General features: G+C 51.4%; 102 protein-coding genes, 3 pseudogenes and 1 riboswitch (1 of these 106 cut by a window edge). Of the genes and pseudogenes, 66 read left to right on the top strand and 39 right to left on the bottom strand.

What is annotated here, in order from left to right; all coding sequences use genetic code 11:
- Positions 1-758: the 3' portion of an EAL domain-containing protein gene (locus tag TX85_RS19080; RefSeq protein WP_044481328.1), read on the top strand. 100 nt of this gene lie to the left of the window's left edge; 758 of the gene's 858 nt are visible here — the last part of the coding sequence; its start codon lies beyond the left edge, outside the window; the stop codon is at positions 756-758.
- A gap of 71 nt (positions 759-829) precedes the next feature.
- Positions 830-1768 (top strand): GGDEF domain-containing protein, encoded by a 939-nt coding sequence (locus TX85_RS19075; RefSeq protein WP_049895075.1) that lies wholly within the window; start codon positions 830-832, stop codon positions 1766-1768.
- Here the strand turns inward: TX85_RS19075 and TX85_RS19070 are convergent.
- Positions 1765-3078, bottom strand: coding sequence for an alkaline phosphatase family protein (locus tag TX85_RS19070; RefSeq protein ID WP_044481326.1), 1314 nt, complete (start codon positions 3076-3078; stop codon positions 1765-1767). The two genes, TX85_RS19075 and TX85_RS19070, sit on opposite strands and share 4 nt — an antisense overlap.
- Positions 3075-4307: an MFS transporter gene (locus TX85_RS19065; RefSeq protein WP_044481325.1), complete on the bottom strand. Its 1233-nt coding sequence runs from the start codon at positions 4305-4307 to the stop codon at positions 3075-3077. The genes TX85_RS19070 and TX85_RS19065 overlap by 4 nt, the downstream gene beginning before the upstream one ends.
- A gap of 180 nt (positions 4308-4487) precedes the next feature.
- On the opposite strand from TX85_RS19065, the gene TX85_RS19060 reads away from it, so the two are divergent.
- Together TX85_RS19060 and TX85_RS19055 are read left to right on the top strand one after the other, a co-directional pair.
- A complete protein-coding gene (locus tag TX85_RS19060; protein WP_044481324.1) occupies positions 4488-4973 on the top strand; it encodes a pyridoxamine 5'-phosphate oxidase family protein in 486 nt (161 codons plus the stop codon).
- Between the two features lie 36 nt (positions 4974-5009).
- Complete coding sequence (locus tag TX85_RS19055) at positions 5010-6488, top strand: protein adenylyltransferase SelO (RefSeq protein WP_044481322.1); 1479 nt, start codon at positions 5010-5012, stop codon at positions 6486-6488.
- A 98-nt stretch (positions 6489-6586) separates the two neighbouring features.
- On the opposite strand, the gene TX85_RS19050 is transcribed toward TX85_RS19055, so the two are convergent.
- Together TX85_RS19050 and TX85_RS19045 are read right to left on the bottom strand one after the other, a co-directional pair.
- Complete coding sequence (locus tag TX85_RS19050) at positions 6587-7909, bottom strand: sensor histidine kinase (protein WP_044481321.1); 1323 nt, start codon at positions 7907-7909, stop codon at positions 6587-6589.
- A complete protein-coding gene (locus TX85_RS19045) occupies positions 7909-8586 on the bottom strand; it encodes a response regulator transcription factor (RefSeq protein WP_044481319.1) in 678 nt (225 codons plus the stop codon). Before TX85_RS19045 ends, TX85_RS19050 begins: the two co-directional genes overlap by 1 nt.
- Before the next feature lie 491 nt (positions 8587-9077).
- Here TX85_RS19045 and TX85_RS19040 point away from each other — a divergent pair, with 491 nt between their 5' ends.
- Genes TX85_RS19040 through TX85_RS19030 form a run of 3 tightly spaced genes read left to right on the top strand, consistent with a single transcriptional unit; the run spans position 9078 to position 12711 of the window.
- Positions 9078-9857, top strand: a complete 780-nt coding sequence (locus TX85_RS19040; protein ID WP_044481317.1) for a polyphosphate polymerase domain-containing protein — start codon at positions 9078-9080, stop codon at positions 9855-9857.
- On the top strand, positions 9854-10540 hold the full coding sequence (locus tag TX85_RS19035; RefSeq protein ID WP_044481315.1) for a DUF4956 domain-containing protein: 687 nt from the start codon (positions 9854-9856) through the stop codon (positions 10538-10540). The genes TX85_RS19040 and TX85_RS19035 overlap by 4 nt, the downstream gene beginning before the upstream one ends.
- Positions 10541-10563: 23 nt before the next feature.
- Positions 10564-12711, top strand: a complete 2148-nt coding sequence (locus TX85_RS19030; RefSeq protein WP_044481314.1) for a carbohydrate-binding domain-containing protein — start codon at positions 10564-10566, stop codon at positions 12709-12711.
- A gap of 76 nt (positions 12712-12787) precedes the next feature.
- Here the strand turns inward: TX85_RS19030 and TX85_RS19025 are convergent, their stop codons facing one another.
- Complete coding sequence (locus TX85_RS19025; RefSeq protein WP_222860719.1) at positions 12788-14671, bottom strand: beta propeller repeat protein; 1884 nt, start codon at positions 14669-14671, stop codon at positions 12788-12790.
- A 322-nt stretch (positions 14672-14993) separates the two neighbouring features.
- On the opposite strand from TX85_RS19025, the gene TX85_RS19020 reads away from it, so the two are divergent.
- From TX85_RS19020 to TX85_RS18995, 6 genes are all read left to right on the top strand, one after another.
- Positions 14994-15365, top strand: a complete 372-nt coding sequence (locus TX85_RS19020) for a MerR family transcriptional regulator (protein ID WP_044481311.1) — start codon at positions 14994-14996, stop codon at positions 15363-15365.
- A 2-nt stretch (positions 15366-15367) separates the two neighbouring features.
- Positions 15368-15694: a thioredoxin gene (gene trxA, locus TX85_RS19015; RefSeq protein ID WP_044481310.1), complete on the top strand. Its 327-nt coding sequence runs from the start codon at positions 15368-15370 to the stop codon at positions 15692-15694.
- A gap of 230 nt (positions 15695-15924) precedes the next feature.
- Positions 15925-16464: an NADPH-dependent FMN reductase gene (locus TX85_RS19010; protein WP_044481309.1), complete on the top strand. Its 540-nt coding sequence runs from the start codon at positions 15925-15927 to the stop codon at positions 16462-16464.
- A gap of 162 nt (positions 16465-16626) precedes the next feature.
- Positions 16627-16810: riboswitch (Lysine riboswitch) on the top strand.
- 614 nt (positions 16811-17424) lie between these two features.
- Positions 17425-18249 (top strand): transporter substrate-binding domain-containing protein, encoded by an 825-nt coding sequence (locus tag TX85_RS19005; RefSeq protein ID WP_044481308.1) that lies wholly within the window; start codon positions 17425-17427, stop codon positions 18247-18249.
- A gap of 18 nt (positions 18250-18267) precedes the next feature.
- Complete coding sequence (locus TX85_RS19000) at positions 18268-18981, top strand: amino acid ABC transporter permease (protein ID WP_044481307.1); 714 nt, start codon at positions 18268-18270, stop codon at positions 18979-18981.
- A gap of 18 nt (positions 18982-18999) precedes the next feature.
- Positions 19000-19734 (top strand): amino acid ABC transporter ATP-binding protein, encoded by a 735-nt coding sequence (locus TX85_RS18995; RefSeq protein WP_044481305.1) that lies wholly within the window; start codon positions 19000-19002, stop codon positions 19732-19734.
- A 49-nt stretch (positions 19735-19783) separates the two neighbouring features.
- Here TX85_RS18995 and TX85_RS18990 read toward each other — a convergent pair whose 3' ends face one another.
- Entirely contained in the window at positions 19784-20359 is a 576-nt protein-coding gene (locus tag TX85_RS18990) for a DUF421 domain-containing protein (protein ID WP_049895073.1), read from the bottom strand.
- 196 nt (positions 20360-20555) lie between these two features.
- Here TX85_RS18990 and TX85_RS18985 point away from each other — a divergent pair, with 196 nt between their 5' ends.
- Positions 20556-21698 carry a glycerate kinase gene (locus TX85_RS18985; protein ID WP_044481304.1) on the top strand — a complete coding sequence of 381 codons (1143 nt, stop codon included), beginning with the start codon at positions 20556-20558 and terminating at the stop codon, positions 21696-21698.
- A gap of 56 nt (positions 21699-21754) precedes the next feature.
- Here TX85_RS18985 and TX85_RS18980 read toward each other — a convergent pair whose 3' ends face one another.
- On the bottom strand, positions 21755-22786 hold the full coding sequence (locus TX85_RS18980) for a CdaR family transcriptional regulator (RefSeq protein WP_071784222.1): 1032 nt from the start codon (positions 22784-22786) through the stop codon (positions 21755-21757).
- Complete coding sequence (locus TX85_RS18975; RefSeq protein WP_044481302.1) at positions 22774-23637, bottom strand: AraC family transcriptional regulator; 864 nt, start codon at positions 23635-23637, stop codon at positions 22774-22776. Before TX85_RS18975 ends, TX85_RS18980 begins: the two co-directional genes overlap by 13 nt.
- Positions 23638-24062: 425 nt before the next feature.
- Between TX85_RS18975 and melA the strand changes: the two genes are divergently transcribed.
- The 3 genes from melA (at position 24063) to TX85_RS18960 (ending at position 27240) form a co-directional block, all read left to right on the top strand.
- The gene (gene melA, locus TX85_RS18970; RefSeq protein ID WP_044481301.1) at positions 24063-25361 is read left to right on the top strand and encodes an alpha-glucosidase/alpha-galactosidase; all 1299 of its coding nucleotides are present in this window, start codon (positions 24063-24065) and stop codon (positions 25359-25361) included.
- 160 nt (positions 25362-25521) lie between these two features.
- On the top strand, positions 25522-26028 hold the full coding sequence (locus tag TX85_RS18965; protein ID WP_044481299.1) for an SRPBCC domain-containing protein: 507 nt from the start codon (positions 25522-25524) through the stop codon (positions 26026-26028).
- A 150-nt stretch (positions 26029-26178) separates the two neighbouring features.
- Complete coding sequence (locus TX85_RS18960; protein ID WP_044481298.1) at positions 26179-27240, top strand: LLM class flavin-dependent oxidoreductase; 1062 nt, start codon at positions 26179-26181, stop codon at positions 27238-27240.
- A gap of 57 nt (positions 27241-27297) precedes the next feature.
- Here the strand turns inward: TX85_RS18960 and serS are convergent, their stop codons facing one another.
- Positions 27298-28584: a serine--tRNA ligase gene (serS, locus tag TX85_RS18955; protein ID WP_044481297.1), complete on the bottom strand. Its 1287-nt coding sequence runs from the start codon at positions 28582-28584 to the stop codon at positions 27298-27300.
- Positions 28585-28878: 294 nt separating this feature from the next.
- Between serS and TX85_RS18950 the strand changes: the two genes are divergently transcribed.
- The 22 genes and pseudogenes from TX85_RS18950 to TX85_RS26010 form a co-directional block, all read left to right on the top strand.
- Positions 28879-29757, top strand: a complete 879-nt coding sequence (locus TX85_RS18950) for a TolB family protein (protein ID WP_044481295.1) — start codon at positions 28879-28881, stop codon at positions 29755-29757.
- A gap of 183 nt (positions 29758-29940) precedes the next feature.
- Positions 29941-30978, top strand: a complete 1038-nt coding sequence (locus TX85_RS18945; protein WP_044481294.1) for an agmatine deiminase family protein — start codon at positions 29941-29943, stop codon at positions 30976-30978.
- Between the two features lie 18 nt (positions 30979-30996).
- Positions 30997-31875, top strand: a complete 879-nt coding sequence (aguB, locus tag TX85_RS18940; RefSeq protein WP_044481293.1) for an N-carbamoylputrescine amidase — start codon at positions 30997-30999, stop codon at positions 31873-31875.
- Between the two features lie 153 nt (positions 31876-32028).
- Positions 32029-32985, top strand: a complete 957-nt coding sequence (locus TX85_RS18935) for an Rpn family recombination-promoting nuclease/putative transposase (protein ID WP_049895070.1) — start codon at positions 32029-32031, stop codon at positions 32983-32985.
- A gap of 281 nt (positions 32986-33266) precedes the next feature.
- On the top strand, positions 33267-33623 hold the full coding sequence (locus tag TX85_RS18930) for a DUF1048 domain-containing protein (protein ID WP_044481292.1): 357 nt from the start codon (positions 33267-33269) through the stop codon (positions 33621-33623).
- 1 nt (position 33624) lies between these two features.
- Complete coding sequence (locus tag TX85_RS18925) at positions 33625-33975, top strand: DUF1048 domain-containing protein (protein WP_044481291.1); 351 nt, start codon at positions 33625-33627, stop codon at positions 33973-33975.
- A 12-nt stretch (positions 33976-33987) separates the two neighbouring features.
- A complete protein-coding gene (locus TX85_RS18920) occupies positions 33988-34308 on the top strand; it encodes a PadR family transcriptional regulator (protein WP_044481289.1) in 321 nt (106 codons plus the stop codon).
- Between the two features lie 68 nt (positions 34309-34376).
- Positions 34377-34718 (top strand): DUF1048 domain-containing protein, encoded by a 342-nt coding sequence (locus TX85_RS18915; protein WP_044481288.1) that lies wholly within the window; start codon positions 34377-34379, stop codon positions 34716-34718.
- 153 nt (positions 34719-34871) lie between these two features.
- Positions 34872-35633, top strand: coding sequence for an ABC transporter ATP-binding protein (locus tag TX85_RS18910; RefSeq protein WP_044481287.1), 762 nt, complete (start codon positions 34872-34874; stop codon positions 35631-35633).
- On the top strand, positions 35634-36383 hold the full coding sequence (locus TX85_RS18905) for an ABC transporter permease (protein WP_044481285.1): 750 nt from the start codon (positions 35634-35636) through the stop codon (positions 36381-36383). It abuts the gene before it with no gap.
- A gap of 100 nt (positions 36384-36483) precedes the next feature.
- A pseudogene (locus TX85_RS27705) lies at positions 36484-36594 on the top strand (23S rRNA (adenine(2058)-N(6))-methyltransferase Erm(K)); the annotation flags it as partial.
- A gap of 199 nt (positions 36595-36793) precedes the next feature.
- Positions 36794-36958: a hypothetical protein gene (locus tag TX85_RS26870; protein ID WP_158297355.1), complete on the top strand. Its 165-nt coding sequence runs from the start codon at positions 36794-36796 to the stop codon at positions 36956-36958.
- A complete protein-coding gene (locus TX85_RS18900) occupies positions 36951-37550 on the top strand; it encodes a CPBP family intramembrane glutamic endopeptidase (RefSeq protein WP_199558843.1) in 600 nt (199 codons plus the stop codon). Before TX85_RS26870 ends, TX85_RS18900 begins: the two co-directional genes overlap by 8 nt.
- Before the next feature lie 341 nt (positions 37551-37891).
- The gene (locus TX85_RS18895) at positions 37892-39523 is read left to right on the top strand and encodes a response regulator transcription factor (protein ID WP_044481283.1); all 1632 of its coding nucleotides are present in this window, start codon (positions 37892-37894) and stop codon (positions 39521-39523) included.
- Positions 39524-39528: 5 nt separating this feature from the next.
- The gene (locus TX85_RS18890) at positions 39529-40155 is read left to right on the top strand and encodes an SGNH/GDSL hydrolase family protein (protein WP_049895069.1); all 627 of its coding nucleotides are present in this window, start codon (positions 39529-39531) and stop codon (positions 40153-40155) included.
- A gap of 27 nt (positions 40156-40182) precedes the next feature.
- Positions 40183-41997: a cache domain-containing sensor histidine kinase gene (locus TX85_RS18885; protein ID WP_044481280.1), complete on the top strand. Its 1815-nt coding sequence runs from the start codon at positions 40183-40185 to the stop codon at positions 41995-41997.
- 169 nt (positions 41998-42166) lie between these two features.
- The gene (locus tag TX85_RS18880) at positions 42167-43081 is read left to right on the top strand and encodes an ABC transporter permease (RefSeq protein ID WP_044481278.1); all 915 of its coding nucleotides are present in this window, start codon (positions 42167-42169) and stop codon (positions 43079-43081) included.
- 20 nt (positions 43082-43101) lie between these two features.
- A complete protein-coding gene (locus tag TX85_RS18875) occupies positions 43102-43986 on the top strand; it encodes a carbohydrate ABC transporter permease (protein ID WP_044481277.1) in 885 nt (294 codons plus the stop codon).
- A 103-nt stretch (positions 43987-44089) separates the two neighbouring features.
- Complete coding sequence (locus TX85_RS18870; RefSeq protein WP_044481276.1) at positions 44090-45592, top strand: extracellular solute-binding protein; 1503 nt, start codon at positions 44090-44092, stop codon at positions 45590-45592.
- Positions 45593-45661: 69 nt separating this feature from the next.
- Positions 45662-46687: a glycoside hydrolase family 130 protein gene (locus tag TX85_RS18865; RefSeq protein ID WP_044481658.1), complete on the top strand. Its 1026-nt coding sequence runs from the start codon at positions 45662-45664 to the stop codon at positions 46685-46687.
- 4 nt (positions 46688-46691) lie between these two features.
- A complete protein-coding gene (locus TX85_RS18860) occupies positions 46692-48176 on the top strand; it encodes an FAD-dependent oxidoreductase (RefSeq protein ID WP_044481275.1) in 1485 nt (494 codons plus the stop codon).
- Positions 48177-48406: 230 nt separating this feature from the next.
- Positions 48407-48553: pseudogene (locus tag TX85_RS26010) on the top strand (IS200/IS605 family transposase); the annotation flags it as partial.
- Between the two features lie 55 nt (positions 48554-48608).
- On the opposite strand, the gene TX85_RS18855 reads toward TX85_RS26010, so the two are convergent.
- The gene (locus TX85_RS18855; protein WP_044481273.1) at positions 48609-49040 is read right to left on the bottom strand and encodes a MarR family winged helix-turn-helix transcriptional regulator; all 432 of its coding nucleotides are present in this window, start codon (positions 49038-49040) and stop codon (positions 48609-48611) included.
- Positions 49041-49158: 118 nt separating this feature from the next.
- Between TX85_RS18855 and TX85_RS18850 the strand changes: the two genes are divergently transcribed.
- Complete coding sequence (locus tag TX85_RS18850) at positions 49159-49746, top strand: NAD(P)H-dependent oxidoreductase (RefSeq protein ID WP_044481272.1); 588 nt, start codon at positions 49159-49161, stop codon at positions 49744-49746.
- 5 nt (positions 49747-49751) lie between these two features.
- On the opposite strand, the gene TX85_RS18845 is transcribed toward TX85_RS18850, so the two are convergent.
- The 3 genes from TX85_RS18845 to TX85_RS18835 form a co-directional block, all read right to left on the bottom strand.
- Positions 49752-51233 carry an aminotransferase class V-fold PLP-dependent enzyme gene (locus tag TX85_RS18845; RefSeq protein ID WP_044481271.1) on the bottom strand — a complete coding sequence of 494 codons (1482 nt, stop codon included), beginning with the start codon at positions 51231-51233 and terminating at the stop codon, positions 49752-49754.
- Between the two features lie 503 nt (positions 51234-51736).
- Positions 51737-52216 carry a DsrE/DsrF/DrsH-like family protein gene (locus TX85_RS18840; RefSeq protein ID WP_044481269.1) on the bottom strand — a complete coding sequence of 160 codons (480 nt, stop codon included), beginning with the start codon at positions 52214-52216 and terminating at the stop codon, positions 51737-51739.
- A 99-nt stretch (positions 52217-52315) separates the two neighbouring features.
- Positions 52316-53386, bottom strand: a complete 1071-nt coding sequence (locus TX85_RS18835) for a C40 family peptidase (protein WP_044481267.1) — start codon at positions 53384-53386, stop codon at positions 52316-52318.
- A gap of 172 nt (positions 53387-53558) precedes the next feature.
- On the opposite strand from TX85_RS18835, the gene TX85_RS18830 reads away from it, so the two are divergent.
- Positions 53559-53849, top strand: a complete 291-nt coding sequence (locus tag TX85_RS18830; protein ID WP_044481266.1) for an alpha/beta-type small acid-soluble spore protein — start codon at positions 53559-53561, stop codon at positions 53847-53849.
- Between the two features lie 122 nt (positions 53850-53971).
- On the opposite strand, the gene TX85_RS18825 is transcribed toward TX85_RS18830, so the two are convergent.
- On the bottom strand, positions 53972-54424 hold the full coding sequence (locus tag TX85_RS18825) for a hypothetical protein (RefSeq protein WP_044481265.1): 453 nt from the start codon (positions 54422-54424) through the stop codon (positions 53972-53974).
- Between the two features lie 175 nt (positions 54425-54599).
- On the opposite strand from TX85_RS18825, the gene TX85_RS18820 reads away from it, so the two are divergent.
- The 3 genes from TX85_RS18820 to TX85_RS18810 are packed head-to-tail and all read left to right on the top strand — an operon-like array spanning position 54600 to position 57958.
- Positions 54600-55304, top strand: a complete 705-nt coding sequence (locus TX85_RS18820; RefSeq protein WP_044481263.1) for a response regulator transcription factor — start codon at positions 54600-54602, stop codon at positions 55302-55304.
- A complete protein-coding gene (locus TX85_RS18815) occupies positions 55301-56662 on the top strand; it encodes a sensor histidine kinase (protein WP_044481261.1) in 1362 nt (453 codons plus the stop codon). Before TX85_RS18820 ends, TX85_RS18815 begins: the two co-directional genes overlap by 4 nt.
- 54 nt (positions 56663-56716) lie before the next feature.
- Complete coding sequence (locus tag TX85_RS18810; RefSeq protein ID WP_044481260.1) at positions 56717-57958, top strand: hypothetical protein; 1242 nt, start codon at positions 56717-56719, stop codon at positions 57956-57958.
- Positions 57959-57988: 30 nt separating this feature from the next.
- On the opposite strand, the gene TX85_RS18805 is transcribed toward TX85_RS18810, so the two are convergent.
- From TX85_RS18805 to TX85_RS18775, 7 genes are all read right to left on the bottom strand, one after another.
- On the bottom strand, positions 57989-58576 hold the full coding sequence (locus tag TX85_RS18805; protein WP_044481257.1) for a DNA-3-methyladenine glycosylase I: 588 nt from the start codon (positions 58574-58576) through the stop codon (positions 57989-57991).
- A gap of 77 nt (positions 58577-58653) precedes the next feature.
- Positions 58654-60045, bottom strand: coding sequence for a threonine synthase (thrC, locus tag TX85_RS18800; protein WP_044481256.1), 1392 nt, complete (start codon positions 60043-60045; stop codon positions 58654-58656).
- Between the two features lie 67 nt (positions 60046-60112).
- The gene (locus tag TX85_RS18795) at positions 60113-62404 is read right to left on the bottom strand and encodes an ABC transporter permease (protein WP_044481255.1); all 2292 of its coding nucleotides are present in this window, start codon (positions 62402-62404) and stop codon (positions 60113-60115) included.
- Positions 62404-63108: an ABC transporter ATP-binding protein gene (locus TX85_RS18790; protein WP_044481254.1), complete on the bottom strand. Its 705-nt coding sequence runs from the start codon at positions 63106-63108 to the stop codon at positions 62404-62406. The genes TX85_RS18795 and TX85_RS18790 overlap by 1 nt, the downstream gene beginning before the upstream one ends.
- A gap of 32 nt (positions 63109-63140) precedes the next feature.
- On the bottom strand, positions 63141-63818 hold the full coding sequence (locus TX85_RS18785) for a TetR/AcrR family transcriptional regulator (protein WP_044481253.1): 678 nt from the start codon (positions 63816-63818) through the stop codon (positions 63141-63143).
- A 202-nt stretch (positions 63819-64020) separates the two neighbouring features.
- Entirely contained in the window at positions 64021-65010 is a 990-nt protein-coding gene (mgrA, locus tag TX85_RS18780; RefSeq protein ID WP_044481252.1) for an L-glyceraldehyde 3-phosphate reductase, read from the bottom strand.
- 121 nt (positions 65011-65131) lie between these two features.
- Entirely contained in the window at positions 65132-66010 is an 879-nt protein-coding gene (locus TX85_RS18775) for an AraC family transcriptional regulator (protein ID WP_233500797.1), read from the bottom strand.
- A gap of 141 nt (positions 66011-66151) precedes the next feature.
- Here TX85_RS18775 and TX85_RS18770 point away from each other — a divergent pair, with 141 nt between their 5' ends.
- The 3 genes from TX85_RS18770 (at position 66152) to rlmN (ending at position 69712) form a co-directional block, all read left to right on the top strand.
- Positions 66152-67414, top strand: a complete 1263-nt coding sequence (locus TX85_RS18770) for an acyltransferase family protein (protein ID WP_044481249.1) — start codon at positions 66152-66154, stop codon at positions 67412-67414.
- A 51-nt stretch (positions 67415-67465) separates the two neighbouring features.
- Positions 67466-68206 (top strand): Bax inhibitor-1/YccA family protein, encoded by a 741-nt coding sequence (locus tag TX85_RS18765; RefSeq protein ID WP_071784221.1) that lies wholly within the window; start codon positions 67466-67468, stop codon positions 68204-68206.
- Between the two features lie 432 nt (positions 68207-68638).
- Positions 68639-69712 (top strand): 23S rRNA (adenine(2503)-C(2))-methyltransferase RlmN, encoded by a 1074-nt coding sequence (rlmN, locus tag TX85_RS18760; RefSeq protein ID WP_044481247.1) that lies wholly within the window; start codon positions 68639-68641, stop codon positions 69710-69712.
- Between the two features lie 241 nt (positions 69713-69953).
- Here rlmN and TX85_RS18755 read toward each other — a convergent pair whose 3' ends face one another.
- Positions 69954-70385, bottom strand: a complete 432-nt coding sequence (locus tag TX85_RS18755; RefSeq protein ID WP_044481246.1) for a hypothetical protein — start codon at positions 70383-70385, stop codon at positions 69954-69956.
- Positions 70372-70602 (bottom strand): helix-turn-helix transcriptional regulator, encoded by a 231-nt coding sequence (locus TX85_RS18750; RefSeq protein WP_044481244.1) that lies wholly within the window; start codon positions 70600-70602, stop codon positions 70372-70374. Before TX85_RS18750 ends, TX85_RS18755 begins: the two co-directional genes overlap by 14 nt.
- 200 nt (positions 70603-70802) lie before the next feature.
- Between TX85_RS18750 and TX85_RS18745 the strand changes: the two genes are divergently transcribed.
- Positions 70803-72338, top strand: a complete 1536-nt coding sequence (locus TX85_RS18745) for a Ppx/GppA phosphatase family protein (protein WP_044481242.1) — start codon at positions 70803-70805, stop codon at positions 72336-72338.
- On the opposite strand, the gene ppk1 is transcribed toward TX85_RS18745, so the two are convergent.
- From ppk1 to TX85_RS18715, 6 genes are all read right to left on the bottom strand, one after another.
- Positions 72280-74409, bottom strand: coding sequence for a polyphosphate kinase 1 (gene ppk1, locus TX85_RS18740; protein ID WP_044481241.1), 2130 nt, complete (start codon positions 74407-74409; stop codon positions 72280-72282). The genes TX85_RS18745 and ppk1 overlap by 59 nt on opposite strands.
- A gap of 180 nt (positions 74410-74589) precedes the next feature.
- The gene (locus TX85_RS18735) at positions 74590-75987 is read right to left on the bottom strand and encodes a sensor histidine kinase (RefSeq protein ID WP_044481239.1); all 1398 of its coding nucleotides are present in this window, start codon (positions 75985-75987) and stop codon (positions 74590-74592) included.
- Positions 75978-76637, bottom strand: coding sequence for a response regulator transcription factor (locus TX85_RS18730; protein WP_044481238.1), 660 nt, complete (start codon positions 76635-76637; stop codon positions 75978-75980). The genes TX85_RS18735 and TX85_RS18730 overlap by 10 nt, the downstream gene beginning before the upstream one ends.
- A 50-nt stretch (positions 76638-76687) precedes the next feature.
- Positions 76688-77449 (bottom strand): lantibiotic immunity ABC transporter MutG family permease subunit, encoded by a 762-nt coding sequence (locus tag TX85_RS18725; RefSeq protein ID WP_044481237.1) that lies wholly within the window; start codon positions 77447-77449, stop codon positions 76688-76690.
- A 1-nt stretch (position 77450) separates the two neighbouring features.
- Positions 77451-78182: a lantibiotic immunity ABC transporter MutE/EpiE family permease subunit gene (locus tag TX85_RS18720; RefSeq protein ID WP_044481236.1), complete on the bottom strand. Its 732-nt coding sequence runs from the start codon at positions 78180-78182 to the stop codon at positions 77451-77453.
- Between the two features lies 1 nt (position 78183).
- Complete coding sequence (locus tag TX85_RS18715; protein ID WP_044481235.1) at positions 78184-78891, bottom strand: lantibiotic protection ABC transporter ATP-binding protein; 708 nt, start codon at positions 78889-78891, stop codon at positions 78184-78186.
- 514 nt (positions 78892-79405) lie between these two features.
- Between TX85_RS18715 and TX85_RS18710 the strand changes: the two genes are divergently transcribed.
- Positions 79406-79633, top strand: coding sequence for a hypothetical protein (locus tag TX85_RS18710; RefSeq protein WP_044481234.1), 228 nt, complete (start codon positions 79406-79408; stop codon positions 79631-79633).
- Positions 79634-80611: 978 nt separating this feature from the next.
- Here the strand turns inward: TX85_RS18710 and TX85_RS18705 are convergent.
- The 3 genes from TX85_RS18705 to TX85_RS18695 are packed head-to-tail and all read right to left on the bottom strand — an operon-like array spanning position 80612 to position 85865.
- Entirely contained in the window at positions 80612-82462 is a 1851-nt protein-coding gene (locus tag TX85_RS18705) for a hypothetical protein (RefSeq protein ID WP_044481233.1), read from the bottom strand.
- Positions 82459-84777, bottom strand: a complete 2319-nt coding sequence (locus tag TX85_RS18700; protein ID WP_049895065.1) for a glycosyltransferase family 2 protein — start codon at positions 84775-84777, stop codon at positions 82459-82461. The genes TX85_RS18705 and TX85_RS18700 overlap by 4 nt, the downstream gene beginning before the upstream one ends.
- Positions 84774-85865: a bifunctional glycosyltransferase family 2/GtrA family protein gene (locus TX85_RS18695; protein ID WP_049895062.1), complete on the bottom strand. Its 1092-nt coding sequence runs from the start codon at positions 85863-85865 to the stop codon at positions 84774-84776. Before TX85_RS18695 ends, TX85_RS18700 begins: the two co-directional genes overlap by 4 nt.
- Positions 85866-86090: 225 nt before the next feature.
- Here TX85_RS18695 and TX85_RS18690 point away from each other — a divergent pair, with 225 nt between their 5' ends.
- From TX85_RS18690 to TX85_RS18680, 3 genes are all read left to right on the top strand, one after another.
- On the top strand, positions 86091-87344 hold the full coding sequence (locus TX85_RS18690) for a mechanosensitive ion channel family protein (protein WP_044481654.1): 1254 nt from the start codon (positions 86091-86093) through the stop codon (positions 87342-87344).
- 35 nt (positions 87345-87379) lie between these two features.
- Positions 87380-89290 carry a beta-N-acetylhexosaminidase gene (locus TX85_RS18685; RefSeq protein WP_044481232.1) on the top strand — a complete coding sequence of 637 codons (1911 nt, stop codon included), beginning with the start codon at positions 87380-87382 and terminating at the stop codon, positions 89288-89290.
- Between the two features lie 136 nt (positions 89291-89426).
- Positions 89427-89783, top strand: a complete 357-nt coding sequence (locus tag TX85_RS18680) for a hypothetical protein (RefSeq protein WP_044481231.1) — start codon at positions 89427-89429, stop codon at positions 89781-89783.
- Here the strand turns inward: TX85_RS18680 and TX85_RS18675 are convergent.
- The 3 genes and pseudogenes from TX85_RS18675 to TX85_RS18665 all read right to left on the bottom strand — a co-directional run.
- Positions 89746-90615 (bottom strand): annotated as a pseudogene (locus tag TX85_RS18675) (IS3 family transposase); the annotation flags it as partial. The gene TX85_RS18680 and the pseudogene TX85_RS18675 sit on opposite strands and share 38 nt — an antisense overlap.
- Before the next feature lie 14 nt (positions 90616-90629).
- Positions 90630-90920 (bottom strand): transposase, encoded by a 291-nt coding sequence (locus TX85_RS18670; RefSeq protein ID WP_044481229.1) that lies wholly within the window; start codon positions 90918-90920, stop codon positions 90630-90632.
- A gap of 366 nt (positions 90921-91286) precedes the next feature.
- On the bottom strand, positions 91287-92549 hold the full coding sequence (locus TX85_RS18665; protein ID WP_044481227.1) for an MFS transporter: 1263 nt from the start codon (positions 92547-92549) through the stop codon (positions 91287-91289).
- Between the two features lie 188 nt (positions 92550-92737).
- Between TX85_RS18665 and TX85_RS18660 the strand changes: the two genes are divergently transcribed.
- Positions 92738-95290: a DUF2339 domain-containing protein gene (locus tag TX85_RS18660; RefSeq protein ID WP_044481226.1), complete on the top strand. Its 2553-nt coding sequence runs from the start codon at positions 92738-92740 to the stop codon at positions 95288-95290.
- 39 nt (positions 95291-95329) lie between these two features.
- Positions 95330-97540, top strand: a complete 2211-nt coding sequence (locus TX85_RS18655; RefSeq protein WP_044481225.1) for a S41 family peptidase — start codon at positions 95330-95332, stop codon at positions 97538-97540.
- Positions 97541-97625: 85 nt separating this feature from the next.
- Here the strand turns inward: TX85_RS18655 and TX85_RS18650 are convergent, their stop codons facing one another.
- Positions 97626-99947, bottom strand: a complete 2322-nt coding sequence (locus TX85_RS18650) for a helix-turn-helix domain-containing protein (protein WP_044481223.1) — start codon at positions 99945-99947, stop codon at positions 97626-97628.
- 290 nt (positions 99948-100237) lie between these two features.
- Here TX85_RS18650 and TX85_RS18645 point away from each other — a divergent pair, with 290 nt between their 5' ends.
- Genes TX85_RS18645 through TX85_RS18625 form a run of 5 tightly spaced genes read left to right on the top strand, consistent with a single transcriptional unit; the run spans position 100238 to position 105725 of the window.
- Positions 100238-101173 (top strand): ABC transporter permease, encoded by a 936-nt coding sequence (locus tag TX85_RS18645; protein WP_044481222.1) that lies wholly within the window; start codon positions 100238-100240, stop codon positions 101171-101173.
- 51 nt (positions 101174-101224) lie between these two features.
- Complete coding sequence (locus TX85_RS18640) at positions 101225-102097, top strand: carbohydrate ABC transporter permease (RefSeq protein ID WP_044481221.1); 873 nt, start codon at positions 101225-101227, stop codon at positions 102095-102097.
- A gap of 53 nt (positions 102098-102150) precedes the next feature.
- Positions 102151-103692: an extracellular solute-binding protein gene (locus TX85_RS18635; protein WP_044481220.1), complete on the top strand. Its 1542-nt coding sequence runs from the start codon at positions 102151-102153 to the stop codon at positions 103690-103692.
- A 32-nt stretch (positions 103693-103724) separates the two neighbouring features.
- The gene (locus TX85_RS18630) at positions 103725-104675 is read left to right on the top strand and encodes an MTP-1 family protein (RefSeq protein ID WP_044481218.1); all 951 of its coding nucleotides are present in this window, start codon (positions 103725-103727) and stop codon (positions 104673-104675) included.
- 39 nt (positions 104676-104714) lie between these two features.
- Positions 104715-105725: a glycoside hydrolase family 130 protein gene (locus TX85_RS18625; RefSeq protein ID WP_044481217.1), complete on the top strand. Its 1011-nt coding sequence runs from the start codon at positions 104715-104717 to the stop codon at positions 105723-105725.
- A gap of 16 nt (positions 105726-105741) precedes the next feature.
- On the opposite strand, the gene pdxR is transcribed toward TX85_RS18625, so the two are convergent.
- On the bottom strand, positions 105742-107226 hold the full coding sequence (pdxR, locus tag TX85_RS18620) for a MocR-like pyridoxine biosynthesis transcription factor PdxR (RefSeq protein ID WP_049895060.1): 1485 nt from the start codon (positions 107224-107226) through the stop codon (positions 105742-105744).
- Between the two features lie 120 nt (positions 107227-107346).
- Between pdxR and TX85_RS18615 the strand changes: the two genes are divergently transcribed.
- Entirely contained in the window at positions 107347-107898 is a 552-nt protein-coding gene (locus TX85_RS18615) for a GNAT family N-acetyltransferase (RefSeq protein ID WP_233500796.1), read from the top strand.
- Between the two features lie 114 nt (positions 107899-108012).
- Here the strand turns inward: TX85_RS18615 and TX85_RS18610 are convergent, their stop codons facing one another.
- Positions 108013-109377: a S41 family peptidase gene (locus TX85_RS18610; protein ID WP_044481215.1), complete on the bottom strand. Its 1365-nt coding sequence runs from the start codon at positions 109375-109377 to the stop codon at positions 108013-108015.
- A gap of 144 nt (positions 109378-109521) precedes the next feature.
- On the opposite strand from TX85_RS18610, the gene TX85_RS18605 reads away from it, so the two are divergent.
- The 4 genes from TX85_RS18605 (at position 109522) to TX85_RS18590 (ending at position 113274) form a co-directional block, all read left to right on the top strand.
- Positions 109522-111873, top strand: a complete 2352-nt coding sequence (locus TX85_RS18605; protein ID WP_187375178.1) for an ATP-dependent DNA helicase — start codon at positions 109522-109524, stop codon at positions 111871-111873.
- 99 nt (positions 111874-111972) lie between these two features.
- Positions 111973-112416, top strand: a complete 444-nt coding sequence (locus TX85_RS18600; RefSeq protein WP_044481214.1) for a MarR family winged helix-turn-helix transcriptional regulator — start codon at positions 111973-111975, stop codon at positions 112414-112416.
- 46 nt (positions 112417-112462) lie between these two features.
- Positions 112463-112672, top strand: coding sequence for a VOC family protein (locus TX85_RS18595; protein WP_044481212.1), 210 nt, complete (start codon positions 112463-112465; stop codon positions 112670-112672).
- Positions 112669-113274, top strand: a complete 606-nt coding sequence (locus TX85_RS18590; RefSeq protein WP_044481211.1) for an alpha/beta hydrolase — start codon at positions 112669-112671, stop codon at positions 113272-113274. Before TX85_RS18595 ends, TX85_RS18590 begins: the two co-directional genes overlap by 4 nt.
- 102 nt (positions 113275-113376) lie before the next feature.
- On the opposite strand, the gene TX85_RS18585 is transcribed toward TX85_RS18590, so the two are convergent.
- On the bottom strand, positions 113377-114429 hold the full coding sequence (locus TX85_RS18585; RefSeq protein ID WP_044481209.1) for an LLM class flavin-dependent oxidoreductase: 1053 nt from the start codon (positions 114427-114429) through the stop codon (positions 113377-113379).
- A 306-nt stretch (positions 114430-114735) separates the two neighbouring features.
- On the opposite strand from TX85_RS18585, the gene TX85_RS18580 reads away from it, so the two are divergent.
- Together TX85_RS18580 and TX85_RS27700 are read left to right on the top strand one after the other, a co-directional pair.
- Entirely contained in the window at positions 114736-115152 is a 417-nt protein-coding gene (locus TX85_RS18580) for an SRPBCC family protein (protein WP_044481208.1), read from the top strand.
- 2 nt (positions 115153-115154) lie between these two features.
- Positions 115155-115343, top strand: a 189-nt coding sequence (locus TX85_RS27700; RefSeq protein ID WP_044481207.1) for a metalloregulator ArsR/SmtB family transcription factor, incomplete at its 3' end; no start/stop codon positions are given.

Below are 115343 nucleotides of genomic sequence, written 5' to 3'. Positions count from 1 at the left end.
GATATGCCGAGCTGCAAAAAATTATGAAAGGACAGGCCCTGACCACCTTTTTTCAGCCTATTTATAATTTGCAGGATAAAGGGCATCTGGGCTACGAGGTGCTGAATCGCCCTCCGGTATCGGCGCAGTTTCCGAGCACTGATTTTTTTTATGATTTTATCGGGCATACCGATCAGGTCTTTTCTTTTGAATTGTTTTGCCGGGATTTGTCTTTGAACCGTTTTAGCTCGGCACTGGAGAAGGCAGGCCATCCCAGGAATACGATTTTGTTCATCAATATCCATCCGCAGGTGCTTTCTGATCCAGGCTATCGGAGCGGACAGACGATACAACTTCTATCCCGTTATAACCTCTCTCCACAGCAGGTAGTGTTTGAATTGACGGAGAAGCAGGCGGTTCAGGACTATGTAGAGTTTGAGCGCATTCTTTCGCATTACCGCGCCCAGGGGTTTCGTATTGCCATTGATGACGCGGGTTCCGGCTATAACAGTTTGAAAGCCATTGTGAGCCTGAAGCCGGAGTTTATTAAGCTGGACAAGTCGCTGGTTCACAACATTCACCTTTGTCCGAATCAACAGCGCATTGTGACCTTGCTTCAAGAATTTGCTGCTGATTCGGGCACCCACATTATCGCCGAAGGTATTGAAGCCTCGGAAGAAATCTCATTTTTGCGTCAGGAAGGCATTCAATACGGACAAGGCTATGCATTGGGCAGGCCAGCCAGAGAGCTAACATACCCTTATCTACAGCCCTTCTAACCATCGGTTGAACGAAAGACGCTGCGAAGGCAGGAAAGGAAAATGCGCGAAGTGTTCACGGAGGGGATAACTTGTTCACGAAAATTGGTGAAATGGCCGAGATGATTCCTATCGTCGAGCCGGATGCGAAATGCCGGGTTGTAAATAACCTGTTCGTACATAACCCTAAACTGGAAGGTATAGCTGTAGCCGGGGCAGGCATACCTCCTGCACTTGTGATGCGCTCCCGATTCTATCAGCTGCTGGGCACACAATATGGATACAATCTGTACATGGGCAGGCCGGTCAGTCTGGTCATGAATAGTCATCCGCTTGTTGTCCAATATGAGGAGCCTATTACAGAAGTAAGCATCCAGGCGATGAATCGGGCCGAAGAGGAGCTATATGACGGGGTGCTGGTAGCCCAGGAAGAAGTGCTGTATGGGTTTGTCAGCATTCGCCGTCTGCTGCTTGAGGTAGCCGACATTCGGGCGGAGATGGCAGTCTTCATGAACGCCCTGACCGGCTTGCCCGGGAACCGGATTATCGACGACCGGCTTCAGCAATCCGCAAACCAGAAGCACTTCAGTGTACTCTACATCGATCTGGATCACTTCAAGTCCTATAATGACAGCTATGGCTTCAAAATGGGGGATTCTCTGATTCAGGCAACCGCCGCCCTGCTTCGGGAGCAGTTCTCGGGGCAAGGCTCATTCCTGGGACATATCGGAGGGGATGACTTTATCGCGATTCTGAACCATCATGATTATCAAGGCCCTTGCAGCAAAGTGATTGAGGGCTTTGAACAAATCAAGCAATCCTTTTACAACGCCGAGGATCTCAAGAACAATTTTGTGAAGGGGGAGAGTCGTTCCGGAGGGTATGGCGCGATTCCGCTTGTCTCCATTTCCATCGCTGTAGTGACGAATCAGAAGGGCGATTTTCAAAGCATGGATCAGATCGTTGATGAAGCTACCCGAATGAAGAGAATTTGCAAATCCCATCCGGGCAGCATCTGTTATGCCAACTAGTCGGAATGACTGGTGAAAATTTCGTCCAAGGCTCTTCCGTCACAAGGGCCAAACGGAATTCCCAATATTCTGGCCAGCGTAGGAGCGATGTCCACCATATGGATATCTCCGAGCCTGTAGCCGGATTTCACCGAATTGCCCGAGAAGACCGCATTACAGCGGTATCCTTCCTTGTCCGGAGCGTAGCCGTGCGTTGCGTACTTGACGCCGTGCTGCTGCAGGTCGACAATCGTTGGCCGATCCAGAGCCTCGTCGAAGGCATAATTGCGCTTGGCCTCCAATATTGCGCTTGCTGCTCGACTTGCATGCATCCGGGTTAATTCCTCCCCCGTATAGAGGTGCTCAATTCCGAAGGAGGGGTTCCGCATAACCATCCTGACCGTGTCCAGAGCTAAGGCTGCGGCCTCTTCATCTCCCGGCTGAATATGCAGGTAGGCGGATCCGCCGCCGCACTGGAAGTAAGCTCTCCACATCATTTTCCCATTCTGCTCATAGATCAGGCCTCGCTCCTGCAAAAGATTGTTCAGATGCACCTTGTATCTGACATTAAATTGTCCATGATCACCAAGGACGGCTATCACAGTATCCTGCTGAATGCCTGCTTCTTCGACGGCCTGCATAATCTGCCCGATTCTGTGATCCATTCGGAGAATGACCTGTTCAACCTCTTCGCTGTCCGTTCCATGGGCATGCTTGGCATCATCCAGATCAATCAAATGCAGCATAAGCAGGTTAGGCTTCTTCCGCTTGATCGTATCCACCGCGCATCGGGTCGTGAAATCATCCAGATAAGGCTGTTCAATTCCCTGTCTGATCCGGCCGTGCTTCATCTCCATCTCAAGGCAGTAGAGCGGACTTCCGCTCTTCAGCACCTTCAGCGCCTGGTTCTCCTTCCCGATCGCTCTAATCTCGGGGATATTGTACCGGAAAGAGGATTTGCCGGACACCGGCCATAAAAGGCCTGCTGTGCTTAGGGAATGCTCCCGCGCGGCATCATAAATGGTAGGGACCTGAATCGCATCCCGGAACCAGAACCAGCTCTGCTCCTCTTCCTTGACAAAGGGCTGAAAAGGATTGTTGTGATGGACGCCGTGCTTGTCCGGATATACGCCGGTAGCGGTAGTGCTGTGCACCACATAGGTGAGCGTAGGATAAACACTTTGCAACTGGTTCGTAGATGCACCCTGTTCAATTAATTTAGATAAGTTTGGCAGTCGGCGGGCCGTCTCCCAGTTATCCTCCGAGAAGGCGTCATAGGAAATAACAATCAGGTGCTTCGCAATGGCCGGTGAAGTCGATATGGAGCTCATAGATTTTCCCCTTTAGGCAAAGTTAAAAAGATGAAAAACCCGATGACGAACAATGGAATGATCGCCAGTACACTGACATTTGCATTACCGGTCAAGGTCGTTGCCAGCGACATCAGAGCCGGACCGATAATGGCTGCGAATTTGCCGAAGATATTGTAAAAACCGAAAAATTCATTGGAATTCTCTTTAGGAATGATTTTAGCAAAATAGGACCTGCTCAGTGCCTGGATACCGCCCTGGGCGGACCCGATTAAGGCCCCTAGCGCGAATACATGCCAGATCGAGGAGATGAAGAAAGCGGCGATACAGGACACGATATAGGTGAATATTCCGATGATAATCATCGTTCGGGCGGAATAGACCTTAGCCAGATTGCCGTAAAGAATAGCGCAAGGAAAGGCAATGATCTGAATAATTAACAGAATGCCGAGTAAAGAGAAGGTATCCAGCGCATCGGAGCCCAATACGGAGGTAGCATAAGGCACGACCATTTTTATGATGGTGTCTACGCCGTCAATATAGAAGAAGTAAGCCAGCAAAAATACAAATACGACCCGGTGCTGACGAATATTCCGGAAGGTGCCTGCCAAGCGCCGGAAGCTGTTGATAACAGGCTTTGGTTCGGGATCAATGTAATGTCTTTGCCGTACATCCCGGATCAGCGGCATCGTCAGCAAGCCCCACCACAGGGCGGTAATCATGAAGCCAATCTGATAGCCGATAGCTTGATCCATGCCCAGCATCAGAATCAGGAGCAGGCTAATGCCAAAGGGAATCACACTGGAGATATATCCGTAGGCAAACCCTCGGCTGGAGACCTTGTCCATGCGTTCATCCTTCGTCACGTCGACGAGAAAGGAATCATAGAACACATTTGCCCCGGCGAAGCCAACGGCTGATAAGATATAGAACAAGATGAGAATCTGCCACTGTCCGCTTTCCGGCGCAATGAAGGCGAGGGAGGCGGTTGCAAGAACACCGATAGCCGCAAAGAAGATAAAGAAGCGCTTCTTCATATCCTTGTAATCAGCGATTGTGCCTAGAATCGGACTCAGTACGGCAATCAGAATGCTGGCAATTGAATTGAAATATCCCAAATCCATACTGCTGCTTACATTATCGAACATACCGAAGACGATCGGCAGAAGTGCGGTTGTAACGGCCATCGAATAGGCTGAATTACCGCAGTCGTACAAAATCCAGGATTTCTCCTCTTTGGTTAGCTTCATAACCCGCCAATCCTCCTATAGTCTCATTGTTCCAGTTATACCATACGTAAGTACGCCTTGTATTAAATGCATGTAAAAAGAGCTGCGGAAGATTAGGGAAGCCGGATTTTGTTTACAATACCGGGTGTAACGAGATTAAAGTGTGAGACTTCTTTATAATAACGGTATGAGGTGAATTTAATGACAACTTCAGCAACGGAGCATCAGGAGGCAATCGAGACAGTACGCAAACTAATCAAGGGAATCGACACCGCCATGCTGACGACGGTAACCAGCGAGGGCCTGGTATCCCGTCCGATGAAGACGCAAGAGGTGGAATTTGACGGAGACCTGTGGTTCCTCACGTTGAAGGACACCAGCAAATTTGATGAGCTTAAGGATCATCCCGAGGTGAACGTGGCTTACGCAGGCAAATCCTATGTGTCCATCCGCGGGAAGGCGGAGCTGGTGAATGACCGGGCCAAAATCAAGGAACTATGGAACACTGCTTACGAGAAGCTGCTGGATACAACCAGTGACGATCCCAACCTGGTTCTCATTAAGATTCAGGCGGAGACAGCCGAATATTGGGAGACAGGGAACCTGATTAAAGTTGTTAAGCGATTGTTCGCCAAGGTGACGGGGCAAAAGAGCGATACGGAATTGAACCGCATTGTGGACCTGTAAGCTGTCTGATTCATATGGCAAAGGAGGTCGGTGGAGATGAATGGTCAGATTGGCGAACCGGATTTTGCGGGCTGGCGGCTGGAGCATAGCTATGCTGAGCTGCCGTCAATCTTCTTTACTCGGCAGGAGCCGCAGCCTGTCCGCGCGCCCGAGCTTACTCTATTGAATGATGAGCTGGCAGAAGAGCTGGGGCTGCGGACCGAGGAGCTGCGCAGCCCTGCAGGAGTCGGGCTGCTGTCCGGATGCCGGACGCTGCCCGGCTCCAAGCCGCTGGCACAGGCGTATGCCGGCCATCAGTTCGGGTATTTTACCATGCTGGGGGACGGCCGCGCATTGCTGCTTGGAGAGCAGCGAACACCTGACGGTAAGCTGGTTGATATCCAGCTGAAAGGCTCGGGGAGAACGCCGTATTCCCGTTCCGGCGACGGCCGCGCTGCACTTGGACCCATGCTGCGGGAATACGTGATTAGCGAGGCGATGCACGGTCTGGGCATTCCGACGACCCGGAGTCTGGCGGTAGTCACTACAGGTCAGCCGATTCAGCGGGAACGGGAGCTGCCGGGTGCGGTGCTGACCCGGGTGGCTGCCAGCCACCTTCGGGTCGGCACCTTCCAGTTCGCCGCCGCCAAAGGCTCGAAGGAGGAGCTGCGGGCGCTGGCCGACTATGCGATCGGGCGTCACGATCCCGATTTGCAGAAGGCGGACCAGCCTTATCTCGCCCTGCTGAACCGGGTCATCTCCCGCCAGGCCAGCCTGATTGCAAGCTGGCAGCTAGTCGGATTCGTGCATGGTGTCATGAATACGGACAACATGACGATCAGCGGGGAGACGATTGACTATGGTCCATGCGCCTTTATGGACACTTACGACCCGGCGACCGTCTTTAGCTCGATTGATTCCCAAGGGCGCTACGCTTACGGCAATCAGCCTGCGATTGCCGTCTGGAATCTGGCCCGGTTGGCTGAGGCGCTGCTGCCGCTGCTGCATGAGGAGCAGGAACATGCCGTGGCGCTCGCCGAGCAGGCACTCGCTGCCTTCTCGGACTTGTACCGGCAGCACTGGCTTGCGGGCATGGCACGCAAGCTGGGACTGTTCCAGCCCGTGCCGGAGGATGAGCAGCTGGTGAGCGAATTGCTTCGGATCATGGAGACAGCGCGGGCGGACTACACCCATACCTTCCGGTTGCTGACGCTGGGCGATCTGGAGTCTTCCCGGCTCCAGATTGCCGATGCGGAAGGGTATGGGGAGTGGCGAAGCCGCTGGCAGGAACGGCTTGGCCAGCAGCCGGAATCGGCGGAGCAAGCCCGCGAGCTGATGAAGCGCAGCAATCCGGCAGTCATTCCGCGCAACCACCGGGTGGAGGAAGCGCTGGAAGCAGCAGAGCAGGGCGAGCTTGCCCCGCTGCATCGGCTGCTCGCTGCCCTGCGCGATCCGTATGCGTATTCGGCTGAGCAAGAGTCGTATGCGGAGCTACCGCCGCAGGATTGCGCCTATCGCACGTACTGCGGAACCTGAGGCGCGGAGTTGTGCTCCACGGCAGATTTAAGCATGAGAAAGGGATTGTCCATAGGGTGTTAGCGCCCCGGGACAATCCCTTTTTGACGTGCTGTATTTTAACCTAATTGAACATAGAAGCTTGTCATCTCCTGGGGGATACTCTTCACTTCGATTTTCCCTTTATGCTGCTCCACAATCGATTTGGCAATGGCTAAGCCTAGTCCGTAGCCGCCGCTCTTCCGGGCACGGGAAGCATCGGCGCGATAGAAACGATCGAAGATCCTGCCCGCATGCTCGGGAGCAATCCCCTCTCCGGTATTGCTCACCTTGAGCCGGAGGTGGTTATGCTGCCTCTTCAGCTCCAGCTGAATGTAGCCCTTCGGATTCGTGTACTTAATGGCATTATCAAGCAGAATCATGACCACCTGCTTCATCTGTTCACTGCTGCCGGTCAGCTTCAGCCCAGGCTCGATCTCATAGCTGAAATTCAGCTCCTTCTCGAAAATCACCGCTTCCATCGTCAGAATTACACTTTCGACGGCTTCACTCAAATCGAACGGTGCATACATCACATGCTCGCGGGCATCATCCATCTGGGTGAGGTAGAGCAGATCATTGGTCAGCGTCTTCATCCGCTCGGTCTCCGACTTGATATGATGAAGCCATTTGGCTTGGGAATCAATGGTCTCGTCGCCTGCCGCAAGCAGCACATCGGCATTCGTATTAATAACAGCGAGCGGTGTCTTGAGCTCATGGGAGGCATCGGCAATAAACCGTTTTTGCTTCTCGAAGGCTTCCCGAACCGGGGCGATCGAACGGTTGGCAAAATACCGGCTCGTCACATAGATGACGATCAGCATCCCCAGTGCAACGATGGAGAAGGTGTAGATCAGCGTCGTCATAATCCGCAGTTGAGCGGTGACATCGAGGCAGACAATCATCTCTCCGGAGGGGGTGTTCTGGATGCTGTAAGCCCAGCGGGTTCCATCTAGAGTGAACTCTCCCTCCCGGGAAGAGCTGGTCGTGGCCTGCGCCAGAGCTTCATTGTAGAACTCCTCGTCCATATCGAAGCGGGAGTCTGTCTCCAGAAGATTTCCGTCTTTATCCGTCATGAGTGCGAAGGAGACGGATAGCTCGGGCGCCTGGGTCAGCCCTTTATTTCCGCGCGGGCCTCCCGGGCGATCGAACGGAGCTTCAGTCTTGCCCTGAGCCCCCTCCTCCAGCGGCGCCTCGGGGATTTCATCCAGCGGTTCCATCCCATTGGGACGGCCTTCTCCATTTTTATGATAGAACTCGGAGACCTGCTGCAGCTTCATATTAATATCACGGTGAACGTTCTGACTGGTGATGATGAAGATCGTTAAAAAGGCCACGATCATGATAATCGAGATGATCACCATGTTCATCAAGAGGAACCGGTTGCGAAGTCTTTTGAACATCAGGAGCTCGCCTCCAATACATAGCCGACACCGCGGATCGTGTTGATCCGGACCGAGGCATTCAGGAAGGCGAGCTTTTTGCGCAGGAAGGAAATGTAGACCTCCACATTATTATGCTCGGCTTCGGAATCAAAGCCCCAGAGCTTCTCAATGATCTGCTCCTTGGAGGTAACGGCCTGCTTTCTCGTTAACAGCAGCTCCAGCAGCTCGCTTTCCTTCAAAATCAGCTTCAGCTCCTTGCCTTGGCAGCTCAGCTTGAGGGTTGAAGTGTTCAGCTCAATATCTCCGAATTTCAGGGTATCCTCCGGAACAACCTCGCCTTTGCGCCGCAGTGCCGCCCGAATCCGGGCCAGCAGCTCGCCAGTGGAGAACGGCTTGGCGACATAATCGTCGGCTCCATGGTCCAGCCCCGCAATCTTGTCATCGGTCTCTCCTTTGGCGGTCAGCATGATCACCGGAGTGGCCATCCCCCTGGATCGCAGCTCCTTTAACAGGCTAATGCCATCCATGCCGGGCAGCATGATGTCGAGCAGCAACAGATCATAAATCCCGCTCAACGCAAAATCCAATCCTTCCTTGCCGTCATGAACGGCGTCAACGGAGTAATTATTTTTCCGCAAAATTTGCACCAGTGCCTCCGCCAGATTCACTTCATCTTCTACTATTAATATCCGCATAGGGTGAATGCTCCTTCATATCAAGGTGTCTCAAATTCATGTTGCACGTCACTGCTATACAACCATTATAGGAAGGAAACCTTTAATCAACCTTAATCATAGCACGATGACTTATATAAGCTCCATCCCGGACCTCAGGCTAAAAGGGGGCTATCCCAAAAGTGGTTTAGTGAATTTTTTTCTCTTACATTCAACATTTGACGCTCAAACCCCATTTTAGTGAAAAATCTTCGCTTACATTTCCAATCATGAGGGATTTTCCTGTTTTAGCCCACTCTAAGGTCAAAAATTTCACTAGAGGTGCTCTCGGCCAATTTTCCTGAAATTTAATGTCCTTTTGTTCACTGCAACTGCTAAACACTTACCCGCTCAATTTATCTTTTGTTAACGGCACGTAAAAATTGTTTTCGGAGTTTAAGGTTCGTTAAAGGTTCCGGATTTAAGATACAGACATGAGCAAGAGAACGCACAACCGAAAGGAGCTGAAACGCATGGCGATTGAAGTATTTAATCGTTATGAGAACAAGTATCTCATGGATACGAAGGCCTTCTATAAAATTTACAATGACCTGATGGAATATATGGAACCCGATGAACACAACAAGGACGATAAATTTTACACCATCAGCAATCTGTACTACGACACCGAGCATCACAGTCTAATCCGCAGCAGTCTTTCCAGGCCAAAATATCGCGAGAAGCTGCGAATCCGGGCTTACGGCGTTCCCGAAGCCGATGCGAAGGTGTACCTCGAATTGAAGAAGAAGGTGTTCGGCCTGGTGAACAAACGGAGAACCTCGTTGCAACTGAATGAAGCCTATGACTTTGTCAGGTCCAAGGAAGCCCCGGAGTTCCGAAAGGGTATGAACCAGCAGGTCATTTCGGAGATCGAGTACTTCTTGAGCAGATATGATCTCAAGCCGGCAACTTATCTGGCTTATGACCGGATCGCCTTGTTTTGCAAAGGAAACCGCGATTTGCGCATCACCTTCGACACGAATATTCGCTCCCGGCGTCATGATCTCAAGCTGGAAGCCGGCGATTCCGGCGAGCAGCTGATGGAGCGCGGCCAGTGGCTGATGGAGGTCAAGGCCGAGAAGACAGTGCCAGTCTGGCTGGCTCATATGCTCTCGGAGCACGGATTGTACCGGACGAGCTTCTCCAAATACGGCAATGAATACAAGAAATCGATTCGAAGCACGTATGCAACCTCTTCTATTCATCCACTAACGGAGCAATCTTTATTTGAAAAGGAGAGAATCTCACTATGAATTCATTTATTGACTCCATATTCGCTGCAACAGCATCCGATACCACGCTGACCTTCGGGCATGCGATGCTGACGCTGGGCATAGCCATTCTGCTCGGCGCGATCATCAGTATGACTTATATGAGGACACAGCCTGCTTACTCTCACAGCTTCACGCTCACGATGGTAATCCTGCCGACGATTGTCGCGATCATTATCCTCTTAATCGGCAGCAACGTGGCCAGAGCATTCAGCCTGGCAGGTGCCTTCTCGATCATTCGGTTCCGCAGTGCGCCGGGCGATGCAAAGGATATCTCTTACGTTCTGTTCTCGATGGCAGCAGGCCTTGCTACAGGAGTTGGGGCCTATGGATATGCGGTTCTTTTCACCATTGTCCTCTGTGTATTGATGCTGGTACTGAAGGTCGTGAAGTTCGGGCAGAGAAAGCAGGCTTCCAAGCTGCTGAAGATTACCATTCCTGAAAATCTGGGTTATGAAGAGGCTTTTGAAGAAGTATTCAACACATTTAATGTAGGGCATGAGCTTAGAAAGGTAAGAACAACCGAGCTGGGAAGTCTGTATGAAGTTGTCTATGCCGTTGAGATGAATCCTGAGACGAATCAGAAGTCATTTCTGGATGCGATTCGCACCCGGAACGGAAATCTGGATATTACATTGACAATGAACCCGGTCACGCAAGAATAAAATTTGAGAAAGAAGGGATTTTCATGAAAAATACACAGTATACGATTAAGCTGGCAGCCTTGCTGCTCTTGTCGGCAGTAGTAGCTAGCGGATGCGGAACGACGAATACAGCTGCAACCATGGGGACCGCCAATGCTTCCGGGACGGCCGGGGTGACCAATGCTTCGGGAACGTCGGGTGCAGCAGGCGTAGAGCTGGCTTCGCTTCGAGCAGATGAGCTGGTCACCTACGATGAATATGATGACGATGCGAGCTGGAGTGCGGAGAGTTCCACCCAGATTACATTGAATGGCTCAAGCGCTTCGGTGAGCGGCGCAGGTGCTTCGGTGAATGGCAGTACCGTTACGGTCTCTGCGGCAGGAACCTATGTGTTCAGCGGCAAGCTTTCAGGCAGTGTCGTTGTTGATGCAGGGAAGGATGACCTGGTTCATCTGGTACTGAATGGAGCTGAAATCAGCAATGCTTCCGGCTCAGCGATTCATTCCAAGCAAGCGGACAAGACGGTATTGACACTCGCTGAAGGAACGGATAACTCGCTTGTTGACGGAACCACCTATACCCACGCAGAGGAAGAGGATGCTCCGACCGCTGCTCTGTTCAGTCAGGACGATTTGACGATCAATGGTACAGGTAAGCTTGCGATAACCGCCAATTATAAAGACGGTATCACCAGCAAGGACGATCTCAAGATTGTCGGCGGGACGCTGGATATTACGGCGGCCGATGATGGCATCGTAGGCCGGGACCTGGCTGCATTCAAGGGCGGAGACATTACCGTTGAAGCCGGGGGAGACGGTGTGAAGACAACGAATATAGCTACGGACAAGGGTTATCTTGTCATTCAGGATGGAGCGTTCCGGATTAACGCAGTCAACGATGGACTTCAAGCAGAGAACTCTTTGCTGGTCACCGGCGGCAACTTCGACATCGTCACCGGCGGAGGCAGCGCCAAGGCCGAGAAGAAGCAGGAAGGCGATCCGATGCAGCGCGGCGGCTTTGGACAGAGCAGGGATTCATCAGCACAATCCTCCACAGCGACAACAGAATCCGCGACGGATACTACCTCTGAGGACAGCGAGTCCGGCAGCGCAAAGGGCTTGAAGGCAGGCGTAGATCTCTATATTCAAGCCGGTGCATTCAAGCTGGATACGAAGGATGATGCAGTTCATAGTAATACCAACATCGGCATCTCAGGCGGAGAACTGAGCATCGCTGCGGGGGATGATGCGATTCATGCGGATCAGGCCGTGATCATCTCCGATGGCGTCATAGAAATAACTGCGAGCTATGAAGGCATTGAGGGCGCGGACATTCAAATCTCCGGCGGTGAGATTAATCTCGTAGCAAGTGATGATGGGATTAATGCTACAGAAGGCTCCGAAAGTGAGGAGATGACGGTTCCTTCCGGAGATATGCCGCAGGCTCCGCCTGCTGACATGCCTCAAGGTCAACAGCCTGATGCAGCGGGAACAGATGAGACTGCCGCGCAGCAGGCCACAGGTCAACAATCCGGCGGCATGCGAGGACCAGGAGGAACGGGCGGCGGTGGCTTTGGAGCCGCAGGCAATGCGAAGCTGACGATCAGCGGCGGCACGATCACGGTAAATGCAGGCGGAGATGGTCTGGACGCCAATGGCTCGATCACCATGTCCGGCGGCACAGTGATTGTGAACGGACCTACGAACAGCGGCAACGGCAGTCTGGATTATGACGGCACATTTGAAATGACAGGCGGAACCTTGATTGCGGCAGGCAGCGCGGGCATGGCGCAGGCGCCGTCCGAATCCTCGGCCCAGGCCTCGGTCATGATGACCTTCCCAAGCACACTCGAGGCCGGAACACTTGTCACCTTGAAGGATAGCACGGGCAATGTGCTGGCGAGTTATGCGCCGGTCAAGGCGTTCCAGACGATGATTATCTCAACGCCTGAGCTGAAATCCGGTGAGACTTATAGCTTCTCTACCGGCGACACAGAAATGGTCAGCTTCACCCTTGGCGAATCCGTAACCTATGTGAATGAATCCGGTGTAACGACAGGCGGAGGCGGCTTCGGCGGAGGCGGTATGGGCCAAGGCCGCGGGCAAATGCCGGGACAAGGCCAAGGTCAAGGACGTCCGGGCCAAAGCGGCTCTACGGGAGGAAGTGAAGGAGGAGAACCGGAACAAATGTAACAGGATAAATCATACAGAATCAGCTCCAACGGTTGTTTGACCGGAGGAGCTGATTTTTATTTTGCTGGGAATTTTGTTAAGAGCCTGTGCTTGTTAGATAAGTCCCTTTATTGCCCACTACAATATAGCGTTGACCGTCCCAAACAATCCCATTCAGGTATTCGGAGGTTCCGGATTTCACTCTGGTCCAGGTCTTGCCATCCAATGAACGCAGGATCGTTCCGCCTGCCCCCACAGCCATAAATTCTTTGTTTCCATAGATAATTGTACTTAAAGTATCCCCACGCTTTGAATTGCTTTCTGCATCCTTGAAAATATGCCGCTCATAATCCGACCAAGCAGGAGCCTTGGCCTTCAGCCATTTTCCATTCTCAAGATAATACAACGCCATTCCGTTATCTTGGGAATACTCATACTTGACGGTCATTCCATCGCCCTTGACGATGGTCGGCTCATGGTCAAGCTCTTGAGGGTTAGCCGGGCTAATATCCTGCCACTCCGATGTCCCGCTATTCCATTTATACTTGCTGCCAAAGCTTGTCCGGCCTACGAATGCCTGTCCATCCCACTTCATGTCAACAGGAGTATCGAAGGAGGATAACGTCTTACTCCGCACCGCTTCGTCTTCTCCGGATATGAAGATAAACTTGTAATTGTTTCGCAACGATTTCCAATACCAGTCCTCTTCCAAGGTAACCAGCCCGAAGTCCTTCCCATTATAGTCAGCACTCATCACATTTTCTTCTTTGGAAATTCCAGCGGTCTGCTTCCAGTTGCGGGCATCCTCTGAGGTCAGGAATCTCCCGTTGGAGCCATATAAATAGTAAGTTCCTTCCGCAAACCCTGCGCCATACAAATCGGCGCCAATAGGAGAAGCCCCTTGTACAGTCTGCTTTTCAAATTGCACCAGATCGGGGGAGGTATAAATTCCGCCAAAGGAACTGACGGAGACATACTGTTTGCCGTCCCATATCGTCTTGTAGAAGGTTATTCGCTCTGGATGGATCTCGTCAAGCGCCCCGCCTTGCTCGAACACATTCACTGTTTTCCATGTACTGGCATCAGCAGATACCGCCAAATAGCCGCTATCCGCATTTACAATATAATGATCATGCACATAGTCAAGGGAATTCGCTCCGGATGAATCCGTCCAGTCCAGCAAATCCTGAGGCTGAGCCGATTTGATGGCCTGAAAAGTAGCCGCCTTCAGCACTGCAGGACGCGGCCTGGACGTCTCCACTCGTTCTTGTAATACTGCGAAGCCCTGAGGACTGTAGGCGGCGTCAATATATGTCTTGTCAACCGACGTCCACTTGACTAAATTAGTGCTGGTCATGACTTGATAGTCGGAGAAAAGATAATACGCTCCATTTAAGTATTTCAGTTGATTGGCATGATATAAATAAGGGGCTACCTGCGCCGTCTTCCAGCTTGATCCATCCTTGGAGGTGGATACAAAGGCATAGCCCGTACTGCTCATCCCCTTATTGGCTTTGAACACATAAGCATCCATTTGAGTCAGCACAACAAACTGCTTGCCATCCCAGAGAATACTGGTATTGAATTGCGCGCGGTTTCGGGCAAAATCCCCCTTTTCAGCTTCCTTCATGCCGGGAACATTCTTCTGGGTCAAAGTAATGCTATGCTTCTTCCAACTGAGTCCATCACTGGAAGTCATAATCGTATTATTGTTCCCCACAGCCACAAAGATACCGTTGCCAAATGCAATCGAACGAAGCTTGACAGAGGTGCCGGAGGCAACCACCTTCCAGTTCACTGCGTCCTCTGATCTGACAATAGCTCCGTCTCCGCCCACCGCTATGTATATATTTTTGCCATAGGCCACATCGTATAAATCGCTGGCAAAAAAGTCGAGCTTCTTCTCAAATACTGGCAATTGCCCTGCGGATGCCGGAGCGGGCAGAAAGGGAATCAACAGAGCAAAACATAATAGCATCATAGCAGCTCTCAATATTTTCATTGGTTTCGATCTCCTCTTCACTATAATTCAAACCTTATTACAGACCTATTTATGATACACCTTCCTCTTATTTCCTGCACTTGTCCTGTTCATTAATAATTGATAAATGTGTGACTAAGTAAACTCGAATTGCATCCCGGAGAAAGCTCGAATAGTGAAAACGAATATTGCCCTCGGAAAAAGCCATGGCGAAATTCAAAGAACGAGTGAGGGGGCATACTTGCTAAATGCCGTCTTGACCTTCACACTAATGTCAGGGTCTATAATGATATCGAATCGATTCATTCCAGGAGGCATAGGCATGAAAATCGGAGAATTATCAGCTCGCACCGGAGTCAGTGTCCGTTCGCTCCGTTACTATGAACAGCAAGGATTGCTCTCGCCAACCCGGCTTGAGAACGGGTACCGGGACTATTCACCCTTTGCGGAGGAGCAGGTCCATACCATCCAGCTGTATTTGAATCTGGGGTTGTCTACGGAGGAGATCGCCGGCTTTCTGCAGTGTGTCATGAAGAATAAAGAAGCCTTCTGCCAGGAGATTATGCCGATCTACCGCCATAAGCTGGAGGAGCTCGATAAGCAAATCAGCCTGCTGCAAGGGATTAGGTCTAATCTTGAAGAACGAATGCAATCGATTCTGGAGGAACAACAATCGTTCGAAAAGGAGAAATGAGCATGAGTTCATTGCGAAAGGTAGATCCAGCGGCCTTTGATACAGCGGTTCGGGAGAAAGAAGTGGTGTTGGTTGATTTTGGCGCAGAGTGGTGTCCGCCGTGCAAGGTGCTGTCTCCCATACTGGAGGAGCTACAGATCGAGGAAGGGGAACGCCTCTCGATTCTGAAGGTAGACTGTGACGAATCGCCTGAACTTGCAGGACGATTCGGTGTCATGTCTATGCCGACAGTCATTTTGTTTCAGAACGGTGAGCCGATAGATAAGCTGGTAGGCTTGCGGTCGAAGGATGTATACCGCGCAGCATACGGGAGATATATGGTCAAATAACTTCATTGGAATCATAAGCATGAAAGGAGGGCTGTTTGAGCAAATTATGCTCTGACAGCTTTCTTTACTATAAGGCAGAAAAAAAGGCAGATAAATAATTCGCAAACATAAAGTAAGTTACTTGACAAAAGTATATCAGTGGATTATGATTATCTCAGCTTCAAGATACTTAGGATTTAGGCAGCGATGAAGGAACAAATAAACAACATACATTTAAGGAGGAAGTTAACATGTCTAAGCTGAATATCGGTATTATCCTGGGAAGCACCCGTGAAGGTCGCGTAAGCCCGCAAGTCGGAGAATGGGTGAAGAGCATTGGCGACGGACGCGGCGATGCCAATTATGAAATCGTAGATATCGCGGATTACAAATTGCCGCTGCTCGGTGAAGCAGACGCTACAGAGCAAGCAACAGCATGGAACACCAAGCTGGCTGAGCTTGATGGCTTCGTATTCGTCGTACAGGAATATAACCACAGCATCACTGCTGCTCTGAAGAATGCACTTGATTATGCCCGTGATGCCTGGAATAACAAAGCTGCCGGGATCGTCAGCTATGGCTCGGTAGGCGGCGCTCGTGCAGCAGAGCATCTTCGCGGAATTCTCGGCGAATTGTCCGTAGCGGACGTTCGCGTGCACCCAGCCCTGTCCCTGTTCACCGATTTCGAGAATGGTTCGGTATTCAAGCCTGCGGATCTGCACTTGACCAATGTGAACGGCATGTTGGACCAAGTATTGGCTTGGAGCGGCGCATTGAAGACGCTTCGTTAATTTAGTAATTATAGGAACAGCCCGTCTGGAGAAATTCAGGCAGGCTGTTCTTTTTTTGCCTGCGAACCGCATCAGGACGGGCATTTACAGAGGTTGTCAGTTTGACAGAATGGCCCTGGTATTGTATCCTACAAACAAATTGAATATAACCTCACTTCTACAAGGTGAGGTAGAGGCGCGGTATTTAACAGTCTTTGACAGAGCTTGAGCAGCTATGACGTCAGGGAGAAGGAAATATCGCCGAAGCGAAGGATCAGGCTCTATGCTCCTTTGCTGGGTCTGCAGTGAATAACTGCAGGACTGTCTTGACAGACTTCCCGGTTTGCCAAGTTGTGCTATCTCGTCAAGGGAAAGAGGGCTTTAAGGACACGATGATTAAATCATACGACCTCGGGCTGACACTCGGGGTCGTTTTTTTGTCCCTATTAGAGGTTGTTCAAAAAGTCTCCTGTTGATCACGAAACGCCTGCTTCGACAACCTCCGCGCGTCGAAGGGCCTCTCTCGTGAAACTGCTTCGTTCCTAGCAGGTCTCAGCGGTTTACATCGTCTTTCGGTGCTTTAACGGACATTTTGGATTGTTAGCAAGCCATTTCAGACTATTTTGATCGCTAACGGACATTTTCGCCACTTAGAACGCTCAAACCATACTTTCCCCTTCAAATCTACTAGCTAAGTGTACAAAATGTCCGTTACATTTCCATCATCATCAATAATTAGTTCTAAGAAGACGTAATGTCCGTAAAATTCGTAAGATCGACGCCGAATCTTGCGTTCACCCTAGAAGTCTGAGCGGATGCTTACGAAGTATGCTTTCTTTGGAAGCATTTCGTTCCTGTAGGGTCTGCCTACATCCGTTCCTCCTTCTTCGTATTCTCGCAACCTTCTCGGTGCTGAAAAGTTGACTTTTTGAACTCGATTATTATTCATTTACTACTATTATTTTGGAGCGTGAAAAAAGAATGAGAAAGACATTATCCCTATCCTTATTGCTGCTGATGTCAGCCATGATTATTCTTGCCGGGTGCAGCTCAAGCTCGGCGAATGAAGACAGTGATACGTTCAAGGTGGGACTTGAAGCAGGCTACGCGCCATTCAACTGGACCCAGAACGGAGACGCAGACGGCGGCGTGAAGATCGACGGAAGTGCCGAGTATGCGGGCGGTTATGACGTGGAAATCGCCAAGAAGATTGCTGACGGGCTGGGTAAGAAGCTGGTCATCGTGAAGACGGAATGGGACGGCCTGGTTCCTTCCCTGACCTCCGGACAGATCGATGCGATTGTGGCAGGTATGTCTCCAACGGCAGAACGTAAAGAAGCGATTGATTTCACGGACAACTACTATAAATCAAACCTGATCATGGTAGTTAAAAAGGGCGGTGCCTATGAAGGCGCAACCTCCATTCAGGACTTTAGCGGAGCCAAAATTACAGCTCAATTGAACACCTTCCACTACTCCGTTATTGATCAGATTCAGGGTGTTAACAAGCAGCCTGCTATGGATAACTTCCCGGCTATGCGCGTAGCTCTGCAGGCAGGAACCATCGACGGCTATGTCTCGGAGCTGCCGGAAGGAATCAGTGCGGCGGCGGCCAACGATAACTATGCCTATATCGAGTTTGCGGACGGCTTCACGACATCGGATGATGACACGGCCGTTGCTGTCGGATTGAAGAAGGGTAGCGAGCTTACGGAGAAGATTAATGAAATTCTGGCAGGCATTTCCGAGGAAGAGCGGGCTCAGATCATGGAAGACGCGATCAAGAATCAGCCGGCAGCGGAATAACTAAAGTGAGGAATTAAAATGACTTACGAATGGATCATTCGAATCATAACGGAAAACTGGCCTATGTTTTTGCGCGGTGCCGCCGTTACCTTATATATTTCACTAATCGGTACGGTCATTGGGGCGGCGATCGGTCTGTTTGCAGGCGTCGTCCGCACCATTCCTGTTCCGGAACGAGGGTTCAAGCGCATTTTTCTGAAAATCGTAAACGGGATTCTTACGATCTATATTGAATGCTTCCGTGGAACACCGATGATTGTGCAGGCCATGGCTATTTTCTATGGCTCATCCCTGTTGTTTAATCTGGATATGAACCGGACCTTCGCGGCAATCTTCATTGTATCGATCAATACGGGAGCCTACATGGCCGAGATCGTCCGGGGCGGCGTGATCTCCGTGGATAAAGGACAATTTGAAGCGGCTCAGGCGATCGGCATGACCCACTGGCAGACGATGCGCAATGTGGTGCTTCCGCAGGTCATTCGCAATATTTTACCGGCAACAGGCAATCAATTTGTGATCAATATCAAGGACACATCCGTACTGAACGTAATCTCGGTATCGGAGCTGTACTTCATGACCAAGTCCATTGCAGGTAACAACTTCCACTACTTTGAATCGTTCTTTGTCGCCAGTATTCTGTATTTGATCATGACCTTGACCGTCACGAAAATATTGCATCGTCTTGAAAAGCGGATGGATGGCCCGGAAAGCTATTCGCTGCAGCGTTAGCAGAAAGCAGGAGTGAAGATGGATAAGGTAATTGAGATACGTCATTTAAGCAAGTTTTTTGGAGCCAATGAGGTTCTTAAGGATATCAATCTGTCGGTAGGCAAAGGAGAAGTTGTCAGCATTATCGGCTCCTCCGGCTCGGGGAAATCCACGCTGCTTCGTTGCATTAATCTGCTGGAGAAGCCCAGCGGCGGAGAGATCATTTATAACGGGCAAAATATATTGGCGGAGAAGCACAATGTCTCGCTCTATCGCAGACATCTCGGCATGGTGTTCCAGCAGTTTAACCTGTTCAATAATCACAATGCGCTGAGCAACTGTGTTGTCGGGCAGGTTGAGGTGCTGAAGCGCTCCAAGGATGAGGCGACGGAGACGGCGATGAAATACCTGCGTAATGTAGGAATGGAGCAATACATTCATGCCAAGCCGAAGCAGCTGTCCGGGGGGCAGAAGCAGCGGGTTGCGATTGCCCGGGCACTGTCGATGGATCCGGATGTTCTGCTGTTCGATGAACCCACGTCTGCGCTCGATCCCGAGATGGTGGGCGAGGTGCTCAAGGTGATGAAGGATCTTGCAGGCTCCGGCCTGACGATGATTATCGTAACGCATGAGATGGAGTTTGCGAGAGAGGTCTCCGACCGAGTGGTATTTATGGATCAGGGAGTTATCGCGGAAGAAGGAACTCCGGAGCAGATTTTCAATAATCCGAAGCAGGAGCGGACTCGTGAGTTCCTGAAGCGCACCTTGAAATAAGAAAATAAACCCTGCGAAGCGTCGGACACGGGTCCGGCGCTTCTTTATATTACTGCAGGTCCGGGGAATCCGGCTTGGCATGCCTGCCAAGCCGCACTTCCTGGAACAGCGGGTCCTGATCGGCTTGCAGAGGCAGATGCTTCGCCAGCAGCAGTTCCAGGTCCCCGAGCGTAGCCGGCCGCGCGTGAGGCACCAGCTCGCAAGCAAGCTGGCCATTGGGTTCCAGCGTGCCGAGCTGCACGTCGCTGAGGCTGCGGATCCCTTGCTGCCGGAGCTGCATCTCCAGCTTATCGGCTGTAACCCGCATCTTTCGCAGACTTTCCGGCAGAAATTGTCCATTCTCGATGACCACCTGAGCTCTGCCGTTCAACAGGCGCTCGAGCCAGTCAAACTTCATCTCCAAATATTCAATGACGAGGAGCGTCACGATAAATACCGAAGCAGAACCGACGGCGATGGTCAGATGATGATTCGCAATCGGTTGTACGATCGTAGTTCCGATAGAGATCATAATGACGGTGGTGACGACGCTCATTTGCGAGATTGATTTCCGGCCGGCCGCCCGAAGCAGAATCATTCCAATGACCACCAGCAGTGCCGACTTCCATATCCATTGCAGGTCCATAAATATTCCTCCCATCAACTTCGTTACCAGATAGGATGCTAAATCCAGGATCAGGCTATTCTAAAGATTAACAAGCTCACTTCTTATGAGAAATTCCTCGTGCATTTGCACAATACATTTCGTCCCGATATCAATATAAATTTTTGCCTGAAGCTTATATAATGAGAGCGCGTTCATCAAGACATGGGGTGAGAAGATGAGCAAACAGGTTTTTGTACTGGCGCCAGATTCCTTTAAAGAGAGCATGACAGCGAAAGAAGTATGCAATGCCATGGAAAAGGGGCTTCGCAAGGTGTTCCCGGAAGCAGAATATGTTCATGTTCCGATGGCGGACGGAGGGGAAGGCACCGTTCAATCCCTGGTGGATGCTTCAGGCGGGCAAATGTTTGAAAAGGTAGTTAAGGGCCCGCTTGGCCAGCCTGTTACTGCGAAATTCGGCATCTTGGGCGATGGCGTAACCGGAGCGATCGAGATGGCCGCGGCCAGCGGCATTCATCATGTGACGCCGGAGACGAAGAACCCGTTGATTACGTCTACCTACGGGACGGGAGAATTGATTCAGGAATGCCTAGATCGCGGTATCAAGAGAATCATTATCGGCACCGGCGGCAGTGCAACCAATGATGGCGGGACAGGAATGGCCTCTGCCTTGGGCGCTAAATTTCTGGATGAAGCGGGGCAAGAGCTCCCGCACGGAGGCGGCAGTCTGGACAAGCTGACCCGGATCGACGTATCTGCATTGGACCCGCGCCTTGGAGAATTGGAAATGATCGTCGCCTGCGACGTCACCAATCCGCTGTGCGGTGTGCATGGAGCCTCCCGCGTATTCGGGCCGCAAAAGGGGGCCACCCCGCAAATGGTAGAGCAGCTTGATAGCAATCTGGCCCATTATGCGAAAGTCGTGAAGCAGCAGCTTGGCAAGGAAGTGCGGGATGTACCCGGAGCAGGCGCCGCCGGCGGCTTGGGAGCAGGGCTTCTGATCTTCACCCAAGCGAAGCTGCAGAAAGGAATCGAGATCGTCATCGAATACACGGAATTGAAGCGGCATATCGCCCGTGCCGATTATGTGTTCACCGGCGAAGGAGGGATTGATTTTCAGACCAAATTCGGCAAGACGCCTTATGGTGTGGCACGTATGGCGAAGGAGGCCGGGAAGAAGGTCATTGCGGTAGCCGGATATATCGGGGAAGGCATCGACACGCTCTATGACATCGGGATCGACGCCGTATTCGGTATCGTGCCCGGCGCGCAGGAACTAAAGAAAGTGCTGGAGGAAGGACCTCAGAACGTAGAGCGGACCTGCGAGAATATTGCAAGAGTGCTGAAGTTCAACCGATAGGTGAATATGAGAAAGGCCCTGAAGACGCTATTCTTCGGGGCCTTTTGCTGGTCCTATTATCCTTTGTACAGAGACAGCAAAGCGTGGGTCAGCTCGAACAGCTGAAGCAGGTCCCTCGGATCTTTGCCGGTCAGGGTTTGGATTCGCTTGAGTCTGTACTGAAGCGTGTTCCGATGGATATTGAGCTCTGCAGCCGTCAGGGAAATGCTGCAATTGTTATGAATGAAGCTTCGGAGCGTCTCCAGCAGATCGTGCGTGTCCTCGAGCTTGGCAACGACATTGGCCTCGCCAGCGGGATTCATGTGACTTAACCGGATCAGAAAGGTCACATCCACGTATCTGATCATTCGCACCGGTGGCTTCAAAGCCATTAAGATACCGAGGGCCCGTCTGGCTTGGAGGTAGCTGTCGGCAACATTGCTCTCCAGCTTGCCGATCCCGATCAGCACGCCCGGTTGCTGCTTGATGATTTGATGAACCAGGTTATCGAGGTCCTCCGGCTTTTGAATCAGCAGCAGGAGATACTCCTCCTTCATCGGGAAGCTGGAGTAGGGCAGCAGCAGCTTCGACAGGCTCTCATCCCATGTCAGATGCTTGAGGTAGAGCACGACAGTTTTCAGATTCAGGTCGATACTGTAGGCGGAAGCTTCCTTTTTGAATTTTTGAGTATAAGCCCCTTGATAGCCAAGGAGGAGTTCAAGGAATGCCATCTTGCGATTGGCCGCATTTGCCAGGCTTTCCAAGGCTGTTTTTTGCTCGATCAGCAGGGCCACGGTGGTTCTCACAATATTGCAGAAGGGGCGTACCTCATCCGGATAACCGGTGATTCCAATCACGCCTACAAGTTCATTGTTGATGACGATCGGCTCATTAGTGCCCTTTTTTTCGTAGCGGCCATCCTCCCATGCCTCTACCATCTTTCCGGTAGCCAGAGCCTTTACAGCGCCGGGATGGACCGTTCCGATCCGTTCTTTTTTTCCGCTGCCGACGATGATCCCCTCATCATTCATGATATTGATGTTGTAAGGAATGTCTTCCATCATTTTATCTACGATCTCCTGGGCTTGCTGGTTGGTTAATCGGAACAATCGGGGTCTCTCCTTTCGGAAACGAGTGAACTTTTTTCTCGGAACAAGGTCGGAGCCTGGCCGATGATCCTTTTGAACATTTTGGAGAAGAGGAACGGGTCGGTGTAGCCGACAGAGCGGGAGACATCGCTAACAGAGAGCTCCGGGTTCTGGAGCAGCTCGGCAGCCCGGTTCATGCGGTACTCGAGGAGATAGGCTTGCAGAGACACACCGAAACGTTCCTTGAACAACCCGGACAAATAGGTACGGTCCAGGCCGACGAAGCGGGCGATCTCAAGAACGGATATTTTTTGGCTATAGCTGCTCTCTATGAACTCAATGGATTTGCGAATGTACCCCTCGCGGGACGCAGAAGGTCTTCGCTCCTCCCGGGTCTCAGGCGAGAAGCGGATCAGGTCGGCCAGAACACGATAGAGGACGCTTTGGCTATGCACATCGCTGCCCCGGGTCTCGTAAGTTGCTTTCAATTCTTCGTAGAAATCTCCCAGAAAACTTCCCGCGGGCGCTTCGAATACAGGCCGCTCCGCATCGATTTGGGCGCGCTGCAGCAGCGAACGGGCATTTACCCCGCTGAAGCCGATCCAGGAGTAGAGCCATGGCTCGGTGTCGTGGGCGCTGTAGTGGACAAGCGTCTCCGGCATGATCACGAAGCCTTGACCTGCCTCAAGCTCGAAGGCCGATTCTTTGGTCCGGAATATGCCGCGTCCGGCATGGATGTAGTGAAGAATGTACGCATCCCGCAGCCCTGGCCCCCATGTATGCCTTGGCTCGCATTTTTCCAGGCCGAAGAAGAGTAAATTCAGATCGACCTTTCTCTGCAACGAAGAGACAGTATAATTAAAAAGCTCCATCAGATGGATGATCTCCTTTATATAGCTAACTTTTTAGTTTGCGATAGAGATATGTACGATTCTTCGTACAAACGGCGCCAAAAACTAGCAGAATCAGCTGGTTTGTACGGAAAAACACACAAATTCTCCCGCTAATCACTCATATCCATCAGTATTATACGAAAAAACATACAATTGCCCCCAGTATTTCGCCGGATGTTTGATGCTTGTACGAAATTCCGTATAAAGTTCTCGCTCTGGCTCACCCATGGAAAGATCTTAGGCGAATCAACTTATATAGTATCCATCTTATCATAACGGCATCGAAAAAATGGGATTATGACATGCGAAACATGCTTTTCTCCATGTCCGGGCAGGGGAAGGGAAGGTATAGTTAGGGTGAAGCTCAAGCCATTCCATCACTAGGAGAAGAGAGGGAATTAATTATGCCAAAAGTGACGTTTATTGGTGCGGGAAGTACGGTCTTTGTAAAAAATGTGCTCGGCGATGTGATGACGACACCGGCCTTGCAGGGATTCGAGCTGGCTTTGTTCGACATTGATCAGGAGCGGCTCCGCGATTCTGAACGCCTTCTGAACAGTATAAAAGCCACGCTGGGCAGCACTTGCGTTGTGAAAGCCTATACCGATCGCAAGGAAGCGCTGAGAGGGGCCAAGTACGTCATCAACGCCATCCAAGTAGGAGGCTATGATCCTTGTACGATTACGGACTTCGAGGTTCCGAAAAAGTACGGACTGCGGCAGACCATTGCCGATACGCTGGGAATCGGCGGCATTTTCCGCAACCTGCGCACGATTCCTGTCATGCTGGATTTCGCCAAGGATATGCAGGAGGTGTGCCCGGATGCCCTGTTCCTTAACTATACGAACCCGATGGCCGTCCTGACGAACGTCATGAATACGGTGGGAGGCATTAAGACGGTCGGGCTGTGCCATAGCGTGCAGGTCTGCGTGGCCGACCTGTTCAAGTCATTGGATATGGATGCTGCCGGCGTCGAATCGAAAATTGCGGGCATAAACCATATGGCCTGGCTGCTTGAGGTGAAAAAGGACGGGGTTGATCTGTATCCGGAGATTAAGCGCCGCGCCGCCGAGAAGCAGAAGGAGAAGCACCATGACATGGTACGTTTCGAACTGATGCTGAGGTTTGGTTATTACGTAACGGAGTCGTCCGAGCATAACGCGGAATACCACCCTTATTTCATCAAGAAGAACTATCCGGAACTGATCGAGAAATATAACATCCCGCTGGATGAATATCCGCGCCGCTGCATTAACCAGATTAACGGATGGAAGGAAATGCGTGAGAAGATCTTTGCAAGCGAGAGCATCGAGCATCAACGTTCGAAGGAGTATGCCTCATATATTATGGAAGCGATCGAGACGAACATTCCTTACAAAATCGGCGGCAATGTCATGAATACCGGCCTGATCACCAACCTGCCGAAGGAAGCCTGCGTCGAGGTTCCTTGCCTCGTCGATCGTTCCGGGATTACGCCGACCTATGTCGGGGATCTGCCTCCGCAGCTGGCTGCGCTGAACCGGACCAATATCAACACCCAGCTGCTTACGATCGAAGCGGCCGTGACGGGCAAAAAGGAGCATATTTATCATGCGGCCATGCTCGATCCGCATACCTCGGCAGAGCTGTCGCTGGACGATATCACTGCGCTCTGCGACGATTTGATCGAAGCGCACGGCAACTGGCTTCCGAAGTTTATATAAAAAATCAACAGCGTTAAGATATTAAAATTTTATAATAGCAGGAAAATTATCGGTCATTCTAGAAAGAGTAAGTTTCTCCCGTCTTGTGCAATGTATTATCACGCTGCTACTCAGCGGGGGGAAGTCATCCTTACCAGACCAATGACCAGGAGGAATTTCAATGAGCAGCAAGCCAATTGTCCATGTAGAGGGCCGGGAATTTGTGATGGAACAGATCTTTAATGCACCGAAGGAATTGGTATTTCAGGCATTTACGGAGGCGGAGCGGCTGAAGCACTGGTGGGGCCCGCGAGGGTGGAACCTCAGCACATGTAAAGTCGATCTGCGTGAAGGCGGCATTTGGCATTACTGTATGAAGTGCGAGGATCAGGCGCAGGGTGAATTTTATGGCATGGAATCGTGGGGAAAGGGAGTTTACCGGGAAATCATTCCGGGTGAGCGTCTGGTATACACCGATTATTTCTCCGATGCTGAAGGGAATGAGGCGGAAGAGATGCCGGCTACAGAGGTTATTCTGGAGTTTGCAGAGCAGGATGTAAAGACCAAAGTGACCAGCCGCTCCGTATTTGAATCCGAGGAGGGTCTGAATTCTTCGCTGCAGATGGGTATGGAGCAGGGCATCGTCGAAACCTGGGAGCGTCTCGGGGAATATGTGGAGCAGCAATAATAGGATCGCATCAGAGCCTGGTTCCGAGCCATTCGGACAGGCTTTTTTTAATTCCCTGACGAGAGCTTGTAAATCTCGAAGAAAAACTTCAAAATAAAGATATATTTTCGCATGATATGAATTGAGCATAGATCCCGGGAGGAATACGTTATGGAAATCGGACTTAGTACCTTTGTTGAAACTACGCCGGACGTCACCACTGGTGAGACCATCAGTCATGCAGAGCGTCTGCGTGAGATCGTGGAGGAGATTGTTCTCGCTGATAAGGTGGGGCTGGATGTCTTCGGCGTAGGGGAGCATCACCGCAAGGACTATGCGGCCTCCAATCCGGCTGTAGTATTGGCTGCAGCAGCTACACAGACCCGCTGGATTCGCTTAACGAGTGCAGTAACGGTGCTATCCTCGGCCGATCCGGTTCGGGTATTTCAGGATTTTGCAACCTTGGACGGGCTCTCGAACGGACGGGCGGAAATTATGGCTGGACGCGGCTCGTTCATTGAGTCCTTCCCCTTGTTCGGATATGCGCTGGATGACTATGATGAGCTGTTCGAAGAGAAGCTGGACCTGCTGCTGAAGCTTCGTGAATCGGAGAAAGTCACCTGGAGCGGCAAGCACCGTGCTTCAATCAACAATTTGGGCGTGTACCCGCGGCCTGTGCAAAATCCGCTTCCTGTGTGGATCGGCAGTGGCGGCAACACCGAATCGGTCATTCGTGCGGGCTTGCTCGGCTTGCCGCTTGTGCTGGCTATCATCGGAGGAAGACCTGTCCAGTTTGCTCCATTGGTTCAACTCTACAAGAAGGCAGCCAAGCAGGCCGGTCATGATGTGTCCAAGCTGACTGTGGCTTCTCACTCGCATGGCTTCGTTGGGGAGCAGCAGGAGGATGCCGTCGAGCGCTTCTTCCCATCCACCCAGGCGAGCATGAACATCATCGGGCGGGAGCGGGGATGGGGCCATTACGGCCGGGCTTCTTATGATGCCGCGCGCAGTCTGGAAGGTGCGCTTTATGTGGGCGATGTAGAGACCGTTGCGAATAAAATTATTTATCTGCGGAAAAAGGTTGGCATAACGCGCTTTATGCTGCACTGTCCGCTGGGCACGATGCCGCATGCTGACGTTATGCGTTCCATCGAGCTGCTGGGTGCAGAGGTAGCGCCGCGGGTGCGTGAGGAGATTGCCCGTTGGGAAGCAGCGGGGGAACCCGAAGAATAAAAGAAACGCCGGAGGGACCTGGGTCAGGTCTGCTCCGGCGTTTTGATATCTGACGATTTATTCTGTTGCCGCGGCCAACCGCTCCATGCCGTTCATATATTTGCGCAGTGCAGCCGGGATGCGGATGCTGCCGTCTGCTTCCTGATGATTCTCCAGCAGCGGAATCAGAATCCGCGGCGAGGCGACAGCAGTGTTGTTCATCGTGTAGCAATAGTGCAGCTTGCCCTCTCCATCCCTAAACCGGATATTGGACCGGCGGGCCTGAAAATCAAGCAATTGAGATGACGAATGCGTCTCCCCGTAAGCCTGCCTGCCGGGCATCCAGGTTTCGATATCATACTGCTTGTAGGTCTTCTGCGACATGTCGCCGGTACAGACCGCCATGACCCTGTAAGGGAGCTCCAGCAGCTGAAGAATACGCTCGGCGTTTGCGGTGATTTTCTGAAAGAGCTGCTCCGACTCCTCCGGATCATTCCGGCAGAGAACAACCTGCTCTACCTTGGCGAATTGATGCACCCGGTACAAGCCGTGCACATCCCGGCCAGCCGAGCCGACCTCGCTCCGGAAGCAAAGCGAGGCAGCAGCCAGCTTGATCGGGGAAGAAACGTCAATGATCTCCTGATCATAGTAGGAGACAAGCGGCACTTCCGAGGTTCCTGCGAGCCAGCGGTCTCTTTCGGTCATTTGGAAGGACTGATCTTGACCAAGCGGGAAAAAGCCGGTATTCATCATAGCTTCCGTACGCACCATTAAAGGAACATCCATCAGGGTAAAGCCATCCTCCAGCAATACATCAACCGCCAATTGTTGAACGGCACGATGCAGCAGTGCTCCCGTCCCGGTCAAATAGTAATTGCGGCTTCCCGCCGTCTTCACACCCCGAGGGATGTCGATCAACTGGTGGAGCTCTCCCAGAGCTACATGATCCTTAGGCTTGAAGTCGAATGCAGGCGGATCTCCGACCCGTTTCAGCTCGAGATTGTCACGATCCGACCGGCCTTTGGGGGTGTCTGGCGAGACGATATTCGGGACGCAGGCCATCCGCCGCTGATACTCTTCTTCCGCCTCATGAAGCAATTTTTCCGCTCTGGACAGCTTCTCATTCAGCTCCTTAACGTCCTGTCTAAGCGCTTCAGCCGAGGCGGCCTCCCCCTGCTGCAGCAGCTTATGGATGCGCGGGGTCAACTGGTTGCGCTCCTGCCGGAGCAGCTCTGTCTCCTGGAGCAATGTGAGACGCTTATCATCCCAGCTCAGCAGCTCGGCAATGGATACCTCGATTCCTTTCGCTTCAGCAATTTCCTGTACTTGCTCCGGGTGTTGTCTGATCCACCGGATGTCTAACATGGCAATCCGCTCCTTTTCGTGAAAATACAAAAAGCGCCCTCAGTCCGTTGGGACGAGGAGCGCTTGTATTCTCGCGGTGCCACCCAAATTGATTGAACGGGATATTCGTTCAACCCACTTTGACTCCGCGATAACGGGCGGAAGACCGGTAAGCTTAGGAGGAGACTCGCCAGATTTCCCGCGAATCCTCTTGACGAAAACGCCTCCGAGTTGGATGCTCTTCATAGGCATGATTTCAATATTTTTAATAGTATAGCTTGAGCACACTAATTAATTCAAGGGGGAATTTGCGGAATGGATGAATTAAGAAGCAACGAACCGGAGAAGGCTCATCAATTGACGAGTGTATTGGAGACGATAGATATCCTAACGGGCGAGCGCAGGGTATTGGCGGAGTTCAATCATCGGATTGAGGCGCCGAACTGGACCAGCGATGGCAAGCGCCTGATTTATAATAGCGGCGGAGACATCTATGCCTTTGATATCGACGCTCGTACAAGCACCCGGATCGACTCTGGCTTTGTGCGAAGCTGCAACAACGATCATGTGCTGTCTCCGGACAATACGCAGCTGGCGGTAAGCCACCATACCAAGGAGGACGGACAGTCGCGCATTTATATTTTCCCCCTGGAGGGTGGGCAGCCCGCATTAATTACCCCGATGGCGCCGAGCTATCTGCACGGCTGGTCGCCGGACGGAGCGACGCTGGCTTATTGTGCGGAGCGGAACGGGCAATATGATATTTACACGATTCCCGCGGCAGGAGGGGTGGAGACGCAGCTGACGAATACCCCGGGACTGGATGACGGACCGGAGTATTCACCGGATGGGCAGCATATCTGGTTCAATTCAGTACGCACAGGTCTAATGCAGGTTTGGCGCATGAACGCTGATGGCAGTGAACCCGTACAAATGACGTTTGACGAGAGCAATAACTGGTTTCCGCATGTATCGCCGGACGGACAGACGGTGGCCTATTTGTCTTACCGCAAGGGAGATGTAGAGCCAGGGGATCATCCGGCCAACAAGCAGGTGGAGATTCGTCTCATGTCAAGTAGAGGCGGGGCCTTCCGCACACTTGTGCAGCTGTTTGGAGGTCAAGGAACGATTAACGTCAACTCCTGGTCGCCGGACAGCATCCGGCTGGCATTTGTAAGCTACCGTCTGGCATAGAATTGCAGGCGAAAGAACAGATTGTTCCATGGAGCTGAATAATTCTATAATTGCAAGAAAAACTACCGCTAAACGCGGTCTGGCTTCAAGATAGTGCTTCGATAGACGTTTTTCTTATAAGATATCCATGGTAAAATGGGTACTTAATGATGGCCCTACTATATTTCCTGCATGGAGGAACAGATGTATCCAAGAGAACTGAACTATACCATGCCTGCCGAATGGGCGGAGCATGAAAGAACCTTTATATCCTGGCCGGTACAGGCCTCAATGTGCTATCCCGAGCATTATGACACGGTATGCCAGCAAGGCTATGCCGAATTTATCCGTGCCATGGCTGAGTTTGAACCGGTGACTGTCATCGTTAATCCGGATGATCTGGAGAAGGTGAGCGGGCTGTTTGAAGGCAATGAACGCGTAAGCTTCCTGCCGATTGAGCATAATGATGCCTGGCTCCGCGACAATGGGCCGACCTTTCTGTTGAATGAACAGGGGGAGCTCGCAGGCGTCAACTGGATTTTTAACGCTTGGGGCGGCAAGTACTCCCCTTGGGATCTTGATGATGCCGTTGCCCCTCAGATTCTGGATGCATTTGACATCAAGCGGTTTGATGCGCCTCTGGTGCTGGAGGGCGGTTCGATTCACACCGATGGCGAGGGTACGCTGCTGACAACAGAGGAATGCCTGCTACATCCGAACCGGAATCCGCGGCTTAGCCGTGAGGAGATTGAAGCACTGGTTCAAAATCATCTGGATGTGCAGGAGATCATTTGGCTGAAGCGGGGACTCAGCGGCGACGAGACCGACGGGCATGTTGATAACGTAGCCTGCTTCGCCGCACCGGGCAAGGTGATTCTGCAGGTCTGCGACGACCCGGCGGATGAGAACTATGAGATTACCCAAGAGAATCGCGCCACGCTGGCGAAGGCGGTTGATGCTAAGGGGAGGAAGCTTGAAGTCATCGAGATTCCGCAGCCGCCAAAGACATTCCATGAGGGACAACGGCTAACCTTGAGCTACCTGAACTTCTACTTCGTCAATGGCGGCATTATTTTGCCGGTGTTCGGCGGGGCAGCTGAAGAGACCGATCGGAAAGCCGCAGACATTCTGGCTGCAGCCTTCCCGGATCGCAGAATTCGCACGGTAGACGGCATGGCGATCATTCGCGAGGGCGGCAATGTCCACTGCACAACCCAGCAAATGCCCGCCGGGCGCCGATAATTACTAAGGAGGATGGATATGAGAAACGTCAAAGTAGCGGCTACACAGATGAGATGCTCTTGCCATAAAGATGAAAATATCGCAAAGGCGGACAAGCTGGTCCGTGAAGCGGCCAAGCAAGGCGCACAGATCATTCTGCTGCAGGAGCTGTTCGAGACGCCTTACTTCTGCCAGAAGGAAAAAGCCGATTACTATGTGTACGCAAGAGAGATGGAAGAGAACGAAGCGATCCTGCATTTCCAGAAGGTTGCCAAGGAGCTGCAAGTGGTGCTTCCGATCAGCTTCTATGAGAAGAAGAACAACGCCCGCTACAACTCGCTGGCTGTAATTGATGCGGACGGACAAATCCTTGGGCGTTACCGCAAAAGTCACATTCCGGACGGTCCCGGCTACGAAGAGAAGTTCTACTTCAATCCGGGAGATACCGGGTTCAAGGTATGGAAGACCCGTTATGCCAAGATCGGGATCGGCATCTGCTGGGATCAGTGGTATCCGGAAGCCGCCCGCTGCATGGCCTTGATGGGAGCGGAGCTTCTGTTCTACCCGACTGCCATCGGTTCGGAGCCGCAGGACGGCTCGATTGATTCCAAGGATCATTGGCAGGCGTGCATGCTGGGACATGCCGCATCGAATCTGGTGCCGGTCATTGCTTCCAACCGGATCGGTCTGGAGGAGGATGAAGATTCCAGCATCACCTTCTACGGCTCCTCCTTTATCGCCGGGCCGCAGGGCAACAAGATCGTTGAAGCGGGACGTGATGAGGAAGCCGTACTGGTTGCTGAATTCGATCTCGACCAGTTAGAGGTGCAGCGCATCGAGTGGGGCATTTTCCGGGACCGCCGTCCGGATCTCTACAAGATTATTACCTCGTATGATGGGGAACTGCTTATCGACTAATGGCTTTGCTTTTCCATCCTGAACGGTGGTATGGTTGACATATAAATATGGAACGAAAAAGTGAAGCACACTTGCTGGCGCCTCTGGGGCGCTGTGACGGTGTGCTTTTTTTGTTGCGAAATTGCCACATTACCAGGAAAGGAAGGATTACATATGAGTGCTTATGAACTGGCGGTAAAAGAAGAGAAAGCGAGATGGCCGGAAGGCAGGCAATTCACCTCGCATGACGAAGCGTTCAAGAAACTGCTGCAAACCTTTTTTGCAGAGTTCATTGAACTGTTCTTTCCTGAGTTCGACAAGCTGCTCGATCATCATCATACCCGTTTTTTGATGCAGGAATTGCTTGTGGATATCGTTGGCGGGGAGAAGCGGACGCTGGATCTGCTGCTGGAGACGAGATATTTGGAGCTGGATGCGTACATACTAATTCACATCGAGCCGCAATCCTACCGGGAGAACGACTTCCATGAGCGGATGTTCATTTACTTCAGCCGTTTGTTTGAGCGGCATCGGAAGGAGTGTAAACTCATTATTCCTATTGCCGTTTTTACGGCAGACGAAGCCAAGGAGGAGAAAAATACGCTGGAGATGGGCACGCCGCAGCAGTCAATTTTGCGGTTTGAATTTATGAAAGTGGAACTGCGGATGCAACCCTGGCGGCAATTTATCGATTCCGGCAATCCGGTGGCTGCTGCACTGCTGGCGAAAATGGGCTATACTAAGGGAGAAGAGCGAGAAATACGCCTCGCGTATTTACGGATGATTTTACGGCTGCAAGGAACGTTGGATGATGCGCGAATGGCCTTGATCATGTCGGTGGCGGATCAGTATTTTAATGCCGACCCCGAGCTAGACAAGCGGTTGTTGGAAGAGTTGAAAGAACAATATCCGGAGGAAGGTAGGGCCCTTATGAAACTGATGCCTGTGTGGAGTCGTTTGGGTTACGAGGAAGGCTTGAAGGAAGGTTTGGAAGAAGGCTTGGAGAAGGGAATCGAGAAAACTGCCCTTAATATGCTTCGCGAGGGAATGGAGATATCGCTGGTTGCCAAAGTTACGGGGCTGTCTGAAGAGCAGGTCGTGAAGCTGAAGAAAACTAGCCCCATAAAATGAACTGAACTACTCTGCCCAATACTGCAAATGCACCACGAGAAAAAAATTAAATAGTTATTATTTTGAAACATGTCTAAACTACCGTTAACAAAATTTCTTTAAAGAACCGATTGACACCCCGACTACTCGGTGATACAATGTACCTGTAATCAGCGATACTGAATAGCGAAAGCAAGAGCTTTCATCCGCTATTCGGTTCATTTTTCCATCGGTACTAAGTTATACAGAATATTAGTCAGACAGAATAGTTTGGAAAATGATTGAGGTGAAGGAGAAGAGCCATGAATTTCTGGGACAAAATCACAGGCAATGACATGACGAGAGAATTTAAAGGGTTTGAAGCGCGGGCTCAAAAGCTGCCGGCGGATTACCAAGCGGCATGGGAGAAAATTAAAACGAATCTTTGGCAGCACTCCGACTTCACCGGTCGCAACCTCATGCCCATCCTGGACGGTGCCCTGAGCTGGCTTGAAGAAACGGCAGCGGACGGTCAGCGCGTTCAAGAGGTACTGGGTGACGATATCCAAGGCTTCTGTTCAGCGCTGGCCGGCGAAGAAGGGGCCAAGTCGCTTCGTGACAAGTGGCGCGAGCAGCTCAACAAGAATGTCGCCAAAAAATTAGGGGAGCTGGAGGGATAACATGAATATTCAAGAAATGCTCCAAGGTAAAAAAGAATGGCGGGCTCACGTCGCACGCGTTAAAGCACTCCCGCAGGATTATCAAATCGTCTATAACGAGATTCAGAAATATCTTTTTCGGGTCGGCCCCGTTGAACTCAGTAATGGGATCGGCTTGCTCTCGGGGATTGTGGATTTATTTGAGGAGGGCGCGAGTCTTGGGAAAGGAGTCCTCGAGGTGACGGGGCGCGACGTTGCGGCTTTCTGCGACGAACTCATCAAAGGCTCCAAAACGTACACCGATATCTACGAAGACTCCGTTAACCAGGCAATGAACAAGGCCACGAAAAAGGTTACCGACAAAATGAAGTAAAGGGTGCAGATTATGGACAATTTAACTGAAATGCTGAAGGGTTCGCTGGAAGGGTGCGTGTTGGAAATCATCAGCCGCCGTGAAACGTACGGTTACGAGATTACCCGGCGCCTGAACGAGCTGGGGTTTTCCGAAGTCGTGGAAGGGACGGTTTATACCATCCTTGTGCGATTAGAGAAGAAAAATCTGGTGAATATCGAAAAGAAACCGTCGGATATGGGACCGCCCCGCAAGTTCTATACCCTGAATGAGGCTGGCCGCCAAGAGCTCGCCTCGTTTTGGGAAAAATGGGATTTCCTATCGTCAAAAATCAACGCTTTGAAGTCCAATTAGCTTCATAAGATATTCCGAACCCTAATTGGAACATCCCATGAAGTTCAACCCAAAGGAGGAGAAGCAACATGTTGGAAATGTTCAAAAAATTAATCGGCGATAAGAAAGAATACAAGATGATGATGGCAAGGGTGGAGGCATTGCCGGAGGACTACCAGTATGTGTTTAAGAAAATCCAAAACTATATGTGGAATTTCTCGGCGGGTAACGGGATGGATATGCTGCACATGCAATACGAATTAGTCGATTTGTTTGAAGCCGGCGCGGCGGAAGGAAGACAGGTGCTGGAGATCACCGGGGAAGACGTGGCGTCGTTTGCCGATGGCCTCGTGGCCAATGCGAAAACCTACTTCGCTAAATATCGGGAAGATCTGAATCAAAGCATTCTGGAGCGATTAAGAAAAAAATAAAACTTGGTCGGATCATACCGTAGATCAAACCGACTGAATGGCTGGTTCCGAATGGATACTTCCACCTTTGCTATTCAGTTTTATTTTAGCCAGGTAGTAAGTGATACATGTTACCAGTGTTACTAAATAGTTGATTATGGGAGGAGAAAAAAGATGGGTAATACAGCGATTTCCGTAAAAGGACTTAAAAAATCATTTAAAGACAAGGAAGTCTTGGAGGGAGTGGATTTTGAGGTGCGGCGCGGCGAAATTTTCGCGCTGCTGGGCTCCAATGGAGCGGGCAAGACGACGACGGTCAACATCCTCTCGACGCTGATGAAGCCCGATGGCGGAGAAGCAAGTGTTTGCGGCTCTGACGTCCAACGTCAACCGGATCATGTTCGCCAGAGCATCAGCCTGACCGGGCAGTTTGCAGCTATAGACGGCATGCATACAGGAAGGGAAAACCTGATAATGATCGCCAAGCTGCGGGGAGTTTCCCATCCCGCTCAAGTCGCCGACAATCTGCTTGCTAAATTCAGCCTGACCGATGCGGCGGGCCGCCGGGCGGACCAGTATTCCGGCGGGATGAAGCGCCGGCTTGACATCGCCATGAGCCTGATCGGGAGTCCGGCAGTCATTTTTCTCGACGAACCGACGACAGGACTTGACCCCGAAGCGCGGATTGAAGTCTGGAATACCGTCAAGGAACTTGCCGGCAGCGGAACGACCATCATGCTGACGACCCAGTACCTGGAGGAAGCCGAACAACTGGCGGACCGGATCGCCATCCTGCATGGGGGAAAAATAATCACGACCGGTACCCTTGCCGAACTCAAAGAGATGTTCCCGCCAGCGAAAGTGGAGTACGTTGAGAAGCAGCCGACTTTGGAGGAAATCTTCCTCACGATCATCGGCAAAAGGGAGGAGAAGTAAATGACAAGCAAAACAGGGGTATTGCTAGGACGTTTAATGCGCAATATCATGCGCAGCCCGGATACGATTATCACGGTAGCGATTACGCCAATTGCGATGATGCTGTTATTTGTCTACGTATTTGGCGGCGCCATAGAGTCAGGTACGGACAATTACGTCAATTATTTATTGCCGGGAATCTTGCTGATGGCGATTGCATCCGGCATCTCTTACACGGCTTTCCGGCTGTTTGGGGATATAAAGAGCGGGTTGATGGCGCGTTTCATCACCATGCCGATCAAGCGCTCGTCGGTATTATGGGCTCATGTATTGACATCGCTTGTTTCCAATGCGCTCACTGTCGTGGTGGTTTTCCTCGTTGCGCTTTTGATGGGCTTTCGTTCAAGCGCCGGTATCCTGGAATGGCTCGCGGTAGCCGGGATCCTCGGATTGTTTACGCTGGCGCTGACCTGGCTGGCGGTCATTCCCGGCTTGACAGCAAAGACAATGGAAGGGGCAACGGCCTTCTCGTACCCGTTGATATTCTTGCCGTTTATCAGTTCGGCCTTTGTCCCTACCGAAACCATGCCTAAAATTGTTCGGGTGTTCGCCGAGAACCAGCCCGTGACTTCCATCGTGAATGCGATTCGTGCTCTCTTGTATGGAGGATCGGTTGGCAGCGAAATCTGGACCGCGCTTGCCTGGTGCGTCGGCATTATGATCATCGCCTACTTCTTCGCCAGCAGAGTATTTAAAAGCAAGTTAGGGTAAGCCTCAATCGCTTATCCCAACGCGAGGCAGAAGGTGTTGCTATTTCGGTTCGCACAGGCCATTCTTTTCCTATCTTAAAAGAACGGAGGGTTACGTGTGATTGATTGGGGGGGAGCCTCCTAATCAATTGGGGCAGCATTTGCTGCATAACAGGAAACTTATTCTGGAGATCGTAGAGAGGGCCGATATTTCGGACGGCGAAACGTTGATTTAGTGGTATAATAGGCGTATCTGTAAAGGGTAGTGATGAATTTGCAACTGCAGTTGAGAAAATTGCGCATAACGTTTCCAATTATACGGAATATGGGGAAATCGAACTGCAAAAAAGCGATTTTGATAAGATATTTGAGAGCGATGGACCTGTTTATTTAGAGGATGGATTATGGGCTGAAGAATTGACATACGATGAAATGATTCAGAAGATAGCTATAAATAGAAATGAATCTATGGAAAATGTTAGAAGAAATTTAAGCAAAAATGAACCCTCCTTAATGGCTGATGATCATATTTTCTATGTACATTTTTATTTTATTTTGGAAAAAAGGACGGGAACGCGTGGAATTATTAGTGAATAAACTCATTAGCAGTATTCTGCAAATCCTTCTTTTTGCCGCCATTCCATTGATTTGGTGGGCTGTATCATCGAGAAGGCAAACCTCCTTCTGGAACTGGATCGGCTTGAAGAAAATCGGAGAAGCCAAAGGCAAGGGCCTGTATGTATGGATGGGGGCGGTGATTGTAGGGTTTCTCCTGCTGTCGCTGTTGATCCTTCCCTTGGTATCGGGATCGGACACGGCTGCCTCGGAGTTTAACGGTCTGGGAATCGCCGCCTTGCCTGCCGCATTGGTATATGCATTTTTTAATACGGCGCTGCCGGAGGAGATTATTTTCCGGGGCTTTTTGTTAAAAAGATGCTCGGCAAAGCTAGGATTTCCCATCGGAAATGCGATTCAGAGTCTATTGTTCGGATTATTGCACGGAGTCATGTTTTTTGCAATCACTGGCGCCTTTACGGCTTTGTTGATCATTATATTTACAGGAGCTGTCGGCTGGTTTATGGGGCTGATCAATGAAAAGAAGGCGAATGGATCGATTCTCCCGAGCTGGCTGATTCATGGCATTGCCAATACGTTCTCGGCCTTAATGGCCATGTTTTTGATTTTCTAAGCTGAAAAATCATAACCACCCGTTGGGCGGGTGGTTTGCTCTTGTGGGGGATAACCCCCTGTTTCCTGGTGGTTGCTTCAGCTCATTAAGCCTATTCTGACTGATTGCTGGATCACCTTGTCGATGAATTGTAGAACATACAACTAAAACCTCATCATTTCCAAATTTCACAGGTTTAAGTGTACCACCTACAGCTAAAAGTCTGTTTTTTTCAGAAGGGCTGAGTTTTTGCGAATCTAACTGCACTTTACTGAATATCCGACTATAAATGAGGACGATTGTATCAGTGCCCTCCGTTTATAATGGAGAAAAGACCTCGCTTTCCGGGAGGGGTTCCATTCATGTACAAGTTGATCATCGTCGACGATGAATATTCGACCCGTAACGGGCTTAAAGTGTGCATCAACTGGCTTGAATACGGTATTGAAGTTATCGGCGAGGCCGAGAACGGGATGAAGGGATTGGCGCTGGCCCAAAGCTGCCGGCCTGATATCGTGCTAACGGACGTCAAGATGCCCGGGATGGATGGCATCGAAATGGTCAGACGGCTGAGGGAGGTCATGCCCGAAATCAAGATCGTCTATATCAGCGGCTACGACGACATCGCTTACCTAAAGTCGGCAATAAAGATGGACGCAGTGGATTACATCCTGAAACCGGTCAACCTGGATGAACTGACGGCCGTCGTCGAGAAAATCATGGACATGTCCAAGCGCGAAGAGAGAGCCAATGACCTGCTGCAGCGGATGAGCACCAAGCTGCAACAGAGCATCCCGCTGTTGAAAGAGAAGTTCCTGATCCAACTGATCCGGGACGGTAATCCGGATCGCGCCCAGATCGAGAGGCGAATCGACTTCCTGGAACTGCGGCTGTCATACGACGCTTCTTATTGCGCGCTCATCATCCGTATCGACAACGCAATTACCGTGTTCGAAGCGATGTCGGAGCAGAACACGCAACTGATCTCGTTTGCGATCCAGAACATTTGCCAGGAACTGGTCGATCAGCGGACGTCGGGCTATGCCTTCGAAAATCGCCGCGGCGAATACGTGCTCATCATCGCTTTACCGGAGACGTTGGGAGAAGATATCCTCCTTCCGTTCGTCGAGGAATTGACGAGCAGCCTGCACGGGTTCCTAAAACGGCTGGTGGAGATTAACCTGACGATCGGCATCGGCGGCAGCGCCGCGCACCTGGGCCAATTGACTGAAAGCTACCAGACGGCCGCGGAAGCGATCGAACGCAAGTTATTCCTCGGCCGGAACCAGGCAGTCATGTATGACGCAATGGCGGCCAGCAAGGACGTGGACTACCGGCGCATCAACGAGTTGCTGGCGGCGATCGCGTCCGTGCTCAAGACAGGCGACGCGGAACAGATCGAGCAGTTGCTGGAGGCGATATTTCGAGAACTGATCCTCAGCCGCGGGATCGGCTATAAGGATTGTCAGCGGATCTGCTTGCAGGTGCTGCTCGTCGCCTCACAATTTCTGTCCGAATTCGGCCTTCGCACCGGCCTCCAGAACGGCGAAGAATCCGAAGTGTGGGAGCAACTGCTTAAGTTGGAGACGCTGGACGAGATGAGCCGTCATATAAAGCATTATTTGTTTTCGATCTGCCGCCAGGTAGAGACAAAGTCGTTCAAGAAGGCCCATGACGACGTCATCGGGAAGATCATACGAATCATCGGCGAGCGTTATGCGGAGAACTTGACGATTTCGGATATCGCACAGCGGGTTTATCTGGCCAAAACGTATATCTGTCTGCTCTTCAAGCAGGAGACGGGGGAGACCATCAACGAATATATCACGAGAGTCCGGATGGAGAAGGCGAAGGAGCTGCTCAAGGAGTCGGACAAGAAGCTAGCGGACATCAGTCAGGCCATCGGCTATGTAGAACCAAGCTATTTCACGAAGCAATTTCGCAAATACACCGGCATGACGCCAAGTGAATACAGGGACATTCATCGGAGGTAATGATCATGAGAGAACGTTGGCGGGGCAAAAGCTGGGCGACGCTCGGCGATAGTATTACTGCTGCAAACGGCTATCAGCCGCTAGTTTCGCAAGCGCTTGCATTCGAGCGAGTCGGCAATTATGGCCAGAGCGGCTGTCCGATGACGGCGGGCAGCGACAGGGACGAAGGGGCGACGGTTTACATGGGCGAGCGCCTCGAAGAGACCTACGACTGTGTCACCGTCTTCGCAGGCACGAACGATTACCGTCTCGGTATGCCTCTCGGCGACCTTCGCCCGGTCGGTCAGGCGCCCTTTGATATCCGTACCTTTTGCGGCGCCTATCAGACGCTTGTCGAAGGTTTACTAGCGCGCAATCCTTTATGCCGTCTGAATCTCTGGACACCGCTGCAGCGGGACAAGGATGGCTTTGACGGCGAGCGGCGCAATGGCCAAGGTGCCTTGCTGGCGGAATACGCGGCGGCTGTTGTCCTGCTCGGGAAAGCATACGCTTTGCCCGTACTGGATTTACACGCACAAAGCGGTTTCAATAAGCTGACGCTGGACGTGCTGACAAGCGATCGGCTGCACCCAAACGAGGCGGGCCACCGGCGGATCGCCGATCTGGCCATCCCATTCCTTGCGGCGCTCTGATATCGGAAGAGAGGCGGTGCACCAGCGATGGGCGTGGTTCGCAAATTCCGTCTGCTGTGGGCGGAGTGCAGAAGGACAATTATCCTCTATTTGCTTATTGTATTACTGCCGGCCGGCGTGCTGTTGCATTACTACTTCCAACGGTCCGAGGACATTTTTGAGCGGCAAGTTACGGTGTCTATTCTGAATTCGATCCGTCAGGTTAAGATCAACTTAGATTACCGCTTGTCCAAAGTCGACGAGATTTCCGACGCGCTGATCTTGAACACGGATCTGTACGACCCGTTGGCTGGCGATCCGCTGGCAGGCACGCATTACAGCCAGGTTCAGGAGGAGGCCAAACTGGGCAATCTGGTTCGCAGCCTGCAGGGCAATGACATTCGCAAGATCAAGCTGTATGTTAATCCCGATAAAATGTACGCTCGCGAGCACGTCAACTTTTTTAGCCTCGACGAAGCCAAGGAGGAGCCATGGTACGGGCAGGTGATGAGGAGCAATGGCGGCGTGTACTGGATTCCCACGCGAACAGTCTCCTACCTCGGATCGCCGGGCTCGGTTCGGATTGTCTCCTCCGCCCGCATCATCCGGGATCCTGGCAATTACGCTCGAATTGTCGGCATTCTGGAGCTGGACGTACCGGAGGCCAACCTGTCGGCCATTCTCGCGCAGGCGGAGTATCAGGAGTCGAATCGCACGATGTATGTCGTCGATGGCGACGGCTTCATTATATCCCAGACGCAGGAGGATCTGATCGGCACGCGGCTGCTGCAGCCGGATATGTTCAACGCGGTGCGGGATCAGGCTTCGGGCATTCGGCGCATGACGATCGGCGACGAGGCTTATTATATGATTTTCGACACGTTGGATGAGAACGGATGGAAGGTCGTCTCGCTGTTGCCCGTTCGCCTGATCAACCGGACGAATGCTGACTTCAACGTCGGCTTTTCCATTGTTCTGAGTTTGTCTCTGATGCTGCTGGTCATCTTGGGCGCGTTCCTCGTATTTGCGAACGTCAACCGCAGCATGATCGCGAGACTGCGGCACATCACCGAACAGCTGAAGGAGCGGGGCGCGGCGGTGATCGAGGAGGGACTTCCAAGGCGCCGCGGCGTGGTTATTCAGTTGGAGAAAAGCGTGACGCACATGCTGAGCACGCTGCAGCAACTGCTGGAGGACAACTATCGGACAAAGGAAAAGGAGAAGGAAGCGCAGATGCGGGTGCTGCAGGCGCAAATCAACCCCCACTTCCTCTATAATGCGCTCGATACGATCAACTGGATGGCGCTGACTAAAGGGGCAAAGGATATCAGCCGGATGCTGCAAATGCTTGCGCAGTATTTCCGGCTGAGCCTGAGCAAAGGCAAGGATATCGTCACGCTGGAGGAAGAAATGAACCTCGCGAAGGCATATCTCGAGATCCAGACGCAGCGGTTCCACAGTTTCGAATACGAGCTGGTGTATCCTGATTCGCTGGCCGGACGATTACTGCCGAAGCTGATCGTGCAGCCGATCATCGAGAACGCGATTTTACATGGTATACAGAACGAGGACGGCCATCAAGGCTGCATCCGGCTGGAAGTCTTCGAGCAGGGAGGCGGCTTCGTCATCCGCGTCGCCGACAACGGCACGGGCATGAGCGAGGATAAGGTGCGTGAACTGTTCGCAAGCTTCTCGTCGCTGCCGACCTCGACGTCCAGCTACGGATTGTACAATGTCTGGGAACGGCTGCGTCTGTATAGCGGAGGTGCAGGTTGCTTGAACGTTACGTCCATGCCTGGCGAAGGAACGACGGTCAGCCTGACGTTTCCGGACGGGCCACCACCGCCGCATAGAGTTCAGTGATTTGATCCGTTCTCTCCGAGTACTCACTCGGGGAGGGCGTTTTTTTGTTGTATGCCGCGGGTGATACCTGAAGATTCGACCAGCGCAGCTGAATGCTGTACCTCACGCGCCGTAATTTCGTTCGGCTAAAATGAAAGCGTAACCTGCATCGGAAAGGAGGAGGAGAGGGATGAAAGGCCGAGCGGACTGGCTTTCCCAGATTCGTCGCAATTATGATTTATATCTGCTGTTAATACCGGGCCTCGTTTTTTTGGTGATTTTCAAATACACACCGATCTACGGCCTAGTCATCGCCTTCCAGAATTTCAACATCTTCAAGGGTATCGGGGGAAGCGAGTGGGTCGGTCTTCAGCAATTCGAGCGCTTGTTTCATTCCGCGGATTTTGGCCTCATTATGGCAAATACGCTGCTCATCAGCTTGTACAAAATCGTCTTCCTGTTCCCGATCCCGATCATCATCGCGGTGCTACTGAACGAAGTCGGCAGAATGTGGTTCAAACGGTCGATTCAGACGATTATCTATCTGCCGCATTTCCTGTCCTGGGTCGTAATCGCGGGGCTGTTCGTCAACATCCTGTCACCGTCCACCGGGATCGTCAATAGTATCATCGGCTGGTTCGGCGGAGAGCCGGTGAACTTCTTCATGGACAATCATTATTTTCGCAGTGTTCTCGTCGCTACGGCAGGGTGGAAGGAAACAGGATGGAACGCCATCATCTTCATCGCAGCCATTGCCGGTCTCGATCCAGAGCTGTACGAGGCGGCCAGGCTCGACGGCGCCAGCCGCGTGCGTCAGATGCTCCACATCACGCTGCCCGGCATCTCTACGACGATCGTCCTTATGCTCATCCTTCGCATCGGCGGCGTGCTGGAAGCGGGAACCGAGCAAATCCTGCTGATGTATAACCCAACTGTATACGAAACGGGGGACGTCATCGGCACTTACATTTACCGAATGGGGTTGACTTCCATGGAATACAGCTTCTCCACCGCGGTCGGGTTGTTCGAGTCGGTGATCGGCTTCATCCTGGTCATCGGCGGCAATCAGCTGTCTAAGCGGATCACAGGCAAGAGCATCTGGTGACGAGAGGAGGTGAAAAAAAGATGACCCAATCGCGCAGCCGGCCCTTTTCCGAAGTAATCTATGTATCGATCGTCTACGTCATCTTGGCCGGCACCGGCATTCTTTGCCTCTTTCCGTTCGTAAATGTGCTGGCCAAATCGCTCAGCGCTAACTGGGCGATTGTCTCCGGGAAGGTCGGGCTCTGGCCGATCGACTTCAACCTGAAGAACATCGGATTCGTCATCGACGACAACATGTTCCAGCGAGGGTTTCTGATCTCGGTCTCCCTGACCGTCGTCGGTACGTTGGCTTCGGTCGTCATGACGGCGGTCTCCGCTTATCCTTTATCAAAGAAGCATTTGCCGGGCATCAAGTTTGTACTGCTGCTATACATCTTCACGATGTTGTTCAATGGAGGACTCGTCCCTAATTACCTGCTTATTAAAAACTTAGGATTGATGAACAATCTGATGTCGCTCGTGCTGCCGGCGCTGATCAATGTCTTTAATCTGTTGCTGATGAAAAATTACTACGAAAGTCTGCCGGAGAGCCTTGAAGAATCGGCCAAGCTGGACGGCGCCAGCAACCTTCGCATTGTACTGCGCATCATCATTCCGCTCTCGGCGCCTGTGTTCGCCACAATCAGCTTGTTCTATGCCGTCTCCTTCTGGGGCGACTGGTTCCATCCCATGTTATATTTGAATGATCCGGCCTTGAAGCCGCTGCAGCTTTACATGCGGGATGTCGTGCTTCAAGCATCGAATGAGAACCTGCTGAACCAAGACAACGACTTGCTGCTGAATGTGTCGCCCGAAGGCATTCGCAACGCAACAATCATCGTATCAACGATCCCGATTCTGCTCGTTTATCCGTTCCTGCAAAAGCACTTTATCAAAGGGATTCTCATCGGCTCTGTCAAAGGATAATCGGCCTTAGCGGCTCGAAGACGGAATAATCTCTTGGCGGGCTGACCTCATTCCCGGAACGGCAAGGGTTATTTATAATTACTTACAATATGGAGGGGTTCAAATGTCGAGGAAAAAATGGTTCGCTGCGGCTGTCATGCTGCCGCTGGTTTTCTCCGTTCTCCTGGCCGGATGCGGAGGCGGGGGAGGAGGCAATAACGAAGGCGGGAACGCTGCGGCAAAGGACAAACCGACGTTGAAACTGCTGCGTAATTACATGGCCGACGATTACAACTCGTATCCGGTCAATCAATTCCTGGAGGAGGCGACCGGCTACAAGCTGCAGAACGATATGCTGCCCCAGGAGAATCCGGACGACAAGCTGAACCTAATCATGGCTTCCAACTCGGATTATGATCTGGTGGATGCCATGAACAAGCAGGTATACTTCAACTTCGCCCAGAATGGCGCACTGACGGACTTGACTCCGCTTATCGATCAATACGGGCCAAACATCAAGAAGGCTGTCTCACCGAAGAGCTTCGCGGGCGTAACGGTCGACGGGAAAATTTACGGGATTCCGACGCTGAACGTCTCCTACGTTCGCTCCGGCTTATTGATCCGCACCGACTGGCTTGAGAAGGCCGGCAAGAAGATGCCAACGACGCTGGACGAATTTGTCGATGTCTTGAAAGCGTTTAAGGACCAGGATCCGGGCGGAAACGGCGCGAACAACATTCCGATGACGATTGATGCCATCGGATTGCTGGACAACCTGACGGGTGCTTATGGGATCTTCGGATCATGGACCGATGTGGACGGAAAGCTGGTGAACGTTGTCGATCACCCTGGACTCAAGGACTATATAACTTTTATCAGGAATCTTTACGACCAAGGATTGATAGACAAGGAATTCGCTACAAACAAGTCGGCTACCGCCGCAGAGAAGTTCACCAGCGGCCGGGCCGGTATCTATCTGTCCATCTGGTCGTCGATTCCCAGTTTTGACGAAGCGCTTCAAAAGAACGTGCCGGGCGCAACCTACCAATTCATACCTCCTCTAAAGGGGCCTAACGGACAAAGCGGATTTACCGAGATCGGCGGCTTTAATAAGATTACGTTCGTCCCCAAATCAGCCAAACACCCGGAGGATGCGATTAAGCTGGTTAATGCCATGCTGGATCCGAATACGTTCAAGGAACTGTTCATTGGCAAAGAGGGCGAGACGTATACGATGGAGAACGGCAATTACATGCCGATCGATCCCGCATTCTTCGATGATCGCGCCCAATCCAACAACTTCGTCATCGGGATGGATGAAGCGAACTTCGTCCAGTACTGGCAGGCACGCCTGCAGAAGAGCAAGCCGATGTTCGACAACTACAAGATCATCAACTCGGTTCCCCAGGATCAGATTCATATGGACCCGCTCGCCTTCGCGTCGTACTTGCCGAAATACTCGGCGAACAGCGTCAAGCTGGATACACTCGTCAACGATGGCCTGATCAAAATGATCGTGGACGGTGTGTCCGACAATGCGATCGCCGATCTGCAGAAGGCATGGAGGGACGCAGGCGGTCAGGATGTAGAGAAGGAAGTGAACGACTGGTACGCAAGTCAACAATAAGAAAGATCCGGGGCTTAGCCTTGACGGCGAGGCCTCGCCTTTCAAGAGAGAGGATGCTGACCGATGTTTATGGAATCTTCAATGGACCCGCTGCGTTCAGCGCCGGTCGTCCGGCGCTATGCCGGCAATCCGGTGCTAGCGCCCCATCAGGTACCCTATGGTCCCGCCATGGTGTTCAATGCCGGAGTGGCCAAATATGAAGGCCGCTATGTGATGGTGTTCCGCAACGATTACGGCGATGCTTCGATCGAGCAGGTTGCACCCGGTCATACGACCAATCTGGGCCTGGCGTTCAGCCGAGACGGCATTCATTGGGACGTACAGCCGAAGCCTTGCTGGCAATGGCATGACGAAGAAACCGTTCGCGTGTACGACCCCAGGTTGACTGTCATCGACGGCAAGGTTTACGTTTGCTTCGCCGTGGATACCCGCCACGGCTTGCGTGGAGGCATCGCGTCGACGGAAGACTTCGAGACGTTTGACGTACTTTCCTTGAGTGTGCCGGACAATCGCAACATGGTGCTGTTCCCCGAAAAGGTGAACGGCCGCTACGTCCGGTTGGAGCGGCCGATGCCCGTCTACTCGCGGGGCGGACGCGACCGGTTCGACATCTGGCTGTCGTCGTCCCCGGACTTGATCTACTGGGGACAATCTTCCCTGGTACTCGGCGTTGAGGATGTCGGCTTCGCCAATGACAAGATCGGGCCGGGAGCCCCGCCCATCCGTACGCAACATGGCTGGCTGACAACGTTCCACGCGGTCGACATCGATCCGCAGCGGGGCAAGAACGGCTGGGAAGCAGCCTGGACCAAGCGGTACAGCGCCGGCCTCATGCTGCTCGATGCGGACGATCCGAGCCGGGTTGTTGGGAGGTACGACGGGCTGCTGCTGGCGCCCGAAGCGCCTTACGAGACGGCAGGCGGCTTTCGCAATGATGTTATTTTCCCGGGCGGCATGATCTTGGAAGACAATGGCGAAGTCAAGATTTATTATGGCGCGGCTGACACCGTGGAATGCTTGGCCACCGCGCATGTAGACGATTTGGTCCGGCTTTGTCTGGAAGGAAGCAAGCCGGGAGCGAAAGGAGGCCGTTAGAGCGATGATTTACGACCTGGTGATTTACGGCGGCACCGCGGCAGGCCTGGCCGCCGCAGTTCAAGCTCGCCGCATGGGAATGAACCCGATTGTCCTCGAGCCATCCCGCAGGCTGGGAGGCTTAAGCAGCGGCGGGCTGGGTGATACGGACTTCGGCGACAAGTCGGTGATCGGCGGCCTGTCACTGGAGTTCTACAAGCGCGTCGGCCGGAAGTATGGTTCGGACGAAGCGGTCTGGATGTTTGAGCCGAAGACGGCGCTGTCCGTCTTCGAGGATTGGGTGGCGGAATACGGCATCGAGGTTCGGTACGGCGAAAGGCTCGATCCGGCGGATCCCGTCGTGAAGCGCGGCAATCGGATCGAATCGATCCGGTCGGAGTCCGGGCATACGTATACCGGCAGAATGTTCATGGATGCTGGATACGAGGGTGACCTCATGAAAGCGGCGGACGTCTCGTATGCATTAGGCAGAGAGCCGAACAGCCGGTACGGGGAAACGTACAACGGCATTCAGACTGCGGTTGCCGTCAAGAACCAGTTGCCCCGGGGCATCGATCCGTATGTGGTGCCGGGCGACCCGGCGAGCGGGTTGCTGCCCGGCGTCAATCCCGGACCCGGGGGGCCGGACGGCGAGGGCGACGACAAGGTTCAGGCGTACTGTTACCGGATGTGCCTGACGGACGCGCCGGACAACCGAGTCTTCGTGGAACAGCCGGCAGGCTACGACGAACGGGACTACGAGCTGCTGTTCCGCGCCATCGAACGGGGCGAGGACGTATTCTTCAAACTGCGGATGGTGCCAAACCGGAAGACCGATTCCAATAATGACAGGGGATTCTCGACGGACTTCATCGGCTGCAACTATGCCTATCCGGAAGCCTCTTATGCGGAGCGGGAGGCAATTGCGGCCGCCCACGAGCGCTATCAGCGCGGCTTGATTTGGACGCTGCAGCACCACCCTCGCGTGCCGGAAGCCATTCGTGAATTTTATAAGCCGTGGGGGCTGCCGCTCGACGAGTTCGCGGAGAACGGTTGCTGGACACCGCAGTTGTACGTCCGGGAAGCCAGACGGATGGTGAGCGGTCTGGTTATGAACGAAAATCATATTTTCCTGCGTTCTCCCATCGCCGATCCCGTCGGTCTCGGCTCCTACACGATGGATTCTCACAATGTGCAGCGGCATGTCGGTCCGGAAGGAGATATCCGGAACGAGGGGGATGTGCAGATCAAGCTGAATTCACCTTACCCGATCAGCTACCGATCGATCGTACCGGAGGAAGAGCAATGCGCAAACTTGCTTGTCCCCGTCTGCCTGTCGGCCTCGCATATTGCGTATGGCTCCATTCGGATGGAGCCGGTGTTTATGGTGCTGGCCCAATCAGCGGCGACCGCTGCGGCGCTGGCGCTCGAGGCCGACATCGCGGTGCAGGCGGTGCCGTATGACAAGCTGCGTGAGCGATTGCTGTTGGACAATCAGGTAATCGGCTAAAAGTACTGCTTATAGGATGCACAACGAGTTGACGTTGATCGACTGACGTGGTCCCGAATACGCCCTAACGCCTTTCCTGACGGAGAGGCGTTTTCTTTAGGCTTTAGCCAGTTGAGCACGCGAAGCGTGGGAAACAAAAAACCACCCGCTATGCGGGTGGAGGGATCGAGGGTTTGACCACCAAGACCATCCCGATAAAATTGAGATGTTCAGGCTCAATTGAAAGGAGGGGGTATTATGTGAGTACAGTGGGGTTGAATGAAGCCACCGTAGCAAAGTACATTCGTGAACAAGAAGCACACGGCCAAGCGATGGATAAGCTGAGTGTAAAAGAATATGAAGATCCATTCAGCGAGAAAAGGAACAAAAAGAAGTAACCCAGTTTAACTGGGATTAAATGAAAAAAGGGAACCAGCCTCTGCCCCCCAGGGATCAAGACCGGAACACCTTGGTTTGCAGCAGCTGCAATGCATCGTGAACAGCCTTCAGCTCATGCTCGTAGAGATGACTGATATGCTGCTGGAAGCGGTGCTCCACTCGTTGGAAGGCTCCCTCCATCAGGGCTTGTCCTTGTGAGGATAGGCGAATGTACTGTACCCTGCGGTCCTCAGCGGCCGTATCCTTCGTGCAGAGTCCCTTGTCCAGCAGCTTCCGCATTTCCCGGCTGGCGTTCGGCATCGAAAGATGCAGACAATCGCTGATTTCGCTCAGTGTTACCGGCTGACTCACGGTGATATATTCCATAATATTATACTGAACGGCCGTCAGATCATGGCCCCGCAGGTCCTTGGTCATTCCATGCTTCACCTCATGCACCGCTGTCGTAAACGCGACGAATTGTTGAAATAATTGATGACGATCCATGTGCTCACCTCTGAATCAACATAACAAAATACATATCAATAAACAATTATCATTTGACAACTATATATAGAGTGATTATGATTTTGTTATCAAATGATAATTAATGGGGTGAGGCGATATGAAGGTTTTGGTCATCTACTGCCATCCAAATCATCAAAGCTTGAGCTACGCTTTTTTGCAGCAGGTATTGCATGGAAGTGAAGGGAACGGCCGTATTTCCGAGGTGCAGGTGCTGGATCTGTATGAAGAGCACTTCGATCCGGTATTAGTATTCCATGAGCACAAAAGGCGCAGAGATATGCATAAGGATCCGGAGCTGGAACGCCATCGGGAACAATTAAAGTGGGCAGACAAGCTAGTCTTCATCTATCCGATCTGGTGGGGGAGACCTCCAGCTATGCTTCTTGGCTATATCGACCGGATGTTCGCTTCAGGCTTTGCTTATAGGGATGATGGCAAGCTGCTGCCTGAAGGTCTTCTGAAGGGAAAATCGGCAGTTTGCATTTCCGTGATGAAAGGGCCGACACTTTACCCGCTATTTTGGCTGAACAATGCTCATAAGATCCTCATGCGCAAGGCGCTGTTGCAGTATGTGGGGGTCCGAAAGGTCAAATTTTTTGAATTCGGAAATATGGAAAGCGCCAAGGGCAATCATGCAAAGAAGCTTCAGCGAGTATTTGATTATTTCCAAGGGCTTGCAGGATAGAGAATCTACCCTTTGAGACACTGTGTCAGGCGTGAGAGATCAAACCAGGAATGCAATTCGGGCTTGATCGCAGCGGAGTCATTCCGATGATGCCATTCCCCGCTTTGAACATCAACCGCGTAGTCCCTTTTCCAAGAGGAACAGTACCTGATGCATGTGCGAACGGCATAGCCGATATACGCCATTTCCTGCTCGGTCATGGTTGGATGAATAGAGACACGCACCCAGCCGGGCTTGCTGGTCAGATCGCCGCAGAGAATGGTCTCGGCCATCTGCTTGGAAGGCTCGGGGCCAATGCCGAGCAGATAGTGCCCATAAGTTCCGGCACAGGAGCAGCCGCCCCGGACCTGAATTCCGAAGCGGTCATTCAGCAGCTTGACCATCAGCGCGTAGGGCACGGACTGAGCAAGAAAGGAGACGATTCCGAGCCGGCGGCGTTCCTCGCCTCCGAGGATGGTTACCTCCGGTATATCGCTTAATTGACGCAGCAGCAAGGATGTGAGCTTCCGTTCCCGCTCCTGAATCAACGGGATGCCCATCTCTTCCTTAAGACGGATGCAGAGAGCCGTCCGAATGGCTTGCATGACCCCCGGGGTCCCGCCATCTTCTCTGGATTCGGCGTGGCCATTGTAGATCCAGCCGCCCCATGGATCCGTCCACAGCACGGTTCCCCCGCCGGGATGATCCGGCACACGGCCCTGGTGCAGCAGCCGGGCGTTCATGACCAGCACGCCGCTTGTGCCCGGACCGCCAAGGAACTTGTGGGGAGAGAAGACTATGCCATCCAGCCAGCCCAAGGGAGATTCCGCCGGATGCATGTCGATAGTTGTATAGGGAGCGCTGGCGGAGAAGTCGATGAAGCACAGACCGCCATAACGATGGAGAATCTCTGCCAGCTCGGTATAAGGGGTTTCGAATCCCGTAACATTGGAGCAAGCCGTGAATGCACCGATCAGAGGGCGGCCGGCATATTGCCTTGCAAGCCTTTCGAGGCAGGAAGGATCCACGCTGCCGTCGGGTGCCGGCGGAAGGCAGATGACATCGCCAATCGTCTCGGACCAGGAGATTTGATTGGAATGGTGCTCCATATGGGTGATGAAAATAACCGGGCGTTGGCTTACAGGAACAACGGAGTGCAGCGGTGCCGGGAGCTTCAATCCGAGCAGCCGCTGGAGCTTATTCACCGCGCCCGTCATTCCGGTGCCTGCAAACAGAATAATATCATGCTCTCCGGCGCGAACATGCTGCTTGATGATACGCTTCGCTTCCTCATAGGCCAGCGTCATTGTTCCTCCCGTAATATTGGATTGGGAGTGGGTATTGGCTGCATAGGGCCCGAAGTCTCTTAGCAAGACGGTCTCAATCGGCTCGTACAATCTTCCGCTGGCAGCCCAGTCGGCATACAGCAGTTGTTGCGGTCCGTAAGGGGAATTGAACCGGTGTCTGTGTCCGACAATATGTTCCCGATAATACGCAAAATCATTCATTTCTTGCCCTCCAAATATCTATCCTCACCATAGGGTACTCAGAGGAAGTGGGCGCGGTCTCTCCCATCTAAAAATTTTCTAAATTCGGCACATATTATAGGCCTGTTATAGGCCTGGTCAGCTGAGCGAAAGCGCGCAAAAAGGCCGCCCATCCGGCCAGCATGCTTTGTCAGCATGACTGGACCAGTTGGACAGCCCTCATGATAATGTTGGCTGGAGCGCGCAAGGACATAGAGCCTTTTTGTACGATATTCCATATAAAGACGGCTCTTTCAAGCTATAAGCGGGAATTTTATATGGAAAATCGTATAACTTTTCGGTTTTTGGATCCCAGTGCTTATTTTTTATACGACTTTTCGTACAACATGCATTGGTTGGATTGGCTTGGGAGACAACTTGTGCGGAAAATCGTATAAATCTCCTCGTACTTCATGCAGGCGTTCTGCCTGGAGAGGTACTCCGCACCTTCACATCACGTGAAGCACTGATTTTAAGGCTGAACCTTAAATAAACAGCTGGATATCCGACTGAAGCGCATCCCGCAGATAAGTCTGGGCATCTACGATCTCCAGCTCGGGAATCAGTTCCTCAGGCTTGAAGCCCATGATCTCAACCGACAGCTTGCAGGCATAGAACCGGATGTTCTTCTTCCGTGCGCCCTTCAGATAATGGATCAGCTTTGGCGCCTCGTTATCCTCGATCATCTCGGTCAGCATCAGCTTGCCGAGCCCTCCGAAATTCATTCGGGATAAGGGCAGCTCCTCCGGTCCTTTCGGGGTCATCCAGGACATCATTTTTTCGTAGACGGATTTGTCCTCGGTCGTCATCTTGTCCGGATCCCGAAGCAGCGTCAGCCCCCAGAAAGCAAAAAACATCGTGACATCCACTTCAATATCCTTCGCCGCATTTGCCAGGATCAGCCCGGCCATCGCTTTGTCATACTCCCCGCTAAACATCAGCAGGCTCATCTTTTTGTCCGTCATCCAGGATCGCCTCCATATCTATGCTCGATAAGCATAGTATGGATTCACTGGCACAGCCTATGCAGGTTCACGGAGTCGACATACTTCATGTTCCGCATTTTAATAGACCCGGCGGGCTGTCACGAACCTCTCCTTCCACGAGGCGGAGAACTCCTCCAGCTTAACGCCGTACTTCACGGAATACGTATGGAGTATCTGATTATCGCCCGCATAAATGCCGACATGTCCGATCTCAAGCCCCCGTGCGCCGAAAAAGAGCAAATCTCCTTTTTGCAAATCGCTGAGAGCGACTTCTTGTCCCTGGGTAGCTTGGTCATAGGACACCCGAGGCAGCTCGATATCCAGCACCTCGCTGAAGACGCGCTTCACAAATGACGAGCAGTCAAAGGTACTTGTCTGATCCGGGGAGGCGCCGAATTCATAAGGTGTGCCGAGATAAGTCATTCCGTAAGCGATCAATTCATTCGCCTGCTGCTCCCGCAGCGTTGCACTGGAATAATCGCTGTATTTCGGCTTGGCGGAAATATAGCCTGTCCGCTGGTCCTGCGTGCGCACCTCCAGCCACAATGCGCCGGCCTCCCGCATCACCTGGATCTTCTCCCCCTTCGGGAGCATCTCTCCAACCGTCTCGCTTGCGGCATCCGGCGCGTTCCGCAGGTTGACGCCCCACTGGATCGTGGCATTTACCTCAATCGGAGAATAAATCCGGACGGCGCGTGCCGCCTCGTCCCAATCCACCTTGCTGCCTAGCGATTCGCTGACGAAGCGCAGTGGAACCAGCGTGTACCCATCTGCAATTCGCCCGGGAACAGCAAGCTGCATCGCTTGCCCGTTGAGGTCGGCCGTGCTGTCGCCAATACGGTAGATGAGCTTGGTATTCGCCTTCTCTGCGGTCACGGTCTTGGTGGTGCCGTCCCAGGACAACTTGGCGCCCTGCGCCTCGAATAGGCTGCGCATGGGTACCAGCACAGACCCGTCGACCATGCGGGGGGCGATTTCGGTCTGCAGCTTGCTGCCGTCCAGATAGACGGCTACGGCAGAAGCAGTGCCCGAGGGGGCTCCAGCTTCAGCGGCCAAGGCCGGCATCGCCGGAGCCGAAGCTAAAATAGCAGCCGCCAAGCTGGAGGCAAGCACTGCCCTGCGTGTGTGTCGAAGATATGTAGGAATCATATATGCATCACCTTTATGCCAAATTTAGTTATATAAGGTTAAACGCAGGGAGACTCACATTAGTTGTGGGGGAAAATGTATCCAATTGACGAAAATGCTCGAAAAAGTTAGAGGGGATATGTCATCCTGTTTTGGGGAATCTTAAGCCCAAACATATAAAGGAGGGTTCCCATTGTCGAGAAGAAGCCGTAGATATGCCGTTCCGGGATCGGAACGCGGCATGCAAGCCTTCAAGGCGGAAGTGATGAAACAGGAGGGCTACCGGGTAGATCCGAATAGGCCGGATGACGTGAAGTATGAGGTAGCCAAAGAGCTTGGCGTTCCCCTTCGTACGGATGGGGAGAACGGAGAACTGACTACGGAAGAAGCGGGACAGATCGGCGGACGAATCGGGGGCTCCATGGTTCGCGAGATGGTCAGAATGGCACAGGAGCAGCTGTCCGGGCGGAAGCAGAAGCCTTAGGATGCAAAAGATGACTCATTTTCTGGCATCATCAGATTAGAAGTGTTTGGCAACAGTATACAGCCGCAAAATACCCGCCGGAAGGGCGGGTATTTGTGCGTGCGGATCATGGGCGGCATGCCTTATTGCTGGCGTCGGCTATACAGAACCAGATGCAGCAGCCAGCCGACCAGCCCTGTGACAGCACCAGTGAAAGCACCGGTCACCAAGCTGCTGATAAGCATGAAGCCTCTCATCAGAACCGCCTGTAATGCCGGGGCCATTCCGCTTAGATTGCCGCCCAGCACCGGCGGGGTATCGAAGGCAAATACCCAGAGTACAAGATGGATTACGCCTAGATACAGCCCATAGATCATGCCGATGGTAAGCAAAGCCTGAAACGGCTTATTTGTCTTGCTGACCAGTACAAAGCCGATCCACAAGATAAACGGCACCACGGCGAGAAGCAGATTCAGCGTACCGTGTGGATCCACGAGATGGAGGTCGTGGAAGAAGACGCGAGGTGCGCCCAGTGCGGCCAATATCACCAGGATAGGCAGGGAAAGACCGGTAAAGCTTTTTATTCGTTGATTCATAATAAATGCAGCCTCCTTGGCAGGTAGTGATGATCGATGAACTGTGATCTGAATTCATCATACCGGGAGAATGTTGTGAACTTATGACGATCCTGTACGGTCTCCATGAAATGCCGAGAATTGCAAGTGACGGACCTGATCCTGTGGCATAATGGGGGAAGAGGAGGGATTGTGCGTGGCTTATGAACTGTTGATCGTGGACGACGAGCAGAAGGTGCTTGATTTTGTCAGGCCATTCCTGGAGGAGGAAGGGTATGCCGTACGGACGGCGGCGAATGGCCGGGAGGCGCTGCGCATAGCGCGTGAGCTGAAGCCGGATTTGATTGTGCTGGATTGGATGATGCCGCAAATGAACGGGCTTGAGGTCTGCACCGAGCTGCGTAAGTTCAGCGATGCGGGCATCATCATGCTTACGGCCAGAACGGAGGAAGCGGATAAATTGGTCGGCCTTGAAATCGGGGCTGATGATTATATGACCAAGCCTTTTTCGTTAAGGGAGCTGGCTGCTCGAATTCGCTCCGTGCTAAGGCGGGTGCGCAAGCAGGAGGAACATCCCGAACCGCAGCTGCTGCAGCGGGGCGGCTTGACGATCTCTCATGCGGAATACCGCGTATGGCGGGGAGACGAAGAACTGCTCCTAACGCCAACGGAATACAAGCTGCTGACCACCTTGGCCGACCGGCCGGGAGTGGTCTACAGCCGTCTGCAGCTGCTTCAGCTGGCACTGCCGGATGATCTGCTGAACGACGAACGCACAGTGGATGCCCATATAAGCCGTCTCCGTAAAAAGGTAGAGGAGGACCCGGCGCACCCCGTCTATATCCAGACCGTATACGGATTCGGATATCGGTTCTCCCTGTCCGGAAAGGAACCGCTATGAGTGTCGGCCGCAAAATGTTCCTCGGTTTCTCCATGCTGCTGCTTGTGATGGGGGCGCTATCCTTTGCCGGTACGTATTCGGTCGTGGATCGGCTGATGAGCCAAATGGCGGAAGCGACACAGCGTGAAGTGATGGACCGGGCCGTGGGTCAGCTGGTATCGATGTACGACGAGGCTTCAGGCTGGAGCGATCTGCTTGAGACGGAGCGGTTTCCCTTGAATAATGACAATGACAGTGTGCTGATTATCGATGCGAATGGCGAGTCTGCTGCGCGGATCGGCGAGCTCGGGGACCGTGCGCTGGAGCGCTTCGGCATGAAGAAGAACGTGACTACTGAGGACGGACGTACCTGGACCATCTATTATGCGAATTCGGCGATCCATTTTGTCGGATTATTCAAATATGCTTTTCGAGATTCTCTGGTGTTTCTCCTGGTAGGGCTCGCCGTGTTGCTAACCGCGGTGGCCCTGGTTGCGGCTTACGGCTTGGCGCGTCATCTTACGGCTCCGATCCGCCGGATGATTCCGGTGATCGACCAGCTTGGGGCCGGTCAATATCAGGCCAAGGTGAAGGTGGATTCCAAGGACGAATTCAGCAGGATCGCTGCTGCGCTGAACAACCTGTCAGCCGGACTGGAACAGGCGGAGCATGCGAGGAAGACGATGACCGCCGACATTGCCCATGAGCTTCGGACGCCGCTGTCGATTATCGGGGGGCGCCTGGATTACTATCAGCAGAGCGGCAGGCCGGTGCCGCCGGAGCAGCTGCTTCCGCTTCAGGATGAACTGATTCGGCTGGAACGGATCGTCAACGAGCTGCAAGAGCTGTCCCGGGCGGAGGCAGACCAATTGATTCTGCAAAAGGAGCCGGTAGACATCGCCGAGCTGCTCGGGCGGATTGTGGAGAAGGTGCGGCTGGAGGCGGAAGAGCACGGACTAACGATTACGCTTAGCACACGGCCTGCTTTCTCGAGCGGTCAGCCGCCGTTATGCTTGGGGGACAGGCACCGATTGACCCAAGTCTTCCTCAATCTATTGATGAATGCGATTCGCTACACGCCTTCGGGCGGGACTATTGAAGTAACGGTTGCCGCGGAGCCCGATGATTTGCTCGTCTCGGTTGCTGATACCGGAATCGGGCTTGCTCCCGAGCATTTGCCGCATCTGTTCCAAAGATTTTACAGGGCGGACCCTTCGAGGGATCGGCACAGCGGGGGCAGCGGACTGGGTCTGGCCATTGCGGCCGAATATGTCCGGGCCCACGGCGGAGAGATTACAGCGGAGAGCGAGCTCGGCGAGGGAAGCGTCTTCCAGGTCCGGCTTCCCCGGGACCAGGCTAATTCCAAGCAACTGTCGTAACCTTTCTCCATTTATCTCCGTCTAGGCAATAAAAGGGGTAAGGAGGTACGAATATTGAAGAAGCTCGTCGGCATCATGATCTTTTCGGCGGCATTGGTTCTGTCCGGTACGAACGCGCTGGCTGGCGATCCGAGTCCGCATGTATCAAGCTTGGCAGCACTGGCGCCATCGGATGAGACAACAAATAGGCTAGAGAGCGAATCGGATATCGCGAAAATATACCTGATCAAGCATCGGATGATGATGGAACTTGGATCAGACAAGACGAAGGCGAACCTCGACGGGGCTGAGGTTCAGGTCGACCCCGCAAGCTTGCGGGACGGGCATATGTATATATCGCTGCGCACCTTGAAGCTGGGCGGAGCCGCCGCATCGGTCGGTTGGGATGCACAGAAGCAGGAGGCTGCAGTCACCATGAAGCCGGAGCTGTCTCCATCGTGGCAGGAGCTCATCTTTCGGGCGGGCTCTTCCGGAGTCTTTCGCCCGAACGGAAATCCGCTTGAAGGGGCTGCAATTCCGGAGCTGTTCTTGTCCGAAGGAAGGGTGTATATTCCGGTCAAGTCTCTCTCGCTGCTCGGAATTGCCGCAACAACGGATCAAGGGAGACTGGTGCTGGAGTGGAGTGAGAAGTTTATTGAAGTAACCAAGCAACTGCAGGAAACGGAGGGCACGCAGGCGACCTTCTCCGTCCTGTACCAGCAGGAGATGTATACGCCGCAGATTTTGACCTCCTATGGCAGCGGGGCCTGGGGCGGCGGCACCGGGCGGCAGACGGGCAGCGGAATTGCTATGGACGGCCGGATCTATAACCGGATGGAATATACCGTGGAATTGCGGCCGGGAGTGAACCCGCTCAGGTTGTATGCGGTCTCTGTTGGGGCGGCTGATTTCTCGGTCACGCGGACTGTGGAGCATTCGGAGCAGATTCCGGTATCATTTTCGGAGCAAGGCTCGGAATATGTCGAACTCCTTCTGCCGGAATCCGGATATGTGAAGCTGAATGCCGGCAAGGAATTGACTTTGGCCGGGGGACTCAAGAAGGCTGGTTCCGGCCTAGACGAGCTGACGATCATTCAGCAACGATACGAGTCTAACCGCAATGATTCCGGAAAGCCAGGGTACAAGACGATTAACACTGCGGCCTTGCCGATCTCGGAAGGCGAATTTAATGGCAAGGTCTTTTTCCCGGAGCCTGGAGACTATCTGCTGCAGGTTTATAGTCCCCGCTACATTCCGATGCCTGAATCGGAGCCGACTTCCATACTCTGGGCAGAGCTCGTTGTGAAGGTGGAATAACGGACAGTTCCGGGAGTTTGATCTTCCAGGCTATTTTTGGCCCGATGCAGCCGCTTCCTGCCGGCACAGGCAATCGACGGTATGGTCATTCACCATTCCAGAGGCCTGCATGAAGGCATACAGGATCGTAGAGCCGACGAATTTCATGCCTTTCTTCTTAAGCGCCTTGCTCATGGCATCGGACACCGGGGTCGAAGCTGGGACCTCTTTAATATTTGTCCAGTTGTTGATGACCGGTTCACCGCCCGTGAAGCTCCATAAGTACTCGGAAAAGCTGCCTGATTCCGGATCCTCCATGATCTCCAAATAGATGTGCGCATTCGTAATCACGGACTGGATCTTCAGGCGGTTGCGGATAATCCCGGAGTTTTTCATCAACTCTTCGACCTTCTCAGGACCGTACTGGGCTATCATATGGGGATCGAATTGGTCGAATGCCTCACGAAAATGCTCGCGCTTCTTCAGGATCGTGTACCAGCTTAACCCGGCCTGCATTCCCTCCAGAATCAGCAATTCGAACAGCTTCCGGTCATCGCGAACCGGTTTGCCCCATTCTTCGTCATGGTAGGAGATGTATAACGGATCGGAATTAACCCAGGCACAACGGACAGTATTCATATGGCGGACACTCCTTATTAGGTAGTTGAAAAAGAAGGGGCCTAACCGGACGCATCGCTGGTTAAGCCCCTTTGTTGTTAGGAATAAAATTGAAGCAACTCTGCCTTCACGGCTTCATTTGTGCCGCTGACCTGCTTCTGGTGCTGCGTCTTATCGAACAGTGCCTGAATTTGCGCCGGGAAGGTCTGTTCAATCTGGATCAGCTCAATAGCCTCGTTAAATTTGGCTGGATGCGCAGTAGCAAGTGCGACCGTAGCCTCTCCCCGAGCGCCAAGCTGCCCGGCAGCCGCGACACCGCAAGCGGTATGCGGATCAAGCAGATAGCCTTCATCATCGTGTACCTGTCCAATTGTAGCCAGGCAATCGTCATTCTCAACACTTGCGGCAGCAAAATCCTGCTGCACCTTAGCAAGCAGATCTCCCTCTACGGCGATGCGCCCCTCGGCGCGGAATGCTTCCATCCGGGCGGATACGGCCGCTCCGTCCTCACCCAGCAGATAGTAGAGGTAACGCTCAAAGTTGCTTGCAACCTGAATATCCATCGACGGACTATAGGTCATGTGGAACTCGCCCGGCCGGTAGAGGCCATCATTTACGAAGCGCTCGAGGATATTGTTCTCATTCGTGGCGAGGATCAGCTTGCCTGCGGGAAGGCCCATCTTTTTCGCCAGATAACCGGCAAAGATATCCCCAAAGTTTCCGGTTGGAACGCTGAAATGGATCGGACCCGTCACGCCATGATTGAGCAGTTCAAAGTAAGCGTAGAAGTAGTAGACGGTTTGCGCCAGAATCCGTGCGAAGTTAATGGAATTGATCGCCCGCAAATGGTATTCATTCTTGAAGCTGACATCTGCGAACAGTTCCTTGATGATTCGCTGACAGTCATCGAAATTGCCGTCTACAGCCAGATTCAATACATTCCGGTCATCCACCGTTGTCATTTGCAGCTCCTGCACCTTGCTGACCTTGCCCTTGGGATGGAGAATGCAAATTTTGATGCCTTCCTTGCCCCTTACGCCCTCGATGGCCGAAGCGCCAGTATCCCCGGATGTAGCTCCAAGGATGTGAATGATAGAATGATTCTTACGCGAAATATACGAGTACAGATTCCCCAGAAATTGCAGGGCAATATCCTTGAAGGCAAATGTCGGCCCGTGGAACAGCTCCAACACGTACAGATCATCCTTGAGCTTGCGAACCGGGGTAACGTCCTTGCTGCGGAAAGTAGAGTAGCTGCTATCTATCAGCGCCTTCAGCTCATCACGCGGAATCTCACCATCCACATAGAGCGACATAATCTCTAACGCCAGCTCCGGATAACTTAGCTGCTGCCACTTGGCCAAGGTATCCCCTGACACTTGCGGAATTGCCTTCGGTACGAGCAATCCGCCATCGTCGGCGAGTCCCATCAGAACGGCATCGATAAAGCCGAGGCCTGCGGTCTTCCCTCTAGTACTGATGAATTCCATATTGATCCCCTTTACGACAATGATTTTCAACTATTGTAACAAAAAAAGCCGGCTTTCCCAACTGAATTTAATCTGCCGACTTTAAGGAGGTTACCATGTCGATGTCCTTCAACTTTCTGCTCATTAACATATTGACGATAAAGGAGCACAGCAGCGTTAGTCCAATGGCTGTCAAATAACTAGTGAGCTTGATTTTAGGAAATAACATCAGTCCTTCACTCATATTAGCTTGATCCAGCAAATGAATTGCTCCCCAACCCGCAGGCAATGCTAGAATGATACCAATCGCAGTGAGGAGAAAGCTTTCTTGGAACAACAGCTTGCGAATTTCACGGTGGTAAAAGCCCAGCACTTTTAATGTTGCAAATTGTCTCGACATCTCCGTCAAGTTGATAAGACCAAGACTATAAATCACAGCAATACCAAGGAAAATCGCTGCAATGGTAAGCCCTGCGGCAGAAGCAAAGACACCCTCGTTCAAGGCTCGATTTGCTTCCTTCATATCCTCTTTGGCGATGATCTGTGTCACAGGATAATGCTCCTTGGCCGCTTGCATTGCTGCTTGATCCCCTAACAATAATGCATTAGGGACAAAGATCTCCCCGTGCTGTCGCCATGCTGCCTCAGACACAAACATTCGATCTGCAACGGGCGATTGTATGGTCTCGGATACAACAATTTCCTTCCACTGTCCCCCGTCAATTCGCAGGGAAACAGCACTTCCCGCCTTTACGCCTAATACATCCGCCATTTTCCGAGATAACACAACTCCAGATTCAGGTACAGGCATGACATCCGGACTTGTGACATCAAGATTAATGTAATCCCCGCTTCCAATAATCGTAACAGGCAAATTACGCTGAGCAGCCGCAGATTTTATGACAACTCTTCTTTCCTGAATGGGCTGGATCCCTGCTTGATTCCAATTTGTGTTTTGTGCTTGCTCAGCATTCAGTGCTAAGAGATCTGCCTTATACTCATATAAATATTGGCGATCAAATTCTACCTCAATGGATTTATTGCTTGTATCGATATTGGCGAAGCCAAAAAGAATCAAAAAGGCGCAACCAAACGAGCCAACAATCCCCATTGCCCCGCGAACCTTGCGAGAACGTAAGTTCCGCAGCAGCCACAATCGCTGAAAAGAAAATGTAGCTTTAGAATGAACAATCGACTCCATTAATGATTTCTTTGGTCTGGAAGGAGCCTCCCCCTTCAACACAATGACAGGCAACGCATTTAACTTGCCCCGACATGCAAATAAGACTGCAAGTACACAGCAGCCGCTGACTGCAGCAATAGACCACAACGTTTCAATGGGAAATGACTCTGACCAACGCGGCAATGTAAAGGATCGGTGCAATGTTCCCATAAAAATCGCGGGAATAACATAATAGCCTGCAATCAAACCGATAGAACCGCCTGTAATGCCTAGAAAAAGACCGTACGATAAGTAGTGCCATTTAATTGTTCGAACAGGGACGCCTAGTGACATCAATGTTCCAATCTGAACTCGTTGATTCGTAATAAGGCGGCTCATAGTACTAATGACAACAAGGATTGCTAGCAGGAAAAATAGCATTGGCGTCACATAAGCAATTGTCTTGAACTGTCCAATCTGACTTGCCGCACCAGATGTACTAGTGTGCTCCTCATGGGTTAGGCTGTTCACATATTTCTTCCCTAACACTTGCTCAACATCTGCTAACAATGTCTGTATATTTTCCTCGGGTCTCAATTTGATTAAAAGCTGGTTCAGCCCGGAAGAAGAAAACATATTGTATGCAGCAGCTTCACTCATATAAGCATAGCCATACAAATCATGTCTAGTAGACAACGTTTCCGAGGATACATCAATTAACTTTTCAGGACTTAATACAAGCCCCTGGATCTTGACGGGCACAGATTTCCCATCTCCTGCATGAACCTGAATCGTGCCTCCGATATTAAGCCCATTAGCTTTTGCAAATTCCTGATCTAGCCATAATCCTTCGCTCTCGCTCTGAAAAGGTTCACCTGAGGCCAAATAGGGTTTAGACAATATGTTTTCATTTAGAACAAACAAATCAAGTACCCGGTTCTCAGAGAATACCTTCATTACCGTTCTGCCTTGCGCCGCTTCAATGCCAGGGAGCTCCTTTATTGCGTCTATATCTTGGGCGGAAGCCCCCTCAACATTTATCCATACATCATTCATTTCAGTGCTGTTATAAAACTGATTCACACTTTCTTCTAATCTGTTTCCCACTGTAATTGCACCTACAAAAGTAAATACACCGCAAGCAGCGATAATAATAATGGTCAAAAATTGTGCCTTTGCATGCTTGATATCCCGCAGCATTTTTTTGAACAACATCATTACCAGGCCACCTCACTCATGGGAAGCGGGTTTTCGTTGATTTGTATATCAATGACCTTACCATCCTTGAGACGAATAACCTTATTAGCCGTATCTGCAATTGCAGCATTATGTGTAACTACAATGACAGTCTGATTATATTTTTTGCTGATATCCCATAGGGCGGACATGATTAATGCTCCAGTGCTGCTATCAAGCGCCCCTGTTGGCTCGTCACATAGCAGCAGCTTCGGCTTCTTGCATAATGCTCTTGCAATGGACACTCTCTGCTGTTCACCGCCAGACAATTCCGCCGGGAAATGATGAATGCGTTGGGCAAGGCCAACCGCTTCCAGCATTTCCATACTATCCAGGCCGTCTTTGCACAGCTTGCGTGAGAGATCTACATTCTCTTTCGCCGTTAAATTAGGAATCAGATTATAGAACTGGAATACAAAACCAATATCACTACGACGATAACTGCTTAATTGCTCAAGTGAATACTGCGCAATATTATTACCATCCATTAGAATGGTGCCTGAGGTGGCTTGATCCATTCCGCCCAGCAAATTAAGTAATGTGCTTTTTCCCGAGCCGGAAGGACCTAGTATAACAGCGAACTCACCTTGTTCAATTTCAAACTCCATGCCATTCACTGCGGCTACTTTATTTTCCCCAACTTGGTAGGTTCGCAATAGGTTTTTGATTTGGATAAATGGTTTCATACAACGACTCCAGTCTCTTTATAGTTTAGTTATCATGGCGAACTTGTCGCCCCCTCTCCCAGCAAATAGAGAAGACTGTGTGCCAACGCCGAAGTAAGTGCCATTTCATTTAAAGGAATACCCTTCTCATCACCGGGTAGAGCGTAGCATTTAACTAAAACAAGATCACGCACCATGCCATCATAGGACACGACCGCAAATGAAAATATGTCCTCAAGCGGCATAATCGGTTTTAAAATTCCTTGCTCCACCTTCTCTTGCAGGTAAAGCATCGTGTTCTGCATTAGCTTCTCAAACTCGGTGACCTCTGTGATGCTCCCTTTTTTCTCCTCATATAGCTTGGGATTAGTTAAAAATTTGGTGTTCATTTCAAACGTAAATTTGCCCTCAGCGGGTATGGAATCGATTAAATGCTGTCCTAAAACATGAAATAGGCCTAGCACCACATCCCGAACACTTATATCTTTCGCAAATAAGGGTTCACACTTCTCCCATAGTCGATACTCGCTCTGATTGCGATTAGTCAAGCTAATAAAAACATCGTCAATGTCACGAAAATAACGATAAACGCTGCCTATACTCAGCTTGGTCTGACGAATAATGTCACGCATAGTAACTTCATATGCCGGCTTCGTTTTACAAACTTCTAGGGCTGCATCCAAAATACTATTGCGCATTTTCTCCTCATAGTCTTTAGGAACTTTGGGCATACTGCTCTCCTTCCTCCGTAATTTAAAATGACGCACCAGTCATTTTAAGAATACGAAGCTAATTTTTATTTGTCAAGACTCACTTCAAGTCTGGGTGCGAGCCTCTTCATAATGCACCACTTGGGCGATCGAAGCAAAATACCCCTCAGCAGCGCCGATCCTGCTGAGGGGTATCCATTTCATATCACTCGATTCAATTCAATTATCCTTTTAGAATTGCCTCGATGCGAGCCAGCTCCTCTGCACTCAACTCCGGTGCTTCGAGGGCGCCGACAGCATCCTCGATTTGAGATGCCTTGCTGGCACCAATCAGTGCAGAGGTCACCCGGCCGCCGCGCAGCACCCATGCGAGTGCTAGCTGGGACATTTTCTGGCCGCGTTCGGCAGCCAGATCATTAAGCTTGCGCACCTTGGACAGCACATCCTCGGTAATCTGCTTCTCGGTCAAGAACGAGGTTGGCTTCGCCGCGCGGGAATCAGGCGTAATTCCGTTCAGGTAGCGGTCCGTCAGGATACCCTGATGCAGCGGAGAGAAGACGATGGAGCCGATGCCTTCCTCATCCAGCACATCCTGGAGTCCATCCTCAATCCAGCGGTTAAGCATGGAATAGCTTGGCTGATGAATCAGACAAGGCGTTCCCAGCTCACGCAGAATACGGGCTGCTTCCTTTGTCTGCTCAGGATTGTAATTGGACAGCCCTACATACAGGGCCTTGCCCTGGCGCACGATCAAATCCAGAGCAGACATCGTCTCCTCGAGCGGGGTGTTCGGGTCTGGGCGGTGATGGTAGAAGATATCTACATAATCAAGCCCCATCCGCTTCAAGCTTTGGTCGAGGCTGGATACCAGATATTTCTTGGACCCCCATTCGCCATAAGGCCCAGCCCACATATAATAGCCTGCTTTGGTCGAGATGATCATCTCGTCACGGTACGGATACAGCTCCTGCTTCAGCAGGGTTCCGAACGTATCCTCTGCGGATCCTGGCGGCGGCCCGTAATTGTTAGCCAGATCAAAATGGGTAATTCCGAGATCAAAGGCGCGGCGGACCATCGCCCTGCAATTCTCCAATGTATCCTTCCCTCCGAAATTATGCCATAATCCAAGGGAAATCGCAGGCAGCTTCAGGCCGCTGTTACCGCTGCGGTTATATTTCATGCTCTCATACCGTTGCTCGTTCGCCAAATACATAGAATAACCTCCTCAAAGTATATAGACTCCATTCAGAATACGTAAGCGCTGTCTTCCTTTTCTCTGCGTCTATCATTGTACAGGAATGCTGCCAGTCTTCGTATGTCAGTATGACCGGAGTTTATAGCATAATGTCTGTTTTCTCCTGATGAAGACTCCGGTACTCCTTGGGTGACACGCCTTTCACTCTTTTAAACATCCGCGAGAAGAGCAGCGGATCTTCATAGCCTACAGAGCAGGCAATTTCGCCGATGCTGCAATCGCACCAGGAGAGCAGCTCGGCCGCCTTCGTCATACGGTAATTCAGCAGATACTTCTGGGGCGGCAAGCCGATCGTCTGCTTGAATAGGGCGGACAGGTATTTCCGGTCAAGCCCAAGCTTCTCGGCCAGCAGTCCGATGGTGACATTCTCACAGTAGTGGGCATGCAAATAATGCAGTGCCTGATCCACATGAGGATTTTTCGGCTTGGAACGGGCGGGCGGTTGGGCGAGAGGCGGTGCGCAGCGCAGCAGCACACTGAAGAAGTCATACAGGATGGACTGTAATGGCAGGTCCAACTGCCCTCCGGCAGCCCCAGCCGCTGCAGTAAGCCGCCCGAACAGTCCGGGCATGACATGTTCATCCATGGGAAAGACAGGGTGTTCCGGTGTCAGGCATGTTCTGGAGAGCAAGTGCTCTACCTGATCTCCGGAAAAGGCAATCCAGCTATAATGCCAGGGCTCCTGCTCGTCCGCTGCATAATGTGTCAAAATATGCGGATAGGTCAAAAAGGCCTGTCCTGCATGCAGGCGGTGACTGGCTCCCCCTGCGGTTAAGTCACCTGTGCCACTGTGAACAAAGTGAATCTTATACGTGTCTCTAATGCCTGGACCGAAGCTGTGTCCGGGCACGCACTGCTCCTGTCCCCAATAATGGAGATAGAGGTCAGGATTGCTGCGGTAGGGGCGCTGCGGGTTAAAGTGGAATACGGCCATGGACATCTCTTCTTTCTCATTCATTACCATCCATTATACAAAATAAATCGTCAATCCGTATTTATCGGACTCCAGCTAAAAATTTGAACCTAAAAACAGAATATTGGTACACTGCGTCGGGTCAGGTCCTATGGTAAGTTAAAGAAAAAACGGGAGGATCCTGATTTGAAGCAATCATCTGGCGGACCCGGGATACACTTGGCCGGAGCTGACGGCCTTCGCGCTGTGGCATGCCTGGGCGTAATTTTTCACCATCTGGCTCAATTACTGAATATGAATCTCCAACCTCCAGCGATTCAAGATATCCAGTCTTTTCTGCTCATGGGCAATGCCGGGGTCAGCGTCTTCTTCGTGCTCAGCGGCTATCTGCTTGCGCTTCCGTTCTGGCGGGGTTATTTGGAGCAGGGGGATTTTCCGCAAATGAAACACTATATCCTGCGCAGGGCCACCAGAATCGTCCCGGGATATTACACCGTGCTAATTCTCTGCATTGCTCTAGTACTTATCTTAGGTATTCCGTCCGAGAGCTTCTGGCTGCGTTCCTTGGCAGGACTTACGTTCACCTCCGGCTTTCATTACGTCACCTTTTTTCCATCGGAAATTAACGGACCGCTCTGGTCCATCAGCTTTGAGGTGTTCAGCTATTTGCTGCTGCCTTTGTGTATGTTTGGTCTTTTCCGTCTATTTGGCAAGCGCCGCTCCTTTAAGGGAGCTATGGGATACTGGGTGGGCGTGATGCTGGTCCTTCTGGCTGTCAATCAACTGATTCATATGCTGCTTACTCCCGAGCCGGATATGAGGAGCTGGGATTTTGGATTGATCGGCGGTGCGAAATATTGGCTGCCGAATTACAATCCGGTTGGCTTCTTCGGTCACTTTGCCATCGGGATTATCGCCTCCGGCGTGGTCTGCCGTCTTCAAAGCACGGAGCGCACAGCATCGCTTCGCAAGCGCGGAGGATTTGATGTGTTGGGCGGATTGTTTCTGTTAGGGGCCGTAGTTCTAATCTGGGCAGCACGGCACCAGCCGGAATTTAGCTGGAGCATTCAGCATCAGCCGTATCTGTTTCCTTGGTTTGCCCTGCTGGTTGCCGGCTTTCTGGCGACAGCACCCTATTCCAGATGGCTGCCCGCTATTGTTGATAACGGATTTTTTCGCTATACGGCCAAAATCTCCTTCGGTCTCTATATCTGGCACAATCTGATTATGACCTTGGCCAATAAATACTGGATTGCGGACATGCACTATTTTGGCATCTGGGAGGTAGGACGGTGGGTGTGGATCGTGCTGGGTGTGCTGGCAGCCTCCTACTTAGCAGCGACACTATCTTATTACTTGATAGAGAAGCCGGTGCTGGATCGGGCTCATTTGGCGGGGAAGAGATTGCCTAAGCCTGCATCTGAAGGAGCAAAAAACACAAATGCATGATTTTGGAAAATGTGATAAGCTGAGAAAAATACATATATGAGGTGAATGGCATTGATTGGACGTAGTGGAAACCCTACCCTAAGGGACGATACCTTTGAACGGCCGGAGATCTATCATGGCATGGAAGTCATGACGATTAACGGCACGGTCAATAAAGCGTTTATTACTTTGATTATTTTGATCGGCAGCGCATTTAGCACATGGATGTTATATTTCGATGGTTACAACGTACTGCCGATGGCGATCGGCGGCGCATTGGTCGGATTCGTGCTGGCGCTGATTACGAGCTTCAAGCCTAAGGCAGCGCCGGTTTTAGTACCTCTCTATGCTATTGCCGAAGGGATGTTCATTGGGGCGATCTCGGCACAATTTGAAATGAGAACCGGCGGCATCACTTTGCAAGCGGTGCTTTTGACCATGGGCGTATTTCTTGCCTTGCTGTTTGCTTACAAGACCCGTTTAATTAAAGCTACGGAAAATTTCAAGCTGGGCGTGTTTGCCGCTACCGGCGGGATTGCGCTTGTGTATATCATTAGCATCGTACTAAGCTTTTTCGGTATCCGGATGCCTTATTTGCACGAGTCGTCCTGGATCGGGATCGGCATTTCACTCGTGATCGTGATTGTAGCGGCGCTGAACTTGGTGCTTGACTTTGACTTCATTGAGAACGGAGCAGAGCAAGGCGCACCGAAGTATATGGAGTGGTACGGCGCATTTGGTCTGATGGTCACGCTGGTGTGGCTGTATCTTGAAATGCTGCGTCTGCTGGCGAAGCTGTCCAGCCGAGACTAGTGAATATAGATAAAAGTCAGAAGGAGCCTTCCAAGTCTCACGATGTGCGGCTGGAAGGTTCTTTTGCTTGTGTTCATATTCAAAATTTGGGACAATAGTACAGATCACCGCTATAGCAAGGGTTGGCGATCAAATGGAATACCGGCTTTATGCGGTTTTTCGTATAAAAATGGTGCGTTGAGACGGTTTCCGTGAGCATTTGTAGGATTATTCGTACAAAAGAGAGTGTCAGGTCGCTCCCTCTGAGTGATTTGTGCGATTTTCCGTACAAAAGTAGCTTACAGAAGGGGACGCCGGGTATTTTGTACGATTTTCCGTATAAATTGATCATCCGCCCTGGATAATGAGTTACGGCTCGCCAGGTCTATTAACGGATCTATTAAAGTGTTACGGCACTTATATTAGTTATTGAATAGAAAGAGGCATCTGCATATGAACAAACCTTCGATATATGGCATGACATTGGAGCAGCTTCGACTATGGCTGGAGGAGCGCGGTCATAAAAAATCGCGGGCCCTTCCGGTCTGGGAAGCGCTCTACCGCGAACGAGTCAGCGGCTTTGAAGAGATGGACGGGGTCAGACCGGAGTGTCTGGCGCTGCTGAAGGAGCACTTCTCTCTCCAAACGCTGGAAGAGCACACCCGTCAGGAGTCATCAGACGGCACGGTGAAGTTCCTGCTTCGTCTGGAGGACGGCAACCTGATCGAGACGGTGCTGATGCGCCATAAATTCGGGTTGTCCGTCTGTGTGACGACCCAGGTCGGCTGCAATATTGGCTGCAGCTTTTGCGCAAGCGGCCTGCTCAAGAAGAGTCGGGACCTAACCTCTGGAGAGATTACCGGTCAGATTCTCAAAGTGCAGCGCTACCTGGATGCTGCCGGGGAAGGGGAGCTGGTCAGTCACATCGTTGTGATGGGGATCGGTGAACCGTTCGATAACTTCACGCATTTGATCGCCTTCCTGCGGACGGTGATGGATGCGAAGGGTCTTGCGATTGGGCCGAGACATATCACGGTGTCGACCAGCGGCCTGGCAGACAAAATCCGTGAATTCGCCGATTTGAATCTGCGGGTTAATCTGGCCGTATCGCTGCATGCGCCGAACAATGATCTTCGGACCAGCATTATGAAGATCAACAAGGCCATCCCGATTGAGAAGCTGATGCAGGCCATCGATTATTATTTGGAGAAAACGAATCAACGGATTACGCTGGAATATATTTTGCTGAGGGGCATCAACGATCAACGTGAGCATGCACTGGAGCTGGCGGAGCTGGTCGGTGACCGCAGACCGTATGTGAACGTCAACTTGATCCCGTATAATCCTGTTGACGAGCATAGCCATTACCAGCGTAGTGAGCAGGATTCTGTTCTGGGCTTCTATGACATGATGAAGAAGCAGAATGTGAGCTGCAGTATCCGGCTGGAGCATGGCACCGACATCGATGCCGCCTGCGGTCAGCTTCGCAGCAAGCAGATTAAGAGGGAGAAGACCCCGGCTGTTTAGAAATGATTTTAAATTTGAAAAAGGCTCGCGCCATGAGGCGCGGGCCTTTTTTAGATTTCAACCAGTTGAGTGTTCAAGATACATGCGTGATTGCTTTGATCAGACATATTATAGTCAAAATTTGCGTGGCTGCTATCCTAAATTCCAGCGCGTAGCTTTTAGCGGATTTCTATTTGTTAGTGCATACGAAAACCCGGATTCTGTAATGAGAATTGAAGTGACGTCATCATTTTTCTTCCTCTTACATCCGTCTCTCATAATAGATACTCACGATCAATTCGACCAAAACTAAAAATCCCAGTAAAATTGCTGACACTGTATAAACAGGAATCCATGCCGTGTTGGCAGTTAGTTTGTATCCAACCACGCCCCCAATTGTAGATACTATAAGACACCCATAAAGAATTTTAAGTGTCAATGACTTGGTTCTAAGTGTTAAAAGTCTGTTTCTCTCATCGTTATCTTTAATCAGATCTTCTCTTGTTGCCTGTTTTGAAAACGCACGAATAAAACTGCCAATTCCTATCAGGATAGACAACATAGCAAAGGTCATATCTTTGACCTGTTTCGGTAAGAACTCCTCTGGCGAAATGATATTAAAGATGAAGTTAAAGACACCAAATGCTGTAAATATGATTCCAACGACTAATCCCTTTTTATTATAAATCTTCACGCTGCTGATCCTCCAATTCTTTATTTGCTTTGAGACAGCATAAATCCTCCACCGTTGTGCCTAACACCTCTGCCATTCGATATGCCAGCATAAGGGAAGGGCTGTATTGTTCTTTTTCAATTGAAATGATGGTTCTTGATGAAACATAAACTAAGTCGGCCAACTGTTGCTGGGTCAAATTAGCCTTAGTCCTTAATTCTTTTACCCTTGTTCTCATAATTCCCCTCCATAAACATGAAGTCCACTTCACATGAAGTAAACTTCATATTATTGTAATGACAAAGAAATGTCAATTGCAAACAAGAGTCTTATACAGATGAAATAGTGGAATTTTAATCAGTAACAAGTTTAAATTCGCCTCTATTTAGGGTAAAGTGAGATAAAATAGTTCAGAAAATACGGGAGCCATTACATACCATGCAAAATAATTACGTGAATATTGGGATTATCGATATCGGATCTAACTCCATCCGGCTTGCCATTTATGAGTCCGCGGCGGAGGGCCGTGCATACAGGTTGATTAATGAATTCAAGGAATCGGCCCGGTTGAGCGAGAAAATGAGTGCGGACGGCATGATGCATCAGGAAGGCATTCAATCTATTGTGCCGATCTTGCGGCAATTCAGCGAGGTATGCTCGGCCTATAGCTGCACGAAGATTCGCATTGCGGCAACAGCAGCTATCCGGAATGCAGCGAATACCTCCGAGATCAAGGCCATTCTGGAGCGGGACACCGGGATGGAGATCGAGGTTCTTACCGGCGAGCAGGAGGCATACTTCGGCTTTATCGCCGTAGCAGGAGGCATGGCTGTTGAGGACGGCTTCATTGTCGATATCGGCGGAGGGAGCACCGAGATTACGTTATTCCGCAACCGGCATCTGGTAGGCAGTGTTTCCCTGCCGCTTGGAGCTGTGAATGCCCAGGTTCAGTTCGGAGCAGGGGAGGAAACCTGGACAGAAGAGAACTGTAGACGGCTTCGCAATGCGGTGGGGCAGCTTATGGAGAAGGAGTCCTGGATGGAGAGTCATTCGGGCCTGCCGCTCATCGGCTTGGGAGGGACGATTCGGACGCTTAGCAAGATGGATCAACGGCGGCGGAATTATCCGCTGCGATTGGCCCATCATTATTGTGTGGAGCCGGAGGGCGTTCAATATTATGCCGAGACACTGCCACAGCTTTCATTGGAGAAGCGCAGAAAGATCGATGGCCTGTCCAAAGCGCGAGCCGATATTATCGTTCCCGGCATTCTGATTCTGCAAGCAGTGTTTGACCGCTGTCAGGCCTCGTGCTGTTTGGTCAGCGGTACGGGATTGCGCGAAGGACTCCTGCAGGATACGCTGGGCATAGACGTCCCGCCTGCAAGCGAGGTGCTGCAGCGGCAGACGGAGTCCTTGCTGGCCTTCCATACCCGGACGCCCCAAGCCCATTTCCATCAAATCAGCCGTTATGCGGAGCAGTTATACAAAGCTATAGATGATGCGGATCCTGCGGTCACTGGGCTGCTCAAGGCTGCCTGCATGCTTTATAAAATCGGCGGAGCGATTCGCTATCACCAGTACGATAAGCATACCCTGTATTGGTTAACCCATGCGCCGCTTGGCGCGCTCAATCATCGTGAAGCGATATTGTGCGCCTTCATTGCGGATTTCCCTTCCAATCATGCCAAGAAGTTAAACCTCGAGGAGTATGCAGAGCTGTTGAAGGAGAAGGATGAGGAAGAAATTCTGAGGCTGGGGTCCCTGGTGGAATTGTCCATTGCCCTGGATGCAGGAGAGACGCAGAACATCGAAGAGATGGAAACCGAGATTACGGAGGATACCTTGCTGTTGAAGCTAAAAAGCCGCAGCCATCCTTACCTGGAGACCAGGCAGTTGGAGGCTGCGGCCAAGAACTTCAAGAAAGCTTGGGGACGGAAGCTGGAATGGGAGCTTCAACCGGCTTCCATGCGCTGATATCAAGGGCTTCGAACTGGCTGCGAAGGGCCGGTTCGGAGCTGCGGATCGGCTCGTATTTGCCGTTAGGCAGCAGTCTTTTGGCCTTCACATTATCAGCCAGTGTCAGCTTCATAATTTGTTCCAGGGCCTCCCGGTTGGATGAGCTGGTCACTGGACACATGATCTCAAGCCGCCGGGTCAGGTTACGTGTCATCCAGTCCGCGCTGGACAACCAGACCTCCGGATTTCCGCCATTTTCAAAATAGTAAATTCGCGAGTGCTCCAGGAACCGGTCCACGATACTGCGCACCTTGATCCGCTCACTCAAGCCTTCGACACCAGGGCGCAAGCAGCATACGCCGCGAACCACAAGCTCGATATCCACACCGGCGCCGGAGGCCACGTATAATTCATCGATCATTTCCTGATTGGATAAGGAATTCATTTTGGCAATAATTTTGGCTGGACGCCCTGCGGCCGCATGCTCTGCTTCTCTCTGAATCAAGCTGAACAGCCGGTCCTTCATCCCTGTAGGAGCTACCGTGATGGCTTGCCATTGGTCGGCATCGGAATACCCGGTAATCAGGTTAAATAGCTGGGAAGCATCTTCCCCGATCGCCGGATTGGTTGAGAACAGACCAATATCCGTGTAGAGCCGGGCTGTCGTATCGTTATAATTTCCGGTTCCCATATGGACATAACGCTTCAATTCCCGCCCTTCCTGCCGAATGACAAGAAGGACCTTGGCATGGGTTTTCAGCCCGATCAGCCCGTAGACGACATGGCATCCGGCCTTCTCCAGCTTTCTTGCCCACGCAATATTCCGCTCCTCATCAAACCGTGCTTTTAGCTCCACGACCACCGTTACCTGCTTGCCCGATTCCGCAGCTTTAGCCAGCGCCTGAATGAGCGGAGAGTTACCGCTGACCCGATATAAGGTCATCTTAATAGCCATAACAGCCGGGTCCTCTGAGGCTTGGACAATAAAATCCGTGACCGCGTCAAAGCTCTCATAAGGATGATAGACCAGTACATCTCTTTGCTTCAGGACATCGAAGAAATCCTCATTATCCGCGAACTCCCACGGGTATACCGGATCGATCTGAGGATAGCGCAGCCGGGAATAGCCTTTCACGGCACCGGGCAGCTTGCCCAGAAATCCCAAGTCAAGGGGACCGTCGATCTCGAACACGGCGTCCTGAATCTCGAACTCCTCCTGCAGCACTTCAAGCGCATAAGGATGGAAGCCTTCCTCGATCTCGAGACGGACGGGCGCGCCCCAGCGCCGCTTGCGCAGCTCCTTCTCGATCTCTTCCAGCAGGTCTTCGGCGCCTTCTTCATCCAATGCCAGGTCAGCATTGCGCGTTAGCCTGAATTCATGCACCGCAAGGGGAACATAGCCGCTGAACAGCGTCTGAATATGATGACGGATCAGCTCTTCAATCAGAATGAAGGACTGCTTCTTGCTATTGGAGTTATGCGGAAGCGGAATAATGCGAGACAGGTTGGAAGGAATTTGCACGATTGCAAAGTAAGGCTCCTGATCCTCTTCATCATCATTCCGGACAGCTCCATTATCGCGCATAAGTACAACCGCCAAATAAACAAAGCCGTTGTGAACGAGGGGAAAGGGGCGGCTCTGATCGACGGCCATCGGGGTGAGTACCGGGAATACGATATCATGGTAATACGTCTCCATGGCTTTGCGCTGCACTCCGTTAAGCTCAGCATAGTCAAGGAAGACGATGTTTTCTTTTGCCAGCTGTCTCAATATGTCTCTAAAAGTCCGGTATTGCTCGGAGACCATGGCCGATACCCGGGAAATCAGACGTTTATACAGACCTTCAGGGGTATAGCCGGAGAAGTCCTTCTTGGAATATCCGGCACGGATCTGGTCCTGAATGCCGGCCACGCGAACACTCATGAACTCATCCAGATTACTCGACACGATCGATAGAAATTTAGCCCTTTCCAATAAGGGGGTGGTAACATCCTTTGCTTCCATCAACACGCGGCGATTAAATTCGACCCAGCTAAGATCGCGGTTCAAATAACGGGGTCCTTGTTTTTTATAATCCGTAAGCTCCATATGACCTTGCCTCCGTTAAGTACAAGTTCAAAATATAGCCAGGCAAGCACGATTCGGTTGACTTTGTGCTGTATTGCCTGCATCCCTTTTATTGTACATAATCTGAAAAAAAGGAGGTGCTTGGTTTTGTAAACTCTGTGTAAAATCTTTAATTCTACGTAAACTCTGCGAAAAAAGAATCTAATTTTGTCGAAATGCTGGAATATCAAGTGATACTTCACCACCGGGGCAGGAAGTTCTATTCGCAATGTTCAGATTTCCGCCGTGCAGTTGGGCTATAAATCGGGCAATATATAAACCCATGCCATAATGTCCTTGCAGCCTTCGGGAGGAATCCCCCATATAGAACTGCTCGGCCGCTCGTCGAAGCACCTCAGGCGAGAAGCCTGGACCCTCATCGGTTATACAAAACCGGATATAGTCATCCTCCATTCCGATCGTCATCTTGACCGTACTTCCTCCAGGGGCATGATCCATAGCATTGGAAATGATATTCATCAAGGCTCTTTCCAGCAATGCGGAATCGCCGTGCAGGGAGTCAGGCAATCCGGGGACTGAGACACAAGACACCGAGATATCTATTGGGGCAGCTAATGCCAGCATTTGTCCGCTTAGCTTGTCCTTAAATTTCTGCAGGTCTATAGCTGCTGGATGATAAGAGAGGGAGCTTTCTGCATAAACCATTTCAATCAGCGACTTCATATAGCTCTCCAACTGAGCGGTACTATCTGTAATATACTCCGTATACAGCTTCTGTTCCTCTGTCTGTTCTGTCTCGGAGAGAAGCTCTGCATTACCGCGGATAATCGTTAGGGGTGTCTTGATATCATGAGCTAATGCGGAGATTTGCATTCGCCGATTTTGCTCAAGCCTCCATTGCTGCGTAAGTGACTTCTTGAGTGCAGTCTTCATTTGATCCATGGATTGAAGGATGTGGTCAATTTCTGCAATCCCGCTGAATTGTACCGTGAAATTCAGATCCTCGGCCTGTATTTTTCGGGTGGTCTCTTGAAGGACGCTCATCTTGTCAGCCAGCCTTCGGCCAAAGGAAGAGGACAGTCCGATGGTTCCTCCCAGAAAAGCAATGCAAAAAATAACCAGCAGGATAAACTCCACATGCGGGAAGATTCCTCGCAGCGAAGGATTGTGGAACTGTACCGTAAGAAGATAACGAAACATATAAATTTCATTTTGAAAGGACACCTTTAAATACCCGTATGGAAAATCATACGTTGAATCTGCAGCCTGCAGCCGATTCCAGATCCGGCTCCCTGGCTTGACAGCCAGGCTTCCTTCCAGCAGGGTTCCTTCCGGGGTATATCTCCCGTATATATATAGTCGCTCCGGGTCCTCCGCCGGCAGCTGCTGACCGGCTAAAATGGCGGTTCGAACCTCTGCTACCTGTTTTTCCGCATAGTTGGCGGGCAACAGAATCCCCGAAGATAGGGACAAGGAGAACAGAAAGACCATCATGAGCAGCAAGCAGATGGTCCCGACACCAAAAATAGCCAGATACTTCAGAAAGAGCGTACGCAAGCGGGTCGCTGAGCGTCTGGGCTTGGGGTTGATTATTTCCATCGATATCCGATCCCCCATACGGTCTCAAAGGGAGCAAATTGCAGCCGGTTTAATTTACCCCGGATATTCTTGATATGCTCCACAATGGTAGAAGAATCACTATCTCTGTCATAACCGAAGACGGCCTCGTAAATCTGTTCTCTGGAAAAGACCTGTCCGCGGTGCAGAGCAAGAAATTCACAGATCATATACTCACTGCGAGTCAATGGAACCGGACGTTCATTTACTATAAGCTCCTTGCCCGATAAGTTGAAATAAGCTTCACCCACGGAATAGATATTCCGCCGTTCTCGTTTTTCCCGCCTTAGGTGGGCATGAACGCGGGCTCGCAGTTCACCTGCCCCGAAGGGCTTGGTCAAATAATCATCTGCTCCAACACCAAGTCCCTCCATGATGTCTGACTCCATAGACCTTGCGGTTAGAAATAGAATCGGACAGTCCACCTTTTCGCGAATTTGCCGGCAAAGGGTGAATCCATCGATTCCGGGCATCATCACATCCAGCAAGATAAGATCAAAGCTTCCCAGCTGTGTATCCAATACTAACGATGCTTCTGATAGAACCGTTACTAAATGACCCTCCTTTTGTAAGGTATGTTGCAGCAGGGCCAAAACAGCCGGTTCATCGTCTACAGCAAGAATATGTGCCAATGTCATCCCCTCCTCTGCTCCTTGCCAACCTGTGTATTTTCATAACTTGATTACTCCACGGATTGGGCTCCTTCCCAACGTCCATACCAATGTCCTAATATTATCATGCTGATCACCGTTGCGCCTGTACACCATAGAATACCTGGCCAGAGTAATAGTTCGGCGGGTAGCATGTCTCTGCTTGCTATGCCATACTGCATCCAGATGGTTATCATCCGGATAGGCCAAGCACTGGGGAAGTATATCCAGATATGATCACCCAATCCGGTGAGGAGCAATGCGCCAACCAGGCTCTCTACGATCCCTAGCCCAATGGAGGCTCCCTTGCCGAAGCGCAGACTAATGAACAGGTGCAGGAAGTAGAGAAATAGGCAGCTTCCGAATAAGAGGGAGGCGGCTTCTACATAGAAGACCGGATCAAAAATGGCCTGCTGCTTCAAGATGTACATAAAGCCTGCCCCAAATCCCGCAGCAGCGAGAAGAGAACTGCAATACCCCAAGAGCAGGAGCAGGGTAAGCTTTGCAGCAAGAGAGGCGAGCCGGTTCGGCGAGACAAGCAACTGTTGATAGTTCCCGGCGGAGGCCTCCTGATCTGCGGCGACACTGCATACGATTCCGATCATGGTTGGAAAGGCAATAGCCAGCACCTGCATATAAGCGCTTATTTTGCTCGCTGGAGAGAAAGGGGTGTAGCCATAGTAACCAAGAAAGATAGCGATACCGGCAAGCGGAACAAGCAGATGGATCCACACTAGGGGCTGTCGCTTGAGCTTAATCAGCTCAGAGTAGAAGCTGCGCCAGTAAGTCGTCATTTTATCGTGCCTCCCGACGTTTGAAAGCCTGCATTGTCAGCAATGACAGTAACAGGAACCAGCCCAGCGCAATCAGAACTCCCGGCAAAAGAACACCTTGCTCCAGCAGCGGATCTCCCGCCGGCACAGGCAGACCATTGGGGAGTGTATTTATTACAGGGCACATCAGTCTGGCGGGAATAGCATAGGGAATGACCCACCACAGTTCTGTAGTCGCAAATGAACCTATAGCCATCACATTTCCCAAGAGATTCAAGAGTAATGCACCGTACATGCCGAGTCTCATGGTCAAATACATGCACAGCGGAATCTGCCAGAGAACGGTGAGGACAAGCAATGAAAAGGCAGTCAAGCTATCTTTCAAATTCAGGGCAGAGGGAAGCACAAATCCACTGAGCGTAATCCCCGCAAACAAAAGAAAGGTTGAGGCGAAGAGCACGAGGGAGATAGCCCCGATTTTGCCTAGCCAGACCTTGCCAAGAGAAGCTGGAAGTCCAAAAATGGCACGGTATTTCAGCTTTTTTCGATCCTTCTGAATCATTCCGATACTCATAAGCGATAGTGCTCCTGGCAGAATCATCGTATACCACCAGTTATAGCTAGCGGTCTGAAAGAAGGTGCCGGCCATCAGTCCGGCGCATAGCAGCAGGGTCAGCAAGGGAGCTAGCCAGACAAGTCTGGCGGTAAAGGTTCGTCTCAATTTTAGCAGCTCGGCATGAATGTATACCCTCATTTTAGCGTTCCTCCCTCTGATGCTCTGAGACAATCTGCATAAATAAGGACTCCAGACTTTCGCCGGGAAGGATAACACTCTGATAGGCCAGAACGCCCCCTGCCATTATTCCGATGTGATCAGCAACCTGCTCCACCTCTGACAGTACATGACTGGATAAGATGACGGTGATTCCATGCTTCGTTAGGGAGCGAATCATCTCACGCTGCTCCTGAATGCCAATCGGATCAAGCCCGTTAGAGGGTTCGTCGAGAATGAGCAGCTTGGGATGGTTGAGCAGGGCAATAGCAATGCCAAGACGCTGCTTCATTCCCATTGAGAACTGACCCGAGCGCTTCTTGCCGGTGTGATTCAGCCCCACCACCTGCAGCGCCTCATCCATGCGCGAATCAGGCAGACCGAGCAGTGTGGCTCTAACCTTCAGATTTTCCCTTGCCGTTAAATTTTCATATAACGGGGGAGACTCGATCAAGGCGCCAATTTGTGATAAATGACGGCGGGTCCAATCCTCCCCCCGGAACAGAATACTGCCTGAGGTTGGGCGAAGCATGCCCGTCAGCATTTTTAGTAGGGTAGATTTTCCCGCGCCATTTGGGCCTAAAAGTCCATATACAGTATTCTCCGGAATGGATAAGGAGACATGATGTACCGCTTTTTGTCCTTTAAAGGACTTGCATAAATCCTGTGTCTTCAGCAGAATATCGTTCATAAGGCTTCATCCTTTTCTCTAGTGATGAGACCAGAGTACAGGATAATTCTAAGGAATTTATAAGGTTATCCAGCTTAACTCGCCGCTTTTGCGCACTTTAGTGCAAGTGCGCAGCACAATGTTTAAACAGCAATAAAAGCCGGATTAATGATTCTGCGTTGCTGGGGCAACGTGTGAAGTGTGCTTACGATCGCTGTTGTTCGCGGATTCCTTTTGATTAAATAAAATCTGGGATTGTAGGAATCCACTCACAAAGGCGAACGCTTCGCTTCTACAGCACACTTCACACTTATGCCCTTTAAGCAGGCTCTTGAGTTCGGCATTATAGTGCTGAAATGCACTATAGTAGCTCACACACAGCCCTTCATGCGGTAGCCAAAGCACTCCGATTCAGTATAGGCTCGTCATCCGGCTATACTGTGCCGGATGGAGCTGATGCACTGCAGACTTCACTGAAGCGTGACCAGAATGAGGCTGATTAGGTAGGACGAGTGAAGTTCGAAGCAAGACTGGAATGGCCAGTCTGATTATCCTGTTTGTGCGCATAGGCGACAAGCGTATTGCAATGCAGCTTAGACATATTCATGTGCAAACTGCATTGCAGTTGAAGCCAATAAGCGCGAAGTTAGGGCAAGAGTATGAAATGAATCTGAAAAAGCGGAGCGGTCGCCTTTGTGAGCGGATTTCCCCCTTGCTAGAACTTAGTCCAATTATAGAAATCCGCGAACAACAGCGATTGTAGGATCATTTCACACGGCTGTCCTCCCTGCGTGCTAACTGCAGTTCAACCCACTAATTGCTATTGCACAGTAAACAGTAAATAGACAACACCGTATATCATTGGGCACCCCAATCTCGACAAACCCGCAGGGCAAGAGTTATTCCAGTAGATTCAGCAATATACCCACCAAGTACGCATACGTACACCTCGTACCGAGCGAGGCTCCCAGGGTGCGGTGTTTCGCAACATGACAGTGATCGTTCGTTCGCATGAAAATACGATCATACGTATCCAGTGAAAAAAGTTACCTTAAATTCAGTGGAAATGATAGAAATGCGGATATAGTGAAATTTTTGTACTTAAAGTGGACTAAAACGCGGGTTTGGCTAGTTACTGGCGATCTAAGGTAAGTTTTTTCACTAAATGTGGGTTTGCGCGTCGAATGAAGATTTTAAGGGAAGTAATTTCATTAAATCGCGAACGGATGAGCATGAGCAGAAGTAAGGTTGGTCAAGAAGAGCGGATGAAGTCCGGAGTAAGGTGGAATGCCGGTGAGTCAAGTTAAGTTGGGAGAAACTTCAGTACTGGCAGGACAGGCGAAGTTTCGGTGCAAGGCTTGGAGCATCATTAGAGCAGGGCGCAACTCTAGCGCGAGTGATACCCTGCTTGCATGATTCCGAAGGCGGCAAGCTCATTGCAGTTCTGCTTATGGCTCATCCATGTGCAAACTGCATTTCAGTTGAACTTCAAAGGTGAAGTAGCCAGGGCATAAGTGTGAAGGGTTGTGAAGTAAAAGCTTTCTGCAAGAAAGCTGCTTCGGAAGCATAGAGCGTCAGCGTTCGCCTTTGTGAACGGATTTCTCCTTTGTTAGAACCTAGTCCAATCATAGAAATCCGCGAACAACAGCGATCGTAGCAACCCTTCACACGTTGCCCCTCTAACTCGCCATCCGATGTTCAACTGTTCTTCCACTACTGCACACTTAACAGCAGATGTATCTCACTGCAATGCAAGCTCAATCTGTTCCCCGGAGCGGATTATCTTGTAAATTCCCTCCTGCATTTCAAGCCCGTAATGCTTCTTCAGCAGTCGGTTCCCGTCAGGGTCACTCTCTACCACGACAAAATAATCATACCCGCTCAGCAGGTTATCCATATTGTCTTCATAGAACAACACAATGCCATCGACATTCGGGGCGTACAGGTAGTATCTCCCGATATACTGCAAGTAATAATTAGTCACCTGCATGTCCGCATCCGAGCTATAGAACAAATATCGGTTCTGATCCTCCTGGCCGTTGTCATACCAACGGTCTCCGGTCACCTGGTGCACCTTGTGGGGCAGTGTGTTCTCGTAGTCCTTGGCAATCGACTGCATGCCGTTATACTCCGACAACAGAAGCGTCACGGCGATGGCCGTACAGGCCCAGATCCCTTTTTGATAATAGCCTTTGTTCCGCACGCTCTTGAAGGCGCGATGGCGGGGAACCTCGCCGAGCTTATAATGAAAGGACCGCTCGATATCGACGGTGGCGCAGAGCACCAATCCCCCGGTGAACAGGACCACGATACTGGAGGTATAGCGCTCGAAGCCGGCCAGTACAATCGCTTCATCCAGCGGCATGGAGAAGAGGTACAGCCCCAGAATTCCCGCATAATACGGAATAACCACGATATCGAGGGCGATGAGCGCCTTCCACAGATTCCATTTCTTCTTCAGCATGAACGCCGCAAATATAGAGGCCAGAATCGCAGCAGCTTGAAAAGCGGCAATGCCAAGCGCAGGCCGGGTGGACAGGTCGGTCGCGGAGCTCACAAACAGGGAGAGGATCTCCGACATTTGCTCCGGGGTCTTCTCCGTTTGAAGGCCGGCGGCAGCGATGTCGAATTTATTTTCAACCCCACGAAAGACCGTCTTCATCCGCCAGTCCCAGCCGAAATAAGGGAGCACCGACCCGCAGAGCGTAGCGATGACTGCCGGGGCAAGCCGTAAGATGGCGCGGCCCCCGCTTCTCAGCCAGACATAGACCAGGTACAACAGACCGATGGCGGCGAAAATAATCCCGGTGCTCTTGATGACCGTCAGCAGGCCCGCAAGCGGAATAACGACCAGGCATGCCATTTTAAGCCGGTCGCGGTAATGATGAACTATCGCAAAGATCGCCAGCGTATAGATCGGCAGCAGGAAGTCCACGAGCAGATTACTGATACGGATCGTAATATTAAAGAACGATAAGGAAGACAGACCCATTCCGAGAAAAGCAGCGAGCAGGAAGCGCCTCTTTTCCGAGATGATCCCGAACATGGCGTAGAAGCAGGAGAAGATCAGAAGCCCCTGGGCAAGCAGCATAACAGGCTGGGCATGGCCCGCAAACCGGCACACATAATAGAGAAAGGACGAGGTGCCGAGCGGATAATTTTTGAAATCGATCAACGGGGAGTTCGGCCCCGGAAATGCGTCGGTGCTCAGCATCTGCTTCAGGACGATAGCCCAGTGAGAGAAGTTATCGTAGTGCGTCAGCCGGTTCTGGAACAGGACCAGCAGAAACAGAAGGCTGCCTGCGAAGAAGGCGAGCTGATAGATGGACGGCGGCGTACGGCGCGCGGCTCTCCAGCCTGTCCGCAGGAACAGCGCGGCGATCAAGGCCAGCAGTCCCAGCCCTAACAAGACAAGACTGCCTGTCCGTAGCTGACCTGCCAGCCCGCAGAAGAACACGATCACAGCGATCGACGAGAACACGAATACGGGAATGAACTCCCAAGGCAAGGTCAGCGTTCTCCGAACGAACAGCATATAGCCAGCGAAGGAAAGAATCAACAGGACTGCGGTTATCCATGGAAAAGAAATCATCGCGTACTCTGCTCCTCTCTCGTAGCCGCAATTTCAGCATGTACATGCGGGTTGGTCAAGTCCTCCAGCAGCTGCTCAAGCAGCCCCTGTTCCACCAGAGCATCGATGTTCTCGACCTCCAGCAGCGCCTCTCCGTGAATCGTTGTCTTTCCTGTGTAGCGCACCTGTACTTCGATCCGGCTGCGCGTAGCAAAAGTCACGGACGTTCCGGCAGGCATTTCCCCGATAAAGCCGGAGGCGGTGAAGAAATCATAATTGAAGCTGCGCAGCGTGCAAATCACCCCGTTCGAGAAGAACGCAGACAATCTGAGGGGGATCCGCGGCCGGGCACGTTGATCCGATAGGGGCGAATCGATCCGTTTTTTGATATTGCGAAGCATATCGTCGTAAGCCGTATCCCACAAGTTCATCTGCTCGGGCAGCGAATGCTTCCGGTCATAGATGATCTGCATATATTGACGCTTGTCCTGCTCGCTGAGCGGCTCTACCTTGGCGGTATAGCGCCATCCCTGGCCGTCGGGCTTCACATAGATGATGACTGCCTTCAGCCTGGCCTTGTATCGCGTTGTTCGAACGGTCAGAATCAGATCCTTTTCCTGCGGCAGATAAAGCGGCTTTCCTATATAGAGGGCGACGCCCTGCTCCGAGACGTCGACGGTGCGGACCCGATAGTCCACCGGGCTGCCTTCCCAGGTGATCGTCACCTCTTCATTAGCCCGGATACGTTCAGATTCACGGTAAGCACGGCGGCCGATCATGAAGAACAGGGCATAGATCAGCGCGACCATATTATAAACGAGCCAGAACAGGATGACACTGCTGTATAACAGCGCCAGACCGTACTTTCCATAGGCGAACCGGACGATCGCCGCAACCGAGAGCAGCAGCAGAACGAGATGCGGCAGGGCATAGAGCAGGGAAGTCAACCATTGCCTCCGGTTGTTCTTGCTCTTGTTCTTGCTCGTGACCTTGAACCTGCGTTCATGAATTCCCAACGTTTCCAGCAGGACTGGGAGGATCAAATAAGGCATGAGTATCGTATCTATGACCTGGCTCCATCGTTGATTGCGGATGTTGCTGGACAGATAACGCATCGACATGCTGTAACAGAAGTACGAAGGCAACCAGAAGATCAGAATCTCCCAAAAGCCGGTATTTACGATTTTAAAATCAAACAGCGCAAACAGAATCGGCGCCAGAATAAAGATTAACCGGTTAAAAAAGGACCACCAATACAAAAAGCTGCTTAAATAGGTCACTCTCGTCCAGAAAGGAAGCTTCCTGGACACGATGGCACGGGTGTTCTGCAAGCTTTGAATAATGCCCCGAGCCCATCGGATACGCTGCTTTATCATACTCTTGATGGTTGTCGTGGTCAGTCCGGCGGCCTGAACTTCATCTGTGGCATAAGTAATATACCCGGCCTGCTGAAGGCGGACGCTCGTCTCAAAGTCTTCAGTGATGGTCCTTAACGGAAAACCGCCGATCTCCTCCATCGCTTGGCGGGATATGACCGTGTTGCTGCCAGTATAAGCCACTGCATTGGAGGCATTGCGCAAAATATTGACTTCCCTTGAGAAGAAGTCCTGTTCGTTCGGGATCTCTTGCTCCGCGTATAGGTTGAATTGGAATAAGTCCGGGTTATAGAAGCTCTGCGGAGTCTGAACCAGTCCGATCTTGAGGGATGCGCTGCGCTTGCCCTTCCGGCTTCGGGGCAGCCACACGTCCTGGCCTTGTATGGACTTGTCGATCAGGAAATAGGGTACCGTCTTCATCAGGAACGTATGCTGTGGAATCATATCGGCATCAAAGGTTGCGATCAGCGGGGAGGAGGTTTTGCTGAGCGCGTTGTTATAGTTGCCTGATTTAGCTTCCTTATTGTCCGGAAAGCCAAGGTATCCGACACCGAATTGCTTCGCGAGCTCCTCTACCTCGGCCCGGCCTCCGTCATCACACAAATAAATATGAACCTTCCGCTTGTCGGGATAGTCCATGAACGTGCAGGCATTGACGGTCTTGTACAATAAATCGACCGGCTCATTATGCGTGGCGATGAATACGTCCACATCCGGATACTCCTCCTCCGGGATGACTGGGAAATCCAGCGTGGAGCGCTTCTTCTGCATTTTCTGAAAAAAGAGCTCAAAGGTCGTCAATACGGTGAGCGCCTCGGCCAAATATAATAAGATCCCAAATACAGCATTCAACGGCCCTTCATCGAAGGGAAGGGTGAAGATCAACCGCCACAGCAAGTAGATGGACATTAAAATGATTGTGACGATAAACAGTGCATGCTGCCGCTTTTCGTTCTTCAAGGCAACCGATGCCCCCTTGCTGCAAATACCCATCGCTGCTGTACCTGGTAGCTTAGCAGGAACAGTAAAGCATCACAAATGAGCTTCGCTATTTTTTCATCTATTAGGAAAACGGTGTGAATCATATATACTCCGCCGCTGGACAGCATAATCACGAGAGCGCACAAGGCTAGATAACGCCACAGACTTCCGCTGCTGTTCTTTTTTCGAAAGACAAAATGCTTGTTCAGCAAGTAGTTAACACCGATGGAGACGACTCTGGCCGTTACTGTCGCAATCCAGATTCTTAGAAAAGCTTGCTCCTCGAGCATGGGACGTAGAGTATCCATTAACAGCCAGGCAATGCCAAGATCAACCACCGAGCTGCCTAATGAAGAAAGAATAAATTGCAGAAAGCCGGTAAAAAGAACCCTCATGACCCTGAAGCTATCCCGAATCGCCCTGAAATGCGTCCCCGTATTTCCGTGTTCATAAATAACCTGGATCGGCAAGGTGGAAATCGGTACGCCGGCATGGATGCAGGAGATGAGCATCTGCAGTTCATATTCAAACCGGGAGCCACGAATGTTCTGGAAAAAAGGAAGCAATTGAGGGCCAAAAGCACGAAGCCCGGTCTGGGTATCCGACAGCTGCTTGCCGTACAATAAGGCGAACATGGAGGAGGCAATACGATTGCCAATCAATGACTTAGGCGGAATTCCGCCTTTGCTGAAATCCCGAACACCCAGGGTCAGCGCCTCCGGTCTGAGAGCGGCTTCCTTTGCAAGCCGGTACACGTCCTCCGCTGCATGCTGTCCATCTGAATCAGCCGTTACAATGCAAGCCGCATCCTGGAGCTGCTGCTCAATATACAGGAACCCGGTCTTTAGTGCAGCTCCCTTGCCCAGATTCACCGTGTGCCGCAGCACGATGCAGCCCTGACGGGACAACTCTGCGAATAGGGGCTGAAACGTCTCTCCGGAGCCGTCATCAACAATGACGATATGGACAAAGCCGTATCCTTGGAGCTGTTGCACATAGTCGGGAAGCTTCTCATCCGGTTCAAGGGATGGAATTAGGATAATTGTCTTGCTGATTGTGTTTGTCATGTCCACCTCTACAAACTTGTATAAATTTAAATATAAGACAAATTTCGACAAATTCCAACACTATGTAACAAAAACCGACATTATCATTATTTTGTAAGGGGGGACAATAGAAAGATGTTATACTAATTTATAAACCATAAAAATGGACGATAAGAAACTATGTAGAAGAGGCATAAGTGTGAAATGTTCTATCTAAATTATAATTTGAAAAAGACGGAGGCGGATATGGATTTTTTTAAAGCAATGTTCGAGGATATCGGGGTGGGGAATAAGACAGCAGTGTATCTGACCAACTTGCTCTTGATCGTAGCGATCGCCGCATTGTGTATAGTTGCGAACTTTGTAACTAAGAAGGTTGTATTAAAGATCCTTACGAAGGCGATTCATAACAATCGATTCCAATGGGATAACATTTTTCTGGAAAGGAAGGTGTTCCATAAGCTATCTCATTTTGTTCCTGCAGTGATCATTTATAACTTTTCGTCGGTTTTTCCTGCCTATCAGCAGGTTATTATAAAATGTGTCGGAATTTACGTCATAATCGTTGCCATTTTAGTGATCAATGCTTTTCTAAATGCGGTTAACGATATTTACCGGACCTATGAGGTCTCCAAGTCCCGTCCGATCCGGGGCTATATCCAGGTAGTGAAGATCTTTGTCTACATTATCGGCGGGATTCTTGTTATTTCGGGTATGATCGGCAAGAGCCCGTTGCTGTTGCTGAGCGGGATTGGGGCGCTTTCGGCAGTGATCATGCTGGTCTTTAAGGATTCTTTGCTGGGGCTGGTTGCAGGTATTCAATTGGCTTCCAATGATATGGTGCGAGTCGGGGACTGGATTGAAATGCCGAAGTATGGTGCAGACGGAGATATCATAGATATTTCCCTCAATACGGTCAAGGTTCAGAACTGGGATAAGACCATTGTAATGATTCCGAGCTATGCGCTGATTTCGGATTCCTTCAAAAATTGGCGGGGCATGCAAAATGCAGGCGGCCGGCGGATCAAGCGCTCCTTATTCATAGACACCAGCAGTATCACCTTCTGCACGGAAGAGATGATCAACAGGTTCAAGGGCATCCATCTGCTCACGAATTATATATCAAGCAAGCAGCAGGAAATTGCAGCCTACCATGCCGATAGGCAAATTGATACGTCCAATAGAGTCAACGGGAGAGCCCTTACGAATATCGGAGTTTTCCGGATGTATATTCAAAATTATCTTCAGAATCATCCGCAGATTCATCAGGAAATGACGTTGATTGTCAGACAATTGGAGCCTGGGGAGACAGGACTGCCTTTGGAGGTCTATGCGTTTACGAACGATACGAGATGGGCTGTCTATGAAGGGATTCAGTCTGATATTTTTGATCATATTCTGGCGATCGCGCCGGAGTTTGGTCTGCGTGTGTTCCAGAATCCTAGCGGGAATGATATTAAGCAAGGCTTGAGCGAAAAGCAAGAACAATATTCGATGTAGTTATTTAACGGGATTATTTATGAAGGAGGATTATTATGAAGCTGCATTTTACAGGAGAACTATCAGGTCTGTTATCAGGCATTCAGGTGCTGGCACCGGAGCTCGGAATCGAACAGGATGAAGAAGGTCTGAAGGTCGAGGTGTCCGCCTCGAGCCAAGGTCTGGAGGTAGGGCTTGCTCAGGGCAAGGCTTACATAAGACATGAAAAGAAGCATCAATTCTTCCGGGGATTGGGCTTACTGATCCAGCATGCGGGAAGCAAGACTGCATTCGAGATAAAAGAAGAGCAGCATCTCTCGACGATCGGGCCGATGTTCGACCTGTCGCGTAATGGTGTGCTGACCTTGGAGAGCTTCAAGTTCATGCTGCGCAAGATGGCTGTTATGGGGCTGAACACAGTTAAGCTTTATATGGAGGACACATACGAGCTGAGTAGTGAGCCGTATTTTGGCTATATGCGGGGCAGATACAGCTATGATGAGCTGAAGGAAATAGATGATTACGCGGATCAGTTCGGCATTGAGGCGTTCCCGAGCATTCAGACCCTGGCGCATCTGGAGGAATTCCTGAAGTGGGAGCCGGTGGCTAAATACAAGGATACAAAAGGAGCGCTACTGGTCGGAGATGAAGCAGTCAACGCGCTGATTGAGCAAATGATCGACGCTGTAAGTGCTCCATTCCGCAGTAACAAGATTCATATCGGTATGGACGAAGCGGAAGAGCTCGGACGGGGCAAGTACCTCGACCGCAATGGGTATCATGACCGGTTCGATATTATGACCCGGCATCTGGAGCGGGTACTGGCCGCTACACGCAAGCGCGGCTTGGAGCCGATGATGTGGAGCGACATGTTCCTGAAGCTCGCCTCGAAGAGCGGAGACTCTTACTATGAGGAAGGGACGAGTATTTCTGAAGAGATGGCTAACCGGATCCCTAAGGATGTCAGCATGGTGTACTGGGATTACTACCATACCGAGCAGGAGGATTACGAGAAGCTGATTGCGAAGCATCGACCGCTTGGCTGCAACCTGGTGTTCGCCGGGGCAGTGTGGGTCTTCAACACCTTTGGGGTCAACTACGGCTTGTCACTCAAGGCAACGGATTCAGCGCTTCAAGTGTGCAAGAGAGAGGGCATCACCGAGATCTATGCCACCATGTGGGGGGATGACGGCAATGAGAGCACGCCGCTCGGGGCATTGCTAGGTCTGCAATTCTATGCTGAGCATGCCTATACTGCGGGCTCTCCATCCTGGGAGCAGGTATCTGACCGGGTGAAATTCTGTACCGGCATTGAAGCCGAGACCTTCCTTCGCCTGAAGGATCTCGATGAGACGCCAGGAGCAGTGCCGGGCAATCACAAGCAGAGTAATCCATCGAAATTCCTTTTGTATCAGGATGTATTGCTCGGCCTGTTCGATAAGCAGATCGAAGGATTGCCGATGGCCGATCATTACGCGAAGCTGGAGCAGGAATTTGCAGCTAACCGTGTGAAGGACGCCGAACTGGACTATATCTTTGATGTGCCGCAGAAGCTATGCGCGGTGCTGAAGCAGAAGAGCGAGCTGGGCATTGAAGTGAAGCGGGCTTATGATGAGGGCAACCATGCGGAATTGAGAAGGATTGCAGAGGAGGTGCTGCCGGCTTTGATCAAGGCAGTGCATGAGCTCCGTCTGGCTCACCGCAGCCAGTGGTTCCGCATCTTCAAGCCATTCGGCTGGGAAGTCATCGATATCCGCTATAGCGGTGTAACGGGACGTTTGGACACGGCGGCGATGCGGCTGCTCGATTATGTCGAGGGACGGGTCAAGCGGATTGAAGAACTGGAGCAGGAGCGGCTTGTCTACAGCGACAATAATCCTTTCAATGAGCGTGGGGCCGGCTGGTGCAGCTATTATTACCGGATGGCCTCGCCGAATGTATTCTTCCATGTTTTGAACCCGTTGTAGAACTAAAGAGGGTGTTCCCAAAGCCATCTTAGATGCCGGATTGAGGACACCCTCGCTCTCTCCACCGGAGTTGTGCTATGGGCTGCAGAAATAAGTGCGCAAAGGCACTAAAAATGTTGATGCGGGAGCTCGTGTGGTGATTATAGTGCAGAAAGGCATTAAAATTACTGGTGTGGGAGCTCATGTGGTGATTATAGTGCAGAAAGGCATTAAAATTACTGATTTGGGAGCTCGTGCGGCGATTATAGTGCAGAAAGGCATTAAAATTACTGATGTGGGAGCTCATGTGGCGATTATAGTGCAGAAAGGCATTAAAATTACTGATGTGGGAGCTCGTGTGGCGATTATAGTGCGGAAAGGCATTAAAATTACTGGTGTGGGAGCTCGTGCGGCGATTATAGTGGAGTTGTCAAAAAAAGTGCAGTTTGAAAACACACTCATGAAGAACCCCATGATTAAGCTGCCTGTGACAGCATTCTTTCGCGATAAATAGTTGGGGGCCAGCCCCCTGGATTAGAGGTGTAGACCCTCTGTCTGTTGTAATAGACCATGATGTATCGGAAGATAATCGATTTAATATAGGCCATCGGGTATTGCTCGGTTTTGATCTTATATAGCTTTTCTTTCTTTAGCGTAGCAAAGAAGCTTTCCATTCTTGCGTTGTCATAGCAGCGCCCTGTGCCGCTCATGCTCTGAACGGCATCTCGTTTAGCCAGACACGCTCGGAATGCCTGGCTCGTGAATTGGCTGCCCCGGTCGCTGTGATAAATCATTCTACGAGCATTTTTGGCCTTGCAGGCGTTCTCAAAAGCTTGGATGCAGAGTTCCTTACGCATGTTGTCATCCATGGCCAGACCCACGATCTCTCCATTGAAACAGTCCAATATGGCGGACACATACAGCTTACCGTCTAAACAAGGCACTTCTGTGATATCCGATAGCCACTTCTGGTTGGGGGCTGAGGCGCTGAAGTCTCTCTGGATCAGGTCCTCGCTCTTTTGAGCTGCCGCATCCTCATGTGTAATGCCGTTTGGATGACGCTTCACTTTCTTCAGCAGACCGTGCTTCTTCATGATGCGATAGACGGTGCTGTAGCTGGTCACGATCTCTTTTTGCGCTAGAGCCAGCCTAATCCGCTGGGCACCGTAATTGCTGTTGTCTTCATATTCTTCGATGATTTCTTTGATTTTGACCAGAAGGCGTTCTTGCCGCTCTCGTTTGGGTGTGGGCTTCAAGCTGCGGTAATAGCCTGATTCGCTGACAGCAAGTACTTTGCACATCTCTTTGACGGTCCATCGATCCCGTCGTTCACGGATGTAACCATAGAGCTGGCATGCTTTTACCGCTTCCGGTCTTTTGCGAAAAAACCAAGTGCGTCCTTGAGAATCTCATTCGCGCGCCGCAACTCGCTGTTTTCTCTTTCTAATTCGATTTCACGCGTAGTCTTATTGGCAGATGCATAAGCGCGGCCACTTCCGATATGCGCTCCATCACCTTGCAGGGTTCTTCGTTTCCTCCAGTCCTGCAAGGTGTGGTAGGCTACGCCTAACTGCTCGGCGGCTTTCTTGGGCCCGATCTCATCGCTTAACCTTACCGCTTCTTCTTTGAATGTTTTGTCGTACCGATTCATTCTCGCTCATCCCCTCATTAGCTTTCATTTTATTTCATACGAGGGTGTTTTTCGACTGCATTTTTATCGTAGCACTCCATAGTGCGGAAAGGCATTAAAATTACTGGTGCGGGAGCTCGTGCGGCGATTATAGTGCAGAAAGGCATTAAAATTACTGATGTGGGGGCTCGTTTGGCGATTATAGTGCAGAAAGGCATTAGAATGTCGGCATGAGATCCCATGCGGTGGAATTAGAGCTGCAAGAGCAAGCAAACGAAGTTGGGCGAAAAAGGGTTAGCACCTTTTCTCGCCCAACTTTTTATTTTGCGGACTTATCGGACTACTCCTTTACTTATTACGCTACCCTGACAAATGAGTCCGCCTATTCTAGAGCAACTCTTTTCTCCGCTTCAGATACATATAGAGGACCAAGCTCGCCAGAGAGCAGACGAGGGCGCATACGCCGATAAATCCGTAGCCTGCTTGCAGACCGCGCAGCAGTCCAAGCTGGGCGTTATCTCCCTGCTCGAAGAGCTTGCGGATTCCCGTAATGATAGCGCCAATGGCATAATTGCCGAGCATGCTGCCGACCCCCATCAGCGTGACGATGAAGCTGATGGCCGTATCGCTGTTGCCGCGATAGCGGTCTGCGATGAGCGCCATGACAGTCGGATAGACCGGGGCGATGCCTACGCCCGCAAGCGCGAACAGGAAGGCACCGGGTTCGCCGGCAACAATGGCAACAAAGGTCGAGGCGGCGGAAAAGCCGGCGAGAATGATCAATGACAGGGTGTAGCCGATCTTATCCGTGATGGGTCCAAGCAATAGCCGAGCCAGCGTGAAGCAAAGGAAGAAGGCGGACAGCATCCCTGAGGCTGCGGTGGAATTCCACTGGTAGGCCTTTTCCAGATAGTTAACGAGCCAGCCGCCGACGGCCATTTCGGAAATGACGCCGAAGGATAAAATAATAACCAGCATCCAAATGACCGGATCGCGCATAAATTGCTTGATGGAGATTCTCTCTACAGTGTCCTCGGATGCAGGTGGAGTAAATCGCCCCAGTAGAGCCGGAATAACCGGAATTAGAGACAGCATCAGTACGATCAGATACATTCCCCGCCAGTCCAGGACATGGCCGCCGATCGACACCCGCATCAGTCCGGTTGCCAGCATCGGTGCAACGATGGAACTGAGACCATAGAAGAAATGGGCCAGGTTCATCATCGTCCCCGTATTCCGAACGAAGATCTGCGCACCAAGCACGGCAAGCGCGATCTCCAGCATGCCGTTGCCTACGTACATCAGGAAATAGGAGCCCGATAAGGTGGAGTAGGTCGTGGAATAGAACATCAGCACACCGGTCAACGCCATTAAGACGAAGGAGGCAATACTGATCCACCGTACACCCCATTTATGAATCAGAAGACCTGTAAAGGAGCAGGCCAACAAATAGCCTAGCGAATTTAGCGAGAGCAGGGTGCCAATCTGCATTTCATCCAGAAAGAAGTCGCTTTGAATCCGCGGGATGGCAGGCCCTTTCACATTTTCCGAAAATCCAAAGATAAAAAAGCCGATAAATACAGTAAGCATCGGGAAGATCAAGCTCTTCCATTTTTGCTGACGTTGTGCAGCAGCGTTTGAAGTTGACATGTTGCCTCCGGTTACTAATTTGGTTAATGGTGGGTGGCCCAAAATGTCAGTGACAGGCCGAACAGGTGCAATCGTATCATATTTCTCAACCTGCAACCATAGCCTTATTTTATGAAAATTAGAGGTTCAAGCGGGTCGTTATGTAGTAGAATGGATAAAAGCACCAAACCACCCATGGGAGGGGAAACATGGATACCTACAGGCAAAGGCTGGAGCAATTGCGTGATGCCCAGCAAGGAATTGCCCGCGAATATCAGCAACTGCTGAGCGAGTATGAAGCGAATGACACCGTTCGCGAGAATGAGCAGCTGCGCGCAGGATATACGGAATACAGGCAGCAAGCGGAAGAACTGGCGGCTCGAATGCACGCCTTGAAGGAAGAGAACCGCAAGCTTCGCCAGGCCTTGTCCGAGCAAATGCTTGACGAGCGAATGGATTTCATTCGGGCCTCCAGACAGAAGCTGGACACCTATTTTTCTTCTGCATCACATAGCCATATGAACAAGCTGATTGCAGTAGAACAGTCTGCGAGGACTAAAATTGAACATCTTTATAAACAAGCCGGAAATTTCTTAGCTGCGGATCAGGAAGAGATGAGCGCCAAGCTTGCTCAATTGCAGGCCGAGCTGAACGGGAAGATGGCCGCACAGCGTCAGGCGCTGATGACCGAGCAAAGAAAGCTTCAGGACGATATCACATCCAGTTACGATCAGATGGCTTCCGAACCGTTGTCTGAAGAAGTGTTCCAGCGGCGGGTGAAGCAGAACCGTCTGGAAATGAAAATCGGATTGAACCTGCTTAGCAAGCTGGGCATATTGATGCTTCTGCTTGCCGTAGGGGCGGCGTTCCGCTATACATATCTTCACTGGTTTAATGAAGGGATGAAGTCGGCGGCCTTTTTCCTGCTTGGGCTCCTGATGATGGCAGGCGGAGAATGGCTGTTTCGGAAAAAGAGACAGGTATTTGCGCTCAGCCTCCTTGGCGGCGGGATATCAGTGCTTTACGGCTCGGTCTTCTACAGCTATTTCCTGCTTGAAATATTTAGTCTCGCCGCAGGAATGGCGGTATCCGTTCTGATTACAGCGGCGGCGGTGGCGTTGTCTCTGAGATATCAGTCGCGCACCATCTGCAGCTTCGGGCTGGTCGGGGGATACCTGCCGTTCTATTCCTATATGTTTGCTTATGGAATGGAAGGGAACGCCGTCTATGTCGCGATGGGCTATTTATTCCTGCTAAGCAGCCTAATCCTTGCCGTATCTCTTCGTAAACGCTGGACCATTGTTCACTACATAAGCTTCGGACTGCATGTGATTTCTATGCTTATGCTAGTCTACCAAGCAGAACTTCCGGCGATCGGGATGCTCTATGCAGTGGCTTCCTTCGCCCTGTACCTGGGTGTGACCTTGTATCTGCCGATGAAGCAGCAGGTCCGGTTAAGCGGAATGGATTTTGCCCTGCTGGCCGTCAATACAGCTGTCAATTGTATTGTGCTGTATAGCCTGCTCTATAGCGCCGGATGGGAGAAGCTGGACGGCTTGCTGTCGCTGATCTTCTCCGCCGTATACCTTGCGCTGGGGATCATCTCGCAGCGTCGTCTGCCGCAGGAGAGAGGCACGCGAATTCTGTTCTATGGAACTTCGGTGGCCTTTTCCCTCTGGATCATTCCTTTGCAGTTCGGCATCCATTATGTGTCCGTTGCCTGGCTGCTGGAAGCCCTCGTTCTCTCTGTATTGGGCCATTTGTATCAATCCCGGAGAGTCGAGCGGATTGGTTGGATTATTACGGCGCTCTGCGTCTTCTCGTTCATAGCTGTCGATATCTTGTTCGGGTTAGTGGACATAAGCCCGCTAGACTTCGAATGGAAGTATACCTTCCTGTCCATGGGCCTGCTGGGGCTAGCTTTATTCTATGCCTTCAGACTGCGCCTTCCGGATGTGGCGGGCCGTTATGGCCGCGGAGAAAAGGACAGCATATCTGCGATAAGCAACTCGGCTCTAGTTAATATCTGGTTTTATGCGCTTTATGAGTCCGGAGCGATGTATGAAAGGTTGATGCCGTACAGCTCATCGCTGTACGACTTTTTCAGGCTCCTGCTCTTTGCTTGCGTTACTCTGGTCCTGGCCTATGCTCTATCGTCCGTATCGGTTCTAAGAAATGCCTTCATGACTTATTACTCGCGAATCTTGTACGGGATCGGCTACCTCATAGCCATTGTCGTCACGTTAACTCTGCCGGCATTGAATCCTGCAGGGGTTCCGAATGGCGCGGAGAATATTGCGGGACTGCTTATTCTGATCGCGCTTCAGGCAATGGTGCTGCTTAGCGCACGGGATCTTCTATCGGAAATATTCTTGTCGCATAACGGGAGAAGGGAATGGTATCCGGTTCTGCTGGGGCTTTACTTGCTAGGCATCATTACAGCCTTCCTGGGCGTACAGCTCCGGCTTGGATCTATCGGCTGGCTGTTCAGCATGACCTATCTCCTGCTGGCATTGGGATACATCGGATACGGATTCCGCCGGAAATACTTGCAGATTCGCAGAATCGGTCTGGGTCTCACCCTGTTCTCCACCGGGAAAATGCTCTTATTCGATCTTAATCTGATGACAGCCGGAAGCAAGATCATTGCCTTCTTCGCGTTCGGTATCTTGCTTCTGGGAATCTCCTATCTTTATCAGCGTGTGTCAAGCTCACTTGAGGCAGCAATGGAGACGTCGGAGCAAGAAGAAGTGTCGGGATAAAGAGAGTCTATTGGAGAGGAACGATCATCATTGAGGACCATGTTGCGTTTGTTGCAGTTTGGTATTTTTATTCTGGGAATGGGGCTGGTAAGCGGATGTCTGGATCTTCCTGAGGCGGCTCCGTATCAAGTTCCCGAAGAGCTGGATCAGAAGATTTATGATACGAATGAAAAGGGAATCAACCTAATTCAAGAGGGACGCTATGAAGAGGCGATAGCCTCTCTTGAAGAATCCATAGGTTATGTATATGAGGTGGATCCTGAGCTTGAACAATTAGATCGGGAGAAACGCGTGCCTGCGCTCCTGGATGCTCCGTTCAACAATCTAAGCTGGGCGTACCACGATATGGGCGACTATGAAAAAGCTTTGGCTTATGCGGACAAATCCATGCTTATGCTTCCTAATGATGATGTGGAGAGCGTCAATAGAGCTAATGCTCTCTATGGCCTGAATAGGATCGATGAGGCACTGTCCAGTTACGAAGAAGCCATCCGACTAAATAGCCGCAATCCGGAAGCGAACTATGGAATCGGCATGATCAAGATCGATCGGGGAGACTATGCTGATGCCTTAAAGCGGTTCAATAATTACCTGAAGGAATATCCGGCTGATGGCGATGCAGCCGCCATGAGAGTATATACGCTGCTTCGTTTAGACCGGGGAGATGTGGCTCAGGAGTATGCTGATAATTTTATGGAGCGGTATTCAGATGCTTATGAAGGGACTTGGGCGAAAGGAGCCTATATTGAAGAAACCGCTGAATATGATGAGATTGCGAAGTTTTATGAAGATGTTGCGGCGCTGTATCCCTCGGAATGGCTGGCTCACCGCAAGCTAGGCCAGATTTATTATGAATACGGCGAATATGAGGCGGCATTGAAGCTTTTTCAAGGTTTGACTGTCCAATTTCCGGAGGAGCCGGAGCTGGATGAATGGTTGATTCGAGTGTACGGCGCACTCGGGGATATGGAAGGAGCAGAAGGTGTATATACTGGCTCGGACGATCCGCACCGCTTGCTAATGGTCATGGGACAATTCTATCTGGACCAGGGACATTATATGAAGGCGGTCTCCTTCTTTGGTGCCGAAATCGTGAATAATCCTGCTAACCAGAACGGATATGCGAAGAAGCTTCAGGCGCTTAGCTGGGGCAAACGCTATGCCCGCTGCGCTGAATTCGGAGCACAGGCGCTGGAGGCTCTAGTGCCAGTCTCTGCGGATATTCCTTGGTATACCGGGTGGTGTGAAATGGAGCTTGGGAACGATGAGGCTGCAGCCAAACATTTCCTTCAGGCCACGGAGATCGATCCCGACGATTATGAGGCTTGGTCAAATCTCGCCCTTACGCAGTTGAAGCTGGGCAATGAGGCCGAGGCCCGCAAATACAGCGAGCGTGCTCTGGAAATCTATGATAACGACAGCACGGCTACCTATGTCAAAGATACCTTAAACAGTTACAGTGAGCCGCTAGGGACACGGATCAAACAGTTTTTTAAGGACAACTATCTGTATGGGAAAGATGCAGCCAAATTGGAACGCAGTCTGGAGAAGCTGGACACACCCGGACTGACCGGGTCCGAGATCGCTGCTATTATCGATCAAGCAAAGCAACCGGAAGACCGCTTTACCTTTCTAATCTACGGGGATCTCTATGACCAGTTAACGGGAGTCGGCGAAAGCGACATCATCTATACGGATATGGGCGATATCAGCTATTTTAAAATTGACGGCTTCTCTGAAACTACAGATGATCAATTCATCAGGCTGGTAGATGACATTTCTTCGCCTGAAGAGAAGACGTTAGTATTGGACTTGAGAGGTAATGGAGGCGGACTGACCGAGAGCGCCAATAATATACTTGACCTCCTGCTGCCGGAGCTTGTAACCAGCACCTTGATTTATCGGGACGGGACGAGCTACAGCTATTACTCGGATCCCGACCAGATTTCATTCCGCAGCATTGCGGTTTTTGTCGATGAAAATTCGGCAAGCGCAGCCGAACTGCTCACGCTGGGGCTCAAAACTTATGGGGATCGCGTTACGGTCATTGGACGTACGACCTTCGGAAAAGGAGTCGGACAACTTGTGTTCGAGGACAAGCAGCATAAGGTGATGCTGTATGCCGTAAATCACTATTGGAACGTAATGCAGAACAACATTACCGATACCCGGATCGTTCCGGATATTAAAGTCACGGGCAATCAACTGGAGAGCTTCATGAACAAGGTGCCGGAAGTCTCCGCCCCATAATGAAGGTGATCTAGTCCAGACCTGGTGAAAAATCAGCCTGACTCGCGACTCGAGCCAGGCTGATTTTGCATTTCACGGATGAGGGTCAGTCATTTCTCATTTCCTTATTTTTTATTGCTTCCTGTTCCCGAAAGGCCGACGGAGATAAACCGAACTTTTTCTTAAAGAGCGTTGAGAAATAAGTCGTATTGTATATGCCGACTGACTCGCTGATTTTAGCAGCGGTCTCATTGGTCGATGCCAAAAGCTCTTTGGCCTTTTCCAGTCGAATCTGATTCAGGTATTCGTTGAACGACTGCCGGGTCGCCCCCTTGAACAATTTCCCCAGATAGCTTGGAGATAAGCCGGCAATATTGGACACAAGCTCAAGGGACAAATTAGGTTCGGCGTAATGCTCCTGAATGTAGGCTTGCACCTTTTCGATGACAATATTGTGCTTCTGCGCGTTGATCCAATGGTTCTTCTCCTCGATCAGGCTGCAGATATTGGCGCCGTATTTTTTGAAGATGCTCTTGATCTCCGCCAGATTCTCGGCGCCCTCGATATCGGTGACGGCATCCAGATATTCTGTGAAATTAGAGTCCGGAAGATGCCGCAAATAATCAAAATGCTTGAGCAGGGACAGTAATAACTGGATGCTGTAGGTGATCACCTGATTAACCGAACCGACGGATATGTGTTGGATAAACTGCTCGGTCGCTTCCTCAATATTGTCCGGTTTGCCGGATTGCACCGCCTCGATCAGCTTCTTCTCGCAATCGGTCGGGTAAATCAGGGTTGTCATGATATGCGGCCGGGTTGTCAGAGCATCCATGATCGATTCTTTTCCATAGATCAGCCTGTATTTTACATATTGCTGTGCCGAAGTATAGGAGAACGAGATGTTTTTTCTGCCATAGGTCATGTCGCCCACCCCGATCGAGACCGTCATTTTAAAGTAGCGCTTCAGGAAGCTCTGTACGTTGCGCAAGGCAGGCTTCAGCTCCTCCGGCCGTTCGCTCTTCGCGAATTGGCAGACGGCCACGGCTTCATTTTCCCCCGTAATCAGATAATCGCACTGTCCGAGAGGCTCCAGCATTTCCTTGGCAATATTGCCAAGGACGAAGCGCAAGAGCGGCTTTTGCCCGCCTTCGGCTCCTCCTCCCCTTGGCGGCTCCATATCGTCGATTTTAAACACAATGACACAGAAATAGGAACCGGAAAGCTCCTCCTCGATATCCTGAATCAGCTCCTCCGGGACGGAGGTATCAAGCGAATTGCTTCGCAGCAGGGAGTGCAGATAATGCTCCTGAATCGTTCGGGATGAGCGGTCGATCATGAATTGCATCGACTTTTCCTTCTCCAGCAAGGAATTGAACATTTCAGCGATGACCTGATATTCATCGATATACGAGGTCTTTACTGAGGCCGAGTTCTTTATGATCTTTTCAAATAAGGCGGAAAGCGGCCTATAGATGCTTTTGCTCAGAAATATAGAAGCAAGCAGGCCCGTCAGCACGATTCCTCCTGTCACAAGCAGCGTAACATTGCGAAGGTGGTCGATATTGGAGATCAGGCTTGAGTACGGGGTAACGCTTACAAAATACCAGTCCATTTCCTCGGATTTTACATAGGCGATCAGATGCTTCTTATTATCTATATTGGCCGTAAAGCTGTTCTCCGCCATATCCTCGCTCAAAATCTGCTGCACATACTGTGTTTCGGACAAATCGTCCAGAAACTGATTGGAGTCCGTATGAGACAGGACCTTGCCTTCATTGCTCATGACGAACACGTTATTGGCCGAATCGGTGATGCCGATTTTGCGGATCGTCGTCAAAATGGATTGTTCCTCAACGTTGATATAGATGAGCGGGTTGCCTGTGGTTAGCAACGAATAGTCCGGGTACAGCAGAAAGGTCAGAAACTTCAGCGGCACCCCGTTATTGCGGTGAGGGACGGTCAGACTCCGCGGGTAAAACTCCATGTATTGCTCGGCGCTGATCGCGTAGAGCGATGAATCGAACGGCAGTCCGGCCGTGTCGACTACCGTTTTCGTGGACGGCCGGTAGATCCCGATACTGTAGATGTGCGGGTACGCGCTTTGAATCTGGGACAATTGCTGAAAAACATGATAATTAGTTGTCTTGTTCTCCTCCGTATTATTCAGGAAAGAGGTAATTTCCGGCTGGGTAAGCAGGGAATTGCCGATGATCATGGCTTGATTATAGATGACGTCAGAAGCATAGCTGATCTGGGATAACATGGCTCTGGAATTGCGATCGATTTCCTGGACTGCATTCCTGGAGAAAAAATAAAAGAGATAAGTGGATAGCACACTTACTGTGAGAAGAATCAGCAGGAAATATGAAATAGTCAGTTTCTGGAATGCCTTATAGCGAACAAGACGATTCATGGTGATTAGCATAAGGGTTCCCTCCGTTGCAACCGCTTTAATTTCTTCAATATAAAATAAAGCCGATTCAAAAGATACTCTATTCTTTAAAAATGAAAATCAGTTCGGATTTTTGAAAGCCCTTTATTCAAATCGTGAAAGCGAAATCCGGTATTTAAAATAGGCAACGCCAGCCCGTTGATATAGAGTTTATAGCAAGCGGCGGAGGTCCAGCCGTTCGCTGAGCTTATGCTTCCCAAGTGAGTTTTGCACAAAGCCGATTGAGGAAGCAATGCCCACCAAACATTTAGGAGGATGCGAAATTGGAAAAGAGACAGCGACGGGCATTCGGCATATTTTCTGATATCCGTAACAACCGAACATCTTACCTGCTGGTGCTTCCGGCCATGATCTACACCTTTATCTTCGGGTATATGACCTATCCTTACATGGTCATTGCCTTTCAACGATTCAATTATACGAAGGGGATTTTCAATAGTGAATGGGTAGGGCTGGAAAACTTCGAGTTCTTCTTTCGCTCCTACAAAGCGGTTACAGTCACCTTCAATACCATTTTCTTGAACGTGCTCTTTATTGTCTTTGGTACGCTGACGGCGCTTATCATTTCGCTCATGCTGAACGAGCTGCGCAAGAAGCTCTTTGTCAAGATCAGCCAATCGGTCATGCTGTTCCCGCATTTCATCTCCTGGATCGTAGTCAGCTATGTGCTGTATGCCTTCTTCTCCATGGATATGGGAATTGTAAATCAAATGCTTAATGCGCTCGGAATTGCTTCGGTCAACTGGTATACGGAGCCGGAGGTATGGCCTGCCATTCTTACGGCAATGCACGTATGGAAGGGAGCGGGAATGAGCGCCGTGATTTATTTGGCCACCATTGCGGGCATCGATGAGACCCTGTATGAAGCGGCCCAGATTGACGGAGCCAACCGGTGGCAGATGTGCCTGCGCATTACGATTCCTCTGATGATGCCTACAGTCGTAATTTTGACCTTGCTCTCGATGGGCAAAATTATGTATGGGGATTTCGGGATGATTTACGCCTTGGTCGGCGACAACGGCACCCTGTATTCGACCACGGACATCATCGATACGTACGTATTCCGCTCCTTGCGTCAGATCGGCGATCCGTCGGAAGCAATGGCTGTCGGACTGTTCCAGTCCGTTGTCGGGTTCATTCTCGTCTTCGGCACGAATGCGGTTACCCGCAAATTCTTTAAGGACGGGGCCCTGTATTAAATTCCAATCCGGCAAAGGCCTGCCGAAGTAAGGTTTTAGGAGGAATTAGTCATGAAGAAGTTTTCCCTCAGCAAGGTGGTCATGTATTCCCTGGTCACGATATACTCAGCGTTGTGTCTGTTTCCGATGCTGCTGGTGCTCATGATCTCGGTGACGGATGAGGATGCCTTATTAAGGAACGGCTACAGTTTTTTCCCTGAGAAGTTTTCCTTGTATGCCTACAAATTGATTTTCACAGGCGGCTCACAGGTTATGCAGAGCTACGCCATTTCAATCCTCGTTACCATCGTTGGAACGGTACTCGCTGTTTTGGTGACATCCATGGCCGGATACACGCTGGCGAACAAGAATGTCAAAAACCGTAACCTGTTAGCGCTTTATTTTTTCATCACCATGATTTTCTCAGCAGGGATTGTGCCCTGGTATTTAATGAATCGCTCGCTTGGTCTGACCAACAATATTCTGGCGCTGATTATTCCGTCGCTCCTGTTCAGCCCGTTCAATCTTTTTCTGGTCCGCAACTTCATGAACGGCGTGCCCGATTCGCTGCGAGAGTCGGCAACCATAGACGGTGCCAACGATATTACAATTGCGTTCCGGATCTATCTTCCTCTGTGCATGCCCGTCCTGGCGACGATTGCGCTCTTCTACGGGCTGGACTACTGGAACAACTGGTGGAATGCGATCATGCTGATCGACAACAAAGAACTGTACCCGCTGCAATTTATGCTCTTGCAGTTGCAGTCGGAGATCAGCATGCTGAACGAGATGACGATGCTTGCCGGTACGAGCGGGATGACGCTTCCTGCGGAATCCGTCAAGATGGCTACGGCGATTGTGACGATCGGGCCGATCATCTTCCTCTACCCGTATTTGCAAAAGTATTTTGTGAAAGGCTTGGTTATCGGCTCGGTTAAAGGTTGATCATCCCCTTTGGGGTTGACATAAATAAAGCATCATATAAGGAGGTCTATTTTATGAAAAAGCAGTACGCATTTCTACTGGCCGCGGTTCTTGTCCTTTCAACATTGATAGGATGCGGCAAGGCTTCTGACTCGGCGAACACCGGGTCGAACACAGAGAATGGCAGCAAGCCTGCCGAGACGGTCAAAATCAAATATTTGGTTCCCGGCACGGAGCCGAAGGACTACAAGGAAGTATACCAGAAGGTCAATGAAAAGCTGGCCGCAGACGGGGTAGGCGTGGAAGTGGAAAAGGTCTATATTCCTTGGGACGCGTGGGACCAGAAGCTGAACTTGATGCTGTCTACCGGGGAAGATTTTGACCTGTTCCACGTCATGCAGGACCGCACTCCGTTCTCCAGCTACTATAATCGCGGTGCGTTGGCGGATATCTCGGATGCGATCGAAAAGTACGGGGAGAACCTGAAGAAATATATTCCCGAGGATATCTTCGATGGCGCTAAAATTAATGGCAAGTATTATATTGTTCCTTCCTATTGGGTTGAAATGGCCAGTGAAGGCCAGTTCAATATTCGGCGCGATATTCTCCGCGAGAATAATCTCGAGGAGCCGAAGACTCCGGCTGAATTGATCAGCGCCTGGGAGGTTGTCATGAAGAACTGGAAGGGAAACAACAAGCCGTATCTGGGCACACGGGCGGACTTTGACCCGATCTTCCTGCACACGTCCATTCTGCACCGGACTTATGACTCCTTCCCCTTCACGGTGAAGGATAAGTTCTTTTATGTGAATCAAAACGGCGAGGTCAAGTCCTGGATTGAGACCGAGGAGTTCAAGAAGGATGCGTCCTTCATGCGTGAATTGTACACCAAGGGGATTTCCAATCCCGATATTCTGGTCATGAAGCAAGAGCAGGTAGACGCGCAGCTCGACAGCGGTGAATGGTTCGTCCGCTTGGGCACCGGCGGAAGCCTGAGCGGGCTCCAGAAATACAATCCCGAAGCCACTGTAGATGATATCGGAGTTGTATGGTTCAACCCGGAGAAGGAGTACCTGCGTCCGCTCACCTTCAAGAACGGGAATGCCGTGCCAGTCAACAGCAAGAATCCGGAGGCGGCCGTTAAATTCATGGATTGGATGCTGGCAAGTCAAGAAAACTATGATCTGGTACAATATGGTATAGAGGGCAAGCACTACACCGCGGACGGTGAGAAAGGATTCAAACCGATCAAGGATCCGAATAACAACAACAATCCTGGATATAGAGGCTCCGACTCGCAGAACGGCAACGTCAACTTTATGCGGTTTGACTTGGAGAACAGCATTCCTGAGAACAACGCCGTCTTATTTGAGGCCAAACCGGATGCAATAAACAGCATTGCGGCGAACTTTATCTTTGACCCGACGAATGTAAGAGCCGAATACACCAACATATTGTCGGAAGCTTCGGCAAGCATTACTCCAATTTATATGGGTGTTCAGGATTACGACGAGGCCTTCCCGGCAGCGCTGGAAAAGATGAGAAGAGCGGGCCTGGATAACGTGGTTGCCGAATATCAGAAGCAATTTCAGGAATACCTGGCTACTCTTAAATAAAGGACCGAAATCAAAGGAAGGTGTGGAGAACGTTGACCCTGAAGCAGAAGAGAATTGAATTTGAAGCATCCAAAAAAATCTATGAAAGTGCGACCCTGGTCTTTCATGGCGTGGACGGCTTTGATGTCTACAATATTTCAATTCCATTCCAACGGGACGGGAAGCGCTATTTGTTCGGGCGGGTGGAACGGCGCAATGAATGGGCCCGCTCGTGGGTGCGCCTGTTCGAGGAGACAGGACGGGATGAATGGACCGTAGTAAAAGATAGCATGATCTATACACTTGAGGATCCCTACATCACCGAAATCGGAGATGAGCTCGTTATGGGCGGGACCCATGTGCAATACCAGTCCGGAAAATACAGTACGTTCTTCGGTTACTTTTTCCGGGGTACCGATCTTCACGACTTGTACTATTTCACAACCGGCCCTAATAAAATGAAGGACATTCGTCTTGTTCCGTTGGCGGATGGCAGGATCGGCGTCTTCTCCCGTCCGCGCAATGCCGAGATGAAAGGCAAATATGGAAGCGAATCCATGATCGGCTTCACGGTCATCGACAGGTTGGAGGATTTGACTGCGGATGTCATCGAGAGCGCACCGTACATTCACGGCATCTTCGGAGAAGGTGAATGGGGAGGCGTCAATCAGGCCTATCTGCTCGACAGCGGCAAAATAGGGGTTATCGGTCATATCTGCCATCAGGATAAGGACGAGAGCGGTCTGGAGGTGAAGGTATACCTGAACATGGCCTTCGTCTTCGATCCGGCAACCCGGGAGTCCGTTGACCTTCAGCTGATCGGCAGCCGCCCCTGCTACCCGCCCGGGCCTGCTAAAATACCGCATTTGGTCGACTGTGTCTTTTCTGCGGGCATTGTGATGCGCCCGGATGGCAAGGCTGATCTTTACAGCGGCATTGGCGACTGCGAAGCAGGGCGTATTACAATCGACTATCCGTTTGAAGGACATGGGCGTCTTGTCTAGAAGAGGCAACCATTGCGTACACTAGGAGGATACTGATATATGAAAACCCAAAATATGCCGATCATCGGAGCGCTGGCGTCCAGCCCCCTCATTCGCCGTCACCCGGCTAATCCTGTGTTGGATGCCGCCCGCGTGCCGTACCCCACCGCGCTTGTCTTCAATGCGGGCGTCGCCAGGTTCGGCGGACGCTATGTCATGGTATTCCGCAACGATTACGGTTCGCTGGAGAAGCAGACGATCGAGCCGAGCCATACGACGGACCTGGGCATTGCCTTCAGCGACGACGGCATTCACTGGACGGCGGGGCCGAAGCCGATCTTCAAGCTGCGGGACGAAGAGATTGTGCGCGCTTATGATCCGCGTCTGACGGTCATCGACGGACGCTGCTATATGTGTTTCGCCGTAGATACGAAGCATGGCATCCGGGGAGGCATTGCGGTGACGGATGATTTCGAATCCTTCGAAATTTTGAGCCTGTCGACGCCAGACTTACGGAATATGGTACTGTTTCCGGAGCGTATTGGCGGCAACTACGTCCGGCTGGAGCGCCCGTTTACGGTGTACAGCCGCGGCGGAGCGGACCGGTTCGACACCTGGATCTCGGAGTCGCCGGATCTGACCTATTGGGGCCGTTCCGAGCTGCTGCTGGCGGTAGAGCAGGTGCCTTTTGCCAATGACAAGATCGGCCCTGCTGCACCGCCCGTGAAGACGAGCAAGGGCTGGCTCACTACGTTCCATGCGGTGGATATCGACCCCGCCAGAGGGAAGAACGGCTGGGAGCCGTCATGGAAGAAACGGTATACGGCCGGCATTATGCTGCTGGATCTCGACAATCCGAAGAAGATCCTCGGGATGAGCAGATCACCGCTGCTTGCGCCTGAAGCTTCGTACGAGACGGATGGGGGCTTCCGCAATGACGTTATTTTCCCCGGCGGCATGGTGCTGGAGGAGGATGGAGAGGTAAAAATCTATTACGGCGCCGCCGATACGGTGGAATGCCTGGCTACCGCCCATGTGGACGACCTGATCAAGCTCTGCCTGGAAGGATGAGGATAGCCCACGGCCATTACTCTGATCCCGACCAGGCTTGATGCAAGGCTAGTATGCCATCGTCGATCCGGTCGGATGGAATGCCTCCGAATCCTAGAAGGAAGCGGGGCGGCAGTTGCTCCGGCCGCTGATTCCAAAAGGGAGCCTCCGACGCAATCCGAATGCCGGCCTGTTTCGCCTTGCGAAGCAGGCCGGTCTCCTGTTCCGGGCTCGACAGCTCCAGGATGAGATGCAGTCCGGCGCTACTGCCGGAGATCGCAGCCTTGCTCCCAAAGTGGCGGGTAATGGCCGAGGACAACTGCAGATTCTTCTTTCGATACAGGCTGCGCATGCGGCGAATATGCCGTTCAAAATGGCCTTCCTGAATGAATACCTGCAGTGTCCGTTGATGGATGCGCGAACAGGATGCCTCAAACAGGATGTTACAACGCCACGAATGGAAGCCCGGAACAAGCGGTTCGGGAAGCACCATATAGTGGATGCAAAAGTCGGGGGCCAGCACCTGCGAGAATCCGCCGAGATAGACCACATGCTGATTGGGGACGAGCCCCTGAAGGGACGGAATCGGCTTTCCGGCATACCGGAACTCGCCGCCATAGTCATCCTCTATCAGGAAGCTGTCCGTTTCTTTGGCCCATTCCAGCAGCTCCAGCCGTCTCTTGACCGGCATCACGCATCCGGTAGGGAACTGGTGGGAGGGAGAGATATAGGCAAGCCGGGCCCTGCTCTGCCGGAGCAGATCCGTGCGCAGGCCGCTCGCGTCCAGCGGGATGGGGCTTACATCAAAGCCAAGTGACCGCAAGGTGTTTGGGACGAGCGGGTAGCTCGGGTCTTCTGTAGCCACTCGACACAAGCCGCTGAATTCCTTCAAAATCTGCCCAAGAAATTGAAGCAGCATATGCTGCTCGGAGGCGACAACAATTTGGTCCGGAGTGCATCTTACGCCGCGAAACTGACGAAGATAACGGGCGATTTCCAGCCGCAGCTCCGGTTCTCCCTGAGAATCACCGTAGAAGAGCAAATCCCGGGTATCCGGGCGGAACAATTGGTTGTTGATTCTTCTCCAGATGCTGAAAGGGAAGAGGCTGAAATCATTTTTTGATAAATGAAAATCAAATTGATATGGATTCCCGTCCGGGGGATGGCTTTCAGGGGTTGTGTCGCCTGCCGATAAAGGAAGTGGGTTCCCGGAAGCAGGGGGGACATCCCCCCTCAGCCGGATCCCCAGCTTTTGATAAGTCTCGGGCAGCTTCACGACGAAATATCCACGTCTTGGACGGCTCTCTATGAAGCCCTCCGCCACTAGCTGCTGATAGGCAAATTCCACCGGGGTCGTGCTCATATTTAAATATTCCGCATACTTCCGGATCGAAGGCAATCTGCTGTCTTCCCGGAGTACGCCAGCTATTATTTGCTGCTTCAACGCTTCATATATTTCCTGATAACGTGGAGTCGATGCCGTGCCGCAATAGACAGGCGATGGGAAGCTGTTCATATCCATGGGATTACCGCCCTTCTGCAACCAGTCTGTCCTTACAGATTTATAAAATCTGTATATTTTGAAGTATACAGTATCATGGTACATTAGGTTCGATCGAAAAATAAAGGAGATATGAAAAGGATGAAGCAAATCAGGTTTTTAGCGGGGGAGAAGGTTTACCTGCGGCCGATCAGCGTAGAGGATACGGAATGGTACTTTCATCAGTTATTTGACGCCGAGACCAGGCTGCTAACCGGCACCCAGCGCCATTTCACGAAGGAAGGCATCGCTTCCTATATTGAACGGAAGAATCAGGATGATACCAGTGTGCTGCTCTTGATTGCCCTGAATGATACGGATGAGCTCATTGGAGATATCGCGCTGCAGGACATGGATGTCTATAACCGGAATTGTAATATCCGCATTGCAATCAGCTCCAACGCCGAGACCGGAAAGGGCTATGGAAGCGAGGCGCTTAAGCTGATGCTGGAGTATGGCTTCGGTGTGCTCAACATGCACCGGATCGAGCTGAATGTCTTTGACTATAATCCCCGGGCGCTGCATGTCTATGAGAAGCTTGGCTTTCGGCGGGAGGGGGTCCAGCGTCAGGCCCTGTTCTACAACCATGCTTACCACGACTCCATTACGATGAGCATGTTGGCGCATGAGTTCCGTGAGCTTCATCATCGCTGATAGGCTTCTCAGATGTAAAAAGAAAAAAGTCTGCCCGCTGTCCTGGCTAAAGGGAATGCGGACAGACTTTTTGTGTTGGGTTGACCAAAGTGGTTGAGTCCGTTAGCGCAGGGTTCAGTTGGACAACGCATAGTTCAGTACGACATCGTTGCCTTTGACGTAATCCTCAAATGCAGGAGTCATCTCCACATCAGGGATAAAAGTGCCCTCGCCCGGATTTTTGTAGCTGAAGCTGCTGCTGAACTCGAAGTATTTTGTACTGTAACCGATGGGAAGCTGCGAGTTGGGCAACTGAAACATTCTTACATCGCCATAGCAGTCGATGGCTCCTCCTGAGCGCTCCCCGACGGTGACGGCATTCGGTGCAGCTTCAATGGTGCGGTAAATGGCAAACATTCCGGAGGAAAATGTATTTCGTCCGATCAGAATGAACACCTGCATGTCAGGGTGCTTGGCGGTATAGTTCTTCAACGCTTTGGTGAATGGGTTCAGAACCTCAGAGTCACCTCCGCCATTGCTTCGCAAATCCAGGATTAGCCGCTTTGGCGACTGCTTTTCGATTTCTTTGAACATTTGCTTGTTGAAGCTGCTGAACTTCAAGCCTTCTTGCTCAGCACAGGCATTGTACTCGAAATAGATCGTCTGGTGCTCCGGGAGATAACGGTACTCATAGTTTTGCTCATATAGGCCGGTAAAAATGTCTTTTGTTGCTGTGTTTATCCAGTCCGCCTCTTCCCCGTAATTGAGGATCGGGATAAGGAGATCCTGCTGCTCTCCCTCCTTCTCAACGGTAAATAGGGTGCTTTTCTCATTGTCGATTATTCCCAGCCCATGCATATGGACCGGCGAGGCGAAATACTCCGGAAGACGCGCCATCAGCCAGCTTTCGTTCTCATAGGAGACAAGCTCGGTCAGCTTGTCCACAACTTCATCGATCGGAACTCCGTTGACGGCGGTTATCCGTGCGTTCAAGGCTTCCTGAAGACCTTGATCGGCATTCACTACATAGATGTCTTCTCCGAACATGTAGAACTGAAGCGGATAAGTATAGCCGTCCCAATAATTGATGGAAGTGTGGGCATCCTTGATCTTGGCGATGATCTTATTGAGTTCAACAAACACCTGGTTGTTATTGAGCCGATCCACCTTGTCGGCCAGCTCCTCCAATTGCCGGTTAAATGCTTCCTCCGTCAGATACGTGAACGGATACTTATGCTTCCTGGGAAATTCTTCGGCAAAATACAGAATATCCTCCCGAAGGAGACGATTGCGTACCTCATCTGTGAAGCTGCCCCGCAGAATGATCTCTCTGGCCTGCTGCGGATCCAGCTTCGGCGCAGAAGCTTCGGCATCGGTAGTTACAGAAGCTTTGTCGACAGGAGGGCCGCCCCCAAGACAGGCTGTTAACGAGGCAGCAAGGGCAGAACATAAGAGCCATACAACGCTGAAACGAATAAAGCGCTTCTTCTTCATCTTCATGGAAGCATGCCTCCTTTTTTGAAATGAATACCAATATTTTTCCATAGGGGGAAGTAATCCGATAGGAACAAGATCACGTTCGGCATCTGTGGTATAATTGGAACAAATGTTCGAGTTCGATGGGCTGCTGAAAGAAAGGACGGCATGGATGGTTTGAAGAAGACGAGGAATCGAGAGACAGAGGCGGAAGCAGAAGTAGAGGTGGAGGCAATCCCTTTCATTCAAATAGCGGTCCGACCGCTGGTGGAATATGTGCTGCGCAGCGGGGATCTGAACAGCGGGTTCAGCCGGCCGAATGCGCTTGTGGAGGGAACGAGGGCACATCAGCAAGTGCAGCGGCAGTATGGCGAGCAGGATCAGAAAGAGGTGTATTTGTCTGCAGAGATTCCGTGCGGCGAGTTGGTCTTTCTGGTGGATGGACGCTGTGACGGTCTGCTTGTGCTGGAGGACGGCGGGCTGATGATCGACGAAATTAAGTCGACCTCCGGCGATTTGACGCTCATCGAAGCCGAAACTTATCCGGTTCATTGGGCCCAGGCGAAATGCTATGCCTATATGGCAGCTCTGGAGCGCGGGCTTGAGTATATGGCGATTCAGCTAACCTACATGCAGCTTCCGTCCGGGGAGCTGAAGCGGTTCCGGCAGAAGCAGGAGTTCGCAGAGCTGGAGGCCTTTGTTCATGAGTTAGTGAAGAGCTACGCGCCGTATGCCCGGCTTCTGATGACTCACCGCGGCCAGCGCGATCAGAGCATTACCGCATTGCAGTTTCCCTTTCCGGACTACCGGGCAGGACAGCGCAAGCTGGCGGGCGCGGTATACAAGTCGATCCAGGAGAAGGTCAGCCTGTTCGCCAAGGCGCCGACGGGCATCGGCAAGACGATCTCGACGATCTTTCCGGCCGTCAAAGCGATCGGGGAGGGACATCTGCAGCAGATCTTCTATCTGACAGCCCGGACGACGAATCGCGCGGCGGCGGAAGCTGCCTTCTCCTTGCTGGAGGAGGGAGGCTTGCGGATGCATGCCGTGACCCTGACCGCCAAAGAAAAGGTATGCCTTCAGGAGCAAGTAAGCTGTCGCAAGGAGGACTGTCCGTTCGCGGACGGCTTCTATGATCGGATCAACGGCGCGGTGCTTGATATTTTAACTAATGAGACCTTGCTTGGCAGGCAGGTGATTGAGACTTATGCGATTAAGCATCGGGTTTGCCCGTTTGAATTTTCGCTGGAGCTGGCTTATACCGCAGATGCGATCATCTGCGATTATAACTATATATTTGATCCCAGAGTCTCGTTAAAAAGAATGTTCGCCGAGCAGAAGGGCAAGGCTGCACTGCTGGTGGACGAGGCGCACCATTTGGTGGACCGGGGCCGGGATATGTATTCCGCAGAGCTGGCCAAGCGACCCTTTCTCGAGCTGCAGCGGGCGTACAAAGGCATCAACGATGGCGTGTACCGTGCTGCGAAGGCCGTTAACAGCTGCTTTGTTGCCCTGCGCAAGGAAGCGGATGGACCGCATCGAATCGATACGGACAAGCCGGAAGCTCTGCTCAAGCTGGCGGAGGATTTTCTGGTTGAGGCGGAGCGGGAGCTCTTCTCGCCCATGACAGGCGGTGCCTTGGCAGAGAAGGCGGAGCTGCTTCTTGAGACATATTTTATGGCGAACAACTTCCTGCGGACAGGCAAGCTCTATGATGAGCGATACATCTGTTATACGGAGTTTGCATCCAATGAGGTACGACTGGTCCAGTTCTGCCTCGATCCTTCTAGCTTGCTGCGCGAGGCCGGCAAGAGCTTCCGCTCGCGCATTTTCTTCTCCGCAACGCTGTCGCCGCTGTCCTACTTCCGGGATATGCTCGGGGCGAACGAAGAGGATTATACCCTGAGCGTACCGTCGCCGTTCTCCCGGGAGCAGCTTCAGGTGCGGATCCTTCCGTATTCGACCCGATACCGGGACCGGGACCGGACAAAGGCCTCCATTGGCGGATTGCTGAGGACGGTACTCCTGGAGCGCAAGGGTAATTATTTGTTCTTCTTTCCTTCCTATGCCTATATGAACCTGATCTATGAAGAAGTGGCCGTAGGCCTGCCGGAAAACATAGCAGTGATGCGGCAGACGGCATCCATGTCGGAGGCAGAAAGAGAGCAATTCCTTGCGGCTTTTGAGGCGGAAGACGGACAGACATTGGCTGCATTCGCCGTTATGGGCGGAATTTTCTCCGAGGGGATCGATCTGGTAGGCGATCGCTTGACCGGAGTGGCCGTAATCGGGATCGGGCTGCCGCAGATTGGACTCGAACGGGAATTGATTCGGGATTACTTTCAGGCCCGGGAGAAGGACGGATATGATTATGCCTATGTTTATCCCGGCATGAATAAGGTGCTTCAGGCTGGAGGGCGGCTGATCCGCTCGGAGAATGACCGCGGACTGCTGCTGCTCGTGGACGATCGCTACCTCCAGCCGCATTATGCCGGGTTATTGCCGGAGGAGTGGAAGTAGCCCGTGAGCGTGTTCAAGCTTGCTGCCCTTGACAACTAGTTCTAAATTATTTATCTTTATATTAAGATATAACAAATTTAAAGCAAGGAGGGTTTCGCTATGAGCTATCCGCAGCAGGATGCTTTGAACCTTCATATTGCGCTAACCAGAGCCAGTCAATGGGTAAATGCACATATGGACAAGGATATACGCAGATTTGGTCTGACGCGATCGGAATTTGGAGTGCTGGAGCTGTTGTATCATAAGGGCGCTCAGCCGATCCAGCAGATTGGCGGCAAGGTGCTGATGAGCAGCGGCAATATCACTTATGTAGTGGATAAGCTGGAGAAGCGCGGCTTTGTACGGCGCAATGCCTCGAAGGAAGACCGCCGTTTGATTTATGCGGAGATTACGGAGGAAGGTACCGCATTCATTCAGGAGGCATTTCCCAAGCATGCAGAGGTCATTGCTGAAGTCATGTCCGGTCTGTCGGAAGAGGAGAGACGGATTGCTGCGGAGCTGTTGAAGAAGCTCGGTAGACATGCACAGGCTACCTTTCAATAAGATTTTACCGATTGGGCAGGAAGGGTCTTTTGCCGTATTCCATTCTATGGCAGAATTAGGTAATATAAACGATATCAACCTTGAACCTATGAATTATGGCGCCGGGGGTGCAGGGCCAGGCTTTTCCCGTGATGAGCCCCTGAGCCGTAGGGGAGAGAAGCTGATGCTTCCTGCCTGGTTTGAGCAGCAAAGAGAAGCCATCGAAGCAAACTTGGAGCCGATTCAGGTTCGGTTATTGGAGGGAGACCAGGAATGAAGCATATATTTCAACAAGGGATCGATGCTAAAGCGCCTGTGCTGCTGTTATTGCACGGAACCGGAGGGACAGAACAGGATCTGCTCCCGCTTGCCGGAATCATCTCGCCGCAATCGTCAGTACTCAGCCTCCGTGGCAGCGTTCTGGAAAACGGTATGCCCCGATTTTTCCGCCGTCTGGCAGAAGGGGTATTTGATGAAGAGGATCTGGTTCTGCGCACTGAGGAAATGCATAGCTTCCTTGGCGAAGCAGCAGACAACTACGGATTTGACCGAAGCAATATCGTAGCGATAGGCTACTCTAATGGAGCCAATATCGCGGGTAGCCTGCTCTTTCATTACAGTGCGGCGCTGTGCGGCGCGATTCTGCACCACCCGATGGTTCCGCGAAGAGGCATAGAGCTGCCGAAGATGAACGGGCTTCCGGTATTTATCGGAGCAGGGACAAACGATCCGCTCTGTTCTCCGCAAGAGACAGAAGAGCTGGAGCGGTTGCTTGCCGGAGCAGGGGCCAATGTCACGGTACAATGGCAATCCTCTGGTCATCAGCTCACTAAGGGAGAGATTGACGCGGCATCCGCGTGGTATCAGCATCATTTCTAAACTAACAGCAGTCAGCCCCGTCGCGGAAATGCCGACGGGGCTGACTGCTGTTTACGATGGGGATTGAATTCATGAACGGCGGCGGATAAGAGGCATAGGTGATTATCTCATCAACTCCGCCAGCAGCTTATAGGAATGCAGCCGGGCCTGATGATCATAGACCTGTGTGGCTACGATCAGCTCGTCTGCGGCGGTCTCCTCCAGGATCTGTTCCAGCTTCTTACGGACAGTCTGAGGCGAGCCGATAGCCGCGAAGCTAAGCTGACGATGGACAAGCTCCCGCTCCTGTGGAGTCCAGATCGTGTCCATCGAATCGACCGGCGGACGAAGCTGCCCCGGCTGGCGGCGAATCAGGCCCAGGAACTGCTGCTCCTGGCTTGTCGCCAAACGCCGGGCCTCTTCATCGCTGTCCGCCGCGATGACATTGACCGCGACCATCGCATAAGGCCGCTCCAAGTGCGGCGAGGGCTCGAACCGGGAGCGATAAAGCTCCAGCGCCGCGATCAGATAGTCCGGCGCGAAATGGCTGGCGAAGGAGAACGGCAGGCCGAGCACGGCTGCGAGCTGAGCGCTGAAGCCGCTCGAGCCAAGCAGCCAGATCGGGATGTTCAGCCCTTCGCCCGGAACGGCCCGGACCCGCGGCGGCAGAGCCGGGCCGTCGCCGGGCCGGAAATATTCCCGAAGCTCGCGGAGCCGCTCCGGGAAGTCCTGGCCGTCGCTGCCCGGACCGCGGCGCAGAGCCTGTGCCGTGAGCGGATCAGACCCGGGCGCACGCCCGAGTCCAAGGTCGATCCGCCCCGGATACAGCGACTCCAGCGTGCCGAACTGCTCCGCCACTACCAGCGGCGAGTGGTTCGGCAGCATAATCCCGCCCGAGCCGACCCGGATCGTGCTCGTGCCTGCGGCGATATGGCCGATGACCACGGCCGTCGCAGAGCTGGCAATGCCAGGCATGCCATGGTGCTCGGCCAGCCAGAAGCGGTTGTAGCCCCAGCGCTCGGCATGCTGGGCCAGATCAAGCGAGCGGCTCAGCGACTCGGCAGCCGAGCCTGAGACCGGAATTGGAGCCAGATCCAAAATAGAGAGAGGAATCGCCGTTGCACCTCTATCCGTACGATCGGCTTCCGTGTGAAGGTGATAATTCAAGTCAGACATAGAGCAAAGACCTCCTGTATTCAAATTTGCGCTCCGTAATGGCAAGTCGCAAGGATAGCTGAATTGCTAATTGGACACTATCATACCAAAAGTAAGTTGATGAGTAAAACTCCCTTGGGATGATTTAGTTCAGTCAAAGCAATCCGCAGGCAACAGCGATCGTAAGAATATTCCACACATTGCCCCCAGCATGCGTCATCCTAATTCTATATAGAAACTAAAGAGTTTCATATTTCTCGCATAAGAAGTATAATAAAGTGAAACCATATGGTTTCCTATATAAAAATCCGAAAGGGAGTATTTCTAATGTCTACTCAAGCATTACCCGATATTCGCAAGACAATCCTTGTACATGCCCCGCTCCAAAAGGTGTGGGAAGCGGTATCCACCCCCGAAGGGCTGGCGGCCTGGTTTATGCCCGGCAATCTGCAGCCGGTGGCAGGTCATGAGTTTATTCTCGAGGCAGGACCCTTTGGTCAATCCCCTTGCAAGGTGCTGGAGGTTGAGCCGGAGAAGCGGTTGTCCTTTGCCTGGGGCAAGGATTGGACGCTAACCTTTGAATTGGTGCAGCAGGGTGATCAGGTTGAATTCACGCTGATTCACAGCGGCTGGACAGCTGAGCAATTGACTGAATTCGGGGAGCCGCACGAGCTGGTAAGAGGCCGGATGGACGGAGGCTGGAGCGGCATCGTGAAGAAGCTGTCCGCCTTCTTGGAGGGCTGAGCATGCCAGCTTCATCGGCAGCACAGCAGCAGGATATTTTTCAGGCGGTAGCGGATCCGACCCGGCGGGAGATGTTAAGCCTGATTGGCGAGAGGGAATTGCCGCTCAAAGAGCTGACGCCGCATTTTCCCATGAGCCGTACCGCCGTATCCAAGCACCTGCATGTTCTTGCCCATGCAGACCTCGTCCTG

Origin of the sequence: Paenibacillus antibioticophila (assembly GCF_000455265.1) — a bacterium.
GTDB classification, from domain to species: domain Bacteria; phylum Bacillota; class Bacilli; order Paenibacillales; family Paenibacillaceae; genus Fontibacillus; species Fontibacillus antibioticophila.
Note: the sequence above shows the minus strand (reverse complement) of the source record. Positions and strands in the feature narration are given on the sequence as shown.

Excerpts from the sequence above, each read along its gene's own strand:
- TX85_RS18720 (WP_044481236.1), bottom strand. The coding sequence starts at position 78,182 with ATGAGGGTATACATTCATGCCGAGCTGCTAAAATTGAGACGAACCTTT.
- TX85_RS18985 (WP_044481304.1), top strand. The coding sequence starts at position 20,556 with ATGAGCAAACAGGTTTTTGTACTGGCGCCAGATTCCTTTAAAGAGAGC.
- serS (WP_044481297.1), bottom strand. The coding sequence starts at position 28,584 with ATGTTAGACATCCGGTGGATCAGACAACACCCGGAGCAAGTACAGGAA.
- TX85_RS18605 (WP_187375178.1), top strand. The coding sequence starts at position 109,522 with ATGGATGGTTTGAAGAAGACGAGGAATCGAGAGACAGAGGCGGAAGCA.
- TX85_RS18805 (WP_044481257.1), bottom strand. The coding sequence starts at position 58,576 with ATGAATACTGTCCGTTGTGCCTGGGTTAATTCCGATCCGTTATACATC.
- TX85_RS18775 (WP_233500797.1), bottom strand. The coding sequence starts at position 66,010 with ATGAATGAGAAAGAAGAGATGTCCATGGCCGTATTCCACTTTAACCCG.
- trxA (WP_044481310.1), top strand. The coding sequence starts at position 15,368 with ATGAGTTCATTGCGAAAGGTAGATCCAGCGGCCTTTGATACAGCGGTT.
- melA (WP_044481301.1), top strand. The coding sequence starts at position 24,063 with ATGCCAAAAGTGACGTTTATTGGTGCGGGAAGTACGGTCTTTGTAAAA.
- TX85_RS18990 (WP_049895073.1), bottom strand. The coding sequence starts at position 20,359 with ATGGACCTGCAATGGATATGGAAGTCGGCACTGCTGGTGGTCATTGGA.
- TX85_RS18655 (WP_044481225.1), top strand. The coding sequence starts at position 95,330 with ATGTTGCGTTTGTTGCAGTTTGGTATTTTTATTCTGGGAATGGGGCTG.
- TX85_RS18590 (WP_044481211.1), top strand. The coding sequence starts at position 112,669 with ATGAAGCATATATTTCAACAAGGGATCGATGCTAAAGCGCCTGTGCTG.
- TX85_RS19065 (WP_044481325.1), bottom strand. The coding sequence starts at position 4,307 with ATGAAGCTAACCAAAGAGGAGAAATCCTGGATTTTGTACGACTGCGGT.
- TX85_RS18710 (WP_044481234.1), top strand. The coding sequence starts at position 79,406 with ATGGCCAGTCTGATTATCCTGTTTGTGCGCATAGGCGACAAGCGTATT.
- TX85_RS26870 (WP_158297355.1), top strand. The coding sequence starts at position 36,794 with ATGATTCAGAAGATAGCTATAAATAGAAATGAATCTATGGAAAATGTT.
- TX85_RS18650 (WP_044481223.1), bottom strand. The coding sequence starts at position 99,947 with ATGCTAATCACCATGAATCGTCTTGTTCGCTATAAGGCATTCCAGAAA.
- TX85_RS18715 (WP_044481235.1), bottom strand. The coding sequence starts at position 78,891 with ATGAACGATATTCTGCTGAAGACACAGGATTTATGCAAGTCCTTTAAA.
- TX85_RS18600 (WP_044481214.1), top strand. The coding sequence starts at position 111,973 with ATGAGCTATCCGCAGCAGGATGCTTTGAACCTTCATATTGCGCTAACC.
- TX85_RS18995 (WP_044481305.1), top strand. The coding sequence starts at position 19,000 with ATGGATAAGGTAATTGAGATACGTCATTTAAGCAAGTTTTTTGGAGCC.
- aguB (WP_044481293.1), top strand. The coding sequence starts at position 30,997 with ATGAGAAACGTCAAAGTAGCGGCTACACAGATGAGATGCTCTTGCCAT.
- TX85_RS18950 (WP_044481295.1), top strand. The coding sequence starts at position 28,879 with ATGGATGAATTAAGAAGCAACGAACCGGAGAAGGCTCATCAATTGACG.
- TX85_RS18925 (WP_044481291.1), top strand. The coding sequence starts at position 33,625 with ATGAATATTCAAGAAATGCTCCAAGGTAAAAAAGAATGGCGGGCTCAC.
- TX85_RS19005 (WP_044481308.1), top strand. The coding sequence starts at position 17,425 with ATGAGAAAGACATTATCCCTATCCTTATTGCTGCTGATGTCAGCCATG.
- TX85_RS18870 (WP_044481276.1), top strand. The coding sequence starts at position 44,090 with ATGTCGAGGAAAAAATGGTTCGCTGCGGCTGTCATGCTGCCGCTGGTT.
- TX85_RS19060 (WP_044481324.1), top strand. The coding sequence starts at position 4,488 with ATGACAACTTCAGCAACGGAGCATCAGGAGGCAATCGAGACAGTACGC.
- TX85_RS18875 (WP_044481277.1), top strand. The coding sequence starts at position 43,102 with ATGACCCAATCGCGCAGCCGGCCCTTTTCCGAAGTAATCTATGTATCG.
- TX85_RS18615 (WP_233500796.1), top strand. The coding sequence starts at position 107,347 with ATGAAGCAAATCAGGTTTTTAGCGGGGGAGAAGGTTTACCTGCGGCCG.
- TX85_RS19000 (WP_044481307.1), top strand. The coding sequence starts at position 18,268 with ATGACTTACGAATGGATCATTCGAATCATAACGGAAAACTGGCCTATG.
- TX85_RS18685 (WP_044481232.1), top strand. The coding sequence starts at position 87,380 with ATGAAGCTGCATTTTACAGGAGAACTATCAGGTCTGTTATCAGGCATT.
- TX85_RS18890 (WP_049895069.1), top strand. The coding sequence starts at position 39,529 with ATGAGAGAACGTTGGCGGGGCAAAAGCTGGGCGACGCTCGGCGATAGT.
- TX85_RS18920 (WP_044481289.1), top strand. The coding sequence starts at position 33,988 with ATGGACAATTTAACTGAAATGCTGAAGGGTTCGCTGGAAGGGTGCGTG.
- TX85_RS18610 (WP_044481215.1), bottom strand. The coding sequence starts at position 109,377 with ATGAAGATGAAGAAGAAGCGCTTTATTCGTTTCAGCGTTGTATGGCTC.
- TX85_RS19025 (WP_222860719.1), bottom strand. The coding sequence starts at position 14,671 with ATGATGCTATTATGTTTTGCTCTGTTGATTCCCTTTCTGCCCGCTCCG.
- TX85_RS18595 (WP_044481212.1), top strand. The coding sequence starts at position 112,463 with ATGGCAGAATTAGGTAATATAAACGATATCAACCTTGAACCTATGAAT.
- TX85_RS18690 (WP_044481654.1), top strand. The coding sequence starts at position 86,091 with ATGGATTTTTTTAAAGCAATGTTCGAGGATATCGGGGTGGGGAATAAG.
- TX85_RS18625 (WP_044481217.1), top strand. The coding sequence starts at position 104,715 with ATGAAAACCCAAAATATGCCGATCATCGGAGCGCTGGCGTCCAGCCCC.
- TX85_RS18975 (WP_044481302.1), bottom strand. The coding sequence starts at position 23,637 with ATGGAGCTTTTTAATTATACTGTCTCTTCGTTGCAGAGAAAGGTCGAT.
- pdxR (WP_049895060.1), bottom strand. The coding sequence starts at position 107,226 with ATGGATATGAACAGCTTCCCATCGCCTGTCTATTGCGGCACGGCATCG.
- TX85_RS18660 (WP_044481226.1), top strand. The coding sequence starts at position 92,738 with ATGGATACCTACAGGCAAAGGCTGGAGCAATTGCGTGATGCCCAGCAA.
- TX85_RS18895 (WP_044481283.1), top strand. The coding sequence starts at position 37,892 with ATGTACAAGTTGATCATCGTCGACGATGAATATTCGACCCGTAACGGG.
- TX85_RS18965 (WP_044481299.1), top strand. The coding sequence starts at position 25,522 with ATGAGCAGCAAGCCAATTGTCCATGTAGAGGGCCGGGAATTTGTGATG.
- TX85_RS18910 (WP_044481287.1), top strand. The coding sequence starts at position 34,872 with ATGGGTAATACAGCGATTTCCGTAAAAGGACTTAAAAAATCATTTAAA.
- TX85_RS18635 (WP_044481220.1), top strand. The coding sequence starts at position 102,151 with ATGAAAAAGCAGTACGCATTTCTACTGGCCGCGGTTCTTGTCCTTTCA.
- TX85_RS18905 (WP_044481285.1), top strand. The coding sequence starts at position 35,634 with ATGACAAGCAAAACAGGGGTATTGCTAGGACGTTTAATGCGCAATATC.
- TX85_RS18835 (WP_044481267.1), bottom strand. The coding sequence starts at position 53,386 with ATGATTCCTACATATCTTCGACACACACGCAGGGCAGTGCTTGCCTCC.
- ppk1 (WP_044481241.1), bottom strand. The coding sequence starts at position 74,409 with ATGGAGCTTACGGATTATAAAAAACAAGGACCCCGTTATTTGAACCGC.
- TX85_RS18670 (WP_044481229.1), bottom strand. The coding sequence starts at position 90,920 with ATGAATCGGTACGACAAAACATTCAAAGAAGAAGCGGTAAGGTTAAGC.
- TX85_RS19020 (WP_044481311.1), top strand. The coding sequence starts at position 14,994 with ATGAAAATCGGAGAATTATCAGCTCGCACCGGAGTCAGTGTCCGTTCG.
- TX85_RS18935 (WP_049895070.1), top strand. The coding sequence starts at position 32,029 with ATGAGTGCTTATGAACTGGCGGTAAAAGAAGAGAAAGCGAGATGGCCG.
- TX85_RS18865 (WP_044481658.1), top strand. The coding sequence starts at position 45,662 with ATGGAATCTTCAATGGACCCGCTGCGTTCAGCGCCGGTCGTCCGGCGC.
- TX85_RS18695 (WP_049895062.1), bottom strand. The coding sequence starts at position 85,865 with ATGACAAACACAATCAGCAAGACAATTATCCTAATTCCATCCCTTGAA.
- TX85_RS19045 (WP_044481319.1), bottom strand. The coding sequence starts at position 8,586 with ATGCGGATATTAATAGTAGAAGATGAAGTGAATCTGGCGGAGGCACTG.
- TX85_RS18845 (WP_044481271.1), bottom strand. The coding sequence starts at position 51,233 with ATGAATGATTTTGCGTATTATCGGGAACATATTGTCGGACACAGACAC.
- TX85_RS18855 (WP_044481273.1), bottom strand. The coding sequence starts at position 49,040 with ATGGATCGTCATCAATTATTTCAACAATTCGTCGCGTTTACGACAGCG.
- TX85_RS18860 (WP_044481275.1), top strand. The coding sequence starts at position 46,692 with ATGATTTACGACCTGGTGATTTACGGCGGCACCGCGGCAGGCCTGGCC.
- TX85_RS19055 (WP_044481322.1), top strand. The coding sequence starts at position 5,010 with ATGAATGGTCAGATTGGCGAACCGGATTTTGCGGGCTGGCGGCTGGAG.
- TX85_RS19040 (WP_044481317.1), top strand. The coding sequence starts at position 9,078 with ATGGCGATTGAAGTATTTAATCGTTATGAGAACAAGTATCTCATGGAT.
- TX85_RS18850 (WP_044481272.1), top strand. The coding sequence starts at position 49,159 with ATGAAGGTTTTGGTCATCTACTGCCATCCAAATCATCAAAGCTTGAGC.
- TX85_RS19050 (WP_044481321.1), bottom strand. The coding sequence starts at position 7,909 with ATGTTCAAAAGACTTCGCAACCGGTTCCTCTTGATGAACATGGTGATC.
- TX85_RS18725 (WP_044481237.1), bottom strand. The coding sequence starts at position 77,449 with ATGACGACTTACTGGCGCAGCTTCTACTCTGAGCTGATTAAGCTCAAG.
- TX85_RS18665 (WP_044481227.1), bottom strand. The coding sequence starts at position 92,549 with ATGTCAACTTCAAACGCTGCTGCACAACGTCAGCAAAAATGGAAGAGC.
- TX85_RS18580 (WP_044481208.1), top strand. The coding sequence starts at position 114,736 with ATGTCTACTCAAGCATTACCCGATATTCGCAAGACAATCCTTGTACAT.
- TX85_RS19010 (WP_044481309.1), top strand. The coding sequence starts at position 15,925 with ATGTCTAAGCTGAATATCGGTATTATCCTGGGAAGCACCCGTGAAGGT.
- rlmN (WP_044481247.1), top strand. The coding sequence starts at position 68,639 with ATGAACAAACCTTCGATATATGGCATGACATTGGAGCAGCTTCGACTA.
- TX85_RS18885 (WP_044481280.1), top strand. The coding sequence starts at position 40,183 with ATGGGCGTGGTTCGCAAATTCCGTCTGCTGTGGGCGGAGTGCAGAAGG.
- thrC (WP_044481256.1), bottom strand. The coding sequence starts at position 60,045 with ATGGAATTCATCAGTACTAGAGGGAAGACCGCAGGCCTCGGCTTTATC.
- TX85_RS18705 (WP_044481233.1), bottom strand. The coding sequence starts at position 82,462 with ATGATTTCTTTTCCATGGATAACCGCAGTCCTGTTGATTCTTTCCTTC.
- TX85_RS18785 (WP_044481253.1), bottom strand. The coding sequence starts at position 63,818 with ATGCCCAAAGTTCCTAAAGACTATGAGGAGAAAATGCGCAATAGTATT.
- mgrA (WP_044481252.1), bottom strand. The coding sequence starts at position 65,010 with ATGTATTTGGCGAACGAGCAACGGTATGAGAGCATGAAATATAACCGC.
- TX85_RS19030 (WP_044481314.1), top strand. The coding sequence starts at position 10,564 with ATGAAAAATACACAGTATACGATTAAGCTGGCAGCCTTGCTGCTCTTG.
- TX85_RS18795 (WP_044481255.1), bottom strand. The coding sequence starts at position 62,404 with ATGATGTTGTTCAAAAAAATGCTGCGGGATATCAAGCATGCAAAGGCA.
- TX85_RS18840 (WP_044481269.1), bottom strand. The coding sequence starts at position 52,216 with ATGACGGACAAAAAGATGAGCCTGCTGATGTTTAGCGGGGAGTATGAC.
- TX85_RS18585 (WP_044481209.1), bottom strand. The coding sequence starts at position 114,429 with ATGTCTGACTTGAATTATCACCTTCACACGGAAGCCGATCGTACGGAT.
- TX85_RS18945 (WP_044481294.1), top strand. The coding sequence starts at position 29,941 with ATGTATCCAAGAGAACTGAACTATACCATGCCTGCCGAATGGGCGGAG.
- TX85_RS18735 (WP_044481239.1), bottom strand. The coding sequence starts at position 75,987 with ATGGAAATAATCAACCCCAAGCCCAGACGCTCAGCGACCCGCTTGCGT.
- TX85_RS18750 (WP_044481244.1), bottom strand. The coding sequence starts at position 70,602 with ATGAGAACAAGGGTAAAAGAATTAAGGACTAAGGCTAATTTGACCCAG.
- TX85_RS18790 (WP_044481254.1), bottom strand. The coding sequence starts at position 63,108 with ATGAAACCATTTATCCAAATCAAAAACCTATTGCGAACCTACCAAGTT.
- TX85_RS18960 (WP_044481298.1), top strand. The coding sequence starts at position 26,179 with ATGGAAATCGGACTTAGTACCTTTGTTGAAACTACGCCGGACGTCACC.
- TX85_RS18915 (WP_044481288.1), top strand. The coding sequence starts at position 34,377 with ATGTTGGAAATGTTCAAAAAATTAATCGGCGATAAGAAAGAATACAAG.
- TX85_RS19035 (WP_044481315.1), top strand. The coding sequence starts at position 9,854 with ATGAATTCATTTATTGACTCCATATTCGCTGCAACAGCATCCGATACC.
- TX85_RS18815 (WP_044481261.1), top strand. The coding sequence starts at position 55,301 with ATGAGTGTCGGCCGCAAAATGTTCCTCGGTTTCTCCATGCTGCTGCTT.
- TX85_RS19070 (WP_044481326.1), bottom strand. The coding sequence starts at position 3,078 with ATGAGCTCCATATCGACTTCACCGGCCATTGCGAAGCACCTGATTGTT.
- TX85_RS18825 (WP_044481265.1), bottom strand. The coding sequence starts at position 54,424 with ATGAATCAACGAATAAAAAGCTTTACCGGTCTTTCCCTGCCTATCCTG.
- TX85_RS18930 (WP_044481292.1), top strand. The coding sequence starts at position 33,267 with ATGAATTTCTGGGACAAAATCACAGGCAATGACATGACGAGAGAATTT.
- TX85_RS18640 (WP_044481221.1), top strand. The coding sequence starts at position 101,225 with ATGAAGAAGTTTTCCCTCAGCAAGGTGGTCATGTATTCCCTGGTCACG.
- TX85_RS18745 (WP_044481242.1), top strand. The coding sequence starts at position 70,803 with ATGCAAAATAATTACGTGAATATTGGGATTATCGATATCGGATCTAAC.
- TX85_RS18880 (WP_044481278.1), top strand. The coding sequence starts at position 42,167 with ATGAAAGGCCGAGCGGACTGGCTTTCCCAGATTCGTCGCAATTATGAT.